Below are 113298 nucleotides of genomic sequence, written 5' to 3'. Positions count from 1 at the left end.
AGCAGACTTCCTGCCGGTGCCCTGGGTCCGCATCGTTGACGACGCAGTAGCCGTCCCGGTCGATCTGCTCCCGAAACGGTTGCAGCATCGCCAGGGTTTCGGGGTCCGAAGCCGGCCCGTACAACATGTCGTACTCCCTGCCCTTAGCTTTTCCGGCCGGGGATTGGTCCGTACCCGGCCGGAGCCGAAACAGTCTTGTACATCAGCGCCGGGGTGGCCGGCGGCACCTCGCGGTCCATGAAATGGATTTCCAGCACCCGGGTGCCGTGCCCGTACCGGGCGTAGGCGCCCAGGGCGTACTTGGTGGCCCCGTGCATGGTGGAGAAATACAGCAACCTCCCGTCCACCCAGTTTGAGGTGTGCCCGTTGTCGAAGTGTTCGTGGCGGTCGATCACCGACGAGACGAAGCCGGTGAACATCGTGTTGGTGTCGGCCATGTCCAGCCCGCGGACCAGGAACTCCGGTTCGCCAAGCTTGGTCAGCCCCATGGTGTAGCCGAAGCACCGACGCGGGTTCGGGTCCTCCACGTATTGGAAGGCCCAACCGTGCTGTTCTATCAGGTTGTTGATGTGGCGTTCGACTTCCGCGGCCGACCACCCATCGCACTGGAGGCACATGGTTCCTGCTCCTTGGTTCACTGGGATCTTTCGTTGACACCACCCAGTGTTCGCCGTTCCCCGATGCTGTGGGGCGCTTTTTGGAAATTGTGGATAACTTCCTGCGCCCACGACAACGGCGGCTCCAAGGCCCCTGCCCGGGGACCTGGAGCCGCCGTCCCGTATGCGGGTTACCCCCCTGCGGCCAGGGCCTGTTCCCGAGACGCGCTGCCGTCGGGCCCGAAGGCGCCCCGGTATGCGGCACCCGGGTGGTTTTCGGGCAACGTGTCCCGCCCAAAAATCCTGTTTCGCAGCGTGCCCGGCTCGTAGGCGGTCTTCGCCAGCCCGCGGGACTGAAGCGTGGGAAGGATGCGTTCGTTGAATTCCAGGTAGGTGTCGGGCAAGCGCCAGTTGATCACGTTGATGCCGTCGATTCCCGCCTGCTGCCAGAGTGAGAGCTGGTCGGCGATCTCGTCGGGGGTCCCGGCCACGACTCCGCGTTCGATGCGGTTCTTGGCCAGGTCGGCCAGGGTTGGTTCGCGGTCGGGTGTGGCGGCGCGCAGCCAATCGACGAACCCTTGTCCCCCGTTGTTGGGGATGTTGCGCAGCTCGGTGTCCTCCGGCAGCCGGGAGCCGTCGGGCAGGATGCCCAGCGAGGAATGGGTCAGGTAGCCCACCACCGAGGTGTGGCGCTCGAGTTCCTCCCGCTTGGCATCGACCTCCGCATGGTTGGAGCCGACGATGAAACTGATGCCCTGGAAGAACTTGATGTCGTCTTCCCGGCGCCCGGCCCGCACCGCTTCGGCCCGGGCGTTGTCGGTGTGGATCTTCGCCCCGGCCGGGTCGGGCGGGCCGATGAACACCGCCTCGGCGTGCTTGGCGGCGAAGCGGATGCCACGCGGGGAGCCTCCGGCCTGGAAGAGCAGCGGGGTGCGCTGCGGCGAGGGGGAAGGCAGGTGCGGTCCCTCCACCCGGTAACGGGCACCGACGTGGTTGATCTTGTGGATCTTCGACGGGTCCGAGTAGCGACCGCCCGCCTTGTCCACCAGCAGCGCCCCCTCGTCCCAGGAGCCCTCCCAGAGCTTGTAGGCGACATCCAGGTATTCATCGGCCCAGTCGTAGCGCGCGTCGTGCTCCACCAGGGCGTCGTAGCCGAAGTTGCGGGCCGCGTTTTCCTGGGTGCTGGTCACGATGTTCCACGCGATGCGCCCCTTGGAGATGTGGTCGAGGGTGGAGACCTGGCGGGCGAAGTTGAAGGGATGGTTCTGCATGACATTGGAGGTGTAGGCCAGGCCGATGTCCTTGGTGGCCACGGCCAGGGCGCCAAGGAGCACCGCGGGGTCGTTGGACGGGATCTGCAGGCCCTCGTGCACGTTGTCCACGTATTGGCCGTCGGCCGGACCATATAGCCCTGTGACATCCGCGAAGAACATCGCGTCGAACAGGCCTTCCTCCAGCGTCTTGGCCAGCTCGATCCACAGGTTGACGTCGTTGAATTCGTGCTGGCGGGCCTCGGGGTGCCGCCACTGCCCGTGGTGGATGTGGCTGGCGGTGTTCATCAGGAAGGCGTTGAAAAGCAGGGGCTTGCTCATTCGGCTGCTCCATCCGGGGTGGTGGCTCCGACATAGATGGGTGTGGTGAGATGGTCCCCGGTCAGGCGTTGTTGTCCGACGGCGCGGGCCCGGTAGATCACCGGGTTGTGCTGGCCCAGCACCCGGGCGTTGCGCCAGTGGCGGTCAAGGCCCCGGGTTTCGGAGGCCGCCGAGGCTCCCCCGACCTCGAAGAGCCGGTTGGCCACGTCCAGGGTCTGCTCGACGACGAAGATCTGCGCCTCGGATAGTACTGTGTCCAGTTCGGCGGCTGCGGCCGCATCAAGTTCCCCGGCGGCCGACGAGGCGGCGGCGTCCTGGATGCGTGAGCCCACGGTTTCCAACACGGATTCGATGGCAAACACCGTGGAGCTGATACGTCCGACGACCTCCTGGACCAGCGGGTCGCGCTGCGGGGAATCCCCCACCCCGTGGGAAAAGGCGCGCTCCCGCCCGCGGACATAGTCGATGGCATCGCGCCGCACGGCCGAGGCGATTCCACCCAGGGCCACCAGCAGGATGCCCTGGACGTAGGCGGCGCCGAATCCGACGCCTTCCACGCCTCCGGTGGCATCGATGTTTTCGGGGGAAACCTCGACATTGGTGAACCGGGTGGTGCCCGAGGCGGTCAGCCGCTGGCCGAATCCGTCCCAGTCGTCGACCAGTTCCACGCCGGGGTCGTTGCGGTGCACGCTCACGCGCACCGATTGTCCCTCTGCGGTGTCTGCGCTGACCTTGATCCAGTCGGCATACAGGCTGCCGGTGCTGTAGTACTTGGTGCCGTTAAGCAGCGTTCGTCCGGCGTCCCGGGTGATGAGCGTGGAGTTGGTTCCCGGTTTGTTGCCCTTCTCGGTGGTGGCGTTGCCGAACACCTCCCCGGCCACCACGCGCGGCAACCAGCGTTCCCGTGCCGCGGAGTCGGTGCCGGAGACCAAGGTTTCCACGGTGGTGAAGTGTGCGCGCAGCGCCTGGACCAGGTTGGAATCGGCCGCCCCGAGTTCGCGCAGCAGACGCAGCGACTGGCCCAGGGTGGCTCCGGCCCCGCCGAATTCCACCGGGACCCTGAGAGCGGTGAAACCCGAGCTCTTGAGCAGATCGACGGCTTCGTGGGCCAGGGTGCGGGTGGCCTCGGACGCGATGGCCGTGGCGGCGATGGCCTCGAATACCGGGGCGAAGCGCTCCAGCAGGGCGTTGGTCTCCGGCGGTTGTGCGGCGTTCTGGTGGGCGATGGCTGTGCGTTCAAGGCTGATGGTCATGCTATTCCTCCGGTCAGGGTGGTGTTCAGCCGCGGGGCGGCGGCAAGCAGTTTTTTGGTGTAGTCCTCGGCCGGGTTGGCAAAGACCTCCGAGGTCCGTCCCGCTTCCACGACCAGGCCCGCCTCCATTACGACGATTTCGTCGCTGACGTGCTGCACCACACCCAGGTCGTGGGAGATGAACAAGTAGCTGAGCTTGAATTCGCGCTGCAGTTCGTCAAGCAGGTCCAGCACCTGGGCCTGGATGGAGACATCCAGTGCCGAGACCGGTTCGTCGCAGATGATCACGTCGGGCCCCGGGGCCAGGGCGCGGGCAATGGCGATGCGTTGGCGTTGGCCGCCGGAGAGGCGCAGCGGCAACCTGGATTCCACGGAGGCGTCAAGCCCCACGGTTTCCAGCAGGCGGATGACCTCGTCGCGGCGCTCGGACCGCGAAAGGGATCCGGAATCGGGCAGGGCATCGGAGAGAATCCGGGCCACGTCCCATTGCGGGTCGAAGGATCCCAGCGGGTCCTGGTAGATGGAGGTGATGTGCTTGCGCTGCGGGCGGCGCTGTTTCTCGGGCAGGGTGCTCCACGGGTTGCCCAACAGCCGCACCTCCCCGGCGTCGGGAATCGCCAGGCCCAGGGCCATGCGGGCAACGGTGCTCTTGCCAGATCCGGATTCCCCCACGATCCCCAATGTCTGGCCGCGGGTCAGTGCGAAGGAGACGTCGTGGACGGCAACACGCGGCGTGCCGTCGGGGTTGCGGTAGGTCTTGCGCAGGGACTCGGCCACCAGGACCGGACCCGTGTGGTCCCTGGTGGCGTCGGCCGCGCGGTCGGCACCGATCAACGCGTGCTGGCGCACCGATATCCCGGCCCCGGCGGGCGCAAGCCTGGTGCCGCGCGGCTTGTCGGTGGGCACGGCGCGCAGCAACCGCTGGGTGTACTCGTGCCGCGGGCTACCCAGCACCCGGGCCGTTGGCCCGGTCTCGACGATTTCACCCCGGCGCATCACGGCGATGCGGTCGGCCAGCTGGCCGACCACCGCCAGGTCGTGGCTGATCAGCAGCAACGAGGTCCCGGCGGCCTTGCGTTCGGCCAGCAGGTCAAGGATCTGCTGCTGGACCGTGGCGTCCAAGGCCGTGGTCGGTTCATCGGCAATCAGCAGTGCCGGATCCAGCGCGATCGCGGCCGCAATGAGCGCGCGTTGCCGCAGTCCGCCGGACAGCTCTCCGGAGCGCTGGTTGATGCGTTGTTCGGGGTCCGGGATGCCGACCGCCTCGAGCAGCCCCAGCACCTTGGCGGTGCGTGCAGCAGGGGAAAGGTTGGTGTGGATGCGCAGCGAGTCGGCGATCTCGCGGCCGATGGGCCGCAACGGGTCAAGGGAGACCAGCGCGTCCTGCAGCACGTAGCCGATGCCCGCGCCGCGGACCTTGCGCCAGGCACGGTCGGAGTTGCGGCGCAGGTCCTTGCCCTGCAGCTGCAGGGTCTGCGCCTGGATGACGGCGTTGGCGCCGGTCAATCCGATCAGGGTACGGGCGGTCACGGACTTTCCCGAGCCGGATTCGCCGACAATGGCCAGGCATTCGCCCGCATGGATCTCGAAATCGACGCCGTGGACCACGGGCGTGGCCTGGGTCTTGGACCCGAAGGCGATCTTCAGGTCGGTGACCTTGATGATGGGTTCGCTGCCGTTGGCAGGAGTGGTGGTTGGTGATGACATTACTTGTCCTTGAGCTTGCGTTGGATGCCGTGGCCCAGCAGCGTGGTGGTCGCGGCGCTGAGCACGATGAACAGGCCGGGGAAGAACGTCAGCCACCAGGCGTTGCCGATGTACAGCCGGCCGAGCGAGAGCATCGATCCCCATTCGGGATCCGGCGGGGTTGCCCCCAGTCCAAGGAAGCTCAGCGAGGACGCCCACACGATGGCTTGGCCGACCCCGAGGGTGGCCAGCACGAACAGCGGCGCGGCAACGTTGGGCAGGATGTGGTGGCGGACGATGAAGGCACGGGATTTTCCCTGGACGATAGAGGCCTCCACGTAGCCGGAGCGCCGCACCGAGAGCACCTGCGAGCGGATCATCCGGGCGTAGCCGGGTGCCGCGGAGAGCCCGACGGCGATGGTGGTGGTCACGACGCCAGGTCCCAGGATGGTGATGACCAGCAGGGCCAGCAACAGGCCCGGGAACGCGAAGAGGACCTCAAGAAAGCGGGAGACCCCGAAGTCCACCGCACGGGTGCCGAGCCCCGCGAGCGCACCGAGCACCACCGCAGTGCCCAGGCCGATGACCGTGGCCAGCACGCCGATCAGCAGCGAGCTGCGTGCACCGTGGATGACGCGGGAGAAGACGTCGCGTCCGGATTCGTCGGTGCCGAACCAGTGGGCGGTGCCCGGTGCGGTGAACGCCTCGGCTGGGTTCATGTCCAGCGGCCCGCTGGGGGCCAACGCGGCCGGGATCGCCGCGGCGGCAACGAGACCCAGCATCAGCACCAAGGGGACGATGATGCCCGGGCCAAGTCCGGTGAACAGTTCCTTGGCCTGGGACACAAGCGAGGCGCGCGTTCGAGGCCGGGGTTCGGCAGGTCCTCGCCGCTCCGGCGAACGATCCAGGACTGGGGTTTGAATGCTGTGGGTCATGGCTTCCTCCGGGTCGGTGATGGTCTTGGTCAGGTGGGTTGGCGTGCTCATGCGGCACGCAACCTGGGGTCGGCCCAGCGTTCGGCCAAGTCGCTGAGCAGGGTAACGATGATGTAGATGGCAGCAACCAGCACCACCACTCCGAGCACCACCGGAACGTCCCTGACCAGCACCGATTGCAGCAGTGTGCGTCCGATGCCGGGGCGGGCAAAGACGGTTTCGACAACGACGGCACCGCTGATCAGCGAACCCATGGCCCAGCCGGACAAGCCGATCCCGGGAAGCGCGGCATGCCGCAGCGCGTGGCGCAGGCTCAGCGACGCCTCGGATTCACCGCGCGCCCTGGAGGAAATCGCAAACGGCGAGTTCATCGCGGTGAGCATCGATTCGCGCATGACCTGGCCCAGGAACCCGGCCAGCGGAATGGCCAGGGTGAGAACGGGAAGGATCAGTCCTTCGATTCCCGGCGCCCCACTGGTGGCGGGAAGCCATTGCAGGCTGACGCTGAACACCAGGATGAGCAGGCTGCCTAGCCAGAAGTGCGGTACCGCTGCCGAGACGACTTCGAGCAGATTTCCCACCAACGTGGCAACCTTGCCGCCGCGGGCCGACCAGAGCGCGAGGGCCAAGGCCAGAACCCAGGCGGTGGCCAAGGCCAGGACCGCCAGCACCAGGGTGTTGCCCAGTTGTTCGCCCAGGACCTGGGCCACGGGTTCGCGCAACTGGTATGAATCCCCCAGGTCACCTGTCACGAGTTTTCCGAGGTAGGAACCGTATTGGACTAAGAGCGGCCGGTCCAGTCCGTTGAGTTCCCGGGTGGCTTGGCGCACTTCCTCGGTGGCGTTGTTGCCCGGTCCCCCCAGCAATGCGTCCACGGGATCCCCCGGGACCAGTCGCATGGCGAAAAACGCGAGCGTGGCCACGGCCCAGAGGACGCCGGCGGCACCCAGAATGCGGAATCCCGTCAGTCGCAGGACCGTTTTAAGCCGAGCCCGCGCCTCGGTGTCCCGTGTGGCAGGCGCTGCAATTGAATGGGAGGTGGTGCGGTTGTCTGTATCGAGGCTCATGATCGGTCCAACCAGGTGTCGTAGAAGGTGGGCATGCCCAACGGGGAAAGAAGCCTGACTCCTTCAACGTCGGAGCGGAAGCCGAGCCGCGTCTGCTGGTCGAAGATCGGCAGGGAGAGGTACTGCTTGTCGATGAGCTGCTGTGCCTTGGCGTAGAGCTCTCCGCGTTCCTTTTCGCTGCCGGTCGTCGCCGCAAGTCGCAGTGCCTGGTCAATGGCATCCGCGGCCGGCCCGGTCAGGCCGTTGTTGTTTGCGTGGTAGCCGCCCTTGATAACCGAGGGGATGTGCGCGGAGTCGTAGACGATGTTCAACACCGAAGGTGAATTCTTGGTGTAGTACAGCGGCGAGATCCCGTAGTCCCAGGCGTACCGCTTGGCGTTGAAGCTTGCCGGTTCTTCCTGGTTGATGACCAGCTCGAAACCGACGGCCTTGGCGCTGTGCTGGAATTGCTCAAAGACCGAGACGGGGACCAAGACCGCTTCGGTTTGGATGGCAGTGGTCGAAAGCCGTTGTCCATCCTTGGTGCGGTACCCTTCCGAATCCCTTGCGGTCCAACCCGCCTCGTCCAGGAGCCTGTTGGCCTTGTCCACGTCGGTGGAGTAGGCGTCGGGGTTTTGCCGGTTGAACTTGGTGATGCTGCTGAGCACCGAATTCGAGCGCGGTACCGTGCTCATGAAGATGCTCTTCAGGGCCGCATCCACGTCCACCGAGCGCACGAATGCCTCGCGGACCCGCACATCGTTGAAGGGATCCTCGGTGGTGTTCAGGGTCAGGTTCACCACGTGTCCGGGCCGGGAACCGATCAAGGTGTCAAGTGCCGGGTCGGCCTTCGCGGCGACGGCGTTCTGCGGCTGCAGCACATCAATGACGTCGACTTCCCCGGATTGCAGGGCGGCAAAGCGTGCGGCGTGGTCGGGCAGGAAACGCCAGATGATCTTTTCCATGTAAGCGGGCCCCGAATGGCCTGCGGTCGGTGCCGGCGTATGGTAATCGTCGTTGCGGGTGAGCACGACTTCCTGCTGCTTGGACCAACTCTCGACCTTGAACGGACCCGTGCCCACCGGCGAGAGGCAGTTTGCCTCGGCCCCTCGGGCCAGCGCCTTCTGGGACTGGATCGGCACCCAGACCTGGGCAAAGTGCTCAAGTAACGCATTGTCGGGTTCGGAGAGGTGCAGCCGCGCGGTGAACTCGCTGATCTTTTCCACCGAGGCGACTTTCTCGACCGCCAGGATTCCCGTGCTTGAGAGCGTCTTGGGGTCCTTGATGTAGGCGACGTTGCGGATGATGGTTTCGGCATTGAGCTGCTGGCCATCGGTGAAGTGGACGTCTTGGCGTACCGTGATGTCCAGCGCCAACCGGTCCTTGGACCATTTCCAGCTCTTGGCCAGCCACGGGCCGACTTCGCCGTTCTCGTCCTGGAAGAACAACGGTTCCAGGTACTGGGTGGAGACCAACGCTTGCGGTACATTGCCTGAGACAATCGGGTCGAGGCAGGCCGGTTCGGTGTCGCCCGTTGCGTAGACCAGTGTTCCGCCGGAGACCGGCGCGCGACTCGGGCCCTGTGCGGAATCCGCATGCACCGCGCCGCCGCAGGCGGTCAAGACGAGCAACGCGCCGACTGCCGCGACGGTAAGCGGCAGTCGCTTGCGGAGGGTCCCGGCGGTTGTGGCCAATGGGCTGCCGGCGGATCGTGGGGCGTTTGCTGGCTCTGCCTGGTACGCCGGCTGGCGGTTTTTCACGGTGGTGCTCCTGCAGGTTGTGGGGTGTGTGGCCCGGGTCCCGGGGATCGGAACCTGAAGGGCGAGCTGTCTGAGACATGTCTACCGGCGCCCGGTTGCCGTGCGCCACCACCGGGTCTCGGACGCTTTGCATGGGTACTTAGGCCGAAACATGCCGTCACATGACGCGACCTCCGGCCCTTCACAACGTCGTTACATGGTCATAAGAGGTCATGTGTCGACCCATCACTTCGTAATCTCCGTTCCCGGTGCCGTGCCTGAAAACATCAATGGACACCAGGGATCCCGGGACATCCAGAGCCCAGGAGGGCGGATCCAGCCGCCGACTTACAAGGAGCAACATCTTGGGCAAACCACTTCATTTCAACGCGTTCGTCATGAATACGACCAGCCACATCCACCACGGCCAATGGCACCGCCCGGACGCGGGCCAGACCGAATTCAATGACGTCAACACCTGGATCGATCTCGCCCAGACGCTGGAGGCGGCCAAGTTCGACGCCATGTTCTTTGCCGACGTCTCGGGTCTCTACGGGGATTCGGACGCGGACTTCGACGTCTACGCGAACGAGGGCCTGCAGATCCCGTCCAACGATCCCACCGTGCTCCTTGGGGCACTCGCGGTGAGCACCAAGCACATCGGTCTGGCCACCACCTCGAACGTGGTGCAGAACCACCCCTACAACTTCGCCCGGCAGATCTCCACGCTTGACCACATTTCCAACGGGCGGATCGCCTGGAACATCGTCACGGGCATCAATGACAATGCCTCACGCAACTACGGTCTTCCGCAGCTGACCGACCACACCGAGCGCTACGCCTGGGCCGACGAATATGTTGATGTCGCCTACAAGCTCTGGGAAGGTTCCTGGGATGCCGACGCCTTGAAAAAGGACAAGGAAAACGGGATCTATTCGGACCCTTCCAAGATCCACAAGATCTACCACGAGTCCAAGCGCTACCGGGTCGAAGGGCCGCACCTTCCGTCCCCGTCCCCGCAGCGCACGCCGCTGCTCTTCCAGGCCGGGTCCTCGATCTCCGGGCGCGCCTTCGCCGCGCGCAACGCCGAGGCAACGTTCATCATTGCCCCTTCGCCGGCCATCGCGGCCGAACTCATCCATGACACCCGCCGGCTGGCCGTGGAGTACGGACGCAACCCGGAGGACATCAAGTTCTTCCAGGGACTCTCGTTCATCATCGGAGACACCGAGGAAGAGGCCCGGGACAAGGAGGCATATTACGACCGGTTCGTGAGCGTCGACGGCTACTTGGCCCATTCGGCCATCGTGGACAAGACCGGCCGCGTCTATCCGCCGGAAACCCCGATCGCCGACCTCGACACCAACACCGGCAAGGGCTTCTCCGAGTGGGTGTCCAAGCACATCACCGACCGCGAGCCGGTAGTTGCCGACGTCGCCTGGCTCCAGGCCCGCAACACCCGCGTGGTGGGAACCCCCGAGCAGATCGCCGACGAGATCGAAAAGTGGCAGGCAGCGGGCGTGGACGGCATCAACGTCATCAACTGGGTGATTCCGGGATCCTTCGAGGAATTCGCCGACAAGGTCCTTCCGGTGCTGCGCGAACGCGGCCTTGCCCAGAGCGAATACTCCGAGGGCACGCTGCGCGAAAAGCTGTTTGGCCACGGTCCGCTGCTCAACGAGCGCCATCCGGCGGCCGGCTACCGCGGCGCCTTTACCTCGGGTCCGGCCAGCTGGGCAGAGGCTGCTGCGTTGCGCGTCGGTACATCATGAACTTCCGTTCAGTAGCAGTGAATCTACAAGCACCGAAGTCCAGCCAACGGTCCTAAATGCAGGAAATTACGACCAGTGCCAAATTCAAGCACAAGGCTCTAAGCTTTCAGGTACACGACCTAAAAGCGTTGGTCGCTCCTTCGGAGCCGGTGCATCGGTCGATGGTCTTCGACATACAGGGCGAGGTAGGCGAGGTAATGGACAAACAGCATCCCGATTCGGCCTCCGACGGGGAAAAACTTGTGGCTCTCATCATTGGTTCACAGCAACTTTTCCATCGCCGCGTCGATGCACTTCGACTTGGTTCAAATGGGACAACCAGACGCTATGTTTCCCTTGACTTCACCATCCCTGAGCGGCTTGTTGTCAAAGGTTCGACTGGGCGAATGATTGTTCCTCTCGGACAAATCCAAAAACGCTCACTGCGCCGGCTTGATGCCACCGACAGCTCTGGGAAATCTCTCTCAATCCTTGAAACGCCCAACAACAGCGGTTTCGCAACCGAATTCCTTGCCGCTCTCGCTCCACAATGGGCTGTTCAGGAAAACCTAGAGTCACTCAAGGAAGCAATCTTCAACTTGGTTTGCTCCGAAGGCCGCCCTTGGGAAGTTGAAGACAAGTTCAAAAGACTCACCACGATTCTTGACGGCAGTCGACCTCCTAAACTTTCAAATACGGCTCAGCTTGAGTTGAAGGTCTATAAGGATGCCGCCAAACAACTGGGATTCAATTCACTGCTGATGGCCGAGATGGATGCCTCCCTCGCTGGTACTAGAACGATTGCTAAGTATTCCCTCGACCAAAACACGCCACCACACTCACGGTTTCCTTCGCTTTCAGCAGTCTTCGAACTTGCGATCCCAGATTTCGGCCTCGCCGGGAGTCAACATGTCGAGGTGGAAGTTCCAGAAGGGCTTGTCATAAAAACCCTCCTCATGCTCGAGGAACCCACCAATTTGAAACCTCTGCAATGGGACGCACCAGCTCCGAGCACAACGAACCCGAGAGAACCCCGACGGGTCGGCCATGTATCGCTGCGCCCATCCACCCGAGAATCGAGTGGTAGCTTCTATGTGGAGGTCACTCCCGCGAAACAAGGCCTGCTAACGCTTACAGCTCTCAGCATCATTGTCGTTTCCTTTGCCGTAGTATTGGGATGGCTGATTCGGAATTCACAGCTCGAGATACTCAGCCCACTCGCGAAGATCCCATCGCCGTCAGCTTCAATTCTCCTCGTGTTGCCAGCACTACTTCTTTCATGGACTAGTCGCAAGCCAGAACATCCGCTGGTTACGAGCCAACTGAAATCATTGCGCTCGATGATTTCACTTTGCACGATTACAGTCTTTTTGCTTGCAGCTCTAGCTGCTATTCCTGTCACGGCCGGCGTTTGGAACGCAACATGGTGGGTCTTGACCGTCGTACAGGCAGCGTCACTACTTTGGTATGTAATCTATGTCGTCGACCCTGGACGGCGGTGGCCGACCTTACCAATGAAATTGAAATCCATTTGGAAGGGAGCCATACATCGCCAAACCGCGTACAATCTGTTCTCAGGAGGCTAGAATGTGCCCAACTCCACTAATCCAAGATACCAAATCACCTGAAGTTTTCGACAAGACTCGGGTTGAAAGTCTTGCAAGAAAAATGCGGCACCGAATTGACTTTGAAATCGAGTCCGCTGGTGGCTCCTTGCTCTCCGAACCGGAATTGGGGACCGAAGACGACGTCGAACAGGCGCTTAGCAACTTGGCCGAAGCGGCCATGAAAAGAACCGGATCTGCAACACTGAAGTAACGCCGGACATTAATCATCGGCGTCCATTATTGTGCCGCGCCCTACATGAGTGTCCACCGATGAGAATCCGATTCTTCGGTGGGTCAAAATGGACAATCAGGGTGTTAGTCCAGTTCATGTTGAACTAGGCCAACACCCTGATTGAGAATTCCGGCTGAGTGTCCGCTACTCGGCGACGACGGCGGCCTGGACGGCGGCGGAAACCGCCGGCATCACGCGTGGGTCAAGCGGCGAGGGAACAATGAATTCGCTGGAGAGGTCTTCCTCGGCCAGCTCGGCGATGGCGTGGGCCGCGGCCAGCTTCATCTCCGAGGTGATGCGGCGTGCACCGGCATCCAGGGCGCCGCGGAAGATGCCCGGGAAGGCCAGCACGTTGTTGATCTGGTTCGGGAAGTCCGAGCGGCCCGTGGCAACGACGGCGGCGTACTTGCGCGCCACGTCCGGCATGACCTCCGGATCCGGGTTGGACAGGGCGAAGATGATCGCGTCATCGTTCATGCCGGCCAGGTCTTCCTCCAGGAACTTGGAGGAGGAGACCCCCACGACCACGTCGGCGCCGTCGAGGGCCTCGCGGATCCCGCCGATGAGCCCGTCCTTGTTGGTGATGGCGGCGAACTTGGCCTTGATTGCGTTCAGGTCGTCGCGGTCGCGGTGGATGATGCCCTTGGAATCGACAAGAACCACATCTCCCACACCGACATTGATCAGGATCTCGGAGATCGCGATGCCCGCGGAGCCTGCCCCGGAAATCACCGCGCGCATCTGGCCCAGTTCCTTGCCGGCGACCTTGGCGGCGTTGATCAGCGCGGCCAGGACCACCACGGCGGTGCCGTGCTGGTCATCGTGCATGACCGGGCAGTCCAAGGCCTCGATGAGGCGGGCCTCGAGCTCGAAGCAGCGCGGGGCCGAGACGTCCTCGAGGTTGACAGCGCCGAAGCTGGGACGCAGGCGCACCAGGGTTTCGACGATTTCATCGACGTTGGTGGTGTTCAGGACCAGCGGAATGGAGTCCAGGCCGCCGAACTCCTTGAAGAGTGCGCTCTTGCCTTCCATGACCGGCAGCGAGGCGGCGGCTCCGATGTTGCCCAGGCCGAGCACCGCGGTTCCGTCGGAAACCACCACGACCAGGCGCGAGGCCCAGGTGTGGGTCGCGGCCAGGGCCGGGTCCGCGGCAATGGCGCGGGAAACCTGGGCGACGCCCGGGGTGTAGGCAATGGAAAGATCGCGCTTGGTGGTCAGCGGCATCTTGGACTGGACGCTGAGCTTGCCGCCGAGGTGGGCGTCGAAGATATCGGCTTCGGTGATGGTTGCGGCGGCGTCGAGCGAGGTGTCGATGGACATGAAAGTCTCCTTGAAAGTTCTGAAATGTTTCGGAGCGAGGGGCGATTCAACGATCGCGGACAACGCAGGAACCGGCGCAACCACATCCATGTGGTGCCTGCCTGGCTCCTTGCCTCGCTGTGCGTCTGCCGGCCGGGGGTGATGGCTGCGGCAACGGCGCACTGGTCAGTACTTTCTTTAGACCGTAGGCATCAGGATACGGCACTTCGGCGTATTTGCGCCACCGATGGGCGCAACCAAGGGGAAATATCCACCCGTTCCGCGGCACCCAATCGGTGCCGTCCATGGCTTTTTCACCCGGTTGCCCGGGGCCACCGGCCCCCTGCCGGCGGGCCCGAACCGGCCCCGGAGGCATGGGCCATCCGACGGGATCAACCGGCGCGGCGCACGACGGCTGCCACCTTGTTTTTCAGGGTGTGGATGAGCAGTGCTGCGAACACCGCCATGCACAGGACCGCGCCGATGGCCAACGTCAGGGTGATCCCGGTGTCGGTCGAGTGCATCTCCGGGCCCATGTTCGCGGCAAGCACCGCGCCGGCGACGGCCGTGCCGAACGAGCTGCCCACGGTGCGCAGGACCTGGTTGAAACTCACCGAGCTGCCCAATTCCTCCGTGGCAACGCTGCGGGCGATCAATGCCGGCATGGCCGCATAGCTTGCACCCATGCCCAGGCCGAAGAGCAGCATCCCGAGCAGGATCTCCCACAACTGCGTGTGGGCGAACCACAGCATGGTCCCCGAGACTGCGACAACCCCGGCCCCGATGGGCAACAGCGCCGTGAGGCCGATCCTGTTCGACAGGCGGCGCACGATGCGGTTGGCGGTGAAGCTGCCCACCGAGAGCGGGAACATCACGAACCCGGCCCAGAAGACGGGCAGGGCAATCCCGTAGCCCGTCGAGGCGGGAGTCTGGGCGATGAGGCTTGAAATCGACAGCCCGATGTAGAGCGCTGCGCCAAGGCCCACTGCGGTGAGGTTTGCCAGGAGCACCTCGCCGTGGCGCAGCACCCGCAGGTTGATCAGTGGATGGCTTGACCGCAGGGCGGTCCTGGACCAAACGGCCAGCAGGAGCGCCGCGACCGCGAGGATTCCCACGGTTTCCGGAGATCCCCAGCCCCAGTTGGGGCCCTCGCTGATGCCCAGCAGCAGTGTGCCCAGGCCCAGGCCGAGCAGGCCCGTGCCCAGATAGTCGAATGGCTCCTGGCCGGCCAATGCGTCGGGTCCGCCGGGTACCACGCGGACGACCACGATGATGGCGCTGACGACAAAGAGCGCGGCAAACCAGAACGCAAAGCGGAAATCCACGAGGCCGGCGATAATCCCGGTCAGGGGGTAGCCGATCCCGATTCCCGTCGACACCGTGACCGAGAGGCTTGAGATCGAGGGCTGCACCTTGGACGGTTCGATGTAGCGGCGTGCCAGGGAAATCGTCACCGGGACAATCCCGTAGGTCAGCCCCTGCAGTGCCCGCCCGACCAGGAAGACCGTGAAGGTCGGCGCCAGCGCCGCCAGGACGGAACCGAGAAGGATGATCCCCAACGACCACACCAGGAGCCGCTTCTTGTGGGGTCCGTCGCTCAGCCTGCCCATGACGGGCGTCGCGATGGCACCGACGAGCAGGTTGATGGTCAGCATCCATTGGGCGGTGCCGACCGGCACCTGCGTGCCGATGGCGATCGAGGGGACCAACAGCATGCCCAGCGAGCTCACGATCGCGGTGGAAAGCGCGGCATAGACCAGCGCCGGCATCAGGTTTGGGCGGGTGGTTGCAGTGGTCCTAGGCATCGCGCGACTCCGGGTCGAGTTTCCGCAAGAGCGGGATCAGCGTTTCAAGAGACTGTTGTTCCGGCTGCGTGAGCCGTGCCGAGATCACTTCCTCCAGCCATTTCAGGCCGGCAGCCCGCTCCTGCGCGAGCCTCGCGTGACCCGCATCGGTCAGTTCGATCCAGGTCCGGCGGCGGTCCTCGGCGTCGGGTGCCCGGCCGAGAAGGCCCATGTCCTCAAGTTCGCGTGCCGCCAGCGACACCGCCTGCGGGGTGACCCTGATGGTTGCCGCCAGCTCGGTGGTGGTCGCCCGCCCATTCCGTGCCAGGTGGCTGAGGATGCCAAGTTTTCCGGTTGAGAAAGTGCTGGCGGAATTGAGGCGGCGCGCAATCGGGCGGATGGCTTCGACCAGGGACAGGGAAACGGAATTTTCAGGCATGGCCACTATTGTACAAGCAGCTTGATCAAGTTACTTGACCAGTTTCATGCCCTCCGGCCGGTGCCGCCGACCAAGGACGCGCCACACCGGCACTTTTGCCTCGAATCATGCATGATGGAAGCATGTCGCTTCCAACACCCTCATTGAGCAAGGCCCGGGCCTTCCCCGCACTGGAGAAGAAGGCCGCGGCACGGCTCGCGGCAGCCCTGGACGAGTCCGCGGACACCACCGTTTTTGTCAACGGCACCACCCTGCAATTGCCCGACGTGGCCCACGCGGCGCTCATTGATGTCCTGCAGCGCATGGCGCGCGGCGACGAGGTGAGCGTGAGCACCGTCGAGTCCTTGCTGAACACCTCGCAGGCGGCGAAGATGGCCGGGGTTTCGGCCAGCTACCTGCGCAAGCTCACCGACTCGGGAACCATCCCGGTCGAATACCGGGGCACACACCGCAGGATCCGTCCGGCCTCCGTCCAGTCCTGGCTGGACGCACGGGCGGCAAGCCCGACCGACACCCCGGAATAGACCCAACCGCAACACCCCCGTGCTGGTTTCGGCGCCCGCCTTTCGCCTAGGTTGGAAGTGGCCGCAGTGGCCGGCGTCGTTGCCAAGAAGGGGTTGGGTGCCATGCTCCGGAATCGAATAATCAGGCTTTCGCTGGCCTCGGTGGCGGGTGCCGGCTTGGCCCTTTCGCTGTCGGGCTGCTTCGGCGGTCCCGCCGAAGCCCCGACCACGACCGGGATTCCGGAGTCCGGGGTCCCCTCCTCCACGGCACCGGCAACGGACACACCCGCGAGCGCCACCCCGTCCCCCTCCGTCACGGCCACACCCACGCCTTCGCCCTCGGAAACGGCGCCCGCCACGAGCCCTTCGACCACGACATCGGCCTTGACGATCTTCTACGTAGCCCTCAACGACCAGGGAAAATCCGGCCCGATGATCGGGTGCGGCGACAGCATCGTGGCCACGGAGACCGGGCCGGTGGTGTACGCCAGCCAGGTGGAGGCGGCGATGAGCGACCTGCTCGATGACAAGGACGCGCAGCACGGCGAATCGGGCTTGATGAATGCGCTCGCGAGCTCGAACCTCACATACGTCTCATCCTCCGTCGCCGGCGACACGGTCACGGTGAAACTGACCGGGGAGCTCAGCTCGGGCGGGGTGTGCGACGATCCGCGCATCATCGCCCAGCTCACCTATACCGCGATGGTTGCCGCCGGCACGGGCGAAGCGAAGGTCCTGCTCAATGGCATCGACGTCAACGAGTACTTGAGCCAGAAATAGCCAGGTGTTGACGTATAGGCAACAACTGTTGATAAGGTTCGGATGTGAGCTCAATTACAGGACCCCTTGCGGGCAGTGAAACCGAAATCGCCCTCGAACGCGCCGCCGCGCACGAGTCGCTCTTCTCCGAACGCGCCTCGCACATTAAGCAGTCCGCGGTCCGCGACGTCTTTGAACTTTCCCTGGACCCGTCACTGGTTTCGCTGGCCGGCGGCAACCCGTACCTGCAGTCCCTGCCGCTGGAAAAGCTCGGGGCCATGGCCTCGGAGCTGATCGCGAACCAGGGCATGACGGCGTTGCAGTACGGCAGCGGCCAGGGCACCGAGGAACTTCGCGCCCAGATCTGCGAGGTCATGGCCGAGGAAGGGATCACCGGGGTCGACCCGGATAACATTGTCGTCACCACCGGGTCACAAGCCGCACAGGATGTCGCCTGCAAGGTCTTCTGCAACCCCGGGGACACCGTATTGTGCGAGGACCCCACCTATGTGGGCGCGCTGAACACCTTCGAGGCCTACCAGGTGCGTGCAGAACCCATCGGCACGGACGAGCACGGGCTCATTCCCTCCGCGCTGCGCCAACGCATCGGGCAGCTGCGCGAGGCCGGCGCACGGATCAAGTTCCTCTACACGATCCCCAATTTCAACAACCCCTCGGGCATCACCCTGGCCGCCGAACGCCGCGCGGAAATCGCCGAGATCTGCATCGAGGAAAACATCCTCATCCTGGAGGACAACCCCTACGGGATGCTGCGCTACTCCGGCGAGCCGATCCGCCCGCTGCGCGCCGACTACCCCGAGAACGTCATCTACATGGGCTCGTTCTCCAAGATCCTCGCCCCCGGCCTGCGCATCGGCTGGGCGGTGGTCCCCACCCACCTGTTCCGCCGCTTCTACCTCGCCGCCGAGGCCGTCACGCTCTGCCCGGCAACGTTCAACCAGATGCTGATCAGCAAGTATCTCGACGGGCACGACTGGCGCGGGCAGATCCAGACCTACCGGGAGCTGTACGCCGGGCGTTGCGCCGCGATGCTCGAGGCGCTGGATGAGTACATGCCGGAGGGTGTCGGCTACACCCGGCCCGAGGGCGGCTTCTTCATCTGGGTCACCCTGCCGGAGGGAATCGACACCTATGCGCTGCTGTCCCAGGGCATCGAGGCCGGGGTGGTCTTCATCCCGGGAGCCGCCTTCAGCCCCAACGACGAACCCAGCCACCGGCTGCGCCTGGCCTTCAGCGCGGTCCCCGAGGAAAAAATCCGCGAGGGCGTCAAGCGCCTGGCCCCGGTGCTGGCCGCTGCCATCGCCGAGAACGGCGTGCGCTAGAAACCACGCGCAGCCCCCGCCTGGCCGGCAAACGGGCGAGGCGTGGCGCATGATGTAACCATGTGGTTTGGATGGATCGAGTTCGACCTGCTGCTCGGCGAGGTGCACTCGCTCAAGGCCAAGCGCTCCGTCGTGCGCCCGATCCTGGCCGAGATCCACCGCCGCTTCGAGGTGTCCGTCGCGGAGACCGCCAGGCAGCAACTGCACCGGCGTGCCGGGATCTCCGCCGGGCTCGTCGCGGCCGACGCCGCCCACGTGATCGAGGTGCTCGACGGGATCGAGCGGCTGGTCGCCTCGCGGCCGGAGGTGGAACTGCTCAGCGCCCGCCGCCGGCTGCATTCTTCCGAGGACGAGTAGCCGCGTCGGTGCACTGCCCTTGGCCGACTTGCCGGCAGCCAGCTAGTGAATCACCCAGGTGACCGCGCCCAGCAGCGTGCACACGATGACCAACAGCACCCCGAGCCGCGGGGCGATCCACGCGGTGACCTCGTGCTCGCTCGGCGGCTCTTCCTCCGGGACGGAACCGGAAACCGAGGCCACCGGCAAGATGGCCAGCCCGTAGGCCAGCAGGATCCGCGAGGGCGAGAGCATCGTGGCCATCGAGGCGGTGACATTGGAAACCGCGACGATCTGCAGCACCGAGGAACCCATCGCGGTGGCCGCTTGCGCCTGGGTTGCCGCGAGCATGGAGTTTGCCGCGGTGTTGGATCCGGAGATGAAGCCGGCCAGCCCGTTGATGACCGGCCCCAGCACCAGGTATCCGGTGCCGATCCCGGCGAGCGCCGCGCCCAGTTCCCTGCCCATGCCGGTGGCCGCAAGCAGGGCTCCGAGGATGGTGAAGCCCCCGGTGGTCACCCCGATCGGGATCCAGCTTCGGTAGGCCACATGGGCCCGCGTGCGCAGTTTCCGGTTGCCTCCGCCGAGCGAGGCGGAGGCATATTGTGCGACCAGGCAGGCGACAACCAGCCACACCCCGCCGCTGGTCAGTGCGCGCTTGAGCAGCGAGGGTTCCATGGGGGAGGTCAGTGCCCTGGCCACCAGCAGCCCGACGGTGAGCACCCCGTAGGGCAGCAATGCCACCCAGACCGCACGTCCGGCGGACACCAGGGTGCCTCCGACCTTGAACGCCAGCAGGTGCACGGCCAACACCAGCAGGGAACCGACGATTCCGGCCGGCGGGGTTCCCATGAGCAGGTTGGCGGCGAGGATTCCGGCGTTGAGCAGCACCGCGGCACCCAATAGGTGCGCCAGCAGCCGCCCGGGGTGGGGCGAGCCGGCCCGCAGCACCAGCCAGGAGACGATTCCCGCACCCAGCACCACCGGCAGGGTCATCAGTGCCGAGCGTACGCCCACGTCGAAAAGGGTGAGTCCGGCCAGGTCCGCCGCCACGAGGGTGCCGGGGCCGAGCGCTCCCCACGGGACCGCCACCAGCCCCAGCAGGCTCAGGATCGCCGAGCGCTTGATCGAATGACCCAGCTGCAGCAGCAGCGGGACACCCACAGTGACACCGATGCCGAACCCGGTGACGGATTCGGCAAACGGGACCAGCCCGAAGATCACCAGCACCGTCCCGGCCTGTTGGTTCGAGGCGCTTTGGCGCAGCCAGCCGGAGATCCTGTCCATGGCGCCGGTTTCGGTGGTGATGCGCGAGAGCAGCACCCCGGCGAAGAGGATCAGCAGCACCTCGAGGATGGTGGGGCCGAACATGGCCCCGGCGTCCAGCAATTCAGCCAGCGGGGTGGGGAAAAAGAAGATCGCTGCCAGCACCCCGGTGACCAGCGACCAGGTCGCCATGGTGGTCGCCCTGGTCTTGGCGAAGAACAGGGCCATGGCCACCACGATCGGGGAGGCGGCAGCCAGTGCCAGCATGCGGCGCATCCTTTGTTCGGGGTGCCGCACCTGGAAGTCGAGGCGGCATGTTCTGCTGCGATTGAGGATACCTGTCCGTGGCAGTAACAACGACTTCCTGGCGGCTGCTGCACCACACAGCCGCGGCAGCAGGAGACCCGCCGCACGATTCACCATGTGAACGTACGGCGGGTCCCGGGATCGGCTTCAGTTTGCGGCGGGGACGTGCCTAGGACGCGCGGCGGGCCGGGGCCGGATTCCGGCCAAGAACCAGGCCCAGTCCGGCCATGCCAACGCCGAGTGCAAAGTGCAGCACGTTGTCAGCCGTGTTGACCGGGACGAAGTTTGCGGCGCTGGCTTGGTCGATGAAGACCCCGTAGAAGCCCAGGACCAAGTAGACAATCCCACCGACGACCAGGAACGCCTTCGCCTTCGCCGCGTTGCGCCACAGCATGACACCCAGGACGCCGAAGAGCAGGTGGACACTGTTGTGCAGGACCGAGACCTGGAAGATGCCGAGCAACATTGAGCTGGAGTGGTGTCCGGCCATCCCCAGGTGTTCGGTGTTGCTGGTGATGCCGGGGATGAATCCCAGGACACCAACCAGCAGGAATACCGCGCCAGCGGCCAGTGCAACATATTGCACCAGAGTGCGGTGGGTGGTGGTGTGTGTCGAGGCCATGGTGGGCTCCTTGGGTTCCTGTCGATCTTCAACGCAGCTGCGTTGCCGACACCAGGTATTCGGAACCACCGTGTAAGCGGATTGCCCTCGGGGCGAAGATCTTCCGGCCTCGGCTAGGCATTGTGGAGTTCGTCGTAGTCGCTCCGTGCCCGGAGGATGGATGCGGCATGGATTTGCGACCATTCCCGCATGACTTCCAGGGGACCGAGCAGGGTGCCGCCGAGCCTGGTGAGTTCGTATTCCACCCGGGGCGGGATCTCGGGGTAGATGGTGCGGGTCAACAAGCCGTCACGTTCTAGCTGGCGAAGTGTTTGGGTGAGAACCTTGGGTGTGACCCCACCGATGTCGGCCCTCAGCTGCGAGAAGCGGCGGGGCCCGGACTTCAGGGCCAGGAACACCAGCGGCGTCCATTTGTCACCCATGCGTTGCAGGACCAGACGCGAGGGGCAGTCGGGGCTCATGACATCGAAAGCCGCACCAGTGGTATCCATGGGGTAACCATATTACGTTGAGGTACTCGATATCAATTGGATATCATTGGGGCAATGACACGGCAGGCCCGCCCGCCCGCCACCCTAGAGATCAAGGAACCACCCATGAAGATTGCCGTATACGGAGCCACCGGAATGGTCGGCAGCCAGATCGTTGCCGAGGCCGCCAAGCGTGGCCACGAGGTCACCGCGGTGTCCCGCAGCGGGCGCGAGGTCGCCGGAGCCGCCTCCGCAACCACCGCCGAACTCGGCGACACCGCGGCCTACCGCGCACTGGCCAAGGAAAATGACGTCGTCGTCTTCTCGATCCCGCCATCGCGCACCGGCGATTCCCACCAGCCGTTCATCGACGCCCATGAAGAGATCTCCGAGACCCTGGTCCCTGCCCGTGTCTTCGTCGTCGGCGGAGCCGGCGCTACCGAAGTCGATGGGGTCCGCCTGTTCAACACCCCCGGGTTCCCCGAGGAGTACATGCCCGAGGCCCGCACCATGGGCGAGGTCCTGGACTTCTACACCTCGGCCTCGGGCCTGGACTGGACCATGCTGGCCCCCGCCCCGGTGATTGCCCCGGGCGAGGCCACCGGCAACATCGTGCTGGGCAACGATTCCCCGGCCGGGGACCACGTGAGCACCGGCGACTTCGCCGTTGCCGCGCTGGATGAAATCGAGGACCCGAAGCACCTGCACCGCCGCTTCACGGTGGCCAGCGCCTGACCCTGCCCGAGGTTCCACCTGGCGGATCGCCGGGATCCCCGAATTGCCGGGGAGCCCGGCGATTTTCATTTCCCGCCACTCCACGGGAAGACTGCAAGCTCAAGGCCCTGGCTCGGGCACCCGGCCTGCGGGACTGTTCCCCCGCAGCCACTCGAGCGCGTAGCCGGGGGCCGTGTCGCCCTCCTCGAGAAAGAAGGACAGGTGGGATCCCTCCATCCAGTAGAGCTCGGAGCCGGGGATCCGCTCGTGGGCATTCCGGGCGTTCTCCGGCGGCACGGTCGCGTCCCCGGAGGCATGCATGATGAGCGTGGGGCACGTGATGGCCTCGAGGCCCAACGGGGCCAGCGCCCTGAAGGTCACAAGGTCGTTGTCGAGTCCCTCGCGGCGTCCCGCCCAGCCGGAGGATGCCAGGAGGATGGCCTCGAGGTGCGCGATCCGGACCGGATCGGCGGCCACGGCGGCCGCCAGGTCGGCGGCCCGGGCCCCGGACATCTGGCCGAACCGCCGGAACAGGAACTTCAGCATCGGGGCCGCGGAATGGCGGAGGAACCACAGCTGCAGCTTGATGGCCGGATCCCTGGCGCCCAGCCTGGCGAACGGCACCGGGGCGACCGAATGGCTGATGGAGTCGACCTGGAGCAGCCGCGAGACCTTCTCCGGGTGCCTGGCGGCCAGGGCATAGGCCGCGGGGCCGCCGCCCGAGCCACCAAACACCGAGATTCCATTGATGCCGATCTCGTCCAGCAAGGCCGCCAAGGCGTCGGCCTGTTCCGCGGGCGAACTTCCCGTGGACAGCGGTGTCCCCAGGTAACCCGGGCGGCTCGGGGCAATGATGCGGAACCCGTTGACCCGGAAGAATTCAGTGGCCACCAATCCCTGGTCGCAGCCCCCCAGGGTGCCGTGCACCGCAAGGATGGGCTCGCCTTGGCCCCGGTCGGCGTATTCCACGGGCCCCGCGGCGGTGTCCGCGATGGTGCGCGGGTGCGAACGGCAGGAACGCAGATCTTCGGGCCGCAGTGGTATCTGCATGCTTCCATGGTGGCACTGCGTGCCTGTCCACAACATGCCTGCGCGTGCCGGATTTTCGGGCCCGGCCGATGAACGCCACCCTCGCCGCCATCGACCTCCGGACCCTCCACCCCGGCGGCATCCCCAACACCCCGGTGATCCACAAAGGATGTGGTGGGGCCGGGGTTCGCCGGCTCCACCACGCCCCGCGGCCCAAAACCGTGCAGCTTGGGGTCAGCCCGCACCTGTTATGACCTCTCCCACAGACCCCTGTCCGGGCGCAGGGTCCGGACTAAGGTTGATGGCGGTGCCCACCCGTCAAGACCCCCAAGAGGGCGGCGACGGATACCCGACTTCACTTCATCTTCATTGGTTCGCAGGAAGCAGCTTCATGAATAACGTTCGTCCCTTGACCCGTCGCCTGTTCCCGGCCGCCTTCGGCCTTGCCGCAGCACTCGTGCTTGCCGGCTGCGCCCCGGCCACCACTGCTCCCGAGTCCGGCAATGACGCCGGCACCCCGGTCGCCGGCGGCACCCTGGTATACGCCTCGGGCGACGCCGAGCCCAGCTGCCTGGATCCGCATGTGGGCGGCAACTACCCGCAGGCCCTGGTCTCCTCGCAGTACCTGGAGACCCTCTACACCAAGGACGCCAAGGGCAACCTGGTCCCGTGGCTTGCGGAGGACTCCACGGTCTCGCAGGACGGGCTCACCCGCACCGTGGAGATCCGGCAGGGCATCAAGTTCACCGACGGCACCGCGTTGGACGCCGCCGCAGTGAAGGCCAACTTCGAGCACCTGCTCGATCCCAAGACGGCCTCCTCCACCGGGTACCTGGCCCTGGGCAAGATCGATTCCATGAAGGCGCTGGATGCGGCCACCCTCGAACTGAAGCTCAAGAGCCCGGACAACTCGCTGCTGGAGTCCTTCTCCATGCCGTGGGTCGCCATCGAATCCCCCACCGCGCTGAAGCGCAGCCAGGAAGAGAATTGCGCGGCCCCGGTGGGCACCGGCCCGTTCAAGGTCGAATCCTGGAAGAAGCAGGACGCGGTGAACCTGGTCCGCAACGAGGACTATGTGCAGCCCGTCGCCACGGACGGCCACGAGGGCGCGGCCTACCTGGAGGGCATCACCTGGCGCTTCATCCCCGAGGCCGCCACCCGCTACGCAGCACTGCAGGCCGGCGAGGTGCAGGTCATCGACAACGCCCAGCCGGACACCATTGCAGCAGCGGCCAAGAGCCAGGGAATCAAGCACCTCGACGCCCCGCGCCCCGGCGCCTCGAACCGCATCGAGCTGAACTCCTCCAAGGCGCCTTTCAACGATTCCAAGGTCCGCGAGGCCTTCATCCACGCAGTGAACGTGGATGCCGGCATCGACTCGCTCTTCTTCGGCACCGCGCCGCGCTCCCACTCCCCGCTCTCCAGCGTCGAGCCCCTGGCCTACTCCGCCGAGACGCTGTTTGCCTACGACCCGGCCAAGGCCGGGGAACTGCTGGATGCCGCCGGCTGGACCGAGCGCGACCCCGAGGGCTACCGGACCAAGGACGGGGAGCGCCTGTCACTGGTCTTCCCGGTGAGCACCAGCCAATCGATCCCCGCCGAGCAGTCGCTCTTTGAGCAGCTGCAGGCCACGGCCAAGGAATCGGGCATCGAAATCAAGATCAACCTGCTGGATCTCTCCAGCTGGTACGGCGAACTGTTCAAGAACGACTACAACCTGGTGTCCGCCCCCTACACCAAGGTAGGACCGAGCGTGCTGAGCATCCTCTTCCACTCGGATTCCACGATCCCGGCGCCCTCGGGCTACTTCGCCAACCTCTCCCAGGTCAAGGACCCGGCGCTCGATGAGCTGCTGGACGCCGCGGGTTCCACCGCGGACGAGGCGGAGCGCAAGGACAAGTACGCACAGGCGCAGAAGCTGGTGCTCGAGGGGCACTACCTGCTGCCGCTCTATGACCAGCAGAACCACTTCCTGTACTCGGAGAAGCTGAGGAACGTGGGCGCAACCACCGCGGTGGCCACCCCGACGTTCTTTGACACCTGGCTGGCCAAGTAGCCGAACGCCGAAAACCACACTCCGAAGATGAACCAGCCCATGCTTGCCGGCGGGCGGTCGACCCGGGTTGCCGGGGCGGCCGCCCGCCGGGTGCTGGGCAAGATCGGCGGAGGGCTGTTCGTGTTGTGGGCAGTGGCCACCGCGATCTTCTTCGGCATCCGGATGATTCCGGGCGACCCGGCCGAGGCGATCATGGGCGGGCCGGGCTCGCAGGCCTCGGCCGAGGCGCTGGCCCAGGCCCGCGCCGACTACGGTTTGGATGCGCCGCTGTACGTGCAATATTTCAGCCAGTTGTGGCGCCTGGCCACCGGGGACCTGGGCACTTCCTACTCGCTGAAGACCCCGGTGGCCGAGGTCCTGGGGGAGCTGGTCCCGCCCACCCTGGTCCTGGCCGTCCTGGCCCTGCTCGTGGCCTGGGCGCTGGCGCTGGTCGTCGCGGTGCTCTCCACGCGCAGCGGTGCCCTGGGGTCCGCGTTGGCCTCGGGCCTGGAGATCGTCTCGGCCGCGGTCCCGCACTTCTGGCTCGCCAGCGTGCTGATCATGCTCTTCGCCACGGCTCTGGGCTGGCTGCCGCCGGTGAGCACCAATGCGCCGGCCGGCCTGGTGCTGCCGGTGGCCACCCTGGCCCTGCCGCTGGCGGGGTTCCTCGGCCAGGTCATGCGCGACACCCTGGAAACGGCACACCGCTCCCCCTTTGCCCTCTCCGCCCGGGCGCGCGGGGAATCGGAGACCGGGGTGCTGCTGCGCCATTCCCTGCGCCACGCCGCGCTTCCGGGCATCGCCCTCTCCGGCTGGGCGTTCGGCTCGCTGCTCTCCGGAGCGGTGGTCGTGGAGTCCATTTTCGCCCGGCCGGGCCTGGGCCGTTCGCTGCTTTCGGCGGTCTCCGCCCGCGACATCCCGATGGTCACCGGCGTGGCCCTGCTCTCGGCCGGCGCCTACGTGGTGATCATGGCCTTTTCCGATCTCGCCGAGCGCCTGGCCGACCCGCGGATGGCGGCGGCATGAGCATCGACAAGCGGGAGCTGACCCCGGGCGACCCGGTGCTGGCCCAACACACCGCGAGGCGACCGGCTCCCGGCACCCGGGGGCTGCGGGCGGTTGCAGCACGCCTGCCGTTGCTGCTTTCCGCCGCGGTGCTGGCCTTCTTCGTGCTCGCGGCGCTTCTCCCGAATGTCCTGGCACCCTTCGACCCGTTGGCCATCAACCCGGCCGACGCGTTTTCGCCTCCCGGGGCAGCGCACCTGCTGGGCACCGACGAGTCCGGGCGCGACATCTACTCCCGGATCATCCACGGCTCCCGGCCCTCGCTGCTGATCGGGGCCGCGGCCACCGCGATCGGCCTGGGCCTGGCCCTGCTGCTGGGCACGATTGCCGGCTTCGGCGGCAAGTGGCTGGACTTCGGGGTCGGACGCATCCTGGAGGTGCTCTTCGCGCTGCCCGGCCTGCTGCTGGCCCTGGTCTTCATCGCGCTGGCCGGACCGGGAGTCGGGACCACGGTGGTGGCCGTCGGGCTGACCACCGCACCGGGGTACGCGCGGATGATCCGCGCGCAGATCATCGCGCTGCGCACCTCCCCCATGGTCGAGGCCGCCACGGTGCTGGGCCGCTCCCGCGCGAAGATCCTGGCCACGCACATCCTGCCCAACGCGCTGGCGCCGATCGCGGTGCTGGGAACCCTGGGGCTGGGGCAGGCGGTGGTCTGGGCCGCGTCGCTGAGCTTTCTGGGTCTGGGCTCCCCTCCCCCGGCTCCCGAATGGGGCGCCATGCTCTCGGCCGGACGCACCTACCTGGCCCTGGCCTGGTGGATGACGTTCTTCCCCGGCCTGGCGATCGTGCTGGTGGCCGCGGCCTCCACCGTGCTTTCCCGTGCGCTGAAAACCGCAGGTGCCCGATGACTGCCGCCGCACCGCTCCTGCGCGTCGAAAACCTCGACGTCGCCTTCGGCGAAACCCCGGTTGTCTTGGACGTTTCATTCACCGTCAAACCCGGTGAATGCCTGGCGCTGGTCGGTGAATCCGGCTCCGGAAAGTCGGTGACGGCCCGTTCGCTGATGGGTTTGACCGGGCCGGGATCCACCGTGCGCGCCAACGCACTGGAGGTGGCAGGCGTCGATGCCCGGGGCCTGTCCCAGCGTGCCTGGCGCTCGATCCGCGGCAAGCGGGTGGGGTTCATCCTGCAGGACGCGCTCACCTCGCTCGATCCCCTGCGCAAGATCGGCAAGGAAATCGACGATGCGCTGCGTTTGCATGGCTCCGGCTCCGGGGCCGCGCGGGCGGCCCGGGTCATCGAGCTGCTCGAAGCGGTGGGGCTGGATGACCCGGTGCGCCGTGCCGGGCAGCGCTCGGGCGAGTTGTCCGGTGGCATGCGCCAGCGCGCCCTGATCGCCTCGGCCATCGCGCTGGACCCCGCCCTGGTCATCGCCGACGAGCCGACCACGGCGCTGGATGCGACTATTGCCGCGCAGGTCATGGACCTGCTCGGCACTCTGCGCGCCGCCGGATCGGGCATGCTTCTGATCAGCCACGACCTGGCCGCGGTGGCCAATCTCGCCGATTCGATCGCGGTGATGCAGGGCGGGCGGATCGTCGAATCCGGGCCCGCGGAACGGATCCTGGGCGACCCGCAACACCCGTACACGCGCGCACTGCTGGCCGCTGTTCCCGCCGGCAAGCCCCGATTCGCACCGCTCTCCCCCGCCTCCACGAGGGCTTCCGCCCCGCTGCCCGACACGCCGCAAGAAAGCCAGGCGCAGGCCGGCAGCCGTCCGGTGCTGCGCGCCGAATCGCTGTCCAAGGGCTTCGCGGTCCCCGGTGGCCCCGACTTCGCGGCCGTGAAGGACGTGGGCTTCGAGCTGCACGCCGGCCGCACCCTGGGCGTGGTGGGCGAATCGGGGTCGGGCAAGACCACCACGGCCCGCATGGCCCTGGGCCTGCTGGCCCCGGATGCCGGCACTGTGGAGCTCTTTGGCGAGCCCTGGAGCCAGGTGCCCGAGGCCGCCCGGCGCACCCGCCGCTCCGCGCTCGGCGCCATCTACCAGGACCCGCTGTCCTCCTTTGATCCGCGCCTTTCGGCCGGCGCCCTGCTGGCCGACGCTCTCAGCTTCGGGGCCACCCGCAACCCGCGCAAGCACGCGGCGAAGATCTCCGAGCTGCTAGCGTTGGTGGACCTGGAGGAGGATCTGGCCGGCCGGAACCCGGCAACGCTCTCGGGCGGGCAACGCCAGCGCCTGGCCATTGCCCGGGCCCTGGCCCCGAATCCGCGGGTGCTGATCTGCGACGAGCCGGTCTCCGCGCTGGATGTCTCCATCCAGGCGCAGGTGCTGGATTTGCTCGATGACCTCCAGCAACGCCTCGGCCTGTCCTACCTGTTCATTTCCCACGACCTGTCGGTGATCCGGCACATGAGCGATGAGGTGCTGGTGATGCAGGGCGGGAAGATCGTGGAATCCGGGCCCACCGAAGCGGTGTTCACCGCCCCGGCGCACCCCTACACGCGCACGCTGCTCGCCGCCTCCCCGGGTTTGGTTCCGGGACGCTGAGCAGGGTCCGGGGCGGGGATCAGTTCCCCGGTTCCCGCACCAGCCCGGATTCGACTCGCTCCCCCACGGCATCCAGGCGCCCCGTCCCGGTCTGGACCAACACGTCATCGAGCTTGGGCAGCGCCCGGGCAACGGCCGCCTTGGCCTCCTCCACCGTGGCCTCGACCTCGGAGAGTGCCGCGTCCCGGACCATGACCACGGCCGTGCAGTGCAGCCGGTGGCCGACCCAGCGCAACTGGATCCGCGGGGCTTCCACGATCCCGGGAACCGAGGCGAAGGCCTCCTCGGCCCGGGCCAGCAGGTCGGGCTCGATGCCGTCCATGAGCCGGCGCCCGATGCTGCGAATGATGCCGATCAGCAGGACGATGATGGCCGCGGAAATGAGCAGGCCCACGATGGGGTCGGCCAGCGGGAAGCCAAGCATCGCGCCGCCGGCGCCCAGCACGACGGCCAGGGAGGTGAACCCGTCGGTGCGGGCGTGCACCCCGTCGGCAACCAGGGCGGCGGAGCCGATCCTCCGCCCGATCTTGATCCGGTACATTGCCACGGCCTCGTTGCCGATGAATCCCACGACGCCGGCGGCCAGCACCCAGCCCAGGTGCTCCAGGGGTTGCGGGTGCAACAGCCGGTCGATCGACTGCCAGGCGGCAAGGACTGCGGAGAGGGCCACCACGACCACGATGAACAGTCCGGCCAGGTCCTCGGCCCGCCCGTAGCCGAAGGTGTAGCGCCGGTTGGCCGCCCGGCGCCCGAGGATGAAGGCAATCCACAGGGGCACGGCGGTGAGCGCGTCGGAGAGGTTGTGGATGGTGTCGGCCAGCAGTGCCACCGATCCGCTGAAACCCACCACGATGAATTGCAGGACGGTGGTTGCCAGCAGGATGGCCAGGCTGACCTTCAGCGCCCGGATCCCCTGGATGTTGGATTCCAGGGCGTCGTCGATGGAATCGGCGGCATCGTGGGTGTGCGGAACGAAGAGCTCGAACAGCCATCCGGTGAATCCGGAGCGGTGTTTGTGGCCGTGGGCGCCATGGTCATGGTCGTGGTCATGGTCGGCATGGTTGTGCTCGTGGTCATGCGGGTGGTCGCGATGCCCTGCCGACCCGTGACCAGGGCCGTGGTTCCCCGGCGCGTGGCCGCTCGCCGCACTCACTGTTGCCCTCGGGAATGGTGGGCGGGGGTGCCTCCCAAGGCGTGTTCGGCCTGGTGGATGGCGTCGACGACTAGTTGGCGCGCGTGCTCGTTTTCCAGGCGGTAAAGCACCTTGGTCCCGTCCTGCCTCGTCGAGACCATGCGTGCCAGGCGCATCTTGGCCAGATGCTGGGAAACCGAGGCAGGCGTCTTGCCCAGCAACTCGGCCAGGGCACCGACCGCCATCTCCCCGGACCTCAGGGCCAGGATGATCCGCACCCGGGTGGCGTCCGCGAGCATGCTGAACACCTCCACCGCCAGTTCGACGTACTGGCTGTCGGCGTCCAGGGCACATACTTCGCTATCTGCATTCATACGCAGATAGTTGCATATACTGGTTGGGGATGGCAAGCATTGGCCCCTGCACGGTCAGGACCGGCGTGGCCAACCGAGCTGCGCACTGCCCCGGGAACCAAGTATTCTTGTATAACTTGTTACATTCTTTGATGTAACCATCTATCCTTGCACCATGACATGGTTGGTATTGATCGTTCGTTTGACCGGGGCCTCGTCGCGGCACCGCGTCGCCGTGTGGCGCGAACTGCGCCGCATCGGCGCAGCCCCCGTCTCCCAGGGGGTGTGGACCGTGCCCGACACCCCGCATTTCCAAGGCTCCCTCGCCAAGGTCCAGGACCTGGCGGCCAAGGGCGCGGGCGATGTCATCGTGCTTTCCACGGCGACCGCCGGCGCACCCGGGCAGGAAGCGGTCGCCTCCGCCTTCCGAACCCTGCGGCTCGAGGAGTGGAAGGAGTTCTCCGCCGACTGCGGCAAGTTCGAGGCCGAGATCGCCAAGGAGGTCCGCATCGAAAAGTTCACCCTGGCCGAGCTGGAGGAAGAAGAGCAGAGCCTGGAACGCCTGCGGCGGTGGCACCGCGATCTGAAGAGCCGCGACGTGCTGGAACTGGCCGAGGCCGGCGCGGCCGAAGAACACCTGAAGATCTGCGTCGCACGCCTCGAGGAGTATGCCGACATGGTCTATGCCCGGCTGCACAACGATGGTTCCCCGGACGAACAGGGAACCACGGATTCCGGGCGGGGCTGAGTCCCGCATGCCGTGGCTTGAGCCCCTGTTGGTCATCGGCGGCAGCGTGCTCCTGGCCTATGCGGTGGCACTGGCGTCCTTGTGGCTTTACGCGCGCAAGAACCCCGGGGCCGTCGCCCTGGGCGACGCCCTGAAATTGTTGCCCGACCTGCTCCGCTTCCTGGGCAGGCTCGTGTCGGACCGGGAATTGCCGCTGCGTCCGCGCCTGGCCCTGCTTTTCCTGCTCGCCTACCTCGCTTCCCCGATCGACCTGGTGCCGGACTTCATCCCGGTGATCGGATACGCCGACGACGTCCTGGTCGTGGCCCTGGTGCTGCGCCTGGTGGTTCGGGCCTCCGGGAGGCAGTCGCTGGAGAGGAACTGGACCGGGTCGTCGGCTGGCTTGCTGCTGGTCGAAAAGCTCGCGGGATTGGCCCCGGCGGCCCCTGCCGACTAGGAGAAGCGCCCGTGAAAAAGCTCGACTGGTGGGGACGCCTGTTTTGGATCGGCGTCGTTGGCAAGGGCCTTGACGGACTGGCGGAAGTCATCGGCGGCCTGCTGCTGCTATTCGCCAGCCCCGGGACGTTGAACCACCTGGTGGTGCTGCTGACGCGCGAGGAGCTCTCCGAGGATCCCACGGACTTCATCGCCACGCACCTGCTCCACGTGGCCGGCGGGCTGACCGACCAGGGGATCGCCTTCGCCGCCGTCTACCTGCTGATCCACGGCGCGGTGAAGATCGTGCTGGTCACCGCGCTGCTGCGCAAGCAGTTCTGGGCCTACCCCTGGATGATTGCCATGTTGCTGGCCTTCATCGCCTACCAGGGGTACGAACTAGTTGTGGCGCCCACCGGCGGACTGTGGGCGCTGACCATCTTCGACGCCGCGGTCACGGTGCTGACCTGGCACGAATACCGCCGCCACAAGCGTCGGCACGACCTGGTCTCCGACCCGGCGCACCGCGTGGAGCCCGGCTGAACCGGCCCGGATACGCTCCCGGAACCGGTGCCCCGGCGGCTCAGCCCCGGGATTCGGTGGCCGGGACCTGCTGCTCCCGAATTGGGCCCACGGGGCTTTTCCGGCCGCGCGGATTCCGCAGGGCCGTCAGCACCAGATACACGGCCGCACCTGCCAACACGCCCCAGAACGGTGCCACGACGCCGAAGGGGGAAATGCCCGAGGCCGTGACGATCAGGGTGACCACGGCGGCCTCGATGGCCGCCGGCCCATGCCGCCCGGCATCAAGCATGTCCAGCATCGACCCCTGCAACGCGCCCAGCAATGCCACCCCGGCCATGGCGGTGATCAGCTCGCCCGGCACCGCGTCAAAGAGGTCCAGGATCGTGGCGCTGAACAACCCGAAGCCAATGAAGAACAGTCCACCGGCAACCCCTGCGACATAGCGCTTGGCCGGGTCCTCGTGGGCCTCGCGCCCGCAGCAGATTCCCGCGGTGATGGCCGCGAGGTTGATGGCGTGCGACCCGAACGGCGCAAAGAGCACGCTGGCCACGCAGGTGCCGGCCAGCAGCAGCCGGTCGTTGGGCTCATAGCCGCTGGTGCGCATCATGACCAGTCCAGGGCCGTTCTGTCCGGCCATCGTCACGATCAGCAACGGGATGGAAATGCCCATGATGGCCTGGATGGAAAAGGTGGGAACCGTGAACAGCGGGCTGGTCAGCGCCAGCGACAGCTCCGGGGCCTGGGCCTGGCCGGCCGCCACCGACAGCAGCACGCCAACAACCAGGGCACCTGGCACCGCGTACTTCGGGAACAGTCGCCGCCCGGCAAAATATGCCACCACCAATCCACCGGCGACCAGCGGCGAGGCAAGCACCGCCTGGGTCACGTTCAGGACGAACGGCAGCAGCACCCCGGCCAGGACGGCCGCAAGGATCGGCCGCGGAACCACGGCCAGCAATTTCCCGAACAGCCCGCTCAAACTGAGCACCAGGCCCAGCAACCCGGCCACCAGGTAGGCCCCGACGGCCTCGGAGAATTCGTAGTCCCCCAGCACCGTCAGCAGCAGCGCCGCGCCAGGAACGGACCAGGCCACCACGACGGGCTGGCGCGTAAACAGGCTCAGCACCAGGCCCACGATGCCGCTGCCCACCGATACCGCCCAGACCCAGGACGTGGTCTGCGCCGATTCGAGGCCCGCCCGCTCGGCGGCCTGGATGATGACCAGCATCGGGCCGGCATAGGAGACCGCCACGGCGATGAGGCCTGCACAGATCGCGCTGATCGAGACATCTCCCCAGAACCCCGGGCGGCGGGCCTTTCGCCCGGTGGCTGCGGTTTCCTCGCGATGGCTGTCGGGCACGGGGCGGGCCGCCTTTCGGGTGGGGAATGCCCGGGCCCGTCGCCGGCGGCATGGCCGCGGTAAGGGCCCATGGCGCTTGGCCACCAACGCTACGGTGCCGGTGAACACCAGACAAATACCCAGAATAGTGTGATTGATATCTCAATCCACTCAATGAACCCCACCCTTGGTCAAGCCTAGGCATATGCCCAGTGTGAGTTCGCGCACGTACTGGCATGGTGTAGATCATGGTTTCGCCACCCCAGCGGTGGACCCGGGCGCCAGCGCCCCTATGAAGGATGGAGCACACCATGACTGAAACTCTCAATGCAGTCTCGACCTTGCTCGACGACGCACTCGTCGACAGCCCGGAGACCGGCGTCTTCCGCGCCAACCGGAACATCTTCACCGACGAAGAGGTCTTCGAACTGGAGATGAAGCACATCTGGGAGGGCAACTGGATCTACCTGGCCCACGAATCCCAGATCCCGAACATCGGCGACTACTTCACCACCAACATCGGCCGCCAGCCGATCGTGATCTCGCGCAACAAGGAAGGCGTGCTCAACGCCCTCATCAACGCGTGCAGCCACCGTGGTGCGATGCTCTGCCGCCGCAAGACCGACAACCGCACCACGTTCACCTGCCCCTTCCACGGCTGGACCTTCAACAACTCCGGCAAGCTGCTCAAGGTCAAGGACTCCCGCGGCGCCGGCTACCCGGAGGGCTTCAACAAGGACGGCTCGCACGACCTGACCAAGGTCGCCCGCTTCGAGTCCTACCGCGGCTTCCTCTTCGGCTCGCTGAACGCGGACGTCAAGCCGCTGACCGAGCACCTCGGCGAATCCACCAAGATCATCGACATGATCGTGGACCAGTCCCCCGAGGGACTTGAGGTCCTGCGCGGCTCCTCCACCTACACCTACGACGGCAACTGGAAGCTGCAGGCGGAAAACGGTGCCGACGGCTACCACGTCTCGGCCACCCACTGGAACTACGCCGCCACCCAGGCCCGCCGCGCGGCCGGCGAATCCTCCAACGACACCAAGACCATGGATGCCGGTGGCTGGGACAAGCAGGAGGGCGGCTACTACTCCTTCGACAACGGCCACCTGCTGTTGTGGACCGAATGGCTGGACCCGGCCAACCGCCCGTTGGCCGAGAAGCGCGACGAACTGGTCGCCGCCCACGGCGAGGCCAAGGCCGACTGGATGATCGGTGTTTCCCGCAACCTCTGCCTGTACCCGAACGTGTACCTGATGGACCAGTTCTCCTCGCAGATCCGCGTCTTCCGCCCGGTCGCCGTCGACAAGACCGAGGTCACCATCTACTGCATCGCCCCGGTCGGCGAATCCGACGAGGCCCGCGCCAACCGCATCCGCCAGTACGAGGACTTCTTCAATGCCTCGGGCATGGCCACGCCGGACGACCTGGAGGAATTCCGTTCCTGCCAGAAGACCTACATGGCCACCGCCGCCAAGTGGAACGACCTTTCCCGCGGCCAGGCGCACCAGATCACCGGTCCCGACGAGAACGCCAAGAAGATCGGCCTGGAGCCGATTTCCTCCGGCGCCCGCACCGAGGACGAGGGCCTGTACCCGATCCAGCACGGCTACTGGTTGACCACCATGCGCGAGGCCGTCGCCGCCGAGGCGGCAAACACCACCAACGGAACCACCGAAAAGGGGCATGACATTGACTGCAACCACTGACGCCATCGTCACCGAGGTACAGACCAGCTCCGGGCCCCTCGCGCTGGAGGACATCAAGCAGTTCCTCTACCGCGAGGCCCGCTTCCTGGACGACCGCGACTTCGACCGCTGGATCGACTGCTACCACCCCGAGGCCACCTTCTGGATGCCCGCCTGGGCCGACGACGACAAGCTCACCGAGGACCCGCAGCGCGAGATTTCGCTGATCTACTACGGAAACCGCGGCGGCCTGGAAGACCGCGTCTTCCGCATCAAGACCGACCGCTCCAGCGCCACCTCGCTGCCGGAGCCGCGCACCGGGCACAACATCTCCAATGTCGAGATCGTGTCCGTCGACGGCGACAAGGTTGATATCCGGTTCAACTGGTTCACCCTGTACTACCGCTACCAGAACGTCGACACCTACTTCGGCACCTCCTTCTACACCATCGACTACTCCGGCACCCAGCCGGTGATCATGGCCAAGAAGGTCGTCCTGAAGAACGACTACATCCACCACGTGGTCGACATCTACCACATCTAGTCCCGTCCCGGGCCCCTCCCAGGCCCTTCGAGACCGGCGTGGGGGGGCGTTGATTCGCCCCCGCACCACCACCTTGCACCTCTTGCCGCACCACCCTGCACTATTTTGAAAAGAGCTCCCCTCATGACCTATCAGGTTGCCCTCGCCTTCGAGGACGGAATTACCCGGTTCATCAAGGTCGGACCCCGCGAAACCGTCGCCGATGCCTCCTACAAGGCACGGATCAACATCCCGCTCGACTGCCGCGACGGCGCGTGCGGCACCTGCAAGGCCTTCTGCGAATCCGGCACCTTCGACGCCGGCGACTACATCGAGGAAGCGCTGACCGACGACGAGGCCGAGAAGGGCTTCTGCCTGCCCTGCCAGATGGTCCCCGAGTCCGACCTGGTGCTGCAGATTCCCACCACCTCGGACGTCGCCAAGACGACTGCCACCACCTACTCCTCGACGCTGACAGAGATCCGCCGCCTCTCCGAGACCACCTACGCGTTCAGCCTCGAGATCGAGAACCGCGACGAGCTCTCCTTCCTGCCCGGCCAGTACGTGAACATCGAGGTTCCCGGCTCCGGCGGCCAGACCCGCTCGTACTCCTTCAGCTCCGGCCCGGAGGTCTCCACCCTCTCCTTCCTGATCCGCATCACCGACGGCGGATTGATGTCCACCTACATGCGCGACGTCGCAGCCGTCGGGGACCAGATCAACTTCACCGGCCCGATGGGCAGCTTCTTCCTGCGCGATCCCAAGCGCACCTCGCTGCTGCTGGCCGGCGGCACCGGACTGGCCCCGCTGCTGGCCATCCTGGAAAAGCTCTCGGGCATGGACACCCCCCACCCGACCCACCTGATCTACGGCGTCAACACCGACACCGACCTGGTCGAGCTCGACGTGCTGGAGGACTACAAGTCGCGCATCGACGGCTTCACCTTCGACACCGTCGTCGGCGACCCGAACAGCGCCGCGGAAAAGAAGGGCTACGTCACCAACCACTTCGAGCCGCACCACCTGGTCGAGGGCGACGTCGACATCTACCTCTGCGGTCCCCCGCCGATGGTCGAGGGCGTGCGCCGCCACCTGGAGGCCGAGGGCATCAAGCCGCAGAACTTCTACTTCGAGAAGTTCGCACTGGCCGTCACCCCCGATGCCGCCGCACCGGCACCCGAAGCGGCAGCTGCTCCGGCGGAGGCTCCCGCCTCCGAGGCCCCGGCAGCCCTGCCCGCCTACGAAATCGGCGAAGAGCACGCAACCTTTCAGGCGCAATTCGACGCGCGCATGGCTCTGGAACTGGCCATCGTTGAACTGACCATGGGCAAGCTGACGCCCGAGCAGCTTGTCGAGTTCAAGGTGCTGGCCGAACTGGCCGGCAAGACCCTGGACGGCGAGAAGTTCGTCAGCTCCGAGGAATTCACCATCACCAACGAGGCCTTCCACCAGTTCCTGTTCAGCTGCGTCGGCAACGAACACCTGTTGCAGGCGTACAACCGCCTGGAGGTCCCCGCGACCATGGCCAAGGTGCTGCGCAAGGAGCACTGGATCGACGGCGCGGTCGACGCCGACCACCTGCAAATCGTCGCCGCCTTCGAAAACCAGGACCTGGCCGCCGCCCGCACGGCCATCATCGCCCACAACGAGCACGCCAAGGCCACCATGGCCGCGGCGTCGCGCACCCCGGGCAAATGAGCGCCGACAACACGGCGGCACACCAGGCCGCCACGACCTCCCTGCCCGAGTCCTTCCACGCCGGACGCTTTGACTCCAAGGTCGTGCTGATCACCGGGGCGGCCCAGGGCATCGGCTGGGCCGTGGCCCGGCGGATCGCCGCCGAGGGCGGGGAACTGGTCCTGGTGGACCGGTCCCCGCTGGTCCACGACGTTGCCGAGGGCCTGCGGGCCCACGGCGTGCACGCCCTGAGCGTGACCGCCGACCTGGAGGTCTTCGAGGGCGCGATGTCCGCGGTCACCGCCGCGGTCGGCGAATACGGCCGGATCGACGTGCTCATCAACAACGTCGGCGGGACCATCTGGGCCAAGCCGTACGAGCACTACACCCCGGAGGAGATCAGCAAGGAAATCCAGCGTTCGCTCTTCCCCACCCTGTGGATGTGCCGCGCCGCGTTCCCGGAAATGATCAAGGCCGGGTCCGGCACCATCGTGAACGTTTCCTCGGTGGCCACTCGAGGCGTCAACCGCGTCCCGTATGCCGGGGCCAAGGGCGGGGTCAAGGCCATCACCTCGGCCCTGGCCATGGAGGGGGCTGCCCACGGGATCCGTGTGGTGGCCACCGCGCCGGGCGGCACGCAGGCCCCCGAGCGCCTGGTCAAGCGAGGCCCCTCACCCGAGGGCGAGCAGGAGCAGGCCTGGTACCAGCAGATCGTTGACCAGACCGTCGATTCGACCCTGTTGAAGCGCTACGGAACCCTTGAGGAGCAGGCCGGTCCCATCGCGTTCCTGGCCTCCGACGAGGCTTCCTACATCACCGGCAGCACCCTGGCGGTGGCCGGCGGGGACCTGGGCTAGGCCCCGTCCCCGCCCCCCATCCGGGTCGCAGGCGGCGGTCTTGCCGCCGCCTGCGACCGGTATCCACCAGCACCAAGTTTCCACCCCAGCAATTCCACGGCCCGCCACCCGGGATCCCCCGGGCCACGGCTTCCACACCCCGGGGAATCCCCCGAGGTACTTGTTCGTGCCCTGACACCCGCACAATGCCGTGCGCGCCGGGCCCATGAGACAAACGGAGCACAACGTGAAATCACCGGAACCAAGCACCCTCGCAAGGCAAAAGAGCACCGTCCGCTGGGTGGTGGCCATTGCCGCCATCGCCCTGATCTTCGACGGATACGACCTGGTCGTCTACGGAACCATCGTCTCCACCCTGCTGAACGATCCCTCCCAGCTCGGGGAAATCGGCCCCGCCACGGCCGGGGTGCTGGGCAGCTGGGCCCTGTTCGGTGTCATGGTCGGCGCCCTGACCACCGGCGCGGTCGGGGACTACCTGGGCCGGCGGAAAATCATGATCACCGGCATCATCTGGTTCTCCGTGTTCATGGGCCTGACCGCCCTGGCCCCGAACGTCTTCGCGTTCGGTGCCCTGCGTTTCGCCACCGGGCTCGGGGTCGGCGCGTTGGTGGCCACCGCCGGCGCGGTCGTGGCCGAGTTCGCCCCCAAGGGCAAGCGCAACTACTACAACGCCATCGTCTATTCCGGCGTCCCGGTCGGCGGCGTCCTGGCGTCCCTGCTGGCCATCGTGCTCCTGGACCACATCGGCTGGCGCGGGCTCTTCCTCGTCGGTGCCACCCCCATCCTTTTCCTGCTGCCCATGGCACTGGCCAAGCTCCCGGAATCCCCCGAATGGCTCATGGCCCGCGGCCGCACCGAGGACGCACAGCGCGTCTCGATCCGCACCGGCGTCCCGATCACCGAACCCGTTGCCACCGGCGCCCACGCCCTTCTCCCCGAAGCCGTTGACACCAAGATCGGCTTCCGGGCACTGGCCTCCAGGAAGTACGCGCTGCCGACCCTGCTGCTGGGCCTGATGAGCTTCGCCGGCCTGATGCTGACCTACGGCCTGAACACCTGGCTGCCGCAGATCATGTCCCAGTTCGGCTACGGCAAGTCCTACTCGCTGGCCTTCCTGCTGGTGCTCAACGCCGGCGCGGTCTTCGGCGGGCTCATTGCCTCCGTGGGCGCCGACCGCATCGGTGCCAAGCGCGTGGTCTCCACGACGTTCTTCCTCGCCGCGGTCGCCATGGTGCTGCTGACCATGCAGCTTCCCTTCGGCATCCTGCTCGCACTGGTAGCGGTGGCCGGGGTTGGAACCATCGGCACCCAGGTGCTGATCTACGGGTTCGTTTCCAACTACTACAACTCCGCCGCGCGCGGCGCCGGCGTTGCCTGGTGCGCCGGGTTCGGCCGGTTGGGCGGCATCTTCGGTCCGTTGATCGGCGGGCTGCTCATGGCCGCGGGCGTGGAAAACCACATCGCCTTCTACGTCTTTGCCGGGGTTGCTATCGTTGGTGCATTGGTCACCGCGTGCGTTCCGCTGCGGAACTCGGAAACCGGCATCCCGGTACGCGCCGTCAAGGCACAGGCCGGCATCGCAAAATAAGCACTGGTCGGGTGCACCAACCGACCATTGGGGGGCTGCGTGGACAATGATGTCCACGCAGCCCCGTCTGTGTACATTGAAAGATTGGTAGACGCGGAACCATGGATCAACAACGGTCATTGGCCTTGATGGCTCGCTTGCTGCAAGCCGCCGAGGGATGTGCCGCGCAGCTGCTCATCCTGCGCGGCCCGGCCGGGTGCGGAAAGAGCACCGTGGCCAGGCGCTTCATGGAAAACAACAAGCATCTTGCCGCCTGGACCTCCGGCGGGGCCCGCTGGGAGAGGGAACTGCCAGGATCGGCCCTGCAGGAAATGCTGGGTGCCTCCGGCACCGCGGGTCCCGACCCGCTGCCCGAGGCCCTGCTCGCCTTCCTCCAGGCGGTCGGCAAGCGCACCGGCATCATCCTGGTGGAAAACCTGCAGTGGGCGGACGCCGAATCCCTCGCCGCACTGCTGTTCGCCTGGCGGCGGCTGCGCAACGAACGGGTGCTGGTGATCCTGACCCTGCGCCAGGAGGAAGCCGCGTTCCTCCCGCCCGGAGCCCGCGAACTCATCGAATCGCCGGGCAGCACCACAATCGAGCTGGATCCCCCGAGCGGAGCGGCCCTGAGGGAAATCTCCGTGGCCCGGCTCGGCATCGAGCTCACCGCAGCCGCGGCCGACCAGCTGGCCGCCTACACCGGCGGAAACATGCACACGGCCCTGGACCTGGTCAGGGAGAATCCCGAGGAAACCTGGAACCAACCGGGCCGCCGGTTCCCGGTGCCCCGTGCGTTCTCCGCCGACACGGCCGCGCGGCTGGGCGGGCTCTCGCCGGATGCCAGATCCCTCGTCGAGGCCGCCTCGGTGATGGAGTACGGCGCACGGCTGGACGCCGTGGTTCGCTTGGCCGGAACCGCGGACCCGCTCCCGCTGGTGGAGGAATGCGTGGCCTCCGGGCTGGCGTCCGTGGCGGGAACCGGCGGAAACCTCTCCTTGGTGTTCCCGGGACTGATCGCCCAGATGGCCGTCTACCACCTGATCCCGCTTTCGCGCCGTCTGGCCTTGCATGCGGCTGCTGCCGACACAAGCGAGTCCGAAGGAACCGCCCTGGCCCACCGGGCCGATGCCACGTTGCTCTCGGATCCCGCGCTGGCGCACCTTTTGGAGCGCTACGCCCAAAGACAGGCGAAAAAGGGGCAGTGGGCCTCGGCAGCGGTGGCCCTGCATCGGGCGGCTGGCCTGGCGACGGACCGGGAACACCGCGATCCGCTCTTCCTGCGTGCCGTGGACGCCACGGTGGCCGCAGGCGACCTGCCCGGCGCGCTGGCCTGTTCGGACGAGCTGGCTTCCCTGGCCGCCAGTCCCGCACGCGACCTGCTTTCGGGCTACATCGCGATCCTCCGGGGCCTGGCCAACACCGCCGGTTTGTGGCTGGCCAGCGCCTGGACCGGCGCCGCGCACTCGGGGCTGACCGAGATCATGGCCACCGTCGCCCAACGCCGGGTCCTCGACGCTCTCTGCCGGATTGACGGGCCAGGTTTGGTGGATTGGGCGGAAAAGACCCTGGAGCTGGCCAGCCCGGAAAGCACGTTGGCCGTCGAGGCCTCGGTCATCCAGGGACTGGGTCTGGGCATGGTCGGCGAAACCATGCGGGGCGAGGAAATGCTGACAGCGCTGCTGTCCACCCTGCCTTCGGGTGCCCAGCGCCAGCGCGCCGAGATGTCGCTGGGTTGGTTGCATGTTGCCGGGGACCAGGTTGAGCTGGCCCGCCACGAACTTTCCAGCGCCAGCTCGACCGACTACAGCGAAGGTTCCCACCGCATTGCCCTGTGGGCCAGGGCCTGGCTGGCCCGGGCCGAGTTCGCCTCCGGGGACTGGGACGAGGCGCTGGAGACGGTGCGGGCAGCCATCGTCCTGCAGGAGCGCTCCGGCATCGAGTTGATGCGCCCGTTGCTGCACCACACCGCGGTGCTGATCCATTCCATGCGCGGCGAACAGGACGAGGCCCAGGCCCACCTGGCCAAGGCCTGGGCACGCACCGGAAGCTACGAAGTGATGCAGGTGCCGTACCGCATGGCGCGTGCCTCGGCCGCCAGGGCCCGCGCCGACCACGACGAGGTCATTCTGGCCCTCGAGCCATTGTTGGCGTTTGACCGTTCCGGCGGAATCGACGAACCGGGTTTCTGGCCCTGGCAGGACCTCTACCTCGATGCCCTGGTCCGCAAGGACCGCCTCGAGGAGGCCGAAGCGTTGCTGGACCCGTACGAGGCCCTGGCCCGGGCACGCAACCACCGCTCGACCACAGCGCGCGCCCTGGTGGTGCGCGGACAGATCCTCAGTGCGCGCGGAGAGATCGACGGAGCGCGGGCCGCCTTCGACGAGGCCCTGGCCAAGCTGCAGGGAACCGCCCTGCCGGTGCTGCGGGCCCAGGTCGAGTACGCCTACGGGCAGGCCCTGCGCCGGGCGGGCAAGCGCGGGGACGCCGTCGGACCGCTCACCCGGGCGCTGGCCGGTTACACCCAATTGGGTGCCACGATCTACATCGAACGGTGCAACCGGGAGCTGCAGGCCACCGGCATCAGCGTTCCGCGCCGCGACGCCGCGGATTGGTCGACGCTCACCTCCCAGGAAAAGGCGGTGGCTTCGCTGGTCTGTGCCGGGGCGAGCAACAAGAAGGCCGGCGAGGAACTGTTCATCGGCGCCAAGACCGTCCAGTACCACCTGACCCGGATCTACGCCAAGCTCGGGGTGACCTCCCGCACCGAGCTCGCCGCCCGGTACCGGGAGTCCGACGGGTAGGCATGGGCAGGAGGGAACCCCGGGCGTAGCCTGAAACCATGGGATCCAAGGCGCACAAACTCACGCTCTCCACCGGCATCGAGGTGCCGTGCTTCATCGACGGGGATCCGGACGCCCGGCCGTTGCTGTTGCTGCATGCCTGGGGCGAGTCCTTCGAGAGCTTCGACCGCCTCGCACCCCTGTTGGCCGGCTTCAGGATCTACGCTCCGGACCTGCGCGGCCAGGGCGATGCGGACAAGCCGGAGGACGGATATTCGCTGGCGGAACAGGCCGCGGACGTGGCCGCGATCCTCGATGCGCTCGAGGTCCCCCGGGCCTTCGTCCTGGGTTCCTCGAGCGGCGGCTATGTGGCCCAGGCGCTGGCCGCGGGCCGCCCGGAACGGGTCGCGGCCCTGGTGCTGGTCGGCGCTCCGCTGAGCCTGCGCGGCTGGCCCGCCTTCGCCGATGAAGTCGAGACACTGGTAGACCCGATCGGCGCGGCGTGGGTCCGCGAATCGCTCACCTGGTTTCCGCTGCTGCACGAGGTGCCCGCCTGGTTCATTGACGACCGCGTGGACGACGGAACCAGGATGCCCGCACACGTGTGGCGCGCCATCCTTAAGGGATTGTGCGAGGCCGCACCGCCCACCGAATCGGGAACCATCGCGACACCCACGTTGGTCCTGTGGGGCGGGCACGACCACCTGCTGTCACTGGCCGATGAGCAGGCCCTGGCCGCGCGGATTGCCGGTTCGGTCCTGAAGGTCTATCCGGACACCGGACACCTGGTGCTGTGGGAATGCCCTGAACGCGTGGCGGCAGACACCACGGATTTTCTCCGCTCGGTCGGTTGACGGGTCGCGGTGCGCTCGTGGTCGAGCACCTGACGCACGAAAGGCCCCAGCCAGCGTCTTTGCTGTCTGGGGCCCTTCGCTGGTCCGTACCGCTCGGGACGCAAGGTTTATGCGGCAAGCAACGCCGGGTGGTTTTCGGCCGCCGGCAGTGCAGGGTGCCGGGGTTCGGGCTCGGCTTCGGGCATCCACCCGGTCCAGGCCCAGTGGTTCAGCACCGGTGCGGTCTCGGATATCGGCCGCACGTTGGCGGAGGGACGCTGGTTTCCTGCGGTCTTTCGCCGTGTTGGGACAAACATGGTGTGCTCCTTTGTGGCCAGGTGGTGCATGGGCTGTCGGTTGGCCTGCGCCGGGCGGCGCAGGGTCTCACTGGTGTTGCGGAACGAATGGCTGGAAGGCCTTGGCGCCGGCGAACCAGCTTTCGCTATCTCCGCCCAGGAGGCGTTCACCGATGCGGTGAAACGTGCCTTCGTGGAAGAGCAGCGGCTCGGCATCGCCGATGGTCAGCGACGTCACTTCGCCGACCACGATGATGTGGTCGCCGCCGTCGTAGTGGTTCCAGGCCCGGCATTCCAGCGTGGCGGCGTTGCCCACCAGCACCGGGACGTTTCCGTTCAGGACCCATTCCGGTTCGCGGTCCAAGGGCTGGCCGGCGAAGTGCCTGGCAACCTCAAGCTGGTCCGCGGAGAGGATATTGATGGCGAATGAGGACCCGTCGAGGTGCTTGGCTGCCCTCGAGCTGCGGGTCAGCGTGATCTGTGCCAGGGGCGGGTCCACCGACACCGCGGCGAACGCGGTCACCATGGCGCCGTAGGGATGTCCGTCCGTGCCCTGCGTGGTGACCACGGTGACGCCGGTGGTGAATTGGCCAAACGCGCTGCGCAGTTCACTGATATCAACCGAGTTCAACATGGATTCCTGGGTCATTGCTGGTTCTCTTTCGCATGTCTTGCCGGGTTGCGACGGTGGTCTTGGTGTTGTCTGGGTGCCCGGCTGCGGCACCGCTCGCGGCGCCGCGGAAGTGCGGGGGTACGACAACGGCGGGGTCCCCGGGACATGTCTCCGGGAGCCCCGCCGTGACGAGGGAGGCGAGGACCTACTTGGCTACGGGATCAAGCACGAAGTCGTAGGTGGTCTGCACGCCGGTGCCTTCGGTGGCCGGCTGGATGTCCAGCAGCAGCTCCGGCTTTACCGCGGTGGCGATGTCGTCGTCGTTGTGCTCGTCGCCCGGGAAGTACAGCTGGGCGGTGAGCAGTTCGAAGCCGGGGGCCGAGACCTTCAGGTGCAGGTGGGCCGGGCGCCAGGCGTGCCAGCCGGCGGCGGCGATCAGCTGGCCGCAGGCGCCGTCGGTCGGGATCTGATACGGGGCCGGCTGCATGGTGTTGATCTGGAAGTTGCCTTCCGCATCGGCAATGAAGGTGCCGCGCAGGTTCCACTCGGGGATGTTCGGTGCGAACTGCGAGTAGAAGCCCTCTTCGTCGGCGTGCCACAGCTCGATCTTCGCATTCGGCAACGCGCTGCCGTCGGTGCTGCGGACCTGGCCCTGGAAGAGCAGCGAGGTGCCCTTTTCGTCGTCGCGCATCTGGATGGTGGCCGGGGAGTTCTGCTCAGGAGCCTCTGGCACGTAGTACGGGCCCTCGATGGAGCCCTTGTTGCCCTCGCGGTGGTCGGTGGCGACCTCCTCTACGGAGTGCTCCAGCCAGACGTCGAGGAACAGCGGCCATTCGCCGTCGGCGCCGACCTTGATCAGCCATGCCTTCAGGGCATTGAACTCGTCGTAGCTGACGCGCTCTTCGAGGACGATGTCGTTGGCGGCCTTGATCAGCTTGCTGGCCAGCAGGTTGACGCGCTCGACATCAACCGTGAGGGAAGAGGTCTTGCCCGATTCGCGGAATCGGTCGGTGGCTGCGTTGCCTGACGATGCTGCGCTGGCGGTGGTTTCGGTGCTCACGAGTTGCTCCTTCTATCTCCTGCTGGAGGGGTGTTGTTGCGCTGGACGCCGGTCACATGGTCCGGTGATTGCTGTCACAGCGACTTTCCATGCCTTCAATCTATGACGGTTATTAGGAAGAGGGAAATACTTCTTTTCGCTACATTCAGATGTTCTGCATATAAGTCAACGGTTTCCACGGTTGAACGGCCCCGACGACCGGATCGCGCCCGATCCAGGATGCGGAGGAGATCATTCAACCATTGCATCGCGGGTGCTGTGAAGCATCGATGTCCGCGGCCTGGACGCCCGGTCCAGGCTTCCCGTCATGACCCCTGTTCGGAAGGCGGGCCCAGGCGAGAACAGTGCGCCGGCGGGCCCGCGCGCGTCCTCCAACGACAACGGTCCGTGGCGCCGGGGCACGCATTAAAGCGCGTCCCGACGCCACGGACCGGGTGGCGTTCTAAAGAAGACCGGTGTCAGCGAATCGAGTTCGGGTGCTTGGCAAGCGGCGTGACCTTGATCTTCATGTACGGGTACATCGGGAACCCGCTGAGGATCTGGTGCAGCTCGTCATTCGACTCGACATCGAACAGCGAGTGGTTGGCGTACTCGCCGACGATGCGCCAGATGCCGGCCATCTTTCCGCTGCCTTGCAGCGATCCCGAGTATTCCTTCTCGCGGACCTGGAAATCGGCGATCTGCGCCTCGGTCAGGTGTGGCGGGAACGTTACGTCCATGCGGGCTAGGAACAACATGTCTTCTCCTGGAGTAGGCGTTTTGGGTAGGTGCTAGTTCTGGCGGTAGCGGGTGAGCTTGTCCTCGTCGACGGCCGCGCCGACGCCCGGGACGTTGCGCACCGAGATGCGGCCGCCGTTGATCCGGATGGGTTCGGCCAGCAGGTCGTCGGCCATGTCCAGGAAGTTGGACAACTCCCCTGCCCGGCGGACGGTGGCCTCGTGGGCGGCACCGAAGGTCACGGTGGCCAGCGAGCCGACCTGGGTGTCGATCTGGTTACCCATGGTGACATCCACGCCCAGCCCGGTGCACAGGCCCAGGATCTCGGTGGCTTCGGTGAAGCCGCTGCGGGCGGTCTTGATGCAGATCGCGTTGGAGCCGCCGGAGAGCAGCTCGCGCGAGACATCCCCCGCCGTCGGCACCGATTCGTCGCCCACGATGGGGATCGGGGACTTCTCCACGAGGCGACGGCGGCTCATGGCTTCCTTCGCGTCGCAGGGTTCCTCCAGGGCCGTCAGCCCCAGGCCCTCGGTGCGTCGCAGCACCTCCATGGCTTCGTTGGCGCTCCAGCCGCGGTTGGCATCCAGGTAGAGTTCCACGTCGTCGCCGAGCCCGGCGCGCAGCACGTGGCAGGCCTCGATGTCCAGGGCCAGCGGGCGGCGTCCTACCTTGAGCTTGAAGGTGGTGATGCCATATTCCTCGCCGAAACGCAGCGCCTCGTCGAGCAGTTCCTGGGCCGGCTTGAACCCGAGCATGTGCGAGACGCGCATCGAATCGGTATAGCCGCCCAGCAGCTTGTGCACCGGGGTCCCCAGCGCCTTGCCCATCAGGTCCCACAGCGCGATGTCCACGGCGCCCTTGGCCACCTGGTTGTGGATGGTCCGGGCCATGACCTCATGGACCTTGCCGCGGTCGAATGGATCGAGCCCGATCAGTTGCGGGGCGAAGACATTCTCGATGATGGTGATGATCGATGCCTGGGTCTCGCCGTAGGTGTAGGGGCGCGGCGGGGCGTCGGCCTCGCCGATGAGTCCCTCGTCCGAATGGATGCGCACCAGCACGTGCTCGGCGTCGGTGACCTCCCCGCTGGCAAACTTGAGCGGGTGGTTGTAGGGAATCGAATAGGGAATCGCTTCAATGCGCAGGATTTTCACGCTTGGTTTCCTTCCGTGGTGGCTGGAGTCTCGAAGAGGTCCAAGAACTTCTTCAGCAGGGCTGTTTCGTTGTCGGTCTTCCAGGCAACGGCAAGGTCGACCGCTGGCGCATTGCGCAACTGGCGGAAGACGATGCCTTGCAGGGCAAACATGCGTCGCGCGGTGGGGACCAGGGCAACGCCCATCCCGGCGGCAACGAATGAAAGCAGGGTGGAGGTTTCCTGGGTTTCCTGGACGATCCGGGGGCTGAACCCGGCCTGGCGGCAGGCCTCGGTGGAGATGGCATTCACCGCGGAGCTCAACGGGTAGGCGATGAATGGTTCATCAGCCAGGTCCGCGAGCTCAAGCAGCCCGCGCGAGGCCAGTTCGTGGTCCTCGGGCAGGGCCACCACCAGTTCGTCCTTCTCCAGGAATTTCAGGCTCAACTGGTTCGAACGGATCGGCGGGCGCAGCACCGCGACGTCCACGCGCTGCTCTTCCAGCGCGATTTCCATCTCGGGGGTGAGCATCTCGCCCTGCACGCTCAGGCGCAGGCCCGGCATGTGTTTCCGGGCGGCCTGCACGATGATGGGCATCAGACGGTAGGTGGCGGTGCCGGACACGCCAACCCGCAGCACGCCGCTGGCTCCCTGGCCCACGAGCTTGACGTCTTGTTCGAGCTTCTCGATCTCGGCCAGCAGCAACCTGGCCCGGGCCAGGAGCAGTTCGCCGGCAGCGGTGAGGTCGACCTTGCGGGTGGTGCGCACCAGCAGCTGGGTGCCCAGCTGCTCCTCGAGCGCCTTGATCTGTTGGGACAGCGGGGGCTGGGCCATGTGCAGGCGTTGCGCCGCGCGGCCGAAGTGTTTTTCCTCGGCCACGGCAATGAAGTAACGCATCTGACGCACTTCCACGTCGTCCACCCTCCGGTCGCGGGCACTGATGTGCTCCACTGCCAGATTAGGACGCAAAGATTACTTATGGGAAATACATGTATCGGCTCGATTCAGAGCCAAAAAGTATCAGTCGTCGGCGTGGCCGCCATTCCAGCATCCTCCGGGGCGAAGGACGCTGCGCCTATTGGGCCGTGGCTTCGGCGGACCGGGCCGCGGCGACGAATGCCTCGATCAGCCCGATGTCCTTGGTACCTCGGTTGGATTCGACCCCGGAAGAGACATCGACCCCGGCAGGCTGCAGGGTCTGAACCAGGCGCGCGACGTTGCCGGGGTTCAGCCCCCCGGCCAGTATCCAGGTTCCGGCGGGCGGTTCCGCCAGCAGCTCCGAGGCGTCAAAGGTGACCCCGGCGCCCGGTTCCACGGCGTCCAGCAGGATCCGTTCGGCCTCCCAGCGTTCCCGTTCCGCCGGGGCCAGCGCCCGGTAGTCGTCGAAGGAAAGGGCCCGCAGCGTCGCAAACCCCTGCTCGCGCAGTGCCTGCACATCCGCGTAGGGCTCGTCGCCATGCAGCTGGACGGTGCCCACGCCGGCCCGCTTGGCGAGGTCGATGACCTGGTCCAGCGGCTGGTTGCGGAAGACCCCGACGGTTTCGACGTCCGCGGGCACCCGGGCGACGAGCGTCTTGACGAGTTCCGGGTCCACGGTCCGGGGGCTGCCGGGGGCAAAGACGAATCCCACGGCGTTCGCACCGGCCTCCACGGCCGCTTCCACGGTCGCGGGAGTGCTCAGTCCACAGATCTTGATGTACAGCTGGTGATTCACTCGGCACTTCCCGGTCGGTACGTGGGTTGGTCGACTTCCATGCTACTTCTGAATCCGCACGCTGAGCATGACGGCCCGCAATTGCCGGTATTCCTTGCTTCGCATGATCTTCCTGGCATCGTCGAGGCTCACCTGGTCGTCGTCGAACCCCAGTTCCTCGGCCAGGTCGTCGGTGCTTGCCATTTGGCTGGCCAGGCCCTTGACCGGGGTGAAGAAGTCCAGCGCCGGGCGCTCGCCGCGCGCCTTGGTGGCGGCGGAGTCGTTGATCATCAGCACGACCTTTTGCTCGGTCTTCTTGCCCGGCGCCTGGATCACCATGTGTTCGAAGAGCACCTCGGCCGGTTGGTGGAAGCCGGCGTCCAGGGGCGTGGATTCCAGGACGGTGCGGGTGTAGGTTGCGATGTCGCCGTCGGTGTCCGTCGCACTGTCGGCCCGGAACTCCGCGATCTCGTCGCCGTCGGAGTTTTCGAGGTCCCACTTGGCGAACGGGTCAGCCAGTGCCTTGGCCGTGGAGTTGCAGTCGCTGCAGTCGTCTTCCTCGATGTTCCAGTCGGCCGGGTACGTGAAGCCCACTCCCTGGGTGCTGAAGCTCTTCCACCCGGTGGTGTCGATCTCGCCTGCGGGGACCCGGGCGCCGGACGCTTGGCTCGAGGCCGCCGGGGTGGGGGTCGGGCCCGGGCTGCCGGAATCTTCCCCGGGGTAGGCGGAGGGCACCTGCGGCGGGCCGAAGGGGCTCGAATCGATGGTGCTCTGGTTCAAGGTCTTGCGGGGTGCGGCATCTGCGCAGCCGGCCAGCAAAACCATGCCCAGCAGCGATGCAACACCGAATGCGGCGGCTGCCCGGTTGATGCTCATCGGTGGTCTCCTTGTGCGCGAGTGCATAATCGGACGTCGATACGCTTTCCACTGTGCCCCAGCACCGGTGGAATTGCCAGCGCGGGAAAGTGCCGCGGCCGGTGCGCGGAATCGCTTCCACACACCGGCCGCGGACCGACAGGTTGTCCCGCTGTGTGTCAGTCCAGCAGCAGCGCCGGTTCCTGCATGATGGCCGCCACGTCCGCCATGAAGCGGGCCGACAGGTCCCCGTCCACCACGCGGTGGTCGAAGGATCCGCCCAGGGTGGTGATCCAGCGCGGCACCACTGCACCGTCGACGACCCACGGCTTCTGTCGGATGGTGCCGAAGGCGACGATCGCGACCTCGCCGGGGTTGATGATCGGTGTTCCGGTGTCGATGCCCAGCACGCCGATGTTGGTCACCGTCAGGGTGCCGCCGGCCATGTCGGCCGGGGAGGTCTTGCCGGCGCGGGCGGTCTCGGCCAGGTCGTTCAGCGCGATCGCCAGCTCGCGCATGGACAGGTTCTGGGCTTCCTTGACGTTCGGGACGATCAGCCCGCGCGGCGTTGCCGCAGCGATGCCCAGGTTCATGAAGTGCTTGACCTGGATCTCGGCGCCGTTCTCGGTCTCCACCCAGGACGCGTTGACCGAGGGGTTTCGGGCGGCCGCCCAGATGACGGCCTTGGCCAGCACCAGCAGCGGGGAAACCCGGATGCCCTCGAAGTCGCGGCTCTTCTTCAGCCGGGCCACGTACTCCATGGTCCGGGAGGCATCCACGTCCACGAAGATCGACACGTGCGGGGCGGTGAAGGCCGATTCGACCATGGCCTTGGCGGTGGCCTTGCGCACCCCGCGCACCGGGGTGCGCACGATCCGCTCGTCGAGCTCCACGCCCTGGGAAGACCAGAACATCGGGGCCGCATCGCGCTCGGCCTCGCGCTGGGACTTGTAGGAGAGCACGTCGTCGCGGGTGATCTCGCCCTGGCCTCCGGTGCCGGTGACCTCGGTCAAGTCCACGCCGAGTTCCTTGGCGACCTTGCGCACCGGCGGCTTGGCCAGCACGCGGTCCACGAAGGCGGCCACGGCGGGCTTGGCCGCTGCGGTCAACCGGGTGGAGGCCTGGCCGATCTCGGCGGCGCGGCGGGAGATGGTGTCGGCCAGCGCGGCCGGGATCACCGGGGCACCCGTTGCGCCCGCGGCCCTGGCGGGCCTGGTCGGGGCCGGGCGGTTGGTGCGGGCACGGCGCTTGACGGCATCGGCCTTGGGACCCGAGCCGACCAGCGGGCCCGGTTCCTCGCTGGCGACCGGGGTGTCGGATTCGGCGATGTCGGCCACCTGGGGCACGTTGGCCAGCGGGGCCGGGCGGGAACCGGCCTCCTCCACCGTGAACAGCGCAGCACCCACGGCCAGGGTCTCGCCCTCGGCGCCGTGCAGTTCCTTGACCACCCCGGCGTACGGGCTGGGCAGCTCGACCAGCGACTTGGCGGTCTCGATCTCCACGAAGACCTGGTTCACGGCCACGGTGTCACCGGGCTTGACTTTCCAACTGACGATTTCGGCCTCGGTGAGGCCCTCGCCGACATCGGGAAGATTGAAGGTGCTCATCGTCTTCACTCCTTGTGAGAAACTTTGCGTCTGCGGTGCGGTGGCAAAGGTGCGCACCTGCGAATTTAGTAGGCGAAGGACCGATCGAGGGCCTCGAGGACCTTGTCGATGTCGGGCAGGTACTGTTCCTCGACCTTGGCCACCGGGTAGGGCATGTGGAAGCCGCCGACGCGGATGACCGGGGCCTCCAGCGAGAGGAAGGCGCGCTCGGAGATGCGGGCGGCGATTTCCCCGCCGATGCCGCCAAAGGTCGGGGCCTCGTGCGTGACGATGAGCCGGCCGGTCTTTTCCACCGACTCGGTGATGGTGTCGAAGTCGATCGGGGAGACCGAGCGCAGGTCGATGACCTCCACCGAGCGGCCGTCCTCGCGCGCGGCCTCGGCCGCGGCCAGGGCGACGGGCACCAGCGGGCCGTAGGTGACGATGGTGGCGTCCTCGCCGGGACGGATGATCTGGGCCTTGAAGGCGTCGGCGGCTGGGTTTTCGGTGTCGACCTCGCCCTTGAGCCAGTAGCGGCGCTTGGGCTCGAAGAAGATCACCGGGTCCTGGCAGGCGGCGGCCTGCTGGATCATCCAGTAGGCGTCGTGCGCATTGGACGGCGCCATGATGCGCAGGCCCGCGGTGTGCGCGAAGAGCGCCTCCGGGGATTCGGAGTGGTGTTCGATGGAACCGATGCCGCCGCCGTAGGGGATGCGTATGACCACGGGGGCGCCGAAGCGGCCCTCGGAGCGGGCGCGCATCTTGGCCAGCTGGGTGGTGATCTGGTTGAAGGCGGGGAAGACGAAGCCGTCGAACTGGATCTCGGCGATCGGGGCGTAGCCGCGGATCGCCATGCCGATGGAGGTGCCGATGATCCCGGCCTCGCCCAGCGGGGAGTCGATGACGCGGTCGGCGCCGTAGCTGTCGATCAGCCCGTCGGTGACGCGGTAAACGCCACCCAGGCGTCCGATGTCCTCGCCGATGAGCAGGGACTTGGGGTTGCTTGCCAGGACCTTGTCGAGTCCGGCGGTGATGGCCTTGGCCAGGGTCATCGTGGTGGTGCTCATCGGGTGGCCCCTTCCTCGGTGGTGTCGGCGAATCCTGCTTCGTATTCCAGGTGCCACTTGAGCTCTTCCTGGATCAGCGGGTGTGCCTCCGCGTAGACGTTGGCGAAGGACTGGGAGAGTTCCGGGTCCGGGAACGCCATGGCTTCGATGCGGACGCGGGTGGCCATCTCGTCGCCGTCAACGGCGACCTGCTTGAAGAACAGCTCGTCGGCCAGGTCGTTGTCCCGCAGGTGCTTCTCCAGGCGGGCCAGCGGGTCGCGGCCGACCCAGGCTTCCTCGTCGGCATCCAGGCGGTACTTGGTGGGGTCGTCCGCAGTGGTGTGGGCGCTCATCCGGTAGGTGACCGCTTCGATCAGCACCGGGCCCTCGCCGCGCCGGGCGCGCTCGAGTGCCCAGCGGGTCACGGCCAGCACGGCCAGCACGTCGTTGCCGTCCACCCGGATTCCGGGGAAGCCGTAGCCGGCGGCGCGGTCGGCCAACGGCACCTTGGACTGCACGTGGAACGGGACCGAGATGGCCCACTGGTTGTTCTGGCAGAAGAAGACGACCGGGGAGTTGAAGCTGGCGGCGAAGACCATGGATTCATGGACCTCGCCCTCGGTGGAGGAACCGTCGCCGAAGTACGCGACGACCGCCTCGCCGTCCTTTTCGAGGCGCTCGGCGTCCCAGCCGGCCTGGTCGCGTTGGATGCCCATGGCATAGCCCGTGGCGTGCGGCATCTGGGCCGCGAGCACCATGGTGTACATGTGGAAGTTGTTTTCCCTCGGGTCCCAGCCGCCGTTGGAGATGCCGCGGAAGATCCGCAGCATCTGTGGGAAGTCGACATTGCGGGTCAGTGCCACGCCGTGTTCGCGGTAGGTGGGGAAGATGTAGTCGGACGGGCGGGTGGCCCTTCCCGAACCGATCTGTGCCGCTTCCTGTCCGCGCAGGGGAACCCACAGGGCCAGCTGTCCCTGGCGCTGCAGCGCGGTGGCTTCCTGGTCGAAGCGGCGGGTCAATGCCATGTCGCGGTAGAACCCACGCAACATTTCCGCGTCGACGTCCTGGATGTAGCTGTCGTACTCGGCGTGTGAGCGACGTTCCCCTTCGGGGGTAAGTAGCTGTATCAGCGCTTGCTCCGAGGGCTCGTGCACGGTGTTGGTCATACCGAGGGCGTCCTTACATACATGAAATATGCCCCATGCGGAATACATTCCCCATGGGGCATATAGCGGGATTGTCTGTTCTAGCCTAACGGTGGATTGCCGCAAACCACGACTTATCCGCGCCTAGGAAAGCGTCGGGGCTTTTGGATAGTTCCGACAAATCTCGAGGAACCGGGTATTGGCCTCAACCTCCCCGATGCTCACGCGGATCCCCTCGTTGCCGAAGGCACGCACTGCCAACGCTTGTTCCGAGGCCAGCTCGGCAAATTCAGCGGTATTGGCACCCAGTTGCAGCCAGACGAAGTTGCCGTCGGCGTCAGGAATCTGCCATCCAAGCTCCCGCAGGCCGGCAACAACGCGGGTTCGTTCGTCAACGACCTTTTGTACCCTTTCCACAACCTTGTCGAAGTGGGCCAGGGAGGCAACCGCCGCATCCTCGGCCACCGAGGAGACAGCAAACGGGGTGGCGACGACCCGGATGTGATTGGTGACTTCGGGGTGCGAGACCGAATATCCCACGCGGAGGTTGGCCAGGCTGTGGGCCTTGGAGAAGGTCCGCAGCACCATCACATTGGGGTGCCTGCGGTAAGTGTCGATCCCGTTGACGGCCTGCGGGTCGCGCACAAATTCCTGGTAGGCCTCGTCGATGACGATCAACACGTTGGAAGGAACCTTGGCAATGAACGCTTCGACTTCCCCTGTGCGCAGCGCAGGGCCGGTGGGGTTGTTCGGTGTGCACAGCAGGATCACCGAGGTGTTCTCGTTGACGGCTGCGGCCATGGCGTCCAGGTCGTGGCGGCCATCCGCCAGCAGTGGAACCTGCACCGGCAGGGCTCCGGCGGTTTCCACCACGATCGGGTAGGCCTCGAAGGAGCGCCAGGCAAAGACCACTTCGTCCTGCACGCCGTCGTCACCCTGGCCGGCAAAGGTGGCCAGGATCTGAGTCAGCGCACCGAGGGATCCGGCGCCGGTGACGATGTCGTCGGCCGGGACCGACAGGAACTCCGACAGTGCATTGCGCAACTTGGTCGAGAGCGGATCCGGATACCGGTTGATCTCGAGTTGGGCCCGGATCGCGTCCATCACCTCGGGGATCGGCGGCAGCGGATTCTCGTTCGAGGAGAGCTTGAAGGCGCTCAGGCCCGGCACCTCACGCGGCGGCTTGCCAGCAGCGTACTTGGGCATCCGACCAATAATGGTGCGGGGCTGGACCGGATCGAGGGGCGCGGGATTTTCGGTGGTCATGCCTTACACCCTATCTGTTGCCACCCAAGCAATCCCCATGTGTCGCATCATTCCTGCCAAGCTTCCGGGAAGACTGTTTCACTGCCGCGAGGCCCGGATGCGGTGTGCCATTATTGGGTCCATGATTGCGTTTATCTTCCGCGTGGTGATCAACGCGCTGGCCCTTGCGGCCGCCGCGTGGGTCGTGCCCGGCATCACCGTCACCACCGCACCGTCCACCGATGCCACGTTGGGCGTGGTCCTGGCGTATCTGGTGGTGGGCTTGGTCTTTGGGCTGGTCAATGCGGTGGTGAAGCCGATCGTGAGCCTGCTGTCGCTGCCCATCACCTGTTTGACCCTTGGCCTTTTCACCTTGGTCATCAACGCCGCAATGTTGATGCTGACCTCCTGGTTGACCCAGTACCTGCCCATGGGGCTGCATGTCGACAGGTTCTTTTGGGATGCCATCATCGGTTCGGTGATCATTTCCATCGTTTCGGCCCTGATGGGCTGGGCCGCACCGGCCAAGCGTTGATGCGCCGCGCATCGGTTCCTGGAACCGTCTGGAATTTCGCTTTCTAGCGTCCCGGGGTGATCCTGGAAAGGCGCTCGCGCTTCTCGTCTTTCTTCGGCAGCTTCATTTCCGGCTTGGGTTGGCGCCCGAGCCGGAAGGAATGCACCTTCCCGCGCCGGGATTGCCCGAACAGGGTTCCCAACAGGCCCAGGGATTCTATGACTCCCGGGTCCTTGGAGCCACGCAAGTCCCTGGCATGCGATTCGTAGTTCTCCAGCTTGTGGGCCTCGCCGAACCCGTCGGTGCCCAATTCGACTGATCCGTCGGGGCCGTCGAAGACGACCGTCAATCTGTTGCGTTCCTCGGGATTCCTGCTCCCATCGGTGCCCGGAACCAAGTCGTTCCTGTCCTCTAGGTGCAGCGCGAGGGTGTCCTCGGGTATCGGGACCTGTCCCGTCGGGGAACCGAATGTCGTCAGGTGCTGGAAGTCGAAGAGTTTGTTGAGATGCTCGTCGTTGACGATGTTCACCGCGTGGATCCCGCCCTGGCTGTATCCGGTGACCACCACGCGGTCCCCGTCGTTGGCACCCGATTTCCGCAAGGCCTCCTCGACGGACGGGATAAGGTTCTTCGAGTCGTTGCCCATCCCCTCAACAATGCCCGTGCCGTCCCAGGGATTGCCCAGTTCCGGTTCCGACTCCGTTCCCCTGATCCGGCGGAACTTCTCGTTGATGTCCTTGAGCGGATCCGACTGCGTACCCGGGATCGTCATGACATAGACGGGCCCCTCGTCGTCCTCGAACCGGGTGACCAGCAGGCTGCCCGGAGGTTCCCGCTCCGCCAGCTTCTGCAGCTCGACCAGGGTTTCGATGGTCCCGTCGAATTGCACGACGCGGTCTGGCCCCTGTCCGCGGACCTTGATGGGCGCCAGGTGCAGGAGGTTCTGGTCACGCAGGAACTCGGTGAGCTGCGGATAGAGCCGCTCGGCCAGCGGGTCCTTGAACATGCCTCCGTGCTCGGTGTCGCGCAAGAACCCGAAGGGGAATCCAAGGATGCTCGGCATCTCGTTGATCAGGTCCTCGGTGGTTTGGGTACGTGGCCGGCCCTTGTTGTTGGCCAGGTCCCACATCACGGTCAGGGGCAACAGGCTCCCGCGTGCCTCGTTCATCCCGCGCTGCGCCGCGAATTCGGCTTGTTCGTAGGTGCTCCGCGCGGTGGCAACCGCCAACGCGAGCACCCCGGCCTCCGCGGCCCGTGCGGTGCACGATCCGGCGGCCTCGGCCAGGGACTGCACGGCGCCGATGACTCGGGCCCGCAGCATCAGCGTGCCCAGCGCCAACATGGCCGCGGGAAATTGCGGGAACCGGGCCAGGAGGGAAGCACCTTCGAGCAGTTCCGCTCCGGTCCGGGTGAGCATCGAGGTGGTTCGTTCGAGTTCGGTCAGGGTGAACCGGATGGATCCCGGTCCCCCGCGTACTTCGTATCCCATGGTCGTTTCGCCTCCTTTTCCCTGTCCTAGAACCCGCCAAGCAACCCGCGCGGCAATCCTCCGGGCGTCACGATGGGCCCCAGGGTGCCCAGGGTGGACAGGATCGTGGATTCGAGCTCGGCCAGGTCTGACCGGGCGGACCAGATTTCACCGCGGGCCGATTCCAGCCGGGTGTCCAGGTCGGCGACCTTGGCTGCCAGTTCGGCAGCCCGGTCCCGGAACGCCCGGCCGGCCGGGGACTCCCATTCCAGGCGCAGCACCTGTTCGAGTTGTTCGCGGGCCCGATACACCGCAGCCTGGGTGGCGACCACCCGCATGAGCATTTCATCGGCGATTGCTTCAAGCATCTTTTCTGCCGCACCCTTTCCGTCTTCGTGCCGGTGGCTCGGTCGTGTTTGTTGGGTTCAAGGCTGACAGCACTCCGGGCCGCCGGAGGACGGATGGCCGCAACATGTGGATAACCAACCGAAACCCAATGCGACCCGTATGCGACGTGCGCGGCGTCACGTCCCGGGCGCCATGCGGATGAATCATGAAAGAATGGGCACCATGGCTGATTCCGCGCGCATTTCACTTGCATCCGAACCCCTCGCCCTTGGTGCCCTGGACGGTCGTTACCGTGCCGCCGTGGCCCCGCTGGTCGACCACCTCTCCGAAGCGGCCCTGAACCGCGACCGCGTCCACGTGGAAGTCGAGTGGCTGATCCACCTGACCGACAACTCCGTGCTGCCGGGCACCTCCCCGCTCACCGAGGCCCAGCGCTCAGCACTGCGCAAGATCGTCACCGACTTCAACGCCGCGTCCGTGGCCGAGTTGGCCGAGATCGAGGCCGTTACGGTGCACGACGTGAAGGCCGTGGAGTACTACATCGGCCGACGCCTTGAGGGCCTCGGCATCGCGAACCTCACCGCGCTGGTGCACTTCGGCTGCACCTCCGAGGACATCAACAACCTCTCCTACGCCCTGGGCGTCAAGGACGCGGTCATGAACGTGTGGCTGCCGGCTGCACGCACGCTGGTCGCCCAGATCACCGCCATGGCCGAGGAATCCCGCGACGTGCCGATGCTCTCGCGGACCCACGGACAGCCGGCGACCCCCACCACGCTGGGCAAGGAACTGGCGGTGCTGGCCTGGCGCCTGGCGCGCCAGCTGGACCGCATCGAAAAGACCGAGTTCCTGGGCAAGATCAACGGCGCCACCGGCACCTATGCCGCCCACTACGCCTCGGTGCCGTCTGCCGACTGGCAGGAAGTCTCGCGCACCTTCGTCGAGGGCCTGGGGCTGACCTGGAACCCGTTGACCACCCAGATCGAGTCGCACGACTGGCAGGCCGAGCTCTACGCGGACATGGCACGCTTCAACCGGATCCTGCACAACCTGTGCACCGATGTGTGGAGCTACATTTCCATCGGCTACTTCGCGCAGATCCCGGTAGCCGGCGCCACCGGCTCCTCGACCATGCCGCACAAGGTCAACCCGATCCGCTTCGAAAATGCCGAGGCAAACCTGGAGATCTCCAACGGCCTGCTCGACACCCTGGGCGCCACCCTGGTGACCAGCCGCTGGCAGCGCGACCTCACCGACTCCTCCTCGCAGCGCAACATCGGCACCGCCTTCGGCCACTCGCTGCTGGCGATCTCCAACGTCGCCAAGGGCCTTGACCGCCTGGACGTTGCCGAAGATGTGCTTGCGGACGACCTCGACCACAACTGGGAGGTGCTCGGCGAGGCCATCCAGATGGTCATGCGCGCCGAGTCCATCGCCGGTGTCGAGGGCATGGAAAACCCGTACGAGCGCCTCAAGGACCTGACCCGCGGCCAGCGCGTCGACGCGGCCCGCATGCAGGAGTTCGTCTCCTCGCTGGGCCTGTCCACCGAGGCCGAGGCACGCCTGCTGGCGCTGACTCCGGGGTCCTACAACGGCATTGCTTCGCAGCTGGTTGACCACCTGAAGAAGTAGTCACTCGAACAAACACAAAAACACAAGCCAATGGCCGCATCCGATTCATCGGATGCGGCCATTGGCTTGTGTACTCCCCGTAAACGGAAAACATATAGAGCGGGCCGGTTGCCATGATGCATATCGCCGCTGCATTCAATCGCCGGGGTACGGCATCAATTCATCGAGCAGATCTTGCGCGAGGAAGCTAACTGATACAGACACTTGTTCCGGTTCACCGATGCCTTCTTCTGCGCGGCCCGCCATCTTTGAGCCCAGAGCATCGGGCCCTAGTGCAAAAAGTTCTCGTAGAGAATCTAGGGACTCGCGAGTAACTTTAGTAGAAAGCTCATTTTCTAGAAGTTTCGAAATGATCGTTGCAAGCGTTTCGGTCTCGGTGGCCCTGAGCAGCCGATAGATATCGTGTGCGTCCTTATCGTTGAGCCGATGCGGTGTATTCACGCGTTCTGCGATTTTATGGAGCTTCGCAACCAACAATGCGCCGGGCCCCGCAACTTTGACGTTAATGGTTCGGTCGTCCGCCGGATCGATCGCTGTAATGTCCATTTTGTCCCAATCGACAAGGGCAGCTTCCAATCCACGAGCGTTTCGGAAGGCATTGGCGTCGTGTGGAGGAATGTTTGCGCTCCGACGATTCGCTCCAGCAAATGCCTGTGGAACCATTAGATCCACCGGAATTCCGTTGGCGCTCACCCAAGCGCCGGGCTGCTTATTCGCCGATGGAAGGAAACCACCGTTTCTCATTGCTGCTTCGACCAACGGGTCGCGTCCAAGCGACCGCGGGTCAATTGCCATATCGCTGTCTTTTGTCGACTCGGCCAAGGCTACATCCAAGCCGCCAGTACGCAGATAGATTGCCTGTGCGCCGATCACAATGACTGATTCCCGGTGTTCTCGCAAAGCTTCCAAAGCATCGAGGAGCGTCGCCCGCGTCATGACCATCAGGTCTTGGGTGTTATCGCCATGACTGCTCATTTTTCATCATCCAGTTCAAGAGTTCTTCCGCTTCCGATGGTGCTCGCCCCGGACCGGTCATGAGATCTACTGCTGTTTGGGTCGGGGCGGCCAGCAGAAGTCCGTCACTTCGTGCGACCCTGCGTTCAAAAACTACGTCGTTTGCCGGCTGAGCCAAGAGGACATTGACACCCGACTCTGCAGGACGCAATCCGTTTTCCTCAGCAAGTTGTTGTGAATCCTGGCAGTAAACCATGGCCGATCTTGCGGGTGCATACGCTTCCCAGTTCGCTGCAGCAATGGAACCAGTGACGGCGTATTCCCCAGATTTATTTCCCGCTACTTTCTCCAGAAACGCTTCAATCCCCCGGGGCGCGTTCCACCGGGTTACACGGTTGGATCGCAGGAACTGGTAGTCCTCGCTCCATCTTCGAAGCAATCGTGGCCACTCAGGAACCAAAATGCTGCGGTCCTCCGTGCGCACAAGTAGCGCTTCGTTTTCAAGGAACTCGACCACTCTGTAGACCGAACCTGTTGAAGCCTTTGAGATGTCCACCAGCTCACGAATCTTCCACGGGCCCGGAAAGTCCAGAAGCGCTCGAACAACTCTGGCGGCAGGAGCTCCCTTAAGCGTCCCTAGTGGGCGTCCCGGCCCACGCCATGGATCACTGTCAGCACCACGATCTGAGATGAATAATGCAGGTTTGTTCGACCTGAGACAGATGTTCCCAGTTAGATCAATATATGAGACCCCCGCTTCCGACAATCGATCCCGAGTCGATTTGGCGAGGTACCGGGTCACCACCATGTCGATGTTTCCAGCATCGGAGTTCTTGTTCCGTGAGATGGTTTCCGAAACAGATGCCACATCCCGTGGCTCGAACCGCGACCGTACATCAATTTGGATCTCTGCACGATGCCCGTCCGGTGCTTCGAGGATCAAGTCTGCAATGGCGTTATCGGCCTTCGAGACGTCCGAGAAGTTGGTGATTGACCAGTCCAAGGGCAACCGATCGCGGAGTATGGATGTCGCCATCGTTAGTAGCTCTTCTGCCCCTTGAGGGGGTGCCATCTTATTTGTTTCTTCGTCCATGTTCAGATAATAACAAGTTTCCGCACGTAACGGAATGGTTCAATTACCTGAACATTTGGAACAGTTCGTCGCCTATAGGCACCACTTGCCAAGGCTTCCGGTTGGATACCCACCGCCGGCACGAACTCACCGATCCCCGACGCGGATTCAACCAACGGATCGTCGTCCGATTCCGTTGGACCGAATGCCGCGATAGGGGGTGCGTCAGGGTGCAATTCTCAAGGCTGCCAGCAGGACTATGCCAATCGCGCCAAGGGCCTCGTCGATCCCGATGCCCTTGGACTGCGCCGGAGTCATCGTCTCGACCCACTCCATCTGTGAACGGATGTCGCGGTAGGGCTTGATGACCTTCATGGTGCCGGCCATGGCGCAGAGGGCGGCAAAGATTGCGGTGACGATCCAAAGTGCGATCTACATGAATTCTCCAAACGTATGGGCTGTGTACGGTGCCCAACACAGGTGATTCACGGAAAAATTCCGATACGGCACCGCATCGCATTACCTTGTTGCGCATCTCACGCTCGGCTCCGCGGAGTAGGTCGCCCGGTTCGAAATCCGCCCACGTGGCCACCCCGCGACCTTGCGTTGGAGGGTCGATGCACCGGTGGCCATACGCTGCTGCCGGGGCCAGGCCCGCTGGATACCGCCGTGGAAACATTCGTCCACTGCCCCCGGGTGCGCGTGTTTCTGGCAGGTTTCCGCTTCCTCCCTCGCCCAGGCTCCGCGGTGATCCACATGTTCGCTTCCCGCAACACCAAGTGCGGCCAGGTGAAACCTCTCCCCGGGATGCTTAAGGCATCAGCCACCAGGTAAGAGGGGACGAGACGCCTTGAGCGCACAGCTAGAACAAGAACAACATCGCACGGGCATGCCGACCACGCACACCGGTCTCGAGATGGGTCCGGGACGCTGGGTACACAACTGGGATGCGGAAAACCCGGCATTCTGGGAGGGCATCGGCAGGGCCACCGCCCGCACCAATCTTCGCTGGTCGATCTTCGCCGAATTCCTGGGCTTCGTGGTCTGGCAGCTCTTCGCCGTCGTCGCCGTCTACCTGCCGGCCGCAGGATTCGATCTGGACAACGGCCAGCTCTTCTGGCTGATCTCGATGCCCAGCCTGGTCGGTGCCACGCTGCGGATTCCCTACACCTTCATGGTCGCGCGCTTCGGCGGACGCAACTGGACCATTGTCTCGGCGCTGTTGCTGCTGATACCCGCCGGCGGCCTGGCCCTGGCGGTCTCGAACCCCGCCACCCCCTTCTGGGTGCTGCTGACCCTGGCGGGCCTTGCGGGATTCGGCGGCGGCAACTTCGCCTCCTCGATGGCCAACATCACCTACTTCTTCCCCGCCTCGCAGAAGGGCTGGGCGCTGGGCCTGAACGCCGCCGGCGGCAACCTCGGTGCGGCCGTGGCCCAGCTGCTGGTGCCCATCGCCATCACCGTCTTCGCCGCGGGTTCGCTGCAACTTCCGCTGGCCGGGCTGATCTGGATCCCGCTGATCCTGCTGGCCGCCTGGGGCGCCAAGCGCAACATGCACAACCTGTCCAACGCCCGTTCAGATGTCCGCGGTGCCCTGGCCTGCCTGAAGGAACCGCACCTGTGGATCATCGCCGCCCTGTACATCGGCACCTTCGGCTCCTTCATCGGATTCTCCGCGGTCTTCCCCAAGCTCATCCGTGACACCTTCCCGGACTACTCCACCTTCGCCCTGGGCACCGCGGCACTCTCCCTGGCCTTCCTCGGCCCGCTGGTCGGTTCCCTCGCCCGGCCCGCCGGCGGCAAGCTTGCCGACAGGCACGGCGGGGCGCGCATCACCCTGGGCGCCCTGGGAGTCATGGGCCTGGTGACCCTGGCCGTGGTCATGATCCTTCCGGCGGCAAACTTCTGGGTCTTCCTGTCCCTGTTCCTGGTGCTCTTCGCCGCCAGCGGCATCGGCAACGGCTCGACCTACCGGATGATCCCCATCGTCTTCGCACTGCGTGCAGGAACCGCCACCGGCAACGTCTCGGCGGCACGCAAGGGCGCCGCGGCGCTCGGGCTGATCTCCGCCATCGGCGCCTACGGCGGATTCCTGATCCCGCAGGCGCTCGGGCTCTCCCTGTCCACGTCCGGTTCCTACACCGCGGCCTTCGTCCTGTTCGTGGCCCTCTACGCGGCCCTGATGTTCCTTCTCTGGTTCTGCTATATCCGCCGCGGCACAGCCTTTGCCGGGCGGAGCATCTAGATGGCATCCTCAGCCGTTGACACCAGGACCACGCCCACGCACTGCCCCTATTGCGCCCTGCAATGCGGCATCAGCCTGGACCCCGGCCCGGGCGTCGAGGCGCGCGAGCCGGTGCTGTTGGCCGGCCGCGACTTCGAGACCAACGGCGGCGCCCTGTGCCGCAAGGGATACAGCGCGGGGAACCTGCTCAACCACCCCGAACGCCTGCGCACCCCGCTGCGCCGCGCTGAAGACGGCAGCTTCGAACCGATCGGCTGGGACGAGGCCCTGGACATGCTGGCGCAGCGCGCGGCGGACATTCGCCGGGAACACGGGGCCGACGCGGTGGCGGTCTTCGGCGCCGGCGGGCTGACCAACGAGAAGGCCTACCAGCTGGGGAAGTTCGCCCGCCTGGCCCTGGGCACCTCCCGCATCGACTACAACGGACGCTTCTGCATGTCCTCCGCGGCCGCCGCCGGCAACCGGGCCTTCGGCCTGGACCGCGGCCTGCCCTTCCCGCTGGCGGACCTGGATGCCGCCTCGATGATCCTGATGCTGGGCTCCAACGTCGCCGAGACCATGCCGCCGTTTGTCCGCCACCTGGAGCACGCCCGGGCCTGCGGCGGGCTGATCGTGGTCGACCCGCGCCGCTCCCCCACCGCCGGACTGTGCGCCGACGGATCCGGCCGGCACCTGCAGCCCACCCCCGGCACCGACCTGCAGCTGCTGCTGGGGCTGGCCCACGTGCTGTTGGCCGAGAACCTGGTTGACGACCGCTACCTGGCGAAGCGCACCAACGGTCTGCCGGGACTGCGTGCCTCGGTTGCCGGGTGGTGGCCCGAACGCGTTGCCGCCGCCACCGGCGTCCCTGCAACCGAGATCCGGCGCACCGCCCGCGCGCTGGCCGCCACCGCTGACGCCGCGAAGGGCGGTGGCGGGGGCGTGTTCATCCTGACCGGGCGCGGGGTCGAACAGCATGCCAATGGCACCGACACCACCACCGCGGCCATCAACATCGCCCTGCTGCTCGGATTGCCCGGAACCCTCGGTGGAGGGTTCGGAACCATCACCGGGCAGGGCAACGGCCAAGGCGGCCGGGAGCACGGGCAAAAAGCCGACCAGCTGCCCGGCTACCGCAAGATCACCGATCCCGCCGACCGCGCACATGTTGCCAAGGTGTGGGGCGTGGACCCGGAGACGATTCCCGGCCCCGGCATCCCCGCCACCGAGCTGCTGCACACCCTGGGCACCGAGTCCGGGGCACGCATGCTCATGGTGCACGGTTCCAACCCCGTGCTCTCCTCCCCCGACGCATCCAAGGTCCTGGCCGGCCTGCGCCGCCTGGATTTCCTGGTGGTCTGCGACTTCTTCCTCTCGGAAACCGCGGCCGAGGCCGACCTGGTCCTTCCGGTGCTGCAGTGGGCCGAGGAGGAGGGCACCATGACCAATCTCGAGGGACGGGTGCTGCGCCGGCGCAAGGCCCTGGAAGCACCGACTGGGACACGCGGGGAATTGTGGATCCTGGCCGAACTTGCCAGGCGGCTGGAGTCCCCCGGCACGTTCTCGGCCGACGCCCGCGAGGTGTTCGAGGAACTGCGCCTCGCCTCCGCGGGAGGCCTGGCCGACTACTCGGGTGTCGACTGGGACGACCTCGACGCCGGGGCCGCGGTGTACTGGCCCTGCTCGACCGAGCACGCCGTGTCCCGCATCCCGGGGCAGCGCTCGGGCACCCCGAGGCTCTTCCTGGACGGCTTCGCGCACCCCGATGCCCGGGCCCGGTTCGTCCCGGTGTTCCCCGGAACCTCCGGCGAGCCGCTGCACACCGCCGGGCAGCTGGCCCTGGTCACCGGGCGGCTGCTGGAGCACTACCAATCCGGGACACAGACCCGCCGGGTCGCCGAACTGGCAGGCGCGGCTCCCGGGGCGCGCCTGGAAATCCACCCCGCCACCGCGCGCGCCCACGGCATCGCCGAGGGCCAACGCGTCGCGGTGCGCAACGGGCGCGGCGAAGTGGTGGCCCGGGCCAGCCTCACCACCGCCGTGCGCCTGGACACCGTGTTCCTGCCCTTCCACTTTGCCGGGGAGCAGAACGCCAACCTGCTGACCGATTCGGCGGTGGACCCGGTCAGCGCCATGCCCGCATTCAAGAACGCTTCGGTGTCGCTGCACGCCCTGGGAGATGAATCATGAGCCAGAAAATCCGCGAACGCCTTCTCGTCATTGGCTTCGGCCCTGTCGCAGCATCGCTGATCGAGGGCCTGCTTCCGGGCCTTGCCGACGGCTTGTTCACCCTCGACGTCGTTTCCGCCGAGGAACACGCCGCCTACAACCGCGTGCTGCTGGCCGAGGTGGCAGCCGGTGCGACTCCCGCCGGGCACCTGGGGATGATCGACCCGTTGCGACTGGCCGAGGCGGGCGTCGGGCTGCACCTGGGGGAAACCGTCACGCGGGTGGATCGCTCGCGGCGGCTGGTCTTCCTGGACTCGGGCAGGACCCTGGCCTACGACAGGCTGGTGTTCGCCACCGGCGCCCGCCCGGTGGTCCCGACACTGAACGGGCTGGACTTCGCACCGCATGCCGAGGCCAACCTGCCCGCCGGCGTCATGGCGCTGCGCACCCTCGAGGACGCGGCTGCACTGAACCGGGTGCTCGTTTCCGGGGGCCGGGTCTTGGTGCTCGGCGGCGGAATCCTGGGCATCGAGGCCGCCCTGGCCATGGCCGAGGCCGGGCACCGTCCCGTGCTGGTGCACCACGGAGCGGCCCCGCTGGGCCGTGCCGTGGACGCCGATGGCGGGATGCTGTTGGCCCGTTCCCTGCGTGCTGCCGGCGTCGAGGTCGTTTCCGGGGTCAGGGCCACCGCCGTGCGGCGGACCCCATCCGGGTTCACCGCGCTGGCGACCGAGGACCACGGGGAGATCGCCGGCGACGCACTGCTGATCTCCTGCGGGGTTCGCGCACGCACCGAGCTGGCCGCCGGCTGCGGGTTGAAGGTGGGCAGGGGCATCCAGACCAACGAGCACCTGGTGGCCGACACCGAGAACCGGGTCTTCGCCCTGGGCGACTGCGCCGAGGTTGCCGGGGCGGCGCCGGCCGGCCTGTTGGCGCCGGGCTGGGCGCAGGCCGCCTGGCTGGCCGAGTTCCTGCTCAAGCACCGGGCCCCGGCCCCCGGCGAGCCGAGCCGCCCGCTGGATCCCGGCACCGCGGCACCGGCCCGGGGGTCCTCAAACGTGTTGATGCTCAAGGGCCTGGGCCTGGAGCTGGTGGTTGCCGGGAACGTGATGGCCGGCCCGTGGGAGGAGGGCCGGGCCCGGGTGAGCGTGTTTGCCGATCCGCGGGCGGGCCAGTACCTGAAGCTGGTCACCGAGGACGAGGTGCTCACCGGGTTCCTGGCGATCGGGTTGCCGCGCACCGGCGCCGAGCTGGTACTGGCCTTCGAACGGGGCAGCACGCTGCCCCGGGATCGTTCCACGCTGTTGCGGCTCGATGACCCGGCCATGCCCGAATCGCTCGTGGCGGCAAGTGCCGATGACCAGTTGTGCCGCTGCACCGGCGCCACCCATGGCCAGGTGGCCCGGGCAGTGGAGGAAGGCTGCGGCACGGTTGCCGAGGTGGGTTCGGCCTGCCGGGCGGGCACCGGCTGCGGCGGGTGCCGTGGGAAGATCGAGGCGATGCTGCGGGTTTCCGTCCCGGCCTAGCCTGATGGCCCCGGCCCGCTCCCGTTCCATTGCCGCTGCCCGGCGGGCAACCAATCCGTCCATTGGCGCCGGCGCCGCGCACCCCAAGTAACGGGCGCCGACGTCAATGGATCCCCCAAGCGGGAAACCGTTGCGGCGGTTCCCCGAGCTAGCTTCCCTGGCCGATGTCCTGGGTGATCCAGAATTCCGCACCGGTGGGATCCGTCAGCGCGGCGTTGCGCCCGAAGGGCGTATCCTCCGCGGGCTGGATGACCGCCCCGCCCAGGGCAACGGTCTTGGCAACCACGTCATCGGCATTGTCCACGGCGAAGTACACGTGCCAGCTGGGCGGGGCCCCCGCGGGCAGGAACGAACTGGCGTCCATGATGCCGGCTTTCGCGTTGTCGCCGTCCCCGAGGGTGGTGTACCGGAATTCGTCGGTGTCGCCGACCACCGCGGTTTTCCAGCCGAAAACATCCTGGTAGAACTTCACGGCCGGGGCGAAGTCGCGGGTGAACAGTTCGTGCCAGGCCGGTGCCCCGTTTTCGGCAGCCAGCTGGTAACCGGTGTGCCCGCCGAATTCCCAGATCCCGACGGCGGCACCCGAGGCATCGCCGAACATCGCCATCTTGCCCTGCTCGGGAACCTCCATGGGCGGCAGGTAGACCTGTCCGCCGTGCTCGGCCGCTGACTTCGCCGCAGCATCGATGTCGTCCACGCGCAGGTAGGTCGTCCAGGTGTCGGGGGAACCGGAGGTCCCCTCGTTCTTCATGATCCCGGCGACCATCGCCTCGTCCTTGGACGCGGTGACGTAGCCGCCGTATTTCTCCTGGTCTCCGGTCTCGTAGGTCCAGCCAAAGAGCGCGTTGTAGAACTCCTTGGATTTCTCCGGGTTCGATGTCAGCAGATCGATCCAGCAGGGCGATCCGACGGGCAGCTCGGGCTTTGGCATGACGACTCCAACCAATCAAAAGGGGTGTATGAATGTGGATCCACGGGCGATTCTATGCCGGTGCCCGCGCCGCATCAATGGTTTCTTCCGGATACCGGTCGGTAGCTCGTGGATTCGCGGTGCCGGGCGCCGGTCCCTGCCACCGTTGCTGTCCGTTGTCATCTAGGTTGAACCACGAAAATCCCGAAATCTAGGGTTTTGGTAAAACTGTGATGAAACGATTCTGCCCGCATCGAAAGACGTAGAGGGCTTTTGTCACTTCAGCTGAACCAAATCCTTGAATCTTGCCTGTGATCGAACTCAAACCTCATATGCAGGTCTTTAGAAACCGGTAGTCCCGTAAGAGGAATGGCTTGCGAGACACCAGAAACCGGACTCGTCCGCCGGACGACGTCACTTGGAACAAATCAGAATAGCAGCGGTACATACCAATGTTTAATTAGTTATCCATTGGCATGGTTGGGTCATGTCAATGTTTGAGCAGAACGAGGCGTGGCCATCACCCAGCTACGAAGAGCGACCTTGGCACAACGTTCAAGACGAGTATGGCTCACGCACGCAAAGACGCCGGGCTGCCGGACCGTATCTGGCGGCGGTACCGCCATTCATTTCCGGTCTTGAAATCCATATCGATGGAGAGCTGCAAGCGCTGGCCGAAGAAGCAGCCATTGAGCTTGCCCGCTTCGATGCCGAAGTGGGGCAGATTGCAGCACCATTCGCATCCATTCTCTTGCGTACCGAAAGTGCCTCCAGCTCAGAAATCGAGAACCTAACCAGCGGCGCGCGACAGATCGCGTTGGCGGAGCTCGGTGAGCACGCCTCGAGGAATGCGCAGCTGATCGTAGGCAACGTCAGAGCCATGCAAGCCGCTCTCGCCCTGTCCGAATCCATTGATGGCCACGCCATCCTGGAGATGCACCGCGCGCTGCTCGAGCAAAGCAACGCCGACATCGTTGGCCGTTGGCACGATCAGCAGCTGTGGATCGGAGGGGGGAGCTTTGGGCCCCACACCGCACAGTTCGTCCCGCCCCATCACGAGCGAGTCACCGCACTCATGGACGATCTTGTCGGTTTCGCCAATCGCTTCGACCTGCCCGTTCTTGTTCAGACCGCGATCACCCATGCCCAATTCAAAACGATCCACCCATTCCCCGATGGCAATGGCAGAGTCGGTCGAGCATTGATCCAGGCGATGCTGCGCGGGGGGCAGCTGACGCGCAATGTCGCTGTTCCGGTCTCCGCGGGTTTGCTCCAGGACACCGGCCGTTATTTTGATGCCCTCGGTGCTTACCGCTCCGGGGACGTCGCACCGATAGTCCGCTCCATCGCTGAGGCATCGTTCGCGGCAGTTCACAATGGTCGTATCCTCGTCGAGGACCTCGAAACCGTCCGGACGGAGTGGCGCGACCGCGTTAAGGCAAGGCGAGACTCCGCGGCCCACCGACTCGTGGACGCCCTCCTTCGCCAGCCAGTTATTGACAGCGCCGCCGCTGCAACTCAACTTGGTATTTCGGCCGTCAACGCCCAAGTCGCTATCAACCGCCTTATTGACGCTGACATCCTGATCCAAATTTCGATAGGAAAACGCAACCGCATTTGGCTGGCGAAGGATGTTGTACGAGTTCTTGACGAGTTCGGTGCTCGGGCCAAGAGACACCCGTAGAGGGAACGTCAACGGGGAAACCCGTGGCACTCCCGCGCACGATTCCCCCTATGGCTTCCTATGGTCGCTTCGCCAGAATCGTGGCAACGTCGCTGTTGGACTGGAGATGCTCCAGCGCATCGGTAGACAGCAACCGCACCAGGTAGACGATTCGGCGACGTTCGCCCTCGGAACCCTTCAGAATGTTCTCATGGTGAGCCACTCGATTCCGAAAGGCACGAAGCGAGGCAAGCGAGTCATTGAGTTGGTTCCGGTCTGTCCCCAGAGGGAATGCTTTGTGGAGATAGGGAACCCAGATCGTTTTTTCATGCGAGTCAGACAGGAGATAGGTCCAGAAGCCGAACAGGGCAAGTAGCGTATTTGGGTCGGTCCAATGTGTGTCACCGGGGCGTATTGCTGCTGCAAGTTGGCGGTCGCACGCGTTCCGCAGACCGACTTCGAGGTGGCTGAGATCATGAAGAAAAGCAGCGCTGAGTTTGGCGTTCCACTCATATAGATCGAGAGCACGTTTGCGGGAACCTCCTGCTGCTTCGAGATAGGTGGAGAAGCGGTCCACGCTCAGCCAATTCTCGATCCAGGCGTCATTGCCCGATGTCGTCGCCATACATCGCCTTCCGAGGTAGGATTGACTCGCAAGCCCTTGATGACCGCTGTTTCATGTTACTTGGGCCATGAATTGGAAACTCCGGTATTTCGCCTCGGCGGACCCGGAGTTTTTCATTTCTTGTACCTGGCCCGGATGGGGAACCTTCAGCGGACACACTGGTGTTCGGGCGTCTGCAGTGGGCTTCGTTCCCCGCCAATTCGGTCCGGCTGTGGGGACTGAGAGCGCCGTAAATCGGGAGGCCCGTATTCATCCATAGATGCTGCTGCGATGATCAATGTCGATCACCAAAATGACAAGACGTGCATCTTGCAGATCACAGACAACTCGATAATCGCCAACGCGATACCTCCACAGACCAGAAAGCCCTCCAGTGAGGGCCTTGCCCCGGTCCCGAGGGTTTTCGAGTGTGGTGATTGCGCGGAGCACGGCACGAATACGCCGGGCGTTCTGGGGGTCGGCCTTCCGAAACCACTTCGCAGCTTCGGGCGCTAGTTCGACCGCCCCGCTCACTCGATCTCATCCAGAATGCTGGCATCAGCCAGGGCATCGTTTAGCCCAAGCTCGTGCTCGATCACAGCAAGCGGCACAGCTTGGACACGCCCCGATCGAAGATCCGCGGCACGAGCAACGATGCGCTGCTCCCATTCCAACTCCGAAAGGTCACGCTCCAATACCTCGCGCACAACGTCGCCTAGGCTGCGCCGGGTTGCTCTGGCGAGCGCTTCGACACGCTCACGCAAATCTTCGGGAAGTCGCACCGAGATGGGCCGACCAAGAGGCGTTGAGGTACTCATGTAAACATTGTATACGTTGTTTACATTGACCAACAGTGCTCTTGCTCCTGCATAACCGTAGAATGCCGCTGGCGTACGCTCCTTCTGTTTACTTTCTCGTTGCCCAAACGCCCCTCGACAGCATCTCCACGACGCTGCCCGTATGGGGAACCCTATACGCGAACACACCCGGCCGTTATCGTTTGTTATAAAACCGCCTAAAAATAACAATCGATAAAGTGGAGAGAACATGCAGCCGAGTCCCTACACGCCAGGCGAAGTCGCCAACACAGTACCGGGCCGGGCGCGCCAAATCGCCGAGTTCGATGAACGCCTCTCCTTGCTGGTTGACCTGCACCGTTTCATCGGTCGAATCCGAGTTGACCACGCTCCGCGAGGGCTCGGCAAGACCTCCTTGTTGCGCCAGTACCAAATTCGAGCCAAAGAACGCGGTGTGCTCGCCGTGTGGGTGACAGCGGGTGAGGACGTCGGCCTCATTGCACAGATTGCCTCAGCAATTCGCCAAGACACGCAGACCTGGCGCGGTGAAACCCGCACCAAACTCCACAAGATGCTCGAAGCACTGACCGTTAGCGTAGGGATCCCCGGAATCGCCAAGGTGGACGCGACCATCCGCCGCCAGTCGGTCGAGACGGCACCCGTCGGGGTCCGCGACTTCGAAAATGTCATCAGGACAGCAACCGGATCCGATGAGAACACCGGGCTGATCCTCCTCATCGACGAGATCCAAGCAGCCGACGCAGCCGGCCTGCGCACCCTCGCCTACGCCTGGCAGCACCTCCAAGCCGAAGGTGCCGACGTGCCGGCCGCGGTGTTTGCGGCCGGCCTGCCAGACGCACCCGAGAAAATCGCCTCCGTGGTCACCTTCACTGAGCGCATCGCCTACCGACCCCTGCAAATCCTCACCCCCGACGCCGAGGAGATCGCCATCAGCGTACCCGCACGGAAAATCGGTGTGACTTGGCAGCCCGATGCACTGCACGAAGCACTGGAGATTGCCCGCGGATACCCATATTCAGTTCAACTCATTGCTGACGCTTCCTGGACCGCCGCCGGCAGGCCGGATCCCGGCGCCACGATCACCCTCGAGCAAGTTCGGCACGGAGGCGAGGCCATGAAAGTCGACCTTGAGGCCCTATTCCGCGCGCGATGGGCGAACGCCACTCCACAGCAGCGCGAGCTGATGTCGGCAATGGCTGCACTCGGCGACGCCCCCGTTAAGCGATCCGACGTCGCACACCAGATGAACGTCACAACTGCCAGCCTCTCGATGCCCCGAGCACGACTAATCGATAAAGGATTCATACAAGCTGCGGAACGTGGCGAGTTGGAGTTCACAATTCCCGGATTCGCGGCCTTCATCCGCACCCTCGACGACTGACTGGAAGTAGACCTACCCTCATTGAACCGTCTTGACCCGTATAGGCAGGTTTGACATAAGCAACGAGTTTTGAGCGGTTGGGCGCCTCGGAATTCCGTGGGTGCTTGTGACTGCTACTTCGTTTGGCGGTAAATCGCAGCTTGAAATGGCAGTTTTGCCGTTCCGTTTGCGGAACGCTGTGCGGGACATCCTTTGGCCTTCTTTAGTCATGGCATGCCTGGACTTGGCCAGTGGTGTTGATGGATGAATCGAGGGCTACGGCATTTGGGAGTAGAGGCCCTTGATGGTTTCGCCCAAATTGTCCGCTTCTCGTTTCGGGTCCCGGTTCGTATGCGGCATCTTGAAGTCTGCCTCATTGAGACGGCTCCAGAAGTCGTTCTCATCCTTGATTCCGGAGGGCAGGCGTAGAAACCACCGGTAGCCGTGGGGTCGAGAAGGCAGTCCCGAATCTGCCAGGTAGCCATCGATGTCGTCCTCGATTTCCTCAATCTCGGCTTCCGTGATGGTCTCGGTCCAGGAAGTGCTGGTGCCGTCTGCCTTTTCACACGTCACCCTGACGAGGTCGGTACGTTTGCCCATCGGCTCACGCATCACGTTCTCCGGCCCGGCGAACCATGAAGCAATCGCACCCCAGCCGTTCTCTATCAGTTCTATCCAGCCTGAGGGCCGGGGGCCAATCGGGTAGCTTTCCCACATCTTGAACGACCATTCTTGCTGAGACAGGTATCGGACATCGCACAAACAGCATAGTCAGGTTGGAAAACCCAGTGCCATAGAATCCTGAAATCGTATTCTGAAGTCGGCTGCGGAGCATACAAATGGCCACAATCAGGTCCGTAAGCGGAACGGCAATTGGGATCCGCCGGCATGGGTTCGGGCTGGTCATGCAGCCGGCCCTATACGTGGTCTCGCATATCTCTTAGTCGGATCATCATGCGGGCAAGCCTGGAGGGTGGTCTTGAAGGGAAAGCGGGCCACGGGTGGGCTTCGATGAGGTGCTGCACCGAATCCATGGCTGCGTCGTATTCGGTAGCGGGGAATTCCAGCTTGGGCGGGAACCAGTTGAGGGGGTCCTCGTTTCCCTCCGGCGTCACCATATCCTCGCGGCCCATGATTTCCGCGGCAATGTCGTCCCCTGCCCAATGAGGGTCGTGCCAGATAACGCGATCGCCGGTGCGCGCCAGCCACACGGCGAAGGTTCCGCACAGGATGTCCGCATCGTAGGGGCATACCGTTAGCTCCAGCTCGCCAGATGCCAGCTCCTTGGTCGCACCCCGCAGCTGTGGATCTCGGTAACCTGCCAGCCACTCGTTGACTCCGGATTCGAGAAAGCGATGCGCGAAGGGTGATATGCCCACATTGCGTTTCCTGTTGACGATTGCCGGGACCGGGGTGCCGTCCACGACGAGTTCCACCGTCTCCTCAAGCTTGTTCCACCGGGCAGTGATGGAAGAGAGGGCATTTGCGTGAGGTTCGGCCATGCGTTCAGTATTCCAGTGCCCGGGTGGTTTAACGACGACTTTGACCGATCTTCAATTGAAGGCCCCGGTTCCGGGTTGAGACGTCTTCGTAAGCAAGAGGGAAGAACATTTCATTGCCGTCGAAACAGCCGCATCGTCCTGCAAGGGGTCTGTCCGGACTAGCGTGTTCGAGTGTCCCGTAAGACGGTCCTCTAACGGGAAAATCAATAGTTGACTTGAGTCTTTGAAGTCACGGTATTTTTGGTGTCTCGTATACCCCGCCCGCAAAATTGCCCGGTGAAGGTACCTTATGCGGGACGCGAATTCCCTTCCGACCGAAGCATCGTTTTGCGGAGGTTGGATCAGGTCCTTTAGGGCGGAATGTTGGTGCCAGTGTCGGCACGTGCTGACCCGTCACTAGCTTCCATTCAGTGGTGCAGTGAGTCGGAACCGCCCTGTGGCATCCAGCCATCGGTGGTTTCCTGACTGAACCATTTCAGGGAAAGCTCTCGCTGCGGCGGGTGGGCGATATGCAACCAAAGAGCTGGTCGTGTTCGTGGCGGGACTCTAGGCCGGCATGGCGGAGAGTCGTTGCACAGCACCAGCAGCCGGCAAGGTTGCGTTGCCCCTTGAACACCGAAAGCTTGCGGATCGGCAGGGCATCCTCAAACGAGGTCATCCAGGAGTCTGAGAGCAATCCGGTGGCTGTGGCATACGAGAATTGAGCCCTGTAGCTCAGGGTGCCCTCGACAACAGATCGCTCGACCGCTACTTCGGATAGAGCCTGCTGGTGGCCCACGCTTCAACTTTCATGACAAAGGACACCCGTCGCACGGACACCGGCCACAAAGTTACGTCATGACGTATATCGATCTACGTCATGACGTAACATGGGATATCAGATCCCTTCTCCCCGCTCGACACCCCGCACCGCCTAGGACCTCAATGACGAATCCCCAACGCCCCCGTGCCGCGATATCCCGCTGGCGCCGCCTCGCGGCGACCCTCGCCGCGATCGCACTCACCGCGACGCTTGCCGGCTGCGACTCCCCCGGCACCGGACCCGCCCGGGGCGCCTCCGACCGCCCGGTCGTGCTGACCACCTTCACCGTGCTGGCCGACATCGCCCAAAATGTCGCCGGGGACAAGCTCGAGGTCCAATCCATCACCAAGGTCGGGGCCGAGATCCACGGCTACGAGCCCACGCCGCAGGACATCGCCAAGGCCTCCTCGGCCCAGCTGATCCTGGACAACGGGCTGAACCTGGAGGCCTGGTTCGGGAGGTTCGTCGCCGAGCTCGACGTGCCGCACGTGGTGCTCAGCGACGGGATCGAGGTCATGGACATCACCGAGGACGCCAACGCCGGGAAGCCCAACCCGCATGCCTGGATGAGCCCGGTGAACGTGCAACACTACGTGGCCAACATCCGCGACGCCTTCATCGAGCTGGATCCGGAAAACCGCGAGCACTACACCGCCAACGCCGGCGCCTACACCGCGCAGCTGCAGGCACTGCAGGACAACCTGGTCGCCGGGCTTTCCGGGTTGAAGGAGAACGAGCGGGCGCTGGTGACCTGCGAGGGCGCCTTCTCCTACCTCGCCCGCGACGCCGGGCTGAAGGAAAAGTACATCTGGGCCGTGAACGCCGAACAGCAGGCCACCCCGCGGCAGATCGTCTCGGTCATCGAATTCGTCAAGGAGCACCGGGTCCCGGCGGTCTTCTGCGAATCCACGGTCTCCGACGCCCCGATGCAGCAGGTCGTGCAGGGAACCGGAGCCGCCTACGGCGGCACCCTGTTCGTCGACTCGCTCTCCGAGGCCGACGGCCCGGTCCCCACCTACCTGGAGATGATCCGCCACGACTCCGACGTCATCCTTGCGGCGCTGAGAGGGGGCACCGAATGAGCACCCCGGCCGTGGAAGCCACCGGCTTGACGGTGCGCTACGGCGAGGTGCTGGCCCTGGACGAGGCCAGCCTGCGGCTTTATCCCTCGCGCATCTGCGGGCTGGTGGGCATGAACGGATCGGGCAAGTCCACGCTGTTCAAGGCCATCATGGGCCTGCTCAAGCCCGAGGCCGGGACGGTGCGCATCAACGGGTCCACCCCCGCCCAGGCCCGGAAGGCCGCAGCCATCGGGTACGTGCCGCAGTCCGAGGACGTTGACTGGTCCTTCCCGGTCTCGGTGCACGACGTGGTGATGATGGGCCGCTACGGGCACATGGGATTCACCCGACGGCCCGCGAAGGCCGACAAGCTGGCCGTCGCCGAGGCGCTGGAACGCGTGGAGCTGACCGGGTACGCGCACCGGCAGATCGGGCAGCTCTCCGGCGGACAGAAGAAGCGTGCCTTCGTCGCCCGAGGCATCGCCCAGGGCGCGTCGGTGCTGCTGCTCGACGAGCCCTTCGCCGGGGTCGACAAGAGATCCGAGGCCACCATCACCCGGCTGCTGCGCGAACAGGCCGCCGCCGGTGCCGCGATCCTGGTCTCCACCCACGACCTGCACGCCCTGCCGGCGCTGGCCGACGAGGCGGTGCTGCTGATGCAGCGGGTGCTGATGCACGGGGACCCGCACACCGTGCTGCTCCCTCAAAACCTTGCCCTGGCCTTCGGCCTGGACGTCATGGGACGGAACGAAGAATCATGAACCTGCTGGAGCTCGTCATCGAACCACTGGGCTACGGCTTCATGGTCAACGCGCTGGCCACCGCGGTGACCGCCGCGGCCGTCTGCGCGGTGCTCTCCTGCTGGCTGGTGCTCATCGGCTGGTCGCTGATGGGAGACGCGGTCTCCCACGCGGTGCTGCCCGGCGTCGTGCTGGCCTACATGTTCTCGGTGCCCTTCGCCATCGGCGCGCTGCTCTTCGGGTTCCTGGCCGTGGGCCTGATCGGAGCGGTGCGCGACACCAGCCGGATCAAGGAGGACGCGGCCATCGGCATCGTCTTTTCCACGCTTTTCGCCCTGGGCCTGGTGCTGATCTCGGTGACCCCGTCGGAGACCGACCTGGGACACATCATCTTCGGGAACCTGCTGGGGGTCTCGAAGGCCGAGCTGCTGCAAATCCTCATCCTGGGCGCGCTGGCCCTGGCGGCGCTGCTGCTGTGGCGCCGGGACTTCACGCTCTACGCCTTCGATGCGACCCACGCGCACGCCATCGGGTTGAACCCGCGGCTGCTGGGTGCCGCGCTGCTGGGCCTGCTGGCGCTGACCAGTGTGGTGGCGCTGCAGGCGGTGGGCGTGATCCTGGTGGTGGCGATGCTGATCATCCCCGGGGCCACCGCGCACCTGCTCACCGATCGCTTCGGGCGGATGCTGCTGATCGCCCCGGCGATCTCGGTCGCCTGCTCGGTCATCGGGCTGTATGCCAGCTACTACCTGGACACCGCCTCGGGCGGCATGATCGTGCTGGTCCAGGGCGCGGTGTTCGCGCTGGTGTACCTCTTCGCCCCCGCCCAGGGGCTGCTGGGGCGCCGGATCTTCGCCTCGGTGCGCCGCCGCCGCGCCCCGGACACCGGGACCCGGGCACCGGAAGGCGCAGGGATCGGGGGCTAGCTGCGCGAGACGTGCAGTGCATCGGCGGCCTGGCGGCCCAGCGTGATGCCGGCCGTGCCGCCGGCTACCAACAGCTGCACCGCATCGGAGAAGGGGGCGGCCTCGGCGACCACCAGGCCCACACCCGGCACGACGCCCTGCGCGCTGAGGTATTGCAGCAGCTCCGGGTCCTCGTCGTTGATGCGCTCCACCACGACCCGGCCCCCTGGCTCCACGGTGCTCAACAGCACCGCGTCGGGAACCGTGAGCACCCCGTCGACGCTCGGAATCGGGTCCCCGTGCGGGTCGCGGGACGGGTGGCCCAGGAACGCGTCGAGGCGTTCGACCATGAAGTCGCTCATGGCGTGTTCCAGGTTCTCGGCCTCGTCGTGGACCTGGTCCCAGTCGTAGCCCAGGTGCTCGACCAGGAAGGTTTCCAGCAGCCGGTGCCGCCGGACCATGTCCAGGGCGTACTTGCGGCCCAGTGCGGTCAGCTCGACGGCGCCGTAGCGGGCGTGGCTGACCAGTCCCTGGGTGGTCAGCTTGCGCACCGCGTCGGAGACCGAGGAAACCCGCAGCCCCGATTTCTGGGCGATGTCCGTTGCGGTGACCGGGGCGTCGGACCATTCGGACAGGCCCCAGATGACCTTCAGGTAGTTCTGCGTGCTGATGGAAAGTTCCGAAACCGACATGTGTACGAGTCTACAGAGGCCACCGGCACGGCGTTTTGCCGCAGGGGTGTGAGTCCGCCTAGATCCAGCCCTGCTCGCGGGCCAGGTGGGCCGCGGCGATGCGGTTCGCCTCCCCGGTCTTGCCGATGGCGCTGGAGAGGTGGTTGCGCACCGTGCCGGCGCTCAGGTGCAGGGACGCGGCGATCTGTGCCACCGGGGCGCCGGACTGTGCACGGGACAGCACCTCGCGCTCGCGCTCGGTCAACGGGTTGGCCCCGTGCATCAGCGACTGGGCCGCCAGCGACGGGTCCACCACCCGGCCCCCGACATGAACGCGGCGCACGGCCGCGGCGAGTTCGGAGGACGGGGTGTCCTTGACCAGGAAGCCGCTGGCCCCGGCCTCGAAGGCGGCACGCAGGTAGCCCGGCCGGTCGAAGGTCGTCACCATCAGCACCTTGCATTCGGGCAGCCTGCTGCGCAACTGCCCGGCGGCAACCAGTCCATCCATCAGTGGCATCTGGATATCCAGCAACGCCACGTCCACCCGGTGCTCTTCGGCGAGCGCCACCACGTTGGTGCCGTCACCGGTCTGGGCGACGACCTCGATGTCGGGTTCCAGGTTGAGCAGCGCGGCCAGCGCCCCGCGCACCAGTGCCTGGTCATCGGCAAGCAGCACCCGGATGGGGCCAGCGTCCCGTGCTTCTGCCCCACTCATGCCCAGCTCACCGCGACCCTGGTTCCCCCGTGTCCGGATGCCCCGATCTCGCAGTGTGCCCCGGCCAGCCTGGCCCGCTCCTTCATCCCGCGCATGCCGTGCCCCTCGTGGCTTCCGGCAAGCGAGTCCCCGTCGTCCTCGATGTCCAGCGTCCCGTCGGCGATGTGGATCCAGCAGGTGGTGGCGTGTGCGTGGCGCAGCACGTTGGTGGCCGCCTCGCGCAGGATCCATGACAAGGCCGTGGAACGCACCGGGTCGATGTCCTGGACGTTGCCGATCAGCACCGTCTTGATCCGCGCGTCATCCAGCGCGGCGCGCACGGAGATGAGTTCCTGCCCGAGCGTGGTGCGGCGCAGCCCGCCGACTGTGGCGCGGATGGAATCCAGGGCCTCGGCATTCAGCGCGCGGATCTGCCGCAGCTCGGCGCGGGCCGCCTCCACGTCGGAATCCAGCAGCCGCTCGGCGAGTTCGGCCTTCAGGCTGACTGCGGTGAGCGAGTGGCCCAGCACGTCATGCACGTCCCTGGCCATTCGGTCCTGTTCGGCCAGCAGCGCGTAGTCCAGCCGCAGGTCCTCCGCAGCGATGCCGCGCCTGATCAACGCGGTGTTGACCGCGTTGACGACGATGAGCACCACCAACAGCCCAAGCAGGAAGGTGTAGTCGCGCAGCCCGGCGGTGATGGCCACCGACAATGCCACGGCCAGCACCGCGGCGTTGACGATCCACATGCTGCGCACCGAGAGCAGGTAGGCGGCAAAGCTGATCAGGAACGGGCCGAAGGTGATGGCATCGGCCCCAAGGATCGGGAGGGTGGCCGCGGTGATCGCCAACAGGGCACCGAAGGGGACCCAGGCGCGTCCGTGGCCGCTCACGCTGACCCCGAGTTCCGAGCTGCTGGTGTAAAAGCCCCACAGGTAGACGGCGGCGAAGGCCGCGACCAGCCCGTAGCCGGCGATCTGGACGGGCACCTGAAGCCTGGATTCGGCGATGACCTGGATCGGGAAGATGAGGAAGACTATCCAGACCGCTGCCAGCAGCCAGCCGAACCTGGACCAGAAGGAGGCCGGCTGCCCCGCGTCTCCACTCACCGCCGTGCCCGCGAGCGGCGGACGGCCCAAAGCGCGAACAGCGCGAAGATGAGAGTCCATGCCACAAGGTTAGCGACAAGCACGCCCAAGGTATCGGCTGCGGCCCCCGCGCCGGCGCCGAACCCCTCGGTCAACGGGTAGCGCACCAGCCCCGCGTACCCGTACATGGGGGTGAAGCGGGCGATCTCCAGCATGGTCCCGCTCAGCGGCATGAAGACGTTGCCGAAGAACGCGAAGAACACCATGCCGCCGCTGGCCACACCCAGGGCCGTCTCGGACTTGAAGGCCATGCCGATGCCCATTCCGTAGAGCGCGAAGATGCCGGACCCCAGCACGGTGAGCAGGAAGCTGGCGGTCCAGACCCAGGGCGAGTCGGCCCGTGCACCGGTGCCCGCCCCGACGGCGAACACCAACCCGGCGCAGCCGGTGGCCACGATCATCGCGACGGCGAGCTTGGAGGTGACGAAGCCGGAGGGCCTCATGCGCGTCAGTGCGATCTGCCGTCCCCAGCCCAGCATGGCCTCGGTTGCTGCAGTTCCGGCGATGGAGGTGGTGGCAAGCGCCGCCCCGTAGGCGGCCATCGAGGCCATGACGTAGAACTTCACGTTCCCGTTTCCGGCGGGCTCTCCCCCGCCGCCGAACATGTTGCCGAAGAGCAGGTACATGACCACGGGCATCAGCACCGTGAACATCAGGTTCCCGACGTCCCGGGATTGGCGGAAGAGTTCGATGCGTACATAGGTCGGGTTCATGATTCTTCTCCGGTCAACGCCATGAAGGCCGCTTCCAGGGTTGGTGTGGTGATTTCCAGGTCGGTGGCGCCCAGTTCGTTGAGCAGCATTCGCGCCGCGGCATCGGAGTCGGGCCCGGTCACCAGGACCCGTTGCCCCGTCAGCCGGACCGAGGACACCGAGTCGACGGCCCGCAGCGCCTGCACGGCAGGCGTGGTGGGGCGGCCGGTCGGGAGCAGCGCGCTGACGACGCGTCCCCCGGTCATCTCGCGCAGTTGCGCGGTGGGCCCGTCTGCCAGGACCCGCCCGGCCCCGATGAGCACCGTGCGTTCGGCGAATTCCTGGGCCTCTTCCAGGTAGTGGGTGGCGAACAGGACGGTGCGTCCTGCCACCGCGTCCTGGCGCATGGTGGCCCAGAAGGAGCGACGTGCCGACACGTCCATCCCGGCGGTGGGCTCATCCAGGATCAACAGGCGCGGGTCCGGCAGCAGGGCGAGGGCGAACTTGAGCCGTTGTTGCTCCCCGCCCGAGCACTTGGAGACCTTGCGCTTCGCCAGGGACATGATGTCGGTTCGTTCCATGACGGTGTCGATGCGTTCCTTGGCCCCATGCAGGGCGGCGATCGCGGTGACGGTCTCGCGCACCGTGAGGTCGCGCAGCAGCCCGCCGGTTTGCAGCACCGCGGAGATCTCCCCGGCTTCGACGGCAGCGCGCGGGGTTCTGCCGAACACGGAGATGGTGCCGGATGTGGGCACGGTCAGTCCGAGCATCATGTCGATCGTGGTGGTTTTTCCTGCGCCGTTGGGCCCCAGGAAGGCAACGATCTCACCGGTGCCGACGCTCAGGTCGATTCCCGCGACGGCCTCGAGCCTGCCTTCGCTGGTGTGGAAGGACTTGCGCACACGTTTGAGTTCCAGTGCCGTGGCGCCGGTGGCCGGCGCTGTCGCCGATTGCTGTTCGGTCGTGGTTTCCATGCCTCCAGTCTGTCGTCTTGGGCTTGCCCGCAGAAGGCCTAAAGATCATGAAATTGCCATGACAGATGTCATGACCGACATCTCCCTTGTGCCGTGCTGGCAGGCTCCTGGAGTCCGTGGATACCCGCATCCAACTGGACCCCCAACTCGTCGACGCAGCGCTTCTCAGACGGTGCTCCGGCTGGTGTCAGACTTCGAAACCCATGGGCGTCACGTCACATTCCACAAATGTGTGACGCTTCACCATGGGCCCAAAACTTCTTTTAGCGTGCGCCGGTCGGCACCTGCGGAGCGCCGAATGGCTCGATGCATGCGGCGGCGCCGAGCGCATTGGGCGTGGACACAACACGCAGGCCTGTGATCCACGATCTGCACATAGATCTGCATCACTCCATTCAGAGATACTTCACCGTTGAAGACACGAAGGAGTGACCCCTTATGACTACAGATTTCAAGCCCCCGTCGGGACCGGCAAACACGCTGGCCAAGACGCTGGGCAACCGCGACGCACTCGCCCTGGGGTTCGGGGCCATGATCGGCTTCGGCTGGGTGGTGCTCACCGGCGGCTGGCTCTCCAGCGCCGGAACCATGGGTGCGGTCCTGGCCATGCTTACCGGCGGCGTCATCATGGCCATCGTCGGATTGACCTACGCCGAGTTGACCTCGTCGATGCCGAAGGCGGGAGGCGAGCACAATTTCATCCTGCGCGCCCTTGGCCCGCGCCCGTCGTTCATCGGCTCCTGGGCCATCACCGGCGGCTACGTCACCATCGTGGCGTTCGAGGCTGTGGCTCTCCCGCGCACCATCGAATACATCGTTCCCGGCCTGAGCCAGATCCCGCTGTGGACCATCGCCGGGTACGAGGTACACCTCACCTGGGCGCTGGTCGGCGTGGTCGCCGGCGCATTGATCACGCTGATCAACATCCTGGGCGTCAAGCAGGCTGGCATCGTGCAAACCTTTACCGTGCTGTTCCTGCTGGTGATCGGCGCGCTGCTGCTATTCGGTTCCGTCACCGGAGGCAGCTCCGAGAACATGTTCCCGATGTTCAACAACGGGGTCAGCGGCTACTTCGCGGTGCTGATGGTGGTGCCGTTCCTCTTCATCGGCTTCGACGTCATCCCGCAGTCGGCCGAGGAGGTCAACATTCCGGCACGCCAGGTCGGCAAGCTCGTGGTTGTTGCGGTTGTCCTTGCCACCATCTGGTACGTCATGGTCGTGCTGACCACTGCCTCGGCCATGCCGGCCAGCGAACTGGTCAAGACCGACATCGCCACCGCGGATGCCATGGGCGCACTTTTCGGCTCCGACATCATGGCCAAGATCCTGATCGCCGGCGGCATCGCCGGCATTCTGACCTCCTGGAATTCGTTGCTCCTCGGTGCCTCCCGATTGGTCTTCTCACTGGCCCGTTCCGGCATGCTGCCGGCATGGTTCGGTGCCCTGCACCCGAAGTTCCGCACCCCGCACAACGCGCTGCTGTTCATCGGCGGAATCTCGATGCTTGCCCCGTTCTTCGGCGTTGAAATGCTCGGCTGGCTGGTTGACGGCGGCGCACCGAGCATCATCATTGCCTACTTCCTGGTGGCCGTGACGTTCCTGGTGCTGCGCAAGCGCGAACCCGAAATGGATCGCCCGCTGCGCATTGGAGGCAAGGGCAAGGGCGGCCTCGCCATCGGCATCGCCGCCACCGTACTGACGCTGGCGCTGTTCTCCCTGTACATGCCGGGCATGCCCGCCTCGCTGTCATGGCAGCCGTGGCTGATCTTCTTCGTCTGGTGGGGCATGGGCGCCGTGTTCCTCTTCAAGGTTCCCGGCGGCATCAAGGCCGGCATCGATGCCGAGGAGCAGGTCATGGAGATCGTCAACGCCCGCAAGGCCAAAGCCAAGAAGTAACACCCGAGCATCGCATTTGCCGCGGGCGGGCACCGGGTTTCCGGTGCCCGCCCGCAGCGTCGGTGAACGGGGTGCCCGCGAAAGGCCCAGAACCTTGTTCCGGGGCCCCACGGACCGCGCGCCCATCACCTACGCTGGAGAAGTGGTCAACTACACCTTCAAGCAATTGCAGTACTTCATCGCCGTGGCCGATGCAGGCACGATCTCCGGTGCCGCGGCCGCCTGCCACATCTCGCAGGCCGCCATGTCCCAGGCCATCGGGGAACTCGAGCGCATCGTCGGGTCCCAGCTGCTGGTGCGCCACCGGGCCCGCGGCGTTGTGCTGACCGCGGTGGGAACACATTTCCTGCGCGATGCCAAGGAGCTGGTCAGGCACGCCGAAGAGGTCCAGGAGCTCATCGGGGAACGGCAAAGCGGCCTGGTGGGGCCGCTGAACATCGGGATGTATTCGGGGCTTTCGGCCTTCTGGCTGCCGGTGGTCTGCGAGCAATTCACCAAGCCGAACCCGGGCCTGGAGGTGCGCATCACCGAGGGAGACGGCGCCGAATTGCAGGAACGCCTGCTCGAGGGCTACCTCGATGCGGTGATCACCCACACCCGGCACCTGCTGCCCCGCGTGCAGCACACCCCGGTGATGAGTGGGCGCCCCTACGTGCTGCTGGCGGCCGGGCACCGGCTTGCGGGCAACGGTTCCGTGCGCCTGGCCGACCTGGCCGAGGAGGACTTCGTGTCCCTGGACATCCCCACGGTGCGCGACAACCAGCTGGTGAACCTGCGCATGTCCGGGCTGGATCCGAAGATCGCCTGGAGCAGCTCGAACTTCGAGGCGGTGCGCGGCATGGTCGCCCGCGGGCTGGGCTATACGGTGCTGGTGCAGCGCCCGCCGGCGGATGTCAGCTACGACGGGCTGCCGCTTGCCGTGCTGGAAATCGAGGGGCGGGTGGGCCACAGCGACATCTGCGTCGCCTACACGGCCGCGGAGCGGCCAAGCCTCCGGCTGCGCGCCTTCATCGAATTCTGCGAACGCATCGGAGCCGAACGCGAGCGGGGGCCGGAAACGTCCTGAACGGACATTCCCGGCCCCCGCACCGCGGCACAAGGTGCCGGCGCTACATCTCCTCGGCGCCCAGGTCCACGTCCTTGCCTTCCTTGACGCTGCGCATTGCCAGCGCGGCGACGAGAAAGGCCCCGGCCCACACGGCCCCGGCGATCCACAGCGAGCCGCCGCCGAGCAGCACCAGGCCGGTGACGATCATCGGGGTGAAGCCCGCACCGAGGGTCGACGAGAGCTGGTAGACCAGCGAGGCCCCGGTGTAGCGGATGCGTGTGGGGAACAGCTCGGCGGTGAAGGCGCCGAACGGCCCGAAGATGGTGCCCTGGATGACGCCGTTGGCCAGGAACAGCGCGATCGCGAAGAGCCAGAGCTCGCCCAGTTGCAGCATCCACATGATCGGCAGGGCCATCACCGCGCCGGCGAGGATGCCGAACATCATCACCGGCCGGCGTCCCAGCTTGTCGGAGTAGCGGGCGGCAAACCACACTGCCACGATGGTCAGGGTGGCGCCCACGGCCTTGATGTTCAGCACCGCGGTGCGGTCCATGCCTGCTTCCTCCACCACGTAGGAGATGGCCCAGACCGTCATGATTCCCTGCACGGTGTAGGAGCTCATGCCCACCAGCGTGCCCATGAGCACCGACTTCGGGTACTTCGTCAGCACCTGCATCAGCGGAATCTTCTTCTCGTCGGCCTTGTCCTCCAGGGCCAGGAACAGCGGGGATTCGGTGACCTTCAGGCGGATGACCAGGCCGATGGCGACCAGGCCGAGGCTGGCGATGAACGGGATGCGCCAGCCCCAGGCCAGGAACTGCTCGGTGGGCAGCGTGGAGACCGCGGAGACCGCCAGGGTTGCCAGCACCGCTCCGGCCGGGCCGCCCATGTTCGCGAAGCTTGCCGCGAAGCCGCGGCGTTCCTTGGGTGCGTGTTCCAGGGCCATGAGCATGGCCCCGCCCCATTCCCCTCCCACGGCCAGGCCTTGGATGATGCGCAGGGTGATCAGTGCGATCGGGGCAATGACACCGACCTGTGCGGTGGGCGGCAACAGGCCGATGATGGTCGAGGCGACGCCCATCATCACCATGGAGGTGATCAGCACGCCCTTGCGGCCCAGTTTGTCTCCGTAGTGCCCGAAGATGATGCCGCCCAGCGGGCGGGCCAGGTAACCCACCGCGAGCGTGGCGAAGGAGGCGAAGAGCGCCACTGCGGGTGACTGGTTGACGAAGAAGACCTTGTTGAACACCAGCGACGCGGCGGTGGCGTAGAGGATGAAGTCGTAGAACTCGATGGCGCTGCCGATGAAGGAGGAAGCCAGGATCCTTCGCATGTGCGGATCGTTCAACGACGGAACGGCGATCTCTGCCGACTGCCCGGCCGATGTCTTGAGGTGGGTCATGGCGCAACCATCAATTCTGTGTGAGCGCGGCTAAAGGAAATGGTATCGAGGTCATCGGGAACCAGGAAGGTCCCGGAGAAATCCTTGGCGTGGGCGAGCCACGTGGAGACCGGTGTGGTCCCTGGCACCAGGTGGTGCAGGGCCAGGGTGCGGGCCCCGGCACGTTCGGCCAGCTCGATGGCCTGGGCGGCCGAGGTGTGGGAGAGACGGTGGTGGTCCATCGAGGCGGCAGCGGCCTCGGTGCCGATGCTCCCGTAGCTGCGCTGGACCCAGTCGAAGTCGATGGCCTCGTGCAGCAGCAGGTCGGTGTCGCGGGCCAGCCGCACGAGGTTCTCGCACGGTGCGGTGTCCCCGGAGATTGTCACGGAACCCTCGGCGGTGTCGAAGCGGAAGGCGAAGGCCGGGGCGATCGGCGGGTGCTTGACCAGGGTGGCGGTCACGGTGACCAGCTCGTCCCGGTAGATCTCGAACGGCTCGAAGCCCTCGGGGGTCGGGTTCGCATTGGGGTGGTAGCCGCTTCCGGCGGGGATCGCGATGTCCGCGGCGATGAAGTGGTCCAGCGGGGAGGGACGCAGGGCGTCGATCACCCGGTCATTCAAGTCGGTTCCGTAGGCCTGCATGAGGTGGCTGAACATGTCCGCGGTGCCCGGGGTCGGGTTCTTCGGGTAGAGCGGGGTCGGCGGGATCTGGGCGCGCGGCGAGGCCGGCGGCAGGGCGCCGCGGTCGCCGGGGCCGATGATGCGGACCGGAGCCTGGCCGGGGGTGATGGTGAAGAGCCCGAAGATCGCCAGCGACGCAAGGTCGATGGTGTGGTCGGAGTGCAGGTGGGTCAGGAAGATCCCGCGTAGGTTCGCGGTGCTGAATCCGGCCTTCATGAGTTGGTTGCCCACGCCGGTTCCGGCGTCCACCAGGTACACGGCGTCGCCGACGACCACTGCGGTGGCGATGCCCGCGCGCTTGCCGGCGTTTTCGCCGGTCCACCAACGCGGTCCGCCGGCCGTGCCCAGGGTGACGACGCGGGGTTTCAGGGAAGTGCCTTGCACGTGTGCTGCTCCTTATGCGAGAAGAATGAGATGTCCTTCACACAAGGATGTAGTCTTACGGCACATACGTAAAACTGTTTTTATCGATTCGAATCCTCGGTTTTGCCTATGTTAGGCGGCTCCTCCCGTTCACCCCATGGAGCGGAACCCCAATTCGGTCAGGCGCACCGCACGCAGACCGTCGTAGCGGCTGATCCGTGTCAGTGCCTCGGTACCCCACAAATCCTCAAAGTCATCCATCGCGAACGCGGGATCGACATAGCGCACATCAACGATTCCGAGCGTCGCCGCGTATTCAAGGAGCAACGCCATCAGGTAACGCCTGTCCACGAATCCCCCGAAATCGATGTGGTCATACCCGAGGCTGCCGTACTCGGGGTCTTCGACATAGAGCTTGAACGCCGCAAAGTCGTTACGCACCACGGTGAAGTGCGCGCCCTCGTGGATCGAGGCGTTGTAGGCCTGGGTCACCATGGTGAACTCGCTGGTGGAGAGCACCTTCAGGACCTCGGCCGCCATGAACCTGCGGTTCTTCAACCCGGAGAGCGTGTTGGTCCGCTTCTGCCCCTTGATGGCCTCGATCCTGGACAGCTCGTCGATCACCCCGCCGCGGACCCACCGGTCCCACAGCCCCAACAGGACTTCATCCGGCTCCTTCTTGAGTGCGGCCCGGCCGCGCGCGGTGAGTTCGAGCTTGGTTCCGGCTGCCAGTCCGCCGGCCTGCAGCAGCAATGGCCAGGCGAAGGCCGCGATGTGCTCGTCGGGGTAGAAGTCACCTCCCGGCAGTGCCTCGGCCAGCAGGCGCATGGTTGCGGCCGACGGCTTCTTGGTGGCCGCGCTGCAACGCACCTGGCCACCCTCCACCAACATCAACATGGTACGTAGCTGTTCCCGGGCACGGTCCAGGGTCTTCAATTCAATTTCGACGCTCATCTCATCCACCATCCAAACCTCCCATGCAACCGGCCTCCGCGTCCAAGGATTCCCCCCAACCCGTGAGTCGATCCGTTGTACTGTGGTGGGAAGTTGCCTGCCACCTCCCACCAGCAAGAATGCGAGAGCCCGTGTCCAAGAAGAAGAAACCCACGTCCCGCAAGGCCAAGCAGGGGCACCCCGGGCGGACCGGGGCGGCCGGGAACATCGTCAGCATCGACGAGTTCCGGGTCCGCAGCAGTGGGGACGAGGTGGCTGCGGGATTCATGAAATGGGTGCGCGCCAACACCTCGCTGCCGGAACTGGGCGAACCGCTCCCGGTGCTGCAGGGATTCCTGGAAAACTACCTCGTTGCCGCCAAGACCCAGGTGGCCACGGAGCTTCATCCTTTCGCCACGCGGGTGGCCCTGGGCAAGTACTTCTTCGACCACCCGGAGGAGGACTTCGGTTTCGTCCTGCAGGTGGTGATGGGGTACCTGCTGTATCTGGACGACTCGGATTTGTGGAGCGGCAGCGACCAGTTGTTCGATGAGGTGCAGGAAGAGTTGATGGAAGCCGCAGACGAGCAGGCCGACGCAGATTTCGACGAAAGGGTCTTCGAGGTCCCGGCCCTGTCACGCACCCAGACCCGGGATGCACTGCTCGCATTGCCGCTGGCCGCGCACCTGCAGGCATTCTTCGCATGGTTCGGGGACAAGCGCGACGTCACCTCCACAGGCCGGCTCACCCGCAAGGACATCCAGGCTGCGGCCGCGGCACTGGGAGTTTCGGCGCAGGGAGCCAACACCATCCCGGTCCGTGGCCCCGATGCCGAGGACGCGCCGTTCCAGGCGACCAGCGCCCAGCAGGTTCCGCTGCTCGATTTGTTCTGGGAAGCGCTGGTGCGCATCGGCATCCTCGAGGTGGGTTCGCGGCGCGCGACCATGAACCGTCCCCTGGATGCCCTGGCCGGGGCCGCGCACGAGGAGATGCTGATGCACCTGGTACGGGACGTGGCGTTGAGCCTGTACCTGCAATTCATCGCCACGGCGGCCGCCGGGTTCGACGACGACCAGGAGTCGGAAGACGATCTCTTCGCTGACCTGCTGTCCTCCATCCTCCTGGAAGCCGGGTTCGACGAGGGGGTCCCGGTGGAGCACCTGGTGGTGGCCATGGCGACGCTGGACGAGGTGGACACCGACGAGGTGGTCCTCGCACAGTTGTTCCTGGAGCTCATGGTCGCCGAAGGCCTGTTGGAACGCGACACGCACTTCCGGATTCCCGCGGCGATGAAGAAGCTGGTCGCCTTTGCCCTGGCCGAACCCTCCGGCGTCGAGATCAGCTACGAGGACCCGGAAGACGAGGACCTGGCGTACCTGGGTGCCGAGGACTGAGGCCCGCGCACGGCGTGCTCGCCGGCCAGCGCCGCCCTGAACACCCAGGGGTGGTGGTCCCCCTGCATGGGTGCTCCCTTTCGGGGTTCGGGTGCGCGGTTTAGGTATACAGGGAGAGCGGCGCGTTGGTTCCGTGCAGGAAGTACTGTCCGACCTCGATCTTCTTGTAGTCCACCGGGTCGTGCAGCGAGTGCGTGCGCACATTGCGCCAGAACAGGTCCAGTCCCACGTCGTTCCCGGTGGAGCTGGCTCCGGTCACCTCGTCAATGCGGTTGGCCACCTCCAGCGCCACCTCGGTGGCGACGACCTTGAGCTCGGCGATGGCCACCGCAACATCACCTCGTTGCGCCGCATCGAGTGCGCCGGCGCGGCCCACCTCGGTGTCGAAGCGGCGGTTGAGCTTCTCGGCCAGGGCGCCGACGGCGGCGGTGCGCGCCTTCAGCTCCCCGATGGTGCGCTGGAAGATCGGGTCCTGGGCGTAGCTGCCGGCCGCGGAAAGGAACCAGGAGTTCTTGCGCTCCAGCAGGATCTTGCGCCCGGCCGCCAAAGCGCCCTCGGCGATGCCGAGGTAGAAGTTCCCGAAGGCCAGCTGCAGCCCCGGGGTCAGCAGCGTGACAATCGGATCGGGCGTGATTTCGCCCAGCACGTCCTCGGGCGTCACCAGCACGTCGTGGTACTTCACCGAGCCGGAGGCCGAAAGCCGCTGGCCCAGATGGTCCCAGTCCCCGAGCAGCTCCAGTCCCTCGCGGGTGCGTTCGAGCACGAATGCAAGGACCTTGCCGTCATTTGTCCCGCCGCTTACCGCGGCATTGACGACGATCACGTCCCCGACGGAGGAACCGGTGGAGAAGCGCTTGAGTCCATTGAGCCGGTAGCCCTCGTCCACGGCGGCGAGGGAGAGGTCGGGATCGACGGGGTTCACCGAATCACCCCAGAGCCAGCCTGCGGCGGCGCTGCGGGCGAACCAGGTTCCCTGGGTCGCAGGATCGGCATAGAACGCGATGCTGGACTGGTTGGCGTAGTGGTAGGCCAGCAACTGCGCGATCGAACCGTCGGCCGCCGCAATGATGCGCACCGCGGCGAAGGCCGACTCCCAGTGTCCGCCGGCCCCTCCGGATTCGGCCGGGACCAGCAGGTTCAGCAGCCCCGAATCCCGCAGCAGGCCAACCTCACTGAACGGGTCCTGGTTCGCGGCGTCGCGGGCCAACGCGTCAACGGCGAGGGCCTGGGCAACCGTGCGGGCTACGGATGCCCAATGTTCAAGTTCGCGCTCGTCGGCATGCCCGTTCCATGGGGTGCGGGGAAGAGTGTCGGTGTCAATGGCGGTGGTGCTCATGCGGGTGGTCTCCTTCGAGGGTTCGCGTCGAATCAATGACTCGACTCTAGGAACCGGGAAGGGGGTTGCGCACCCGGCGCTTCAACGGCCGAAGCGCGTTGTCATGAGGCGTCACCCCCGCCGCTGGAACGCCGCGGCGCATGCCACGGGAAGTCACCGGGCGTCATCAAGCGGACATGCGGGCACACGGAAGGTCATGGATATTGCCCGCGCTCGCCGGTGATGCGGCGGGATGCGCGGTGGGTCTGGAGGCTGGCTAGCCGTTGCCGCTGGCAGCGACCGCGGTGACCAGGCCCTGGAGCTCGGGGACCCGGGCGGCGTTTTCGAGCGCTTCCCGGAGCACCGCATCATGTGTCGGGTGGGCCTCGACGAGCAGTTGCTCCCCCGCCTCGGTGAGTTCGGTGTAGATCCCGCGCCTGTCATCCAGGCACAGGATGCGGGTCAGCAGGGCACGGTCCTCGAGACGGGTCACCAATCGGGTGGTGGCCGACGAAGAGAGTGCGGCGGCACGGGCGAGCTGGGCCATGCGCATGTGCCAGCCGTCCTGCCGGCTCAGGGCATCGAGCACCGTGAATTCAACGACGGAGAGCCCGTGCTTGGCCTGCAGGGCGCGCTCAAGCTCTCCCTCGATCAGGTTGTGCAGCGCGGCGAGCGTGCGCCAGCCCTGCGCGCGGACCTGCACTGCGTCGTCCTTGATCCCCATGGGTGATGCTCCTCGTGTTTTCCGACTCCCCAAGAGTAGCACCTTGCGCCGATATAGCGCGTATGCAATCATTGTGTCAGCAGTTAGTTGCAGACGCAACGATCGATGTGGGGAAACCCTCCGCATCTCATCCCAGCCCTCATACACCGAAGGTTCTCCATGCCCATAGCTCTCTACGCCCTTGCCCTGGGCGGTTTTGGAATCGGCTTGACCGAGTTCGTCATCATGGGCCTGTTGCCCGAGGTTGCCGCGGATTTCGGGGTCACCGAAACCGTCGCCGGCTACCTCATCTCCGGCTATGCCCTCGCCGTGGCTATCGGTGCCATCATCCTCACCGCAGTGCTCAGCAGGCTGGACCGCAAGAAGTCGCTGCTGTTCCTGATGCTCCTGTTCATCATCGGAAACCTGCTCAGCGCCACCGGCCCGAGCTACGAGCTGGTCATGGTCGGCCGGATCATTGCCGCGCTGTGCCACGGCGCCTTCTTCGGCATCGGTTCGGTGGTTGCCGCCGACCTGGTGGCGCCCAACAAGCGTGCCGGGGCCATCGCCTTCATGTTTGCGGGCCTGACCATCGCCAACGTCCTGGGCGTCCCCTTCGGGACGCTGCTGGGCCAGGCCACCGGCTGGCGCTCCACTTTCTGGGCCATCACCGCCATCGGCATCATTGCCTTCATCGGCATCATGGTCCTGGTCCCGGGCAACCTGGCCCGTTCCGCGAGCACCGGCGTCTTCGCCGAATTCAACATCTTCCGCAGCCCGCAGGTCTGGCTTTCGATGGCTGTGACCATCCTGGGCTACGGTGGCATGTTCGGCGCCTTCACCTACATTGCCTTCACGCTCACCGGCGTCAGCGGCTTTGCCGCCGGTTCGGTCCCGTGGCTGCTGGTGCTCTTCGGCGTCGGACTTTTCGTGGGCAACATCCTCGGGGGCAAGGCCGCGGACCGCAATCTGGCCGCCACGCTGATCACGGTGCTCTCCATCCTCACCGTCGTCCTGGTGGCCTTCGCACTTCTTGCCGGCAACCAGATTGCCACGGTCATCGCGCTGGTTCTCATGGGCGGCATCGGCTTCGCCACCGTCCCGGGCCTGCAGATGCGCATCATGAACCATGCGGCGCATGCACCCACGCTCGCCTCGGGCGCCAACATCGCCGCGTTCAACGTGGGCAACGCGCTGGGCGCCTGGGTCGGCGGCCTGACCATCGCCGCGGGACTGGGGTACACCTCACCGCTGTGGGCCGGCGCGGGGATCACCGTGGCGGGACTCGCCGTCATGATCCTTGCGACCCGCGTGCGCGGCGGCGAATACTCCGGGGCCCGCGCGCCCGAATCGGTGCCCGTCACCGTCGGCTAGTGCCACACCCCCACCCCAACCACCCGACCCAGTCAATCCCAGGAGAATCCCCATGAGCATTTCAACCACCACCATCCCGACCATCACCCTCAATGACGGAACCAGCATGCCGCAGCTGGGCTACGGAGTCTTCCAGGTCCCCGAGGCACAGACCACGGCCGCGGTGTCCACGGCACTGGAAACCGGGTACCGCAGCATCGACACCGCCGCCATCTACGGCAATGAGTCCGGGGTCGGCCGCGCCCTGGCCGATTCCGGCATCCCGCGCGAGGAGCTCTTCGTGACCACCAAGCTCTGGCTTGCCGACCTGGGCCGGGAAACGACCCGCGACGGGCTGGCCGCAAGCCTGGACAAGCTGGGCCTGGACCACGTGGACCTGTACCTGATCCACTGGCCGGGCACCGACACCGAGGCGTACCTCGAATCCTGGCAGGTGCTGGAGGAACTGCGCGCCGCGGGGCTGAGCCGGTCCATTGGAGTCTCCAACTTCCTGCCGGAACAGCTCGAGCGCATCATCGGGCTCGGTGGCACGGTGCCGGCGGTCAATCAGGTGGAGCTGCACCCGTTCCTGCAGAACCGCGAGACCGCCGCGGTGAACCGTGCCCACGGGATCGCGACCGAGGCCTGGAGCCCGCTGGCCCAGGGCGCCGTGCTGGATGACCCGGCGGTGCTGGCAGCCGCAGCGGTCCATGGCGTCACCCCCGCCCAGGTGGTGCTGCGCTGGCACCTGCAGCAGGGCAACGTGGTGATCCCGAAGTCCGTCACCGCCTCGCGCATGGCCTCGAACCTGGATCTGTTCGGCTTCGACCTGGACACCGACAGCATCGCGGTGCTCGATGCCCTGGATCGCGACGGGCGCACCGGCCCGTTCCCGGGCACCTTCAACGGCTAGTTCCGCCCACCTTCCACCGCTTCCCGGACCACCGCGCTCCGGGTCCGCCTTGGTGCGGGCCCGGGTGTGCCGGTGTTCCGTGCCATGTTGTGCTGCCGCCGTCTGCGAAACGCGCGATACTGAAGACATGGAACTGGTTTTGCTCGTAATCCCCGGATGCCCGAATTCCGGCACCGCCAAGGAACTCTTCGACACGGCACTAGGCCTCGAAGGCATCACGAATGCGGTCGAAGTTCGTGAAATCACCACCCAGGACCAGGCCGAACGATACGACTTCCACGGATCTCCCAGCTTCAGCCTCGACGGCACCGACCTCTTTGCCTCCGCTGCCGCACCGGCCGTGGCCTGCCGGGTCTACCCCACGGCCTCGGGACTCGCCGGCCAGCCGGAGATTGACGAGTTGCGCCGGGCCATCCGGGCGGCCCTCCCGGCACCTGCACCCAACGCCCGCGCCTAGCCACAAGGCAGTCATGGACCCGGACCGGGAACGCATCCTCGCCCAGTACGCCCGCGCCGAGCTCCAATTGCGCGACTGGTTGGCCCGGGCGTCCCCGTCCGACCTCGGCCGCCGCAGCAACGGCACCCGCTGGAACAACGAGGAACTGCTCTTCCACATGGTCTTTGGATATATGGTGGCACGCGCCCTGTTGCCGCTCCACCGGGTGCTTTCCCGGTTGCCGGCCCCCGTATCCGCCGGATTCGCCGCCGCCTTGGATGCCGCAACCGTCCCCTTCGATGCCGTCAACTACTGGGGCTCGAAGGCCGCAGCCCGCTTCTACAACCGTCACCGGATGGCGGCAAGGCTCCATCGGGTCCTGGCGGTGCTGGGCAGGAAGCTCGAGTCCGAGTCTCCCGCCGCGCTGTCCCGCGCCATGCCCTTCCCGACCCGCTGGGACCCGTTCTTCACCCGAGGCATGACCCTGGTGCAGCTCTACGCCTACCCCACCGAACACTTCGACTTTCACGCCGGGCAGTTGGACCTGCCCCGCGGGCCGGAACCCGGATCTTCCTGAGTCCTCCGGACAAGCAAAGGCCACCCGCCGGCACGTTTGGATGAACGCCAGGCGGGTGGTCTTTGCTTGTGGCCGTGGCCCCGCGGACCTAGCTGGAAGCCGGGTCTTCGCTGCCGGGAGCGAACTGCGCCAGGGAAATGGCCAGAGCTTCCTCGAGCTGTTCGCCGGTGGCCGTGCCCGATTCGCGCACCGCCTCGGCCCAGACCCGGACCGAACGCTCGGAAAAGGCCAATGCCTCGGGGGAATGCGCGGCCGCGGCCGGGTCCTCGGCCACGATTCCGTCGACGAACAGCCCCAGGGCCAGGAACATTCCGTCCCAGCCCGGACCCACCCATAGTGCCCCGGCACCGCTTTGGGCCATGGCCAGCGGGACGGTGTGCTCCAGCTCCAGGGTCGTGGTGCCGGGTTCGTCGGCGGCAAGGCGCAGCTCGACGAGGCTGTCCTCGCCGCCGAAGGTGACCTTCAGGCGGGTCGGTGGCGAGCATTCCAGGATGCGTCCACCGGCGTTGCCCTCCAACTGGAAGGTTCCGCCTTCATGCAGCTCACCGCTGATCGGAAGGAACCAGCGCGGGATCCGCTCGGGATTGGTCAACGCGTCCCACAGCTCCGCGGGACCGGACTTGTAGGTGCGGCGCGCCAGGACCGAGACGGCTTCGCTTCCGTCTTCCAGCTTCCGCTGGGAGACCGTCCGGTCGATGGCGCCGATCTGGCTTGCAATGTCGATCATTGTTGCTCCTTGGGTGTGGTCTGTGGGTCGTCCGCGGCAGAAGCGGCCAGCCGCCGTTCCCGTTTTCCGCGGGCAATTTCGGTTTCCAGCGCATCCAGCGGCTGGTCCCAGAAATGCCTGAAGTCCTCGAGCCAGGTGTCGATCTCGCGCAGCGGTTCGGAGGAAACGGCGTAGAGCCTGCGGGTGCCCGCCGCCCTGACCGAGGCGAATCCGCTTTCCCGAAGCACCTTCAGGTGCTGCGAGACGGCGGGTTGGGAGATCCCGAACTCGTCCCGGATGCGTCCGGCGATGGCCCCGGAGCTTTGCTCTCCGTGGGCCAAAAGCTGGAGGATACGGCGCCGGGTCGGGTCGCCCAGGACTTCAAATGCATGCACAACCCCATACTACAACTCTGCCTTATATAAGCAAGAGCTTAATATGGGTCGTTGAAGACCTCTTCGCCGGGCACGAAAAAGCCACCCGCCTGCACGTTGGGACGCGCGCAGGCGGGTGGCTTTTGGTGCGGATTGCGCAGATCCGGACTAGGCGTCGACGAGTTCCTTCTTGTCGTCGTCCGCGTCCGTGGCACCCGGAGCCCCGGCGTCCGGGTTCTTCCCGGTCCAGGCATGGCCCTGTTCGTTGTCCAGGTGCGTGGTCTTCTTGTTCTTCAGCGCGAAGATGTAGACCAGCAGCGAGATCCCGATGGCCACGGTGACGTAGGTGAAGAACAGGTCAACGCGGTCGGCCTTCTGCAGCGCGGCGCCGATCAGCGGGACGGTTCCGCCGAAGAGCGAGTTCGCGATCGCATAGCCCAGGCCCACGCCCAGGGCACGGATGGAGGCCGGGAACAGCTCGGCCTTCACCAGCGCGTTGATCGAGGTGTAGCCACCGACAATGACCAGCCCGCCCATCATCAGCAGGAAGGCGAAGAGCGGGTTTTGGGTCTTGGACAGCATCGAGAGCAGCGGCCAGGTGAACAGGACACCTGTGATGCCGAACCAGAGCAGCAGCGGCTTGCGTCCGACCTTGTCCGAGATGATGCCGTAGACCGGCTGCAGCAGCATGAAGATAAACAGCGCCCAGAAGTTGATGACCGAGGTCTGGGTCTTTTCGATGCCCGAGGTGTCGTTCATGAACTTCAGGATGAAGTTGGTGTACGTGTAGAACGCGACGGTGCCGCCCAGGGTGATGCCGATGCAGACCAGCAGCGGCCTCCAATACTGGGTGAACAGCAGCTTCATGGTGCCCGGGCGGGCCTCGCCCGCGGCGAGGGGCTTGTTGGCGGCGGCGACCTGCTCCGCGGACACCGTTTCCTCCATGGTGCGCCGCAGCCACAGCACCACCAGGGCGGCCACGCCGCCGATGGCGAACGGGATGCGCCAGCCCCACGCGCTGAGCGTCTCGTGGCTCATCGTGTTTTGCAGGATGACCAGCACCAGCAGGGCCAGCATCTGGCCGCCGATCAGGGTCACGTACTGGAAGGAGGAGAAGAACCCGCGGCGCCTGGAGGTCGCGGCCTCGGACATGTAGGTGGCGCTGGTGCCGTACTCCCCGCCCACCGAGAAGCCCTGCAACAGGCGCACGAAGACCAGCAGGATCATGGCCCACATGCCGATCGCTTCCTGGGTCGGCAGGATCGCGATGGCGAACGAGCCGGCGCTCATCAGGGTCACCGACAGGGTCAGCGCAGCCTTGCGGCCGTGGCGGTCGGCGTAGCGGCCGAAGAACCAGGCACCCACCGGGCGCATCAGGAACGAGGTGGCGAACACGGCCATGGCCTCGAGGCCGGCCTGCAGCTCGTTGGTCGAGTTGAAGAAGTGCGACTGGAAGTACGCGGCGAACACCGTGTAGACGTAGAGGTCGAACCACTCCACGAGGTTTCCGGCCGAGCCCTTGAGGATGTTGCTCACGGCCTTGCGGGTCGCGGCCGCCTCAACCGGGTCCTTGACGCGGGCGCCGCGGCGCGGCGCCTTCTTCATGTTGTCCAGGGCGGCTTGGCCCATGGGTGTTCCTCCTCTTGCGTTGGCGGCCCCCACAATGCATCGAGGGCCTCAACCAAGGTAGTCGCGCCACCGGCGGCATCCAACGCGAGAGCCGATTCCTAACGCTTCCTTAGGACTCGCCCGCGGACCCCGGGGCGGCCGGGAGTTCCCGCGGCACCGAAGACGGAACGGCGGGAACCCCGAGGAAATGGTAATCTCCAAGACGGACACGCCACGCACAAGAAGGCCGTGAACAACAACTTTTTTACGACACCATCCACAAAGCTAAGGAACCGGTCCATGGACGTACTCATCGTTGAGGATGACGACTCCATGGCCGCGGCACTCACCGCGGCGGTGTCCTCCACCGGGCACGGCGCCGCACGGGTGGCCCGCGGAACCGACGCATTGCTGCGCCACCGGGACTTCGACGTGATCCTGCTGGATCTGGGGCTGCCCGACATGGACGGGCTCGAGGTGCTGCGCAAGCTGCGCCAGGTCACCGACGTCCCCATCCTGATCCTCACCGCCCGCGACGACGAACGCTCCGTGGTCCTCGGGCTGCGCTCGGGCGCCGACGACTACCTGATCAAACCGGTCAAGCTCGTGGAACTGCTCGCCCGCATCGAGGCCGTCACCCGGCGCGCGATGCCCGCTTCCGGACGCAAGGACTCCCTGATCCGCCTCGGGGAACTGGCACTGGATACCGACCGGCGCGTGGTCCAGGTCAAGGGCACGGAACTGGCGCTGACCCCCACCGAGTTCGACCTGCTGGCCCTGCTGGCGAAGAACGCCGGATCGGTGGTGACCCGAGAACAGATCCTGGACACGCTGTGGGGAGATGCATTCCTGGCCTCCTCGCGCTCGCTGGATGTCCACCTGACCGGCCTGCGCTCCAAGCTGGCGCTGCCCGGATTCATCGTCAACGTCCGCGGCGTCGGGTACCGGATCGAAGCCGACCCGCAGTGAAGCTTCGTGTCCTGGGCGTGCTCAGCGTGCTGGCGCTGCTGCTGGTGCTGATCGTCTCCAACGTGATCCTCTCCTCGGCGGGGCGCGAACTGACCTCCGCGCTGCAGATCAACCGGGCCGCCTCGCTGAACCGGATCGCCCAGGTCGCCTTCGATGCGGCGACCGATTCCGACACCACGGTGCTGCAGCGGGACATGGACACCTACTCCGGGCTCTACGAGGAGGGACTGGTGGTGCGCCTGCAATCCGGCACGCTGGTCTCCGGCGGGCTGGACCCCGAGCGGCCCGATGTGCGCGACGCACTTGCCCGGGCCTCGCTGAACCTTTCCGACACCGAGCTGGACCCCGTCACGCCCTTTGGCTCCGGCACCGAGGTGATCTCCCGGTCCTTCGGGTCCGCGAGCCAGGTGCTGGGCGAGGCGGTGATGGAGGTAAACCTCGACGCGGCACGGGCCAAGCTGCGCGCCCGCTGGCTGGCCACCGGCGTCGCCGCCATCGCGCTGGCCACGCTGCTGTTGCTGCTTGCCGGACGGGTCACCGGCTGGGTGCTGCGCCCGGTACAGCGACTGGGAACGGCGGTTCGCGAGCTCAAGGACACCGGAAAGACCTCCCGGCTCCCGGAGGCCGGTCCCCCAGAGCTGCGCGAGCTTTCCCGTTCCTTCACCGCCATGGCCACCACGCTCGGGGAGGTCATCGAGTCCCAGCGCCAGCTCATCGCCGACACCTCCCACCACCTGCGCAACCCCGTCGGGGCGCTGCGCCTGCGCGTGGACTTGCTGCTGCTCAAGCTCAAGAACAAGGACGAACGGGAAGCCGGGGCCGGGGTGCTGGCCGAGCTCGAACGCGTCGAGGAGATCCTGGACTCGGTGCTGCGGCTCGCGGTGGCCGAGCACCGGGTGATCGAGGATTCGGCCGGCACGGCCCCCGGCGAGCTGGAGGCACTGGTCCCCTCCGGGGTCAACGCCTTCGTGGTCCTGGCCGAGGAGGTCGACCGCGCCCGACCCGCCGCCTTGAAGGCCGGCAACACCATCACCCTGGCCACCGGGAAGGATCCGGGCATCGAGATCGACTGCAACCGCATCGAGCTGGCCCAGATGCTCGGCGAACTGCTGAACAACGCCATCAAGTACGCCCCGGGCACCGAGATCACCGCCGAGGTCCTCCAGGTGGGCTCGCGGATCATTCTCGAGATCGCCGACGCCGGGCCGGGCCTGGCACCGGCGCAGCTGGCCGCGGCCACCACCCGCTTCTGGCGCGCCCCGGAGCACGCCTCGATCCGGGGTACCGGAATGGGCATGACCATCGTGGACAAGCTCGCGACGGCCAACGGCGGGCACCTGGTCCTGGGTGGCAACAAGCCGCACGGGCTGCGCGCCCGGATCGTGTTCGATGCCGTGGTCCCCGGCCCGGGACGGGAAGACGGCCGATGAGAAACGAACCGGGCTCCCCCGCAACGCTGTCCCGCCGAATGCTGCTGCGCGCCGCGTGGGCCACCGCTGCCGCAGGCGTCCTGGCCCCGGCGCTGGCCTCCTGCACCACCGGTTCGCATGCTGGCCCCATCGTGGTGGCCGGCGGGGAACCCGGCGGCTTCTACCTGGAATTCGCCACGCTGCTGGCCGACTCCCTGCAACGGCACCGTGTCTCCGAGTCCGCCACGGTGCTGTCCACCGGCGGCAGCCTCGACAACGTGCGCACGCTGCTGCGCGGCGAGGCGACGCTCGCGGTGGCCCTTGCCGATGCCGCGTCCTTGGAAGGCGGGCCGCAAAGCCAGAACCCCGGGCGCATCGCGGCGTTGGGCAAGGTGTATGAGAACTACGTCCACGCGGTGGTGCGCAAGGACAGCGGCATCTCCTCCCTGACCGACCTGGCGGGGCGCACCGTGGCCGTGGGCCGGCCGGGCTCGGGCACCTCGCTGATCACCCCGCGGCTCTTCGAGGTCGCCGGGCTCGTCTCGGCCCCGGCCTCAGGCGCCAGGTCCTCCGATGCCACCACGGTGCGCAGCCTGGGACTCAACGACGGGATCGCCGCGCTGTCCGCGGGAAAGGTCGACGCCTTGTTCTGGTCCGGCGGGGTGCCGACCGCGGCCATCGCAAAGGCGCACGCCGAAACCGGGTTCGCGCTGCTGGATCTCTCGGCGCTGCTGCCGGGGCTGCGCGAGAGGTACGGGGCCTTCTACGACAAGGTGCTGGTCCCGGCCGGAAGCTACGCGGGCATGGAGGCGGTGTGGACCGTCGGGGTCGCGAACCTGTTGCTGTGCCGCGCGGACCTCGATGCCGACACCGCCAAGGCCACGGTCAAGCTGCTGGTGGGGCACGCCGACGAGCTGATCCCGCGCTCCAGCGTCGGGGTGCAGTTCCTCAGCGCCGATTCGCTGATCAACACCGCGGACATCCCGCTGCACCCGGCCGCCGCGGACGCCTACCGGGCAATGCACGGGTAGCCCAAAGCCCCTGCGCCCGGGTGTGGCCCGCGTTTTCCGAAATCACCACGATTCGGCCCCGACTTCTCCGCGTTGGCCTCCGTTCACCAAACAGAAACCTTCAATCGATAGACATTGGTGTACTCACTCCTGCACACTCGCTATTTGTTGGGAAAACCATGTCTAAACCAAGGCGTCCATTGCGTCGCTTGACCCGAGCGTCGGCAGCCATCGCCGCGCTTGCACTCGCCGGTTCCACGTTCTACGCCTCGAGCGCAGCCGCGGGAATCGTGCCCGATCCAATCACCCACTCGGCGAAGGGTGCCGGACTCGAACTGTCCGCCATCGGCTCCTACGAGACCGGCACCTTCGATGAGTCGGCAGCCGAAATCGTCACCTACCACGCCGCCAGCAAGCGTCTCTTTGTGGTCAACGCGCAGGCCGGCGCCGTCGACGTCCTGGATATTGCCAACCCGGCCAAGCCCACCAAGCTCTACTCGATCTTTGGTTCAGGAATCGCCAACTCCGTGGCGGTGCGCGCCGACGGCCTGGGCGCGATCGCCCTGGAGTCTTCCACCAAGACCGCCAAGGGCTCGCTGCTCTTCTTCGATGCCACCGCGGACCAAGCCAAGGTGCTCGGCAGCGTCGAGGTCGGCGCCCTGCCCGACATGGTCTCGATTTCCGCGGACGGCAGCTACGCCGTGGTCGCCAACGAGGGCGAACCGGCCGGCGATTTCTCCTCGGACCCCGAGGGTTCGATCAGCGTCGTCACCCTGCCGGCCAAGCTCACGTCCCCGGCACAGTCCGCGGCCAGGACCGCCACCTTCCACGAATTCGAGGCCGGCGGCTCCAAGAAGCTGCCGGCCGAGGTGCGCGTCTTCGGGCCGGCCCCGCACGGGGACGACAAGCCGGTCTCGCGAAACCTGGAACCCGAGTACATCGCCATCGATGGCAATACCGCCTACGCGGCATTGCAGGAAGCCAACGCGATCGCGGAGATCGACCTGCCCAGCGCCACCGTCACGGCCATCCGTGCCCTCGGGTTCAAGGACCACTCTCTGCCCGGCAACGGCCTGGATGCCTCCGACAAGGACGGCAAGATCGACATTCGGACCTTCGACGGTCTCAAGGGCACCTACATGCCCGACGGCATCAACGCCTACACCTCCGGCACCACCACCTACCTGGTCACCGCCAACGAGGGCGATGCCCGCGAATGGGGCGACTACGCGGAAGGCACACGTGTCAAGGACCTGGGCCAGGACGGACTCGTCCCGGTCTGCGAGGACAGTCCCGCCGCGGGCCTCCTGGCGGACACCGACCTGGGCCGGCTGAACGTCACCACCGCCTCCGGGCTGAACACCGACGGCAGCTGCTACGAGGAACTTGTCGCCTTCGGCTCCCGTTCTTTCTCCATCTGGAGCACCGACGGCAAGCAGGTCTTCGACTCGGGAGACGACTTCGAGCAGATCACCGCCGAAGCCAACCCGGCATTCTTCAACTCCAACCACTCCGAGTCGAACCTCGAGGGCCGCAGCGAGGACAAGGGCCCCGAGCCGGAGAACCTGGCCATCGGCATCATCGGCGAATCCACCTATGCCTTTATCGGCCTCGAGCGCGTCGGCGGTGTCATGGTCTACGACATCACCAACCCCAAGGATTCCACGTTCGTCACCTACGTCAACAACCGCGACTTCGCCGAATCCGTCGAGGACGGCGGCAACCTCGCCGCAGCCGGGGACCTGGGTCCCGAGGGCCTGGCCTTCATCCCCGCCGAGGGCTCGCCCACCGGCGCCCCGATGCTCGCCGTCGGCAACGAGGTCTCGGGGACCACCACGCTCTTCGCCATTTCCGGCGACGCGGTTCCCGCGCCGGCACCCGAGAAGCCGGCGACAACCAGCATCCAGGTGCTGGGCATCAACGACTTCCACGGCCGCATCGAGGCGAACGGCTCCGAATCCGGGGCCGCGGTCCTGGGCGGAGCCGTCAAGGAAATGAACGAAGCGAACCCCAACACGCTCTTCGTCTCCGCGGGCGACAACATCGGTGCCTCGACCTTCACCTCCTTCTCCCAGCAGGACAACCCGGCCATCGACGCGCTCGGCGCGGCTGGCCTGGACGTCTCGGTCGTGGGCAACCACGAATTCGACGCCGGCTTCAAGGACCTCACCGAACGCGTCATCCCGCGCTATGCAACCGCCACCGGCGAAAACGGTGCCGATCTCGCGCTGGGCGCCAACGTGTACCAAAAGGGCACCAAGACCCCGGCGCTGGGCGAATACGCGATCCGCGAGGTCGACGGCGTCAAGGTCGGCTTCATCGGCACGGTCACCGAGTCCACCGCGGCCATGGTCTCCCCCAACGGCATCAAGGACATCGAGTTCGGCGACCAGCTCGAGGCTGCCAACCGCGTGGCAGACCAGCTGTCCGACGGCCAGGACGCCAACGGGGAAGCCGACGCGATCGTGCTGCTGACCCACGACGGGTCGGCGGTGGACACCTGCGAGGCCATCGCCACCGAAAAGACCACCTACGGCGAGCTCGTGCGCAAGGCCTCACCGAAGATCGATGCGATTTTCTCGGGCCACACCCACCAGTCCTACGACTGCTCGTTCCCCGTTGAGGGCTGGGCAGCGGGACTTGAACGCCCCGTCGTCCAGTCCCACCAGTACGGCACGACCCTTGGGGCCCTGGCCCTCGAGGTCGATCCGGAAACCAAGGACGTTGTTTCCCTTGACGCCGAGCTGCTTGCGCTGACCACGACCGACGAGGCTGGGGAAACCACCGCGAACCACTCGGCCCTGGCCTCGGTGGGCGAGATCGTCGAGAAGGCCACCGCCGAGGCGGAGGTTGCCGGAGCCGTCCGGGTGGGCGAAATCAGCGCCGACATCACCCGCGGCGGCACCGAGGGCTCGGACCGCGGCGTCGAATCAAGCCTCGGGAACCTGGTGGCCGACATGCACCTGTGGTCGACCTCCAACGAGTCCTTCGGCGGCGAGAAGGCCGACATCGGCATCATGAACCCCGGCGGCCTGCGCGCCGACCTGCTCTTCGGCAAGGAAGGCACCGTCAGCTACAAGGACGCGGCCAGCGTCCAGCCCTTCGGCAATACGCTGATCACCCAGGACCTCACCGGTGCCCAGCTCAAGGACATCCTCGAGGAGCAGTGGCAGCCCGAGGGCTCCTCGCGCCCGAGGCTGCACCTTGGCATCTCCGCGGACCTGGCCTACATCTATGACCCGGATGCCGCACGGGGAGAGCACATCAAGTCCATGACGTTCAAGAGCGAGGAAGTCACCGCGGACCAGGTCTTCCGCGTGGCGGCCAACTCCTTCCTGGCCGAGGGAGGGGACAATTTCACCACCTTCGGCAAGGGCACCAACGCCGCCGACAGCGGCCAGATCGACCTGGTCGCCGCCGTGGAGTACTTCAAGGCACACCCGCTGATCGACCCCGCCCCGCTGGGCCGCGCCGTGGTGGCGGGCACCGACTGGGCCACGGTCGACCTCGGAGCAGCCACCGTCACGCAGGGCGAAACCCTCAAGGCCAAGGTCACCGGGCTTGCGGAGGGCATGCGGATCTCCGCGGTCCTGCACTCGGACCCGATCGAAGCACTCGAGATCCCCGCGGCCAACGCCGAGGGCGCAACCGCCTTTGAGATCGCGATTCCGGCCGACTTCGAGACCGGAGCCCACACGCTGCTGGTCTCGACCGTGGGCCACGAGGACATCGCCGTCGAGGTCGAGGTTGCGGCCGCGACCGCTCCGGGCGAAACCCCTGCACCGAGCGAAACTCCCGCACCGGAGGATCAGGAGCCATCCAAGGCAACTGTCGGACCGCAGGCCAATGACGGCGACAACGAGCCGGAAGCTGCTGCACCCCAGCCGAACGGCGACCTGGCCAACACCGGTGCCACCGTCGGCGTGATCGCCGGTGCCGGCGCACTGCTGGCTGCGGCCGGCGGGTTCCTGCTCTGGCGTCGCCACCGCGCAACGGTGGACAGCGCCAAATAGGAACGCTCCACCAGCGCCAATCGTCCCGTGCCCCCACCACCGGTGGGAGCCGCGGGACGATTGCGTTAAGCGGGCGGACCCGCCTGCCCAATCGAGGAGCGTGGCCGCGAGGATGAAGGCCATGGACAGCAGCGACGGGCCGCTGGCACCGTGCAACAGCTTGGCTTGGCTTGGCTTGGGCCAAGCCCAACCCGGCTGCGATGGACAGGCCGCGCTTTGGAGCACGTCCTAGGCGCGGGACGGGTCCGGCTTCGCGCTCTCGTCCGCGCCGTCCTCGACGGGCTCCGATCCGCCTTCCTTGGCCTCCCGGATCCGTGGATCCCTGGGCACTTCGCCATGCGGCGGGCGGTCGTAGAACTTCCTGTAGCGTTCGTCCTCGTGGTGGTTGTTGCCCATGGAGTGCCTCCCGGAAAGGTTCGGATACCTCCACGGTTGCACCGGCATCGCTTCTTGGCAACAGCTTGTTCGCGGGGCTATCGGGTCAGTGGGTGTAGATGATTTCCACTCGCCGGTTTGCCGCAAAGGTCGAGGGATCCTTCGGGTCCTCGCGCACCGCCGGCACGGTGGCGGCCAGTCCCTTGACCTCCAGCGTCAGGTCCTTGCGCTCCGCCTTCAGGACGGCTGCAACCGCATTGGCCCGGTCGGTGGAAAGCCTCATGTTGCCCACCGTGCTCTTGACCGAATCGGTGTGGCCGTTCACTTCCACCGTTGCACCCTTTGGGATCTTGTTCGCGAGCGCACCCAGCCGGGCTCCGGCGGCGGCGGGGAGCTTGGAACTGTCGGGCGTGAACAAGATGTCGGTGGCCAGGCTGATCGTGGTTTCCCCAGCCTTGGTGGCCACCTGTTCGACCGCCTTGACCGAACGGCCGGCGTCCCAAACACGGATGCTGCCCCGGGTATCCCAGGAACCCACCGACCTGTCCAGTTGTTCCCTGGTCGGCTCGGGCAGTTCCCGGGGGCTGTCGTAGGACGCCTGGACCGGGAGGGCCTGCAGACCGAGGGATGCCGCAAGGAGTACGGCGAGCACGGCCCGCGTGCAAGTGCGGCTCATCGTTGCACCGGAATGTCGGGGAATTCGGCCATCGCGTCGAGCACGCGCAAGTCAAAAGCGTCGTTGTCGTCTTTCGGCGCTGCATAGACGCCCCACCAAATGACCGGTTCATGGTTGGTCGTCTCGGTGCGCACCCGGTCCGTCGCCCAGGTGTAAACGGACTCGGTCAGCAGCGAATATTCCTTGAGGTTTTCCCGGTAGACCAGCCGCGGATTGAACGTCACGTTTCCGGTCATGTCGTAGACAGAAATGGCCTCGGAGTCGCTGACCGAGGCGAAGTCCGGAGTGAACACCAACTTCAGGACCATCGTCTTTCCCTCGACCACCAGGGACTGGACGCCGTAGGCCACCTTGTCGTCCTTGGAGCCTGGAGTCTTGTACTCCTGCTGGGCGATCACCGTCCCGGTATCGACCGACACAACGCGAGCCGGAGCGTCTTTTTCCGCGGCGGCGGATTCAACCGGCGAGTTGGTGTCCGTGGAGGCGGGCGCCTGGTTCTGAACGCTGCATCCGGCCAGCAACGCGGTGGCCAGAACACCAGCAAAAATCAGGGAAAGGACAGGTCTCGTGACTCTCCAGGTGGTGTCGCGGCGAGACATCTGTTCCCGCCATGGGCTCGGGGATCAACCATCAATTGTTCCGGATTCCCATGTCAAAGACCATTTAAGACAATCTGGGTCCAGTCCCTGGATCTTCAACCCGCGGGGATCGGCTGCCTTGTGCATTGCGAGGTGAGGATTCGCTTGATCCCTTCGTGCTCGGACTTGGTCATCCATAATCCGTGCTTGGCCTTGATCGCGGTCTGCCGTGCGACGTAGGAACAACGGAACGACTTGTTCGGCGGCAACCACGTGGCCGCATCCGAATCGCCCTTGGAAGCATTTGACGGACCATCAACCGCCAAGAGGTTCAGTGGGTCATTGGCAAAGACCACCCGCTGCTCTTCGGTCATCTTTTGCGCCCCCTTTTGCCAGGCATCGGACAGCGCCACGACGTGGTCGATCTGGACCTTGGTACTGGTCCCCTGCCCGCGTACGAAATCGATGCGTTTTCCCGTGAACGGGTCCGCGAGCACACCGCTGGTGATGACGCAGCCGTTGGTTCCCGGCTTCGCCTCGATCCCTGTCAGGTCGCGACGCAGCATGTCGTTGCGGGCATCGCAGCCGTTGCGGTCCGGATCTTTCCAGCCGCTGCCGAACAAGCTGCGTTCGTAACCGGTCTTCGGTGCCCGCCCCTTGATCTGGATGCCCGCAAGTTGGTGCAGCGCCGTACCGGCCTTGGCTCGGGTGGGGTTTTCATTGCCGGACGATGGTGCCGGTGCCGCAGAGGCGTCTGCAGGTGCCTGCGATGGCTCGGCCGGCGCCTGGGCCTTTTCGGCCGACGGTTCGGGTTCGGGCACGGCAACTGCTGCTGTTGCCTCCGGCGTGGGTGCCTCCGACCAAACCACCAAGGGTTCCGCGGTTGGAGCCTCGGACCAGATGACCGGCGCAGCACCAGCCGGGGCTTCGATGCCAGTTCCGGTGCAAGATACCAAGACCAAGCCGAGCGCCAAGGCCATCCCCGAAAGAAGGACTGCAGATCCGGCCCTGTTGCTGGGTTTCGGGCTCCTCCCGCTCGTGGAACCAGCCGGTGTCCAGCCTTCGTCGCTACTCACAGGCGACGCCGTCGCCGTCGCGGTCCAGTTTGCGGCTGTATCCCGGTTCGCCCCTGTGGATCGGTGCAGCTCCGGCGTTCCTCACCGCGGTGCAGTTCTGGTAATAGGTGCTGGAGGGACTCTTCCGAACCTCTGTCTCGGCATTCTTCTTTTTGCGGGTCTTTTCTGCGGCCAGGGCGGCCTTGGCCTCGGCTGCTTTCTTGGCCTTTGCAGTTGCCGCCGCCTTCGCCTTCTTGGCGTCGGCCGCTTCCTTGACCTTTGCCGCTGCCGCCGCCTTCGCCTTCTTGACCGCAGCGTCTTCCTTGGTCTTCGCCGCTTCCGCCGCTGCCGCCTTTTTGGCATCGGCTGCTTCCGCAGCTTCCTTCGCCTCGGCTGCCGCTGCCTCGTCCAGCTTCTTCTGGGTTTCGGCTTCGCGGGCTACCGCAAGGTCCGCCTCGGCACGATCGTGGGTGTCTTGGTCGACCCAGATCAGGGCGCCGGCTGAATCCTCGTCGCAATAATTGTTGTCATCGCCCTGGGTCATGACCTGGTAGTCGAATTCGCAGGACTTGCCGATGAAGCTCGCGAGGTCCGCCTGGAGCGTTTCGGCCACCGCTGGTTCCTCGAGCAAGGCCTCCGGGCCGGCAGTCCCCTCGGTGCCGCTCAAGGCAGTGCCTGCAATCGTCAGGACCAGCGCCGCGCCGGCGACCCCGGCCCCGAACTTGCGATTCGGGATCCTCGCCCATTTGATGCCGTTGGCCAGCAAAGCCACGATGCCGAGGATCAGGGCAATGATTCCGGCAAAAATCATCACCCCCGGCAGCGCCCCGGCGATGCCCAACAGGATCAGGACCGCAACGGCAAGCCCCAACCAGATCCAACGCACGTTCTTCCGCCGTTTCAACGGCACCGATTCATTGCTCCAGCCCACGATTTCCCCAAAGCTTCAACTATTCCAACCAATAGCCAAACCATAGCCAGTATTGCGCGGGTGGTCATTTCTTACTTCGCGTTGCCGGCCCCCGATTCACCCAAACGTCGGGTGACAGCGATGAATGCGATGCGGTGCGCACCGATTGTGACCGCCTCGCGGTGATACGCCGATGGCCGGGACGCGCAAGATGCGTTCCCCGGCCTTCGGTTGGGTTGTCCGGTGTCGTCAGCGGACCACGCGCTCGAATCCGGCACTGCCGGCACCGGTCCACCGGTACAGCTCCAGGGATGCGGCTTCCTGCTTGTGCCCGTTGGAATAGTCGTCGAAGTCCCGCGCGACGTAGAAGTAGCCGTGGCCGACCGGCTCGATGCCGACATCCGCCTTGAACTCCCAGCCAAAGATGCCGGTGGACTCATCGGGGATGCCGGCCTGGACCAACGACAGCAGCAGCCCGCTCTCATTGCCCGGCTGTCCGTGGAGCGTCCCTTCGGTCGGGGTTGCGGTGCCGTCCACGACGTACAGGGTGCGGTTGGGGTAGCCGGGCTTGGACCCGCGATAGACCCCGAGATACCAGTTCTTGCTGGCCTCGTCGTAGGCGAGGTTCTGGACACCGAAGTTGGTGTTTCCGGTATGCACGAAAAACTTGCCGTCCACCTCGGCCGGTCCCGAGGAATGCGGATCCTGCTGGGTCAGCGGTCGTTCGAACTTGCCCCAGCGGGAGACGTCGTACTGCAGAATGACCTGGTGGTTGTTGTCCTCGCGCTGGTTGTTCCGGTAGATCCCGTAGGCGACCGTCAGTTGTTGCTTGCCCTTGGCGGCACCGAAGCCCGGCCCGAAGGAAACCCCGTCGATGCCGCTGGAACCATAGCGGTGGTCGGCGGTGTTGGCGGTGTCTCCGTCAAAAATCCCGTTGCCGTCCAGGTCCGCCGTGAAGTCATCGACGACTTCCTCCAGATAGACGGCGGTGACGATGCCCGAACTCTCCGCGTCCATGCCAATCTCGGTGATCTTCTCGACGTCGAAGATTGCCATGTAGAAGGACTCGGCGGCCTTGTACTCGAGCGAACCGTAGACGCGGCCGTCCTGGGTGTTGAAGTCAAGGTCGCCGAGGTGGCCGGTGAAACCCCCGACGGTTCCCACGACGTTGCCATCCAGATCGGTCTTCACAAGCATGTTGGTGAACGAGTGGTAGACGAAGCCGCCCTTTTCATCGATGGCGATGCCCTGGATATGCCCGGCGTCCCAGGAGCCGGAGTCGATGGTCGTCGGGTACCGGTCGATGGCCTTTTCCGGTGCCGCGTGCACGGGCGGTCCTTGTGGTTCGGGGGTGCCGGCGGCCAGCGCCGTACCCGGGGCGGCAGCTCCGGCGAGCAGGCAAATAGCCAGGCAGAGTACGGCGGTGATGGGCATGGGTTTTTGCGGCATGTCGTGGCTGTCCTTCGGTTCGTGGAGCAAGTGTGGCCAGGGCGCCCCAACACCCATGTGTTTCCCACCCTGACGCACCAGGCCCAACGCTTCCCCAGCGTGGCGTTAACCGGCGGCAAACTTCAGGCGTCCGTCCCGAAGTGGTTCAGCCCGCGGCCCAGGAATCCGTTTCCACCCCGGCCCAGCGCAGCACCCGCAGGGCGCGCAGGGTGTTCCAGCGGCTCGGTTCGCCCTCGGGCGCATCGACCTCCAGGTAGACACGCCCGGGCCAGGCGACCCCGGCGGCCCAGCGCCCGTCCGCCCTGCGCCGGGACACCAGCGCCTCGATGGCCGGTTCCAGCCGCGCGTCGAAGGTTCCGCCCGCGTCCCGGAAATAGTCCAGGGCGCGCAGCACGTCGTAGAACCAGTACGGCGGGAAGGAGAAGTTCAGGTAGCGCCCGTTGGCCACCTCCCCGGTGGAAAGCCTGCGGAAGAGCGAACGGGCCAGCAGGTATTCCTCGCCGCGGGTGCGGGCCCCGGCGAGCGCCGCCGGCACCTCGCCCACCGCGCGTTCGTGTTCGAGCAGTCCTTCCAGCACGCAGAGCGTGGTGTCGAAAGAGGAAACGGTGGAGGACGCGGGGGCTTCGCAATTCCAGCCGCCGTCGGGGAGCTGCTCGGCGAGCAGCCGGGCGGTGATGCGCTCGGAGCCCTCGCCGGTTTTCCCGAAGTAGGCGCCCTGGGAGAGCACGCCGCCGTTGATGCAGGGTTCTTCCTCGCCGTGGAAGAAGGGCAGGTTGTCCCAGTACTTCCAGATGACCGATTCATGCACCCTCTCCACCGCGGTGCGCACGCCGGGGTCTGCGGGGTCGGCACCGAGGCGGCGCAGCAGCGCGAGCGACCAAAACACGGAGCGGCGGTCCTGGTCCTCGCCGTATTCGTCGTTGTTCCAGTAGCCGCGTGCATCCTGCAGTGCCAGCAACTGTGCGCCGTGCCCCTCGAGTGCGACACGGGCCCGTTCCCGGGCCACTTCGGGCTCGGGCCTGTCCAACAGGTCGCGCATGACCTGCCAGCGGAGCGAGGGATCGGAGTCGAGCAGCCAGGTAGCGATGTCCATTCCCCCATTCTTGCGTGCAGGAGGCCCGGGCACCAGTGTCAGGAGAGCACGTCCTTGCTGGCGAACCTGCCGTAGGCCAGGGCACCGAAGACCAGCAGGTATCCGCCCTGCAGCAGTGCGTTCTGCCCAAATTCCCTCCAGCGGATCGGGTCCCGCAGCAGGTCGGCGAAGCCGAGCCAGTGGTGGGTGAACAACCACGGATGCAACCAGTCAAGCTGCGGCAGCTGGCCCAGGATCTGCGCGGCCACGGCGAGCACCGCGATGGCGGCCATGGCGCCGACGGGCACATCGGTCAGCGTGGAGATGAACAGGCCCACGGCGGCCAGGCCGATCAACGACACCGCCACATACAGCGCGATCAAGCCCACGCGCAGCAGCGCCGCCTGCGCGGAGATGGTGGTTCCGGAGAGCAGCGTCACCGGCCCCACGGGAAAGAGCAAGGATCCGATGCCCAGCCCGCACAGGGCGACCATGACGGTGGCCGAGAGGCAGAAGAGCGCCGCGACGGCGAACTTGACCAGCAGCAGGCGCGAGCGCGAGACCGGCGCGGTGAGCAGGTAGCGCAGCGTTCCGCTCCCGGCCTCCCCGGCGATGGTGTCCCCGGCAACCACGGCCACGGTCAGCGGCAGGAAAAGCGGGATGCACACCAGCAGCCCGGTGATGGCGACGAACAATCCGTTCCCGGCCACCCGGTCCAGGAATGCAGGCCCGCGCCCGGTGGGCGGTCCCGAGGTCAGGCGCACCGCGACGGCGATGAGCACCGGCACCGCACCCAGGGCCAGCAGCATCGCCCAGGTGCGGCGACGCCGATACAGCAAGATGACTTCGTTGGCCAGCAATCCCCTATTGGACAAGGTCGAATCCCTCCCCGGTCAGCGCCACGAATCGTTCCTCCAGGCTCGCCGGCTGGACCGTGAATCCACGCACGCGCACCCCGGCAGCCACGAGCCCCTCGACCAGGTGCTCGGGTTCCGGGGCCTCCGGGCCCAGGACCGCCCCCACGATCCCGTCCTCCCCGCCGGGCACCGGCTCGACGTGCGGGTCCAGGCCCAGCCGGGCCAGCACCGCCATGGCCACGCCCGGGTCCGGCGTCACCACCTTCACCCCGCGGCTGCCCTGGGCACGCAACTGCTCCAGGGTTCCCTGGGCCACGAGGTTCCCCACGCTCATCACCGCCACGTGGCTGCAGATCTGTTCGATCTCGGAGAGCAGGTGGCTGGAGACGAACACCGTGGTCCCCTCCGTGGCCAGAGCGCTGATCAGGTGCCTGACCTCGCGGGTTCCCTGCGGGTCCAGGCCGTTGGTCGGCTCGTCGAGCACCAGCAGCTCGCGTTCGCGCAGCAACGCATTGGCGATCCCCAGCCGTTGCTTCATGCCCAGCGAGTAGGCGTGCACCGGAAGCTTCGCTGCCTTGCCCAGCCCGACCTTTTCCAGTGCCGCATCCACGCGGCGGGGCCGGGTGGGGCGGTCGGCGGTGGAATCGGCGCAATCGAGGCGGGTGAGGTTGGCCCTTCCGCTGAGGAAAAGGTGGAAGGCCGGGCCCTCGACCAGGGAACCCACCCTCGGCAGCACCTCGCCTGCCGCGGCGGGCATGGGTTGGGAGAGCAGGGACATGGTTCCGCTGCTGGGGGTCACCAGACCCAACAGCATGCGGATGGTGGTGGTCTTGCCGGAGCCGTTGGGTCCCAAAAACCCGAAGACCGAGCCGCGCGGCACGGCCAAATCGAGGTTGTTGACCGCGCGGCGTTTCCCGAAGCTCTTGCCCAGCCCCGCGGTCTGGATGGCGAGGTCGCCGGCGGTATCCGGCACCCCGGTCACTGTCCGTTGGCGACGGCCTGCAGCCGGGCCAGCGAGACCGGGCCAAGGAGCATGCGCCCGTCATCGGTGAGCAGGACATTGAGCAGCGAGGTGTGCAGCAGCTTGCCGCCCTCCACCGGGGTTGCCAGCTGGTTCAGCATGGCGTTCCCGGCCAACTCCTTGGGGACGTCCTTGGCCGGGACCACCACCACGGTGTCCCAACCGGTGCCCCTGGTGGAATCGGGGCGCTGCATCGCTTTCTTGTGTCCGGGCTTGGCGGCATCGAGTCGGTGCCCCGGTTGCTTGCCCGGCTTGGCGTTGCCGGGCTTGTGGCCCAACTTGTTGCCGGGATCGGCGGCATGGGGATTGTGTCCGGATTTGTCCTTCAGTGCCTGCGGCGGGATCTTGTGTTCGTTCACCTTCGCCCCCGCCGGAGGGATGAACTCAAAGAGGTTGGCCGCGGGAGTGCCCGGGGTGAAGGTCGTGAATCCCACGGATACCGCGGGGTTCGTTTGGCCCACGGCGTCCACCACGACCTGTAGCGGTGCCCCGGTGGCCGCATCGACCCCGATGCTCGCCTTCGCAACCAGGGAGTCTACGCTGCGCGGGACCAATTCGAGGGTGTAGGCATCGCGGTTGGCAATCCGGGGCCCGGCAGCCACGCTCATGTCGGTGTTTGGCCCCATGGCTTCCAGGAGCTTGTCTGCCACGGCTCCGGGTGTCGGCGGCACCGACGAATGCTTCGAGGCGGCCTTCCAGGGGAACCCGGGAACCACGATGTGGTCCGCGGTGTTGCTGGAGAAGTCGTAATGCCACAGAGAGGAACCGTTGCGGATGAAATTCTGTTCATCCATGCCGTCAAGCACCTGGATCCGTGCCTTGTCGGGTCCATCGACGTAGACCTGGGCCTCGTGGGTGCCGGAGAGTGCCGCGAGCACGTCCATCAGGTGCGCTTCGGGAGGAGTCGTGGTTGAATCGGGCGAGGCGGAAGCACCGGGGCCAGGGCTCGTGCCCGGGGTCGCCATCGTGCCGTTGCTTCCCGGATCCGGAAGCTGCGGGAGCCCGAGGTCCAAGGTTGCGCTCGTGCTTCCGGAGAAGTCGGTGAC

At 65.9% G+C, this 113298-nt stretch carries 107 protein-coding genes (2 of these 107 running past the window's edge); 42 read left to right on the top strand and 65 right to left on the bottom strand.

Features of this window, described 5'->3' with window-relative positions; genetic code table 11:
• From J2T21_RS05900 to J2T21_RS05865, 8 genes are all read right to left on the bottom strand, one after another.
• Positions 1-127, bottom strand: the start of a protein-coding gene (locus J2T21_RS05900; RefSeq protein ID WP_307579429.1) for a hypothetical protein. Its footprint begins 317 nt before the window's first position; the window shows 127 of its 444 coding nt (coding positions 1-127); the start codon lies at positions 125-127; the stop codon falls past the left edge of the window.
• A gap of 16 nt (positions 128-143) precedes the next feature.
• Entirely contained in the window at positions 144-617 is a 474-nt protein-coding gene (locus J2T21_RS05895; RefSeq protein ID WP_307579427.1) for a DUF4262 domain-containing protein, read from the bottom strand.
• Positions 618-787: 170 nt separating this feature from the next.
• The gene (locus J2T21_RS05890) at positions 788-2188 is read right to left on the bottom strand and encodes an LLM class flavin-dependent oxidoreductase (protein ID WP_307579425.1); all 1401 of its coding nucleotides are present in this window, start codon (positions 2186-2188) and stop codon (positions 788-790) included.
• Positions 2185-3441 carry an acyl-CoA dehydrogenase family protein gene (locus tag J2T21_RS05885; RefSeq protein WP_307579423.1) on the bottom strand — a complete coding sequence of 419 codons (1257 nt, stop codon included), beginning with the start codon at positions 3439-3441 and terminating at the stop codon, positions 2185-2187. The genes J2T21_RS05890 and J2T21_RS05885 overlap by 4 nt, the downstream gene beginning before the upstream one ends.
• Positions 3438-5147: a dipeptide ABC transporter ATP-binding protein gene (locus J2T21_RS05880; RefSeq protein WP_307579420.1), complete on the bottom strand. Its 1710-nt coding sequence runs from the start codon at positions 5145-5147 to the stop codon at positions 3438-3440. The genes J2T21_RS05885 and J2T21_RS05880 overlap by 4 nt, the downstream gene beginning before the upstream one ends.
• Complete coding sequence (locus J2T21_RS05875) at positions 5147-6112, bottom strand: ABC transporter permease (protein ID WP_307579418.1); 966 nt, start codon at positions 6110-6112, stop codon at positions 5147-5149. Before J2T21_RS05875 ends, J2T21_RS05880 begins: the two co-directional genes overlap by 1 nt.
• Positions 6109-7128, bottom strand: coding sequence for an ABC transporter permease (locus J2T21_RS05870; protein ID WP_307579416.1), 1020 nt, complete (start codon positions 7126-7128; stop codon positions 6109-6111). The genes J2T21_RS05875 and J2T21_RS05870 overlap by 4 nt, the downstream gene beginning before the upstream one ends.
• Complete coding sequence (locus J2T21_RS05865; protein WP_307579414.1) at positions 7125-8867, bottom strand: ABC transporter substrate-binding protein; 1743 nt, start codon at positions 8865-8867, stop codon at positions 7125-7127. The genes J2T21_RS05870 and J2T21_RS05865 overlap by 4 nt, the downstream gene beginning before the upstream one ends.
• Positions 8868-9211: 344 nt before the next feature.
• On the opposite strand from J2T21_RS05865, the gene J2T21_RS05860 reads away from it, so the two are divergent.
• Positions 9212-10618: an LLM class flavin-dependent oxidoreductase gene (locus J2T21_RS05860; protein WP_307579412.1), complete on the top strand. Its 1407-nt coding sequence runs from the start codon at positions 9212-9214 to the stop codon at positions 10616-10618.
• A gap of 56 nt (positions 10619-10674) precedes the next feature.
• Entirely contained in the window at positions 10675-12183 is a 1509-nt protein-coding gene (locus J2T21_RS05855) for a hypothetical protein (RefSeq protein ID WP_307579410.1), read from the top strand.
• 397 nt (positions 12184-12580) lie between these two features.
• On the opposite strand, the gene J2T21_RS05850 is transcribed toward J2T21_RS05855, so the two are convergent.
• From J2T21_RS05850 to J2T21_RS05840, 3 genes are all read right to left on the bottom strand, one after another.
• Positions 12581-13756 carry an NAD(P)-dependent malic enzyme gene (locus J2T21_RS05850; protein ID WP_307579408.1) on the bottom strand — a complete coding sequence of 392 codons (1176 nt, stop codon included), beginning with the start codon at positions 13754-13756 and terminating at the stop codon, positions 12581-12583.
• Positions 13757-14127: 371 nt separating this feature from the next.
• Positions 14128-15540 carry an MFS transporter gene (locus J2T21_RS05845; protein ID WP_307579405.1) on the bottom strand — a complete coding sequence of 471 codons (1413 nt, stop codon included), beginning with the start codon at positions 15538-15540 and terminating at the stop codon, positions 14128-14130.
• Positions 15533-15958 (bottom strand): MarR family winged helix-turn-helix transcriptional regulator, encoded by a 426-nt coding sequence (locus J2T21_RS05840; protein WP_307579403.1) that lies wholly within the window; start codon positions 15956-15958, stop codon positions 15533-15535. The genes J2T21_RS05845 and J2T21_RS05840 overlap by 8 nt, the downstream gene beginning before the upstream one ends.
• A gap of 122 nt (positions 15959-16080) precedes the next feature.
• On the opposite strand from J2T21_RS05840, the gene J2T21_RS05835 reads away from it, so the two are divergent.
• From J2T21_RS05835 to J2T21_RS05820, 4 genes are all read left to right on the top strand, one after another.
• A complete protein-coding gene (locus J2T21_RS05835) occupies positions 16081-16482 on the top strand; it encodes a helix-turn-helix domain-containing protein (RefSeq protein WP_307579401.1) in 402 nt (133 codons plus the stop codon).
• A gap of 102 nt (positions 16483-16584) precedes the next feature.
• Positions 16585-17241, top strand: coding sequence for a GerMN domain-containing protein (locus J2T21_RS05830; RefSeq protein WP_307579399.1), 657 nt, complete (start codon positions 16585-16587; stop codon positions 17239-17241).
• 53 nt (positions 17242-17294) lie between these two features.
• Complete coding sequence (locus tag J2T21_RS05825) at positions 17295-18563, top strand: aminotransferase-like domain-containing protein (protein ID WP_307579562.1); 1269 nt, start codon at positions 17295-17297, stop codon at positions 18561-18563.
• A 60-nt stretch (positions 18564-18623) separates the two neighbouring features.
• Positions 18624-18920 carry a DUF503 domain-containing protein gene (locus tag J2T21_RS05820; RefSeq protein ID WP_307579397.1) on the top strand — a complete coding sequence of 99 codons (297 nt, stop codon included), beginning with the start codon at positions 18624-18626 and terminating at the stop codon, positions 18918-18920.
• A 42-nt stretch (positions 18921-18962) separates the two neighbouring features.
• Here J2T21_RS05820 and J2T21_RS05815 read toward each other — a convergent pair whose 3' ends face one another.
• The 3 genes from J2T21_RS05815 to J2T21_RS05805 form a co-directional block, all read right to left on the bottom strand.
• Positions 18963-20432 (bottom strand): L-lactate permease, encoded by a 1470-nt coding sequence (locus J2T21_RS05815; protein WP_307579395.1) that lies wholly within the window; start codon positions 20430-20432, stop codon positions 18963-18965.
• 208 nt (positions 20433-20640) lie between these two features.
• Entirely contained in the window at positions 20641-21093 is a 453-nt protein-coding gene (locus J2T21_RS05810; RefSeq protein WP_307579393.1) for a DUF4383 domain-containing protein, read from the bottom strand.
• Between the two features lie 113 nt (positions 21094-21206).
• Entirely contained in the window at positions 21207-21584 is a 378-nt protein-coding gene (locus J2T21_RS05805; RefSeq protein WP_307579391.1) for a winged helix-turn-helix transcriptional regulator, read from the bottom strand.
• A gap of 105 nt (positions 21585-21689) precedes the next feature.
• Between J2T21_RS05805 and J2T21_RS05800 the strand changes: the two genes are divergently transcribed.
• Positions 21690-22298 (top strand): NAD(P)-dependent oxidoreductase, encoded by a 609-nt coding sequence (locus J2T21_RS05800; protein WP_307579389.1) that lies wholly within the window; start codon positions 21690-21692, stop codon positions 22296-22298.
• Positions 22299-22397: 99 nt separating this feature from the next.
• Here J2T21_RS05800 and J2T21_RS05795 read toward each other — a convergent pair whose 3' ends face one another.
• On the bottom strand, positions 22398-23327 hold the full coding sequence (locus J2T21_RS05795) for an alpha/beta fold hydrolase (protein ID WP_307579387.1): 930 nt from the start codon (positions 23325-23327) through the stop codon (positions 22398-22400).
• 370 nt (positions 23328-23697) lie between these two features.
• On the opposite strand from J2T21_RS05795, the gene J2T21_RS05790 reads away from it, so the two are divergent.
• The 4 genes from J2T21_RS05790 to J2T21_RS05775 are packed head-to-tail and all read left to right on the top strand — an operon-like array spanning position 23698 to position 28900.
• On the top strand, positions 23698-25362 hold the full coding sequence (locus tag J2T21_RS05790) for an ABC transporter substrate-binding protein (RefSeq protein WP_307579385.1): 1665 nt from the start codon (positions 23698-23700) through the stop codon (positions 25360-25362).
• Positions 25363-25389: 27 nt separating this feature from the next.
• Positions 25390-26367 (top strand): ABC transporter permease, encoded by a 978-nt coding sequence (locus tag J2T21_RS05785; RefSeq protein ID WP_373457894.1) that lies wholly within the window; start codon positions 25390-25392, stop codon positions 26365-26367.
• Positions 26364-27257 (top strand): ABC transporter permease, encoded by an 894-nt coding sequence (locus tag J2T21_RS05780; protein ID WP_307579383.1) that lies wholly within the window; start codon positions 26364-26366, stop codon positions 27255-27257. The genes J2T21_RS05785 and J2T21_RS05780 overlap by 4 nt, the downstream gene beginning before the upstream one ends.
• Positions 27254-28900 (top strand): dipeptide ABC transporter ATP-binding protein, encoded by a 1647-nt coding sequence (locus J2T21_RS05775; RefSeq protein WP_307579380.1) that lies wholly within the window; start codon positions 27254-27256, stop codon positions 28898-28900. Before J2T21_RS05780 ends, J2T21_RS05775 begins: the two co-directional genes overlap by 4 nt.
• Positions 28901-28919: 19 nt before the next feature.
• On the opposite strand, the gene J2T21_RS05770 is transcribed toward J2T21_RS05775, so the two are convergent.
• Positions 28920-30053, bottom strand: coding sequence for a cation diffusion facilitator family transporter (locus J2T21_RS05770; RefSeq protein ID WP_373457893.1), 1134 nt, complete (start codon positions 30051-30053; stop codon positions 28920-28922).
• Entirely contained in the window at positions 30050-30406 is a 357-nt protein-coding gene (locus tag J2T21_RS05765; RefSeq protein WP_307579378.1) for an ArsR/SmtB family transcription factor, read from the bottom strand. Before J2T21_RS05765 ends, J2T21_RS05770 begins: the two co-directional genes overlap by 4 nt.
• Before the next feature lie 154 nt (positions 30407-30560).
• Here J2T21_RS05765 and J2T21_RS05760 point away from each other — a divergent pair, with 154 nt between their 5' ends.
• Genes J2T21_RS05760 through J2T21_RS05750 form a run of 3 tightly spaced genes read left to right on the top strand, consistent with a single transcriptional unit; the run spans position 30561 to position 32090 of the window.
• Complete coding sequence (locus J2T21_RS05760; RefSeq protein WP_071214110.1) at positions 30561-31133, top strand: Chromate resistance protein ChrB; 573 nt, start codon at positions 30561-30563, stop codon at positions 31131-31133.
• Positions 31134-31140: 7 nt separating this feature from the next.
• On the top strand, positions 31141-31569 hold the full coding sequence (locus J2T21_RS05755) for a DUF1232 domain-containing protein (RefSeq protein WP_307579376.1): 429 nt from the start codon (positions 31141-31143) through the stop codon (positions 31567-31569).
• Positions 31570-31580: 11 nt separating this feature from the next.
• A complete protein-coding gene (locus J2T21_RS05750) occupies positions 31581-32090 on the top strand; it encodes a DUF2127 domain-containing protein (protein WP_307579374.1) in 510 nt (169 codons plus the stop codon).
• A 40-nt stretch (positions 32091-32130) separates the two neighbouring features.
• Here J2T21_RS05750 and J2T21_RS05745 read toward each other — a convergent pair whose 3' ends face one another.
• Positions 32131-33432, bottom strand: a complete 1302-nt coding sequence (locus tag J2T21_RS05745; protein WP_083411085.1) for a benzoate/H(+) symporter BenE family transporter — start codon at positions 33430-33432, stop codon at positions 32131-32133.
• A gap of 290 nt (positions 33433-33722) precedes the next feature.
• Here J2T21_RS05745 and benA point away from each other — a divergent pair, with 290 nt between their 5' ends.
• The 7 genes from benA (at position 33723) to J2T21_RS05710 (ending at position 43360) form a co-directional block, all read left to right on the top strand.
• Complete coding sequence (gene benA / locus J2T21_RS05740; RefSeq protein WP_071214498.1) at positions 33723-35123, top strand: benzoate 1,2-dioxygenase large subunit; 1401 nt, start codon at positions 33723-33725, stop codon at positions 35121-35123.
• Positions 35101-35646 (top strand): benzoate 1,2-dioxygenase small subunit, encoded by a 546-nt coding sequence (gene benB / locus J2T21_RS05735; protein WP_071214113.1) that lies wholly within the window; start codon positions 35101-35103, stop codon positions 35644-35646. The genes benA and benB overlap by 23 nt, the downstream gene beginning before the upstream one ends.
• Before the next feature lie 123 nt (positions 35647-35769).
• On the top strand, positions 35770-37323 hold the full coding sequence (benC, locus tag J2T21_RS05730; protein WP_307579371.1) for a benzoate 1,2-dioxygenase electron transfer component BenC: 1554 nt from the start codon (positions 35770-35772) through the stop codon (positions 37321-37323).
• Entirely contained in the window at positions 37320-38159 is an 840-nt protein-coding gene (locus J2T21_RS05725; protein WP_083411086.1) for a 1,6-dihydroxycyclohexa-2,4-diene-1-carboxylate dehydrogenase, read from the top strand. Before benC ends, J2T21_RS05725 begins: the two co-directional genes overlap by 4 nt.
• 226 nt (positions 38160-38385) lie before the next feature.
• The gene (locus J2T21_RS05720; protein ID WP_286135303.1) at positions 38386-39747 is read left to right on the top strand and encodes an MFS transporter; all 1362 of its coding nucleotides are present in this window, start codon (positions 38386-38388) and stop codon (positions 39745-39747) included.
• A gap of 101 nt (positions 39748-39848) precedes the next feature.
• On the top strand, positions 39849-42527 hold the full coding sequence (locus tag J2T21_RS05715; RefSeq protein WP_071214115.1) for a helix-turn-helix transcriptional regulator: 2679 nt from the start codon (positions 39849-39851) through the stop codon (positions 42525-42527).
• A 38-nt stretch (positions 42528-42565) separates the two neighbouring features.
• Positions 42566-43360 (top strand): alpha/beta fold hydrolase, encoded by a 795-nt coding sequence (locus tag J2T21_RS05710; protein ID WP_307579367.1) that lies wholly within the window; start codon positions 42566-42568, stop codon positions 43358-43360.
• A gap of 107 nt (positions 43361-43467) precedes the next feature.
• Here the strand turns inward: J2T21_RS05710 and J2T21_RS05705 are convergent, their stop codons facing one another.
• The 12 genes from J2T21_RS05705 to J2T21_RS05650 all read right to left on the bottom strand — a co-directional run bounded on the left by J2T21_RS05705 (position 43468) and on the right by J2T21_RS05650 (position 54748).
• Positions 43468-43656: a hypothetical protein gene (locus J2T21_RS05705; RefSeq protein ID WP_071214117.1), complete on the bottom strand. Its 189-nt coding sequence runs from the start codon at positions 43654-43656 to the stop codon at positions 43468-43470.
• A gap of 67 nt (positions 43657-43723) precedes the next feature.
• A complete protein-coding gene (locus J2T21_RS05700) occupies positions 43724-44284 on the bottom strand; it encodes a flavin reductase family protein (RefSeq protein WP_307579364.1) in 561 nt (186 codons plus the stop codon).
• 169 nt (positions 44285-44453) lie between these two features.
• A complete protein-coding gene (gene catA, locus J2T21_RS05695; protein ID WP_307579362.1) occupies positions 44454-45308 on the bottom strand; it encodes a catechol 1,2-dioxygenase in 855 nt (284 codons plus the stop codon).
• 458 nt (positions 45309-45766) lie between these two features.
• A complete protein-coding gene (catC, locus tag J2T21_RS05690) occupies positions 45767-46045 on the bottom strand; it encodes a muconolactone Delta-isomerase (protein WP_071214120.1) in 279 nt (92 codons plus the stop codon).
• A gap of 33 nt (positions 46046-46078) precedes the next feature.
• Positions 46079-47179 (bottom strand): enolase C-terminal domain-like protein, encoded by a 1101-nt coding sequence (locus tag J2T21_RS05685; RefSeq protein WP_071214121.1) that lies wholly within the window; start codon positions 47177-47179, stop codon positions 46079-46081.
• Positions 47176-48069 carry a LysR substrate-binding domain-containing protein gene (locus J2T21_RS05680; protein WP_071214501.1) on the bottom strand — a complete coding sequence of 298 codons (894 nt, stop codon included), beginning with the start codon at positions 48067-48069 and terminating at the stop codon, positions 47176-47178. Before J2T21_RS05680 ends, J2T21_RS05685 begins: the two co-directional genes overlap by 4 nt.
• A gap of 163 nt (positions 48070-48232) precedes the next feature.
• A complete protein-coding gene (locus tag J2T21_RS05675; RefSeq protein WP_307579357.1) occupies positions 48233-48871 on the bottom strand; it encodes a phosphoribosylanthranilate isomerase in 639 nt (212 codons plus the stop codon).
• A gap of 42 nt (positions 48872-48913) precedes the next feature.
• Positions 48914-49726, bottom strand: a complete 813-nt coding sequence (locus J2T21_RS05670) for a hypothetical protein (protein WP_307579355.1) — start codon at positions 49724-49726, stop codon at positions 48914-48916.
• A 158-nt stretch (positions 49727-49884) separates the two neighbouring features.
• Entirely contained in the window at positions 49885-51312 is a 1428-nt protein-coding gene (locus J2T21_RS05665; RefSeq protein WP_307579353.1) for a dihydrolipoamide acetyltransferase family protein, read from the bottom strand.
• A gap of 65 nt (positions 51313-51377) precedes the next feature.
• Entirely contained in the window at positions 51378-52358 is a 981-nt protein-coding gene (locus tag J2T21_RS05660; protein ID WP_307579351.1) for an alpha-ketoacid dehydrogenase subunit beta, read from the bottom strand.
• Positions 52355-53503, bottom strand: a complete 1149-nt coding sequence (locus tag J2T21_RS05655; RefSeq protein WP_307579349.1) for a thiamine pyrophosphate-dependent dehydrogenase E1 component subunit alpha — start codon at positions 53501-53503, stop codon at positions 52355-52357. Before J2T21_RS05655 ends, J2T21_RS05660 begins: the two co-directional genes overlap by 4 nt.
• A gap of 123 nt (positions 53504-53626) precedes the next feature.
• Complete coding sequence (locus tag J2T21_RS05650; RefSeq protein WP_307579347.1) at positions 53627-54748, bottom strand: histidinol-phosphate transaminase; 1122 nt, start codon at positions 54746-54748, stop codon at positions 53627-53629.
• 121 nt (positions 54749-54869) lie between these two features.
• Here J2T21_RS05650 and J2T21_RS05645 point away from each other — a divergent pair, with 121 nt between their 5' ends.
• Entirely contained in the window at positions 54870-55262 is a 393-nt protein-coding gene (locus J2T21_RS05645; RefSeq protein ID WP_307579344.1) for a phage holin family protein, read from the top strand.
• Positions 55263-55305: 43 nt separating this feature from the next.
• Here J2T21_RS05645 and J2T21_RS05640 read toward each other — a convergent pair whose 3' ends face one another.
• Positions 55306-56730 (bottom strand): hypothetical protein, encoded by a 1425-nt coding sequence (locus tag J2T21_RS05640; RefSeq protein WP_307579342.1) that lies wholly within the window; start codon positions 56728-56730, stop codon positions 55306-55308.
• Between the two features lie 26 nt (positions 56731-56756).
• Positions 56757-57077, bottom strand: a complete 321-nt coding sequence (locus J2T21_RS05635) for a hypothetical protein (RefSeq protein ID WP_071214129.1) — start codon at positions 57075-57077, stop codon at positions 56757-56759.
• Positions 57078-57279: 202 nt separating this feature from the next.
• Between J2T21_RS05635 and purB the strand changes: the two genes are divergently transcribed.
• Positions 57280-58689 (top strand): adenylosuccinate lyase, encoded by a 1410-nt coding sequence (gene purB, locus J2T21_RS05630; RefSeq protein ID WP_307579339.1) that lies wholly within the window; start codon positions 57280-57282, stop codon positions 58687-58689.
• Positions 58690-58824: 135 nt separating this feature from the next.
• Here the strand turns inward: purB and J2T21_RS05625 are convergent, their stop codons facing one another.
• The 3 genes from J2T21_RS05625 to J2T21_RS05615 form a co-directional block, all read right to left on the bottom strand.
• Positions 58825-59664 carry a hypothetical protein gene (locus tag J2T21_RS05625; RefSeq protein WP_307579337.1) on the bottom strand — a complete coding sequence of 280 codons (840 nt, stop codon included), beginning with the start codon at positions 59662-59664 and terminating at the stop codon, positions 58825-58827.
• On the bottom strand, positions 59645-60736 hold the full coding sequence (locus J2T21_RS05620; RefSeq protein WP_307579334.1) for a hypothetical protein: 1092 nt from the start codon (positions 60734-60736) through the stop codon (positions 59645-59647). The genes J2T21_RS05625 and J2T21_RS05620 overlap by 20 nt, the downstream gene beginning before the upstream one ends.
• Before the next feature lie 204 nt (positions 60737-60940).
• The gene (locus tag J2T21_RS05615) at positions 60941-61123 is read right to left on the bottom strand and encodes a DoxX family protein (protein WP_307579556.1); all 183 of its coding nucleotides are present in this window, start codon (positions 61121-61123) and stop codon (positions 60941-60943) included.
• Positions 61124-61604: 481 nt separating this feature from the next.
• On the opposite strand from J2T21_RS05615, the gene J2T21_RS05610 reads away from it, so the two are divergent.
• Genes J2T21_RS05610 through J2T21_RS05600 form a run of 3 tightly spaced genes read left to right on the top strand, consistent with a single transcriptional unit; the run spans position 61605 to position 66634 of the window.
• Entirely contained in the window at positions 61605-62960 is a 1356-nt protein-coding gene (locus tag J2T21_RS05610; protein WP_307579332.1) for an MFS transporter, read from the top strand.
• On the top strand, positions 62961-65129 hold the full coding sequence (locus J2T21_RS05605) for a molybdopterin oxidoreductase family protein (protein ID WP_307579330.1): 2169 nt from the start codon (positions 62961-62963) through the stop codon (positions 65127-65129). It begins immediately after the preceding gene.
• Positions 65126-66634: an FAD-dependent oxidoreductase gene (locus J2T21_RS05600; protein ID WP_307579328.1), complete on the top strand. Its 1509-nt coding sequence runs from the start codon at positions 65126-65128 to the stop codon at positions 66632-66634. The genes J2T21_RS05605 and J2T21_RS05600 overlap by 4 nt, the downstream gene beginning before the upstream one ends.
• 148 nt (positions 66635-66782) lie before the next feature.
• Here J2T21_RS05600 and J2T21_RS05595 read toward each other — a convergent pair whose 3' ends face one another.
• A complete protein-coding gene (locus tag J2T21_RS05595) occupies positions 66783-67565 on the bottom strand; it encodes a VOC family protein (protein WP_307579326.1) in 783 nt (260 codons plus the stop codon).
• Between the two features lie 472 nt (positions 67566-68037).
• On the opposite strand from J2T21_RS05595, the gene J2T21_RS05590 reads away from it, so the two are divergent.
• Positions 68038-69228, top strand: coding sequence for a Fic family protein (locus tag J2T21_RS05590; protein ID WP_307579324.1), 1191 nt, complete (start codon positions 68038-68040; stop codon positions 69226-69228).
• A 58-nt stretch (positions 69229-69286) separates the two neighbouring features.
• Here the strand turns inward: J2T21_RS05590 and J2T21_RS05585 are convergent, their stop codons facing one another.
• From J2T21_RS05585 to relB, 3 genes are all read right to left on the bottom strand, one after another.
• Positions 69287-69832, bottom strand: a complete 546-nt coding sequence (locus J2T21_RS05585) for a hypothetical protein (protein WP_307579322.1) — start codon at positions 69830-69832, stop codon at positions 69287-69289.
• A 249-nt stretch (positions 69833-70081) separates the two neighbouring features.
• Positions 70082-70345: a type II toxin-antitoxin system RelE family toxin gene (locus tag J2T21_RS05580; RefSeq protein WP_307579320.1), complete on the bottom strand. Its 264-nt coding sequence runs from the start codon at positions 70343-70345 to the stop codon at positions 70082-70084.
• A complete protein-coding gene (gene relB / locus J2T21_RS05575; RefSeq protein ID WP_209908121.1) occupies positions 70342-70629 on the bottom strand; it encodes a type II toxin-antitoxin system RelB family antitoxin in 288 nt (95 codons plus the stop codon). The genes J2T21_RS05580 and relB overlap by 4 nt, the downstream gene beginning before the upstream one ends.
• 229 nt (positions 70630-70858) lie before the next feature.
• Between relB and J2T21_RS05570 the strand changes: the two genes are divergently transcribed.
• Positions 70859-72010, top strand: coding sequence for an ATP-binding protein (locus J2T21_RS05570; protein WP_307579316.1), 1152 nt, complete (start codon positions 70859-70861; stop codon positions 72008-72010).
• A 255-nt stretch (positions 72011-72265) separates the two neighbouring features.
• Here the strand turns inward: J2T21_RS05570 and J2T21_RS05565 are convergent, their stop codons facing one another.
• The 3 genes from J2T21_RS05565 to J2T21_RS05555 form a co-directional block, all read right to left on the bottom strand.
• Positions 72266-72706: a DUF5956 family protein gene (locus J2T21_RS05565; RefSeq protein WP_307579314.1), complete on the bottom strand. Its 441-nt coding sequence runs from the start codon at positions 72704-72706 to the stop codon at positions 72266-72268.
• 200 nt (positions 72707-72906) lie between these two features.
• On the bottom strand, positions 72907-73491 hold the full coding sequence (locus J2T21_RS05560; RefSeq protein ID WP_307579312.1) for a hypothetical protein: 585 nt from the start codon (positions 73489-73491) through the stop codon (positions 72907-72909).
• Positions 73492-73966: 475 nt separating this feature from the next.
• The gene (locus tag J2T21_RS05555) at positions 73967-74269 is read right to left on the bottom strand and encodes a hypothetical protein (RefSeq protein WP_307579310.1); all 303 of its coding nucleotides are present in this window, start codon (positions 74267-74269) and stop codon (positions 73967-73969) included.
• Positions 74270-74415: 146 nt separating this feature from the next.
• Between J2T21_RS05555 and J2T21_RS05550 the strand changes: the two genes are divergently transcribed.
• From J2T21_RS05550 to J2T21_RS05540, 3 genes are read left to right on the top strand one after another with little or no spacing between them, the layout of a single operon-like run.
• On the top strand, positions 74416-75375 hold the full coding sequence (locus J2T21_RS05550; protein ID WP_307579308.1) for a metal ABC transporter substrate-binding protein: 960 nt from the start codon (positions 74416-74418) through the stop codon (positions 75373-75375).
• Positions 75372-76115, top strand: coding sequence for a metal ABC transporter ATP-binding protein (locus J2T21_RS05545; RefSeq protein ID WP_307579306.1), 744 nt, complete (start codon positions 75372-75374; stop codon positions 76113-76115). Before J2T21_RS05550 ends, J2T21_RS05545 begins: the two co-directional genes overlap by 4 nt.
• Positions 76112-77020 carry a metal ABC transporter permease gene (locus J2T21_RS05540; protein ID WP_307579304.1) on the top strand — a complete coding sequence of 303 codons (909 nt, stop codon included), beginning with the start codon at positions 76112-76114 and terminating at the stop codon, positions 77018-77020. The genes J2T21_RS05545 and J2T21_RS05540 overlap by 4 nt, the downstream gene beginning before the upstream one ends.
• Here J2T21_RS05540 and J2T21_RS05535 read toward each other — a convergent pair.
• Genes J2T21_RS05535 through J2T21_RS05515 form a run of 5 tightly spaced genes read right to left on the bottom strand, consistent with a single transcriptional unit; the run spans position 77017 to position 81178 of the window.
• A complete protein-coding gene (locus tag J2T21_RS05535) occupies positions 77017-77691 on the bottom strand; it encodes a metal-dependent transcriptional regulator (RefSeq protein WP_307579302.1) in 675 nt (224 codons plus the stop codon). The genes J2T21_RS05540 and J2T21_RS05535 overlap by 4 nt on opposite strands.
• Positions 77692-77749: 58 nt before the next feature.
• Complete coding sequence (locus J2T21_RS05530) at positions 77750-78385, bottom strand: response regulator transcription factor (protein WP_307579301.1); 636 nt, start codon at positions 78383-78385, stop codon at positions 77750-77752.
• Entirely contained in the window at positions 78382-79473 is a 1092-nt protein-coding gene (locus tag J2T21_RS05525; RefSeq protein WP_307579299.1) for a sensor histidine kinase, read from the bottom strand. Before J2T21_RS05525 ends, J2T21_RS05530 begins: the two co-directional genes overlap by 4 nt.
• Positions 79470-80225, bottom strand: coding sequence for an ABC transporter permease (locus J2T21_RS05520; protein ID WP_307579297.1), 756 nt, complete (start codon positions 80223-80225; stop codon positions 79470-79472). Before J2T21_RS05520 ends, J2T21_RS05525 begins: the two co-directional genes overlap by 4 nt.
• The gene (locus J2T21_RS05515; protein WP_307579295.1) at positions 80222-81178 is read right to left on the bottom strand and encodes an ABC transporter ATP-binding protein; all 957 of its coding nucleotides are present in this window, start codon (positions 81176-81178) and stop codon (positions 80222-80224) included. The genes J2T21_RS05520 and J2T21_RS05515 overlap by 4 nt, the downstream gene beginning before the upstream one ends.
• 438 nt (positions 81179-81616) lie before the next feature.
• On the opposite strand from J2T21_RS05515, the gene J2T21_RS05510 reads away from it, so the two are divergent.
• Both J2T21_RS05510 and J2T21_RS05505 read left to right on the top strand, forming a co-directional pair.
• The gene (locus tag J2T21_RS05510) at positions 81617-83074 is read left to right on the top strand and encodes an APC family permease (protein WP_307579293.1); all 1458 of its coding nucleotides are present in this window, start codon (positions 81617-81619) and stop codon (positions 83072-83074) included.
• Between the two features lie 142 nt (positions 83075-83216).
• Positions 83217-84140 carry a LysR substrate-binding domain-containing protein gene (locus J2T21_RS05505; protein ID WP_307579291.1) on the top strand — a complete coding sequence of 308 codons (924 nt, stop codon included), beginning with the start codon at positions 83217-83219 and terminating at the stop codon, positions 84138-84140.
• A gap of 43 nt (positions 84141-84183) precedes the next feature.
• On the opposite strand, the gene J2T21_RS05500 is transcribed toward J2T21_RS05505, so the two are convergent.
• The 3 genes from J2T21_RS05500 to J2T21_RS05490 all read right to left on the bottom strand — a co-directional run bounded on the left by J2T21_RS05500 (position 84184) and on the right by J2T21_RS05490 (position 87500).
• Positions 84184-85524 carry an MFS transporter gene (locus J2T21_RS05500; RefSeq protein WP_307579288.1) on the bottom strand — a complete coding sequence of 447 codons (1341 nt, stop codon included), beginning with the start codon at positions 85522-85524 and terminating at the stop codon, positions 84184-84186.
• The gene (locus tag J2T21_RS05495; protein ID WP_307579286.1) at positions 85521-86567 is read right to left on the bottom strand and encodes an MBL fold metallo-hydrolase; all 1047 of its coding nucleotides are present in this window, start codon (positions 86565-86567) and stop codon (positions 85521-85523) included. Before J2T21_RS05495 ends, J2T21_RS05500 begins: the two co-directional genes overlap by 4 nt.
• A gap of 129 nt (positions 86568-86696) precedes the next feature.
• Positions 86697-87500 carry a hypothetical protein gene (locus J2T21_RS05490; RefSeq protein WP_307579284.1) on the bottom strand — a complete coding sequence of 268 codons (804 nt, stop codon included), beginning with the start codon at positions 87498-87500 and terminating at the stop codon, positions 86697-86699.
• Positions 87501-87631: 131 nt separating this feature from the next.
• On the opposite strand from J2T21_RS05490, the gene J2T21_RS05485 reads away from it, so the two are divergent.
• Positions 87632-88873: a hypothetical protein gene (locus J2T21_RS05485; protein WP_307579282.1), complete on the top strand. Its 1242-nt coding sequence runs from the start codon at positions 87632-87634 to the stop codon at positions 88871-88873.
• 100 nt (positions 88874-88973) lie between these two features.
• On the opposite strand, the gene J2T21_RS05480 is transcribed toward J2T21_RS05485, so the two are convergent.
• Together J2T21_RS05480 and J2T21_RS05475 are read right to left on the bottom strand one after the other, a co-directional pair.
• Positions 88974-90209, bottom strand: coding sequence for an acyl-CoA dehydrogenase family protein (locus J2T21_RS05480; RefSeq protein ID WP_307579280.1), 1236 nt, complete (start codon positions 90207-90209; stop codon positions 88974-88976).
• A 256-nt stretch (positions 90210-90465) separates the two neighbouring features.
• Positions 90466-90912 (bottom strand): MarR family winged helix-turn-helix transcriptional regulator, encoded by a 447-nt coding sequence (locus J2T21_RS05475; RefSeq protein ID WP_071214146.1) that lies wholly within the window; start codon positions 90910-90912, stop codon positions 90466-90468.
• Between the two features lie 159 nt (positions 90913-91071).
• Here J2T21_RS05475 and J2T21_RS05470 point away from each other — a divergent pair, with 159 nt between their 5' ends.
• The 4 genes from J2T21_RS05470 (at position 91072) to J2T21_RS05455 (ending at position 94170) form a co-directional block, all read left to right on the top strand.
• On the top strand, positions 91072-92265 hold the full coding sequence (locus J2T21_RS05470; protein ID WP_307579276.1) for an MFS transporter: 1194 nt from the start codon (positions 91072-91074) through the stop codon (positions 92263-92265).
• A gap of 52 nt (positions 92266-92317) precedes the next feature.
• Entirely contained in the window at positions 92318-93157 is an 840-nt protein-coding gene (locus J2T21_RS05465; RefSeq protein WP_307579274.1) for an aldo/keto reductase, read from the top strand.
• Between the two features lie 127 nt (positions 93158-93284).
• Complete coding sequence (locus tag J2T21_RS05460; protein WP_307579272.1) at positions 93285-93614, top strand: hypothetical protein; 330 nt, start codon at positions 93285-93287, stop codon at positions 93612-93614.
• Positions 93615-93627: 13 nt separating this feature from the next.
• Positions 93628-94170 carry a DinB family protein gene (locus tag J2T21_RS05455; protein ID WP_307579270.1) on the top strand — a complete coding sequence of 181 codons (543 nt, stop codon included), beginning with the start codon at positions 93628-93630 and terminating at the stop codon, positions 94168-94170.
• A gap of 88 nt (positions 94171-94258) precedes the next feature.
• Here J2T21_RS05455 and J2T21_RS05450 read toward each other — a convergent pair whose 3' ends face one another.
• The 3 genes from J2T21_RS05450 to J2T21_RS05440 all read right to left on the bottom strand — a co-directional run bounded on the left by J2T21_RS05450 (position 94259) and on the right by J2T21_RS05440 (position 96855).
• Positions 94259-94897 (bottom strand): SRPBCC domain-containing protein, encoded by a 639-nt coding sequence (locus J2T21_RS05450; RefSeq protein ID WP_307579268.1) that lies wholly within the window; start codon positions 94895-94897, stop codon positions 94259-94261.
• A complete protein-coding gene (locus J2T21_RS05445) occupies positions 94894-95271 on the bottom strand; it encodes an ArsR/SmtB family transcription factor (protein ID WP_307579266.1) in 378 nt (125 codons plus the stop codon). Before J2T21_RS05445 ends, J2T21_RS05450 begins: the two co-directional genes overlap by 4 nt.
• 147 nt (positions 95272-95418) lie before the next feature.
• The gene (locus J2T21_RS05440) at positions 95419-96855 is read right to left on the bottom strand and encodes an MFS transporter (RefSeq protein ID WP_071214505.1); all 1437 of its coding nucleotides are present in this window, start codon (positions 96853-96855) and stop codon (positions 95419-95421) included.
• Between the two features lie 303 nt (positions 96856-97158).
• Between J2T21_RS05440 and J2T21_RS05435 the strand changes: the two genes are divergently transcribed.
• The 4 genes from J2T21_RS05435 (at position 97159) to J2T21_RS05420 (ending at position 104259) form a co-directional block, all read left to right on the top strand.
• A complete protein-coding gene (locus J2T21_RS05435) occupies positions 97159-97827 on the top strand; it encodes a response regulator transcription factor (RefSeq protein ID WP_071214156.1) in 669 nt (222 codons plus the stop codon).
• Positions 97824-99257, top strand: a complete 1434-nt coding sequence (locus J2T21_RS05430; RefSeq protein ID WP_307579263.1) for a sensor histidine kinase — start codon at positions 97824-97826, stop codon at positions 99255-99257. The genes J2T21_RS05435 and J2T21_RS05430 overlap by 4 nt, the downstream gene beginning before the upstream one ends.
• On the top strand, positions 99254-100267 hold the full coding sequence (locus J2T21_RS05425; protein ID WP_307579261.1) for a TAXI family TRAP transporter solute-binding subunit: 1014 nt from the start codon (positions 99254-99256) through the stop codon (positions 100265-100267). Before J2T21_RS05430 ends, J2T21_RS05425 begins: the two co-directional genes overlap by 4 nt.
• Before the next feature lie 158 nt (positions 100268-100425).
• Positions 100426-104259, top strand: a complete 3834-nt coding sequence (locus J2T21_RS05420) for a choice-of-anchor I family protein (protein WP_307579259.1) — start codon at positions 100426-100428, stop codon at positions 104257-104259.
• A gap of 228 nt (positions 104260-104487) precedes the next feature.
• Here J2T21_RS05420 and J2T21_RS05415 read toward each other — a convergent pair whose 3' ends face one another.
• The 10 genes from J2T21_RS05415 to J2T21_RS05370 form a co-directional block, all read right to left on the bottom strand.
• Positions 104488-104655 (bottom strand): hypothetical protein, encoded by a 168-nt coding sequence (locus J2T21_RS05415; RefSeq protein WP_307579257.1) that lies wholly within the window; start codon positions 104653-104655, stop codon positions 104488-104490.
• A gap of 85 nt (positions 104656-104740) precedes the next feature.
• Positions 104741-105310: an OmpA family protein gene (locus J2T21_RS05410; protein WP_307579255.1), complete on the bottom strand. Its 570-nt coding sequence runs from the start codon at positions 105308-105310 to the stop codon at positions 104741-104743.
• Entirely contained in the window at positions 105307-105909 is a 603-nt protein-coding gene (locus J2T21_RS05405; RefSeq protein ID WP_307579253.1) for a hypothetical protein, read from the bottom strand. Before J2T21_RS05405 ends, J2T21_RS05410 begins: the two co-directional genes overlap by 4 nt.
• Positions 105910-106004: 95 nt before the next feature.
• Positions 106005-106709 carry an HNH endonuclease family protein gene (locus tag J2T21_RS05400; RefSeq protein ID WP_307579251.1) on the bottom strand — a complete coding sequence of 235 codons (705 nt, stop codon included), beginning with the start codon at positions 106707-106709 and terminating at the stop codon, positions 106005-106007.
• Between the two features lie 247 nt (positions 106710-106956).
• Positions 106957-107874 carry an excalibur calcium-binding domain-containing protein gene (locus J2T21_RS05395; RefSeq protein ID WP_307579249.1) on the bottom strand — a complete coding sequence of 306 codons (918 nt, stop codon included), beginning with the start codon at positions 107872-107874 and terminating at the stop codon, positions 106957-106959.
• Positions 107875-108102: 228 nt separating this feature from the next.
• Positions 108103-109302, bottom strand: a complete 1200-nt coding sequence (locus J2T21_RS05390) for a hypothetical protein (RefSeq protein ID WP_307579247.1) — start codon at positions 109300-109302, stop codon at positions 108103-108105.
• Positions 109303-109447: 145 nt separating this feature from the next.
• Positions 109448-110395 (bottom strand): hypothetical protein, encoded by a 948-nt coding sequence (locus tag J2T21_RS05385; RefSeq protein WP_307579245.1) that lies wholly within the window; start codon positions 110393-110395, stop codon positions 109448-109450.
• A gap of 38 nt (positions 110396-110433) precedes the next feature.
• Positions 110434-111249 (bottom strand): ABC transporter permease, encoded by an 816-nt coding sequence (locus J2T21_RS05380; RefSeq protein ID WP_307579243.1) that lies wholly within the window; start codon positions 111247-111249, stop codon positions 110434-110436.
• On the bottom strand, positions 111239-112204 hold the full coding sequence (locus J2T21_RS05375; RefSeq protein ID WP_307579241.1) for an ABC transporter ATP-binding protein: 966 nt from the start codon (positions 112202-112204) through the stop codon (positions 111239-111241). Before J2T21_RS05375 ends, J2T21_RS05380 begins: the two co-directional genes overlap by 11 nt.
• A gap of 5 nt (positions 112205-112209) precedes the next feature.
• Positions 112210-113298: the 3' portion of a LolA family protein gene (locus tag J2T21_RS05370; protein WP_307579239.1), read on the bottom strand. Its footprint extends 156 nt past the window's final position; the window shows 1089 of its 1245 coding nt (coding positions 157-1245); its start codon lies beyond the right edge, outside the window; the stop codon is at positions 112210-112212.

This window comes from Paeniglutamicibacter psychrophenolicus, from assembly GCF_030812255.1.
Lineage (GTDB): Bacteria > Actinomycetota > Actinomycetes > Actinomycetales > Micrococcaceae > Paeniglutamicibacter > Paeniglutamicibacter psychrophenolicus_A.
This window is presented reverse-complemented; position numbering and strand designations above follow the sequence as displayed.

Excerpts from the sequence above, each read along its gene's own strand:
- J2T21_RS05840 (WP_307579403.1), bottom strand. The coding sequence starts at position 15,958 with ATGCCTGAAAATTCCGTTTCCCTGTCCCTGGTCGAAGCCATCCGCCCG.
- J2T21_RS05885 (WP_307579423.1), bottom strand. The coding sequence starts at position 3,441 with ATGACCATCAGCCTTGAACGCACAGCCATCGCCCACCAGAACGCCGCA.
- J2T21_RS05500 (WP_307579288.1), bottom strand. The coding sequence starts at position 85,524 with ATGACCCACCTCAAGACATCGGCCGGGCAGTCGGCAGAGATCGCCGTT.
- J2T21_RS05820 (WP_307579397.1), top strand. The coding sequence starts at position 18,624 with ATGTGGTTTGGATGGATCGAGTTCGACCTGCTGCTCGGCGAGGTGCAC.
- J2T21_RS05855 (WP_307579410.1), top strand. The coding sequence starts at position 10,675 with ATGCAGGAAATTACGACCAGTGCCAAATTCAAGCACAAGGCTCTAAGC.
- benB (WP_071214113.1), top strand. The coding sequence starts at position 35,101 with ATGACATTGACTGCAACCACTGACGCCATCGTCACCGAGGTACAGACC.
- J2T21_RS05700 (WP_307579364.1), bottom strand. The coding sequence starts at position 44,284 with ATGACCCAGGAATCCATGTTGAACTCGGTTGATATCAGTGAACTGCGC.
- J2T21_RS05590 (WP_307579324.1), top strand. The coding sequence starts at position 68,038 with ATGTTTGAGCAGAACGAGGCGTGGCCATCACCCAGCTACGAAGAGCGA.
- J2T21_RS05530 (WP_307579301.1), bottom strand. The coding sequence starts at position 78,385 with ATGAGTGGGGCAGAAGCACGGGACGCTGGCCCCATCCGGGTGCTGCTT.
- J2T21_RS05895 (WP_307579427.1), bottom strand. The coding sequence starts at position 617 with ATGTGCCTCCAGTGCGATGGGTGGTCGGCCGCGGAAGTCGAACGCCAC.
- J2T21_RS05540 (WP_307579304.1), top strand. The coding sequence starts at position 76,112 with ATGAACCTGCTGGAGCTCGTCATCGAACCACTGGGCTACGGCTTCATG.
- J2T21_RS05810 (WP_307579393.1), bottom strand. The coding sequence starts at position 21,093 with ATGGCCTCGACACACACCACCACCCACCGCACTCTGGTGCAATATGTT.
- J2T21_RS05435 (WP_071214156.1), top strand. The coding sequence starts at position 97,159 with ATGGACGTACTCATCGTTGAGGATGACGACTCCATGGCCGCGGCACTC.
- J2T21_RS05850 (WP_307579408.1), bottom strand. The coding sequence starts at position 13,756 with ATGTCCATCGACACCTCGCTCGACGCCGCCGCAACCATCACCGAAGCC.
- J2T21_RS05635 (WP_071214129.1), bottom strand. The coding sequence starts at position 57,077 with ATGCTTGAAGCAATCGCCGATGAAATGCTCATGCGGGTGGTCGCCACC.
- J2T21_RS05480 (WP_307579280.1), bottom strand. The coding sequence starts at position 90,209 with ATGAGCACCACCGCCATTGACACCGACACTCTTCCCCGCACCCCATGG.
- J2T21_RS05475 (WP_071214146.1), bottom strand. The coding sequence starts at position 90,912 with ATGGGGATCAAGGACGACGCAGTGCAGGTCCGCGCGCAGGGCTGGCGC.
- J2T21_RS05465 (WP_307579274.1), top strand. The coding sequence starts at position 92,318 with ATGAGCATTTCAACCACCACCATCCCGACCATCACCCTCAATGACGGA.
- J2T21_RS05450 (WP_307579268.1), bottom strand. The coding sequence starts at position 94,897 with ATGATCGACATTGCAAGCCAGATCGGCGCCATCGACCGGACGGTCTCC.
- J2T21_RS05805 (WP_307579391.1), bottom strand. The coding sequence starts at position 21,584 with ATGGATACCACTGGTGCGGCTTTCGATGTCATGAGCCCCGACTGCCCC.
- J2T21_RS05620 (WP_307579334.1), bottom strand. The coding sequence starts at position 60,736 with ATGGACGAAGAAACAAATAAGATGGCACCCCCTCAAGGGGCAGAAGAG.
- J2T21_RS05705 (WP_071214117.1), bottom strand. The coding sequence starts at position 43,656 with ATGTTTGTCCCAACACGGCGAAAGACCGCAGGAAACCAGCGTCCCTCC.
- J2T21_RS05640 (WP_307579342.1), bottom strand. The coding sequence starts at position 56,730 with ATGGGATACGAAGTACGCGGGGGACCGGGATCCATCCGGTTCACCCTG.
- J2T21_RS05660 (WP_307579351.1), bottom strand. The coding sequence starts at position 52,358 with ATGAGCACCACCACGATGACCCTGGCCAAGGCCATCACCGCCGGACTC.
- J2T21_RS05545 (WP_307579306.1), top strand. The coding sequence starts at position 75,372 with ATGAGCACCCCGGCCGTGGAAGCCACCGGCTTGACGGTGCGCTACGGC.
- J2T21_RS05405 (WP_307579253.1), bottom strand. The coding sequence starts at position 105,909 with ATGTCTCGCCGCGACACCACCTGGAGAGTCACGAGACCTGTCCTTTCC.
- J2T21_RS05595 (WP_307579326.1), bottom strand. The coding sequence starts at position 67,565 with ATGCCAAAGCCCGAGCTGCCCGTCGGATCGCCCTGCTGGATCGATCTG.
- J2T21_RS05470 (WP_307579276.1), top strand. The coding sequence starts at position 91,072 with ATGCCCATAGCTCTCTACGCCCTTGCCCTGGGCGGTTTTGGAATCGGC.
- J2T21_RS05515 (WP_307579295.1), bottom strand. The coding sequence starts at position 81,178 with ATGGAAACCACGACCGAACAGCAATCGGCGACAGCGCCGGCCACCGGC.
- catC (WP_071214120.1), bottom strand. The coding sequence starts at position 46,045 with ATGTTGTTCCTAGCCCGCATGGACGTAACGTTCCCGCCACACCTGACC.
- purB (WP_307579339.1), top strand. The coding sequence starts at position 57,280 with ATGGCTGATTCCGCGCGCATTTCACTTGCATCCGAACCCCTCGCCCTT.
- J2T21_RS05645 (WP_307579344.1), top strand. The coding sequence starts at position 54,870 with ATGATTGCGTTTATCTTCCGCGTGGTGATCAACGCGCTGGCCCTTGCG.
- J2T21_RS05490 (WP_307579284.1), bottom strand. The coding sequence starts at position 87,500 with ATGAGCGTCGAAATTGAATTGAAGACCCTGGACCGTGCCCGGGAACAG.
- J2T21_RS05845 (WP_307579405.1), bottom strand. The coding sequence starts at position 15,540 with ATGCCTAGGACCACTGCAACCACCCGCCCAAACCTGATGCCGGCGCTG.
- J2T21_RS05390 (WP_307579247.1), bottom strand. The coding sequence starts at position 109,302 with ATGCCGCAAAAACCCATGCCCATCACCGCCGTACTCTGCCTGGCTATT.
- J2T21_RS05425 (WP_307579261.1), top strand. The coding sequence starts at position 99,254 with ATGAGAAACGAACCGGGCTCCCCCGCAACGCTGTCCCGCCGAATGCTG.
- J2T21_RS05550 (WP_307579308.1), top strand. The coding sequence starts at position 74,416 with ATGACGAATCCCCAACGCCCCCGTGCCGCGATATCCCGCTGGCGCCGC.
- J2T21_RS05790 (WP_307579385.1), top strand. The coding sequence starts at position 23,698 with ATGAATAACGTTCGTCCCTTGACCCGTCGCCTGTTCCCGGCCGCCTTC.
- J2T21_RS05520 (WP_307579297.1), bottom strand. The coding sequence starts at position 80,225 with ATGAACCCGACCTATGTACGCATCGAACTCTTCCGCCAATCCCGGGAC.
- J2T21_RS05870 (WP_307579416.1), bottom strand. The coding sequence starts at position 7,128 with ATGAGCCTCGATACAGACAACCGCACCACCTCCCATTCAATTGCAGCG.
- J2T21_RS05815 (WP_307579395.1), bottom strand. The coding sequence starts at position 20,432 with ATGCTGGCACTGGCTGCCGCCTCCCCGATCGTGGTGGCCATGGCCCTG.
- J2T21_RS05440 (WP_071214505.1), bottom strand. The coding sequence starts at position 96,855 with ATGAAGAAGGCGCCGCGCCGCGGCGCCCGCGTCAAGGACCCGGTTGAG.
- J2T21_RS05535 (WP_307579302.1), bottom strand. The coding sequence starts at position 77,691 with ATGTCGGTTTCGGAACTTTCCATCAGCACGCAGAACTACCTGAAGGTC.
- J2T21_RS05560 (WP_307579312.1), bottom strand. The coding sequence starts at position 73,491 with ATGGCCGAACCTCACGCAAATGCCCTCTCTTCCATCACTGCCCGGTGG.
- J2T21_RS05765 (WP_307579378.1), bottom strand. The coding sequence starts at position 30,406 with ATGAATGCAGATAGCGAAGTATGTGCCCTGGACGCCGACAGCCAGTAC.
- J2T21_RS05785 (WP_373457894.1), top strand. The coding sequence starts at position 25,390 with ATGAACCAGCCCATGCTTGCCGGCGGGCGGTCGACCCGGGTTGCCGGG.
- J2T21_RS05875 (WP_307579418.1), bottom strand. The coding sequence starts at position 6,112 with ATGAGCACGCCAACCCACCTGACCAAGACCATCACCGACCCGGAGGAA.
- J2T21_RS05830 (WP_307579399.1), top strand. The coding sequence starts at position 16,585 with ATGCTCCGGAATCGAATAATCAGGCTTTCGCTGGCCTCGGTGGCGGGT.
- benA (WP_071214498.1), top strand. The coding sequence starts at position 33,723 with ATGACTGAAACTCTCAATGCAGTCTCGACCTTGCTCGACGACGCACTC.
- J2T21_RS05670 (WP_307579355.1), bottom strand. The coding sequence starts at position 49,726 with ATGAGCATCAACCGGGCAGCCGCCGCATTCGGTGTTGCATCGCTGCTG.
- J2T21_RS05755 (WP_307579376.1), top strand. The coding sequence starts at position 31,141 with ATGCCGTGGCTTGAGCCCCTGTTGGTCATCGGCGGCAGCGTGCTCCTG.
- J2T21_RS05605 (WP_307579330.1), top strand. The coding sequence starts at position 62,961 with ATGGCATCCTCAGCCGTTGACACCAGGACCACGCCCACGCACTGCCCC.
- J2T21_RS05420 (WP_307579259.1), top strand. The coding sequence starts at position 100,426 with ATGTCTAAACCAAGGCGTCCATTGCGTCGCTTGACCCGAGCGTCGGCA.
- J2T21_RS05835 (WP_307579401.1), top strand. The coding sequence starts at position 16,081 with ATGTCGCTTCCAACACCCTCATTGAGCAAGGCCCGGGCCTTCCCCGCA.
- J2T21_RS05665 (WP_307579353.1), bottom strand. The coding sequence starts at position 51,312 with ATGAGCACCTTCAATCTTCCCGATGTCGGCGAGGGCCTCACCGAGGCC.
- J2T21_RS05655 (WP_307579349.1), bottom strand. The coding sequence starts at position 53,503 with ATGACCAACACCGTGCACGAGCCCTCGGAGCAAGCGCTGATACAGCTA.
- J2T21_RS05710 (WP_307579367.1), top strand. The coding sequence starts at position 42,566 with ATGGGATCCAAGGCGCACAAACTCACGCTCTCCACCGGCATCGAGGTG.
- J2T21_RS05385 (WP_307579245.1), bottom strand. The coding sequence starts at position 110,395 with ATGGACATCGCTACCTGGCTGCTCGACTCCGATCCCTCGCTCCGCTGG.
- J2T21_RS05725 (WP_083411086.1), top strand. The coding sequence starts at position 37,320 with ATGAGCGCCGACAACACGGCGGCACACCAGGCCGCCACGACCTCCCTG.
- J2T21_RS05795 (WP_307579387.1), bottom strand. The coding sequence starts at position 23,327 with ATGCAGATACCACTGCGGCCCGAAGATCTGCGTTCCTGCCGTTCGCAC.
- relB (WP_209908121.1), bottom strand. The coding sequence starts at position 70,629 with ATGAGTACCTCAACGCCTCTTGGTCGGCCCATCTCGGTGCGACTTCCC.
- J2T21_RS05510 (WP_307579293.1), top strand. The coding sequence starts at position 81,617 with ATGACTACAGATTTCAAGCCCCCGTCGGGACCGGCAAACACGCTGGCC.
- J2T21_RS05455 (WP_307579270.1), top strand. The coding sequence starts at position 93,628 with ATGGACCCGGACCGGGAACGCATCCTCGCCCAGTACGCCCGCGCCGAG.
- J2T21_RS05600 (WP_307579328.1), top strand. The coding sequence starts at position 65,126 with ATGAGCCAGAAAATCCGCGAACGCCTTCTCGTCATTGGCTTCGGCCCT.
- J2T21_RS05800 (WP_307579389.1), top strand. The coding sequence starts at position 21,690 with ATGAAGATTGCCGTATACGGAGCCACCGGAATGGTCGGCAGCCAGATC.
- J2T21_RS05610 (WP_307579332.1), top strand. The coding sequence starts at position 61,605 with ATGCCGACCACGCACACCGGTCTCGAGATGGGTCCGGGACGCTGGGTA.
- J2T21_RS05565 (WP_307579314.1), bottom strand. The coding sequence starts at position 72,706 with ATGTGGGAAAGCTACCCGATTGGCCCCCGGCCCTCAGGCTGGATAGAA.
- J2T21_RS05415 (WP_307579257.1), bottom strand. The coding sequence starts at position 104,655 with ATGGGCAACAACCACCACGAGGACGAACGCTACAGGAAGTTCTACGAC.
- J2T21_RS05880 (WP_307579420.1), bottom strand. The coding sequence starts at position 5,147 with ATGTCATCACCAACCACCACTCCTGCCAACGGCAGCGAACCCATCATC.
- J2T21_RS05585 (WP_307579322.1), bottom strand. The coding sequence starts at position 69,832 with ATGGCGACGACATCGGGCAATGACGCCTGGATCGAGAATTGGCTGAGC.
- J2T21_RS05760 (WP_071214110.1), top strand. The coding sequence starts at position 30,561 with ATGACATGGTTGGTATTGATCGTTCGTTTGACCGGGGCCTCGTCGCGG.
- J2T21_RS05650 (WP_307579347.1), bottom strand. The coding sequence starts at position 54,748 with ATGACCACCGAAAATCCCGCGCCCCTCGATCCGGTCCAGCCCCGCACC.
- J2T21_RS05715 (WP_071214115.1), top strand. The coding sequence starts at position 39,849 with ATGGATCAACAACGGTCATTGGCCTTGATGGCTCGCTTGCTGCAAGCC.
- J2T21_RS05775 (WP_307579380.1), top strand. The coding sequence starts at position 27,254 with ATGACTGCCGCCGCACCGCTCCTGCGCGTCGAAAACCTCGACGTCGCC.
- J2T21_RS05570 (WP_307579316.1), top strand. The coding sequence starts at position 70,859 with ATGCAGCCGAGTCCCTACACGCCAGGCGAAGTCGCCAACACAGTACCG.
- J2T21_RS05890 (WP_307579425.1), bottom strand. The coding sequence starts at position 2,188 with ATGAGCAAGCCCCTGCTTTTCAACGCCTTCCTGATGAACACCGCCAGC.
- J2T21_RS05780 (WP_307579383.1), top strand. The coding sequence starts at position 26,364 with ATGAGCATCGACAAGCGGGAGCTGACCCCGGGCGACCCGGTGCTGGCC.
- J2T21_RS05625 (WP_307579337.1), bottom strand. The coding sequence starts at position 59,664 with ATGAGCAGTCATGGCGATAACACCCAAGACCTGATGGTCATGACGCGG.
- benC (WP_307579371.1), top strand. The coding sequence starts at position 35,770 with ATGACCTATCAGGTTGCCCTCGCCTTCGAGGACGGAATTACCCGGTTC.
- J2T21_RS05410 (WP_307579255.1), bottom strand. The coding sequence starts at position 105,310 with ATGAGCCGCACTTGCACGCGGGCCGTGCTCGCCGTACTCCTTGCGGCA.
- J2T21_RS05460 (WP_307579272.1), top strand. The coding sequence starts at position 93,285 with ATGGAACTGGTTTTGCTCGTAATCCCCGGATGCCCGAATTCCGGCACC.